This is a genomic window from Salinifilum ghardaiensis (genome assembly GCF_054491345.1).
In genome coordinates this window covers 3031051-3145560 of sequence record NZ_CM137101.1, presented here as the reverse complement: position 1 = coordinate 3145560, position 114510 = coordinate 3031051, and the positions used below count along the sequence as shown (strand labels likewise).

Annotated in this window: 94 protein-coding genes and 3 pseudogenes (2 of these 97 cut by a window edge); 60 read left to right on the top strand and 37 right to left on the bottom strand. The window is 71.8% G+C overall.

Going from position 1 to position 114510, the window contains the following annotated elements; all coding sequences use genetic code 11:
• Positions 1-1864: the 3' portion of an acetate--CoA ligase family protein gene (locus ACVGV0_RS14285; RefSeq protein WP_459156169.1), read on the top strand. Its footprint begins 218 nt before the window's first position; the window shows 1864 of its 2082 coding nt (coding positions 219-2082); its start codon lies beyond the left edge, outside the window; the stop codon is at positions 1862-1864.
• Entirely contained in the window at positions 1857-2642 is a 786-nt protein-coding gene (locus ACVGV0_RS14280; protein ID WP_459156168.1) for a carnitinyl-CoA dehydratase, read from the top strand. The genes ACVGV0_RS14285 and ACVGV0_RS14280 overlap by 8 nt, the downstream gene beginning before the upstream one ends.
• Before the next feature lie 2 nt (positions 2643-2644).
• Here ACVGV0_RS14280 and ACVGV0_RS14275 read toward each other — a convergent pair whose 3' ends face one another.
• The gene (locus ACVGV0_RS14275; protein ID WP_459156167.1) at positions 2645-4294 is read right to left on the bottom strand and encodes an amidohydrolase; all 1650 of its coding nucleotides are present in this window, start codon (positions 4292-4294) and stop codon (positions 2645-2647) included.
• A 36-nt stretch (positions 4295-4330) separates the two neighbouring features.
• Positions 4331-5119 (bottom strand): MoaF C-terminal domain-containing protein, encoded by a 789-nt coding sequence (locus ACVGV0_RS14270; protein WP_459156166.1) that lies wholly within the window; start codon positions 5117-5119, stop codon positions 4331-4333.
• Between the two features lie 406 nt (positions 5120-5525).
• Between ACVGV0_RS14270 and ACVGV0_RS14265 the strand changes: the two genes are divergently transcribed.
• Positions 5526-6191, top strand: a complete 666-nt coding sequence (locus ACVGV0_RS14265; RefSeq protein WP_459156165.1) for an MBL fold metallo-hydrolase — start codon at positions 5526-5528, stop codon at positions 6189-6191.
• 21 nt (positions 6192-6212) lie between these two features.
• Here ACVGV0_RS14265 and ACVGV0_RS14260 read toward each other — a convergent pair whose 3' ends face one another.
• A complete protein-coding gene (locus ACVGV0_RS14260; protein WP_459156164.1) occupies positions 6213-7181 on the bottom strand; it encodes an AraC-like ligand-binding domain-containing protein in 969 nt (322 codons plus the stop codon).
• 72 nt (positions 7182-7253) lie between these two features.
• Between ACVGV0_RS14260 and ACVGV0_RS14255 the strand changes: the two are divergent.
• Positions 7254-8839, top strand: a pseudogene (locus ACVGV0_RS14255) (aldehyde dehydrogenase family protein).
• A 332-nt stretch (positions 8840-9171) separates the two neighbouring features.
• Here ACVGV0_RS14255 and ACVGV0_RS14250 read toward each other — a convergent pair.
• Genes ACVGV0_RS14250 through ACVGV0_RS14235 form a run of 4 tightly spaced genes read right to left on the bottom strand, consistent with a single transcriptional unit; the run spans position 9172 to position 14288 of the window.
• Positions 9172-10239, bottom strand: a complete 1068-nt coding sequence (locus tag ACVGV0_RS14250) for an electron transfer flavoprotein subunit alpha/FixB family protein (protein ID WP_459156163.1) — start codon at positions 10237-10239, stop codon at positions 9172-9174.
• Between the two features lie 3 nt (positions 10240-10242).
• A complete protein-coding gene (locus ACVGV0_RS14245) occupies positions 10243-11007 on the bottom strand; it encodes an electron transfer flavoprotein subunit beta/FixA family protein (RefSeq protein ID WP_459156162.1) in 765 nt (254 codons plus the stop codon).
• 13 nt (positions 11008-11020) lie between these two features.
• Positions 11021-13537, bottom strand: coding sequence for a GcvT family protein (locus tag ACVGV0_RS14240; RefSeq protein WP_459156161.1), 2517 nt, complete (start codon positions 13535-13537; stop codon positions 11021-11023).
• Between the two features lie 37 nt (positions 13538-13574).
• Positions 13575-14288 (bottom strand): GntR family transcriptional regulator, encoded by a 714-nt coding sequence (locus tag ACVGV0_RS14235; RefSeq protein ID WP_459156160.1) that lies wholly within the window; start codon positions 14286-14288, stop codon positions 13575-13577.
• A gap of 539 nt (positions 14289-14827) precedes the next feature.
• Between ACVGV0_RS14235 and ACVGV0_RS14230 the strand changes: the two genes are divergently transcribed.
• The 9 genes from ACVGV0_RS14230 (at position 14828) to ACVGV0_RS14190 (ending at position 23677) form a co-directional block, all read left to right on the top strand.
• On the top strand, positions 14828-16453 hold the full coding sequence (locus tag ACVGV0_RS14230) for a BCCT family transporter (protein ID WP_459156159.1): 1626 nt from the start codon (positions 14828-14830) through the stop codon (positions 16451-16453).
• Between the two features lie 248 nt (positions 16454-16701).
• Positions 16702-17418, top strand: a complete 717-nt coding sequence (locus ACVGV0_RS14225) for a GntR family transcriptional regulator (protein WP_459156158.1) — start codon at positions 16702-16704, stop codon at positions 17416-17418.
• A gap of 2 nt (positions 17419-17420) precedes the next feature.
• Positions 17421-18554 carry an LLM class flavin-dependent oxidoreductase gene (locus ACVGV0_RS14220; RefSeq protein ID WP_459156157.1) on the top strand — a complete coding sequence of 378 codons (1134 nt, stop codon included), beginning with the start codon at positions 17421-17423 and terminating at the stop codon, positions 18552-18554.
• Positions 18551-19162 carry an amino acid synthesis family protein gene (locus ACVGV0_RS14215; RefSeq protein WP_459156156.1) on the top strand — a complete coding sequence of 204 codons (612 nt, stop codon included), beginning with the start codon at positions 18551-18553 and terminating at the stop codon, positions 19160-19162. The genes ACVGV0_RS14220 and ACVGV0_RS14215 overlap by 4 nt, the downstream gene beginning before the upstream one ends.
• Positions 19159-19716 (top strand): amino acid synthesis family protein, encoded by a 558-nt coding sequence (locus ACVGV0_RS14210; RefSeq protein WP_459156155.1) that lies wholly within the window; start codon positions 19159-19161, stop codon positions 19714-19716. Before ACVGV0_RS14215 ends, ACVGV0_RS14210 begins: the two co-directional genes overlap by 4 nt.
• Positions 19713-20474: an alpha/beta fold hydrolase gene (locus tag ACVGV0_RS14205; protein ID WP_459156154.1), complete on the top strand. Its 762-nt coding sequence runs from the start codon at positions 19713-19715 to the stop codon at positions 20472-20474. The genes ACVGV0_RS14210 and ACVGV0_RS14205 overlap by 4 nt, the downstream gene beginning before the upstream one ends.
• Positions 20475-20479: 5 nt before the next feature.
• Entirely contained in the window at positions 20480-22006 is a 1527-nt protein-coding gene (locus ACVGV0_RS14200; RefSeq protein ID WP_459156153.1) for an aldehyde dehydrogenase, read from the top strand.
• 16 nt (positions 22007-22022) lie between these two features.
• Positions 22023-22550, top strand: coding sequence for a flavin reductase family protein (locus ACVGV0_RS14195; RefSeq protein ID WP_459156152.1), 528 nt, complete (start codon positions 22023-22025; stop codon positions 22548-22550).
• Positions 22547-23677 (top strand): 3,4-dihydroxy-2-butanone-4-phosphate synthase, encoded by a 1131-nt coding sequence (locus tag ACVGV0_RS14190; protein ID WP_459156151.1) that lies wholly within the window; start codon positions 22547-22549, stop codon positions 23675-23677. The genes ACVGV0_RS14195 and ACVGV0_RS14190 overlap by 4 nt, the downstream gene beginning before the upstream one ends.
• A 75-nt stretch (positions 23678-23752) precedes the next feature.
• On the opposite strand, the gene ACVGV0_RS14185 is transcribed toward ACVGV0_RS14190, so the two are convergent.
• The 3 genes from ACVGV0_RS14185 to ACVGV0_RS14175 form a co-directional block, all read right to left on the bottom strand.
• Positions 23753-24754 (bottom strand): proline racemase family protein, encoded by a 1002-nt coding sequence (locus ACVGV0_RS14185; RefSeq protein ID WP_459156150.1) that lies wholly within the window; start codon positions 24752-24754, stop codon positions 23753-23755.
• A gap of 32 nt (positions 24755-24786) precedes the next feature.
• Positions 24787-25755 carry an ornithine cyclodeaminase family protein gene (locus ACVGV0_RS14180; RefSeq protein WP_459156149.1) on the bottom strand — a complete coding sequence of 323 codons (969 nt, stop codon included), beginning with the start codon at positions 25753-25755 and terminating at the stop codon, positions 24787-24789.
• Positions 25756-25850: 95 nt separating this feature from the next.
• Entirely contained in the window at positions 25851-26756 is a 906-nt protein-coding gene (locus ACVGV0_RS14175; RefSeq protein WP_459156148.1) for a dihydrodipicolinate synthase family protein, read from the bottom strand.
• A 142-nt stretch (positions 26757-26898) separates the two neighbouring features.
• Between ACVGV0_RS14175 and ACVGV0_RS14170 the strand changes: the two genes are divergently transcribed.
• The 7 genes from ACVGV0_RS14170 to ACVGV0_RS14140 all read left to right on the top strand — a co-directional run bounded on the left by ACVGV0_RS14170 (position 26899) and on the right by ACVGV0_RS14140 (position 36554).
• Positions 26899-27573 (top strand): GntR family transcriptional regulator, encoded by a 675-nt coding sequence (locus ACVGV0_RS14170; RefSeq protein WP_459160016.1) that lies wholly within the window; start codon positions 26899-26901, stop codon positions 27571-27573.
• A 145-nt stretch (positions 27574-27718) separates the two neighbouring features.
• Positions 27719-29368 carry an adenosine deaminase family protein gene (locus tag ACVGV0_RS14165; protein WP_459156147.1) on the top strand — a complete coding sequence of 550 codons (1650 nt, stop codon included), beginning with the start codon at positions 27719-27721 and terminating at the stop codon, positions 29366-29368.
• Between the two features lie 167 nt (positions 29369-29535).
• Positions 29536-31170 carry a Na+/H+ antiporter NhaC family protein gene (locus ACVGV0_RS14160; protein WP_459156146.1) on the top strand — a complete coding sequence of 545 codons (1635 nt, stop codon included), beginning with the start codon at positions 29536-29538 and terminating at the stop codon, positions 31168-31170.
• Between the two features lie 178 nt (positions 31171-31348).
• Positions 31349-32278: a pseudouridine-5'-phosphate glycosidase gene (locus tag ACVGV0_RS14155; RefSeq protein ID WP_459156145.1), complete on the top strand. Its 930-nt coding sequence runs from the start codon at positions 31349-31351 to the stop codon at positions 32276-32278.
• Positions 32279-32288: 10 nt separating this feature from the next.
• Positions 32289-33173: a carbohydrate kinase family protein gene (locus ACVGV0_RS14150; RefSeq protein ID WP_459156144.1), complete on the top strand. Its 885-nt coding sequence runs from the start codon at positions 32289-32291 to the stop codon at positions 33171-33173.
• A 419-nt stretch (positions 33174-33592) separates the two neighbouring features.
• Positions 33593-34768 carry a geranylgeranyl reductase family protein gene (locus ACVGV0_RS14145; protein ID WP_459156143.1) on the top strand — a complete coding sequence of 392 codons (1176 nt, stop codon included), beginning with the start codon at positions 33593-33595 and terminating at the stop codon, positions 34766-34768.
• Between the two features lie 427 nt (positions 34769-35195).
• Positions 35196-36554, top strand: a complete 1359-nt coding sequence (locus ACVGV0_RS14140; protein WP_459156142.1) for an MFS transporter — start codon at positions 35196-35198, stop codon at positions 36552-36554.
• Positions 36555-36693: 139 nt separating this feature from the next.
• On the opposite strand, the gene ACVGV0_RS14135 is transcribed toward ACVGV0_RS14140, so the two are convergent.
• Positions 36694-37212 (bottom strand): nitroreductase/quinone reductase family protein, encoded by a 519-nt coding sequence (locus ACVGV0_RS14135; RefSeq protein WP_459156141.1) that lies wholly within the window; start codon positions 37210-37212, stop codon positions 36694-36696.
• A 153-nt stretch (positions 37213-37365) separates the two neighbouring features.
• Between ACVGV0_RS14135 and ACVGV0_RS14130 the strand changes: the two genes are divergently transcribed.
• On the top strand, positions 37366-43719 hold the full coding sequence (locus ACVGV0_RS14130) for an SDR family NAD(P)-dependent oxidoreductase (RefSeq protein WP_459156140.1): 6354 nt from the start codon (positions 37366-37368) through the stop codon (positions 43717-43719).
• 169 nt (positions 43720-43888) lie between these two features.
• On the opposite strand, the gene ACVGV0_RS14125 is transcribed toward ACVGV0_RS14130, so the two are convergent.
• The 3 genes from ACVGV0_RS14125 to ACVGV0_RS14115 all read right to left on the bottom strand — a co-directional run bounded on the left by ACVGV0_RS14125 (position 43889) and on the right by ACVGV0_RS14115 (position 47031).
• Positions 43889-45172: an ABC transporter substrate-binding protein gene (locus ACVGV0_RS14125; RefSeq protein ID WP_459156139.1), complete on the bottom strand. Its 1284-nt coding sequence runs from the start codon at positions 45170-45172 to the stop codon at positions 43889-43891.
• Between the two features lie 25 nt (positions 45173-45197).
• A complete protein-coding gene (locus ACVGV0_RS14120; protein ID WP_459156138.1) occupies positions 45198-45992 on the bottom strand; it encodes a carbohydrate ABC transporter permease in 795 nt (264 codons plus the stop codon).
• 64 nt (positions 45993-46056) lie between these two features.
• Positions 46057-47031: a carbohydrate ABC transporter permease gene (locus tag ACVGV0_RS14115; RefSeq protein WP_459156137.1), complete on the bottom strand. Its 975-nt coding sequence runs from the start codon at positions 47029-47031 to the stop codon at positions 46057-46059.
• Between the two features lie 606 nt (positions 47032-47637).
• Between ACVGV0_RS14115 and ACVGV0_RS14110 the strand changes: the two genes are divergently transcribed.
• Genes ACVGV0_RS14110 through ACVGV0_RS14100 form a run of 3 tightly spaced genes read left to right on the top strand, consistent with a single transcriptional unit; the run spans position 47638 to position 50452 of the window.
• Positions 47638-48744, top strand: coding sequence for a Gfo/Idh/MocA family protein (locus ACVGV0_RS14110; RefSeq protein WP_459156136.1), 1107 nt, complete (start codon positions 47638-47640; stop codon positions 48742-48744).
• Between the two features lie 2 nt (positions 48745-48746).
• Complete coding sequence (locus ACVGV0_RS14105) at positions 48747-49664, top strand: DUF6807 domain-containing protein (protein WP_459156135.1); 918 nt, start codon at positions 48747-48749, stop codon at positions 49662-49664.
• Positions 49665-49714: 50 nt separating this feature from the next.
• Positions 49715-50452, top strand: coding sequence for a cupin domain-containing protein (locus ACVGV0_RS14100; RefSeq protein WP_459156134.1), 738 nt, complete (start codon positions 49715-49717; stop codon positions 50450-50452).
• Positions 50453-50872: 420 nt separating this feature from the next.
• On the opposite strand, the gene ACVGV0_RS14095 is transcribed toward ACVGV0_RS14100, so the two are convergent.
• On the bottom strand, positions 50873-51427 hold the full coding sequence (locus ACVGV0_RS14095; RefSeq protein WP_459156133.1) for a TetR/AcrR family transcriptional regulator C-terminal domain-containing protein: 555 nt from the start codon (positions 51425-51427) through the stop codon (positions 50873-50875).
• Positions 51428-51530: 103 nt separating this feature from the next.
• Here ACVGV0_RS14095 and bioB point away from each other — a divergent pair, with 103 nt between their 5' ends.
• The 6 genes from bioB (at position 51531) to ACVGV0_RS14065 (ending at position 57373) form a co-directional block, all read left to right on the top strand.
• Complete coding sequence (bioB, locus tag ACVGV0_RS14090) at positions 51531-52604, top strand: biotin synthase BioB (protein ID WP_459156132.1); 1074 nt, start codon at positions 51531-51533, stop codon at positions 52602-52604.
• Positions 52604-53863 (top strand): adenosylmethionine--8-amino-7-oxononanoate transaminase, encoded by a 1260-nt coding sequence (locus ACVGV0_RS14085; RefSeq protein WP_459156131.1) that lies wholly within the window; start codon positions 52604-52606, stop codon positions 53861-53863. Before bioB ends, ACVGV0_RS14085 begins: the two co-directional genes overlap by 1 nt.
• Positions 53860-55074: an 8-amino-7-oxononanoate synthase gene (locus tag ACVGV0_RS14080; protein WP_459156130.1), complete on the top strand. Its 1215-nt coding sequence runs from the start codon at positions 53860-53862 to the stop codon at positions 55072-55074. The genes ACVGV0_RS14085 and ACVGV0_RS14080 overlap by 4 nt, the downstream gene beginning before the upstream one ends.
• 8 nt (positions 55075-55082) lie before the next feature.
• Positions 55083-55745 (top strand): dethiobiotin synthase, encoded by a 663-nt coding sequence (bioD, locus tag ACVGV0_RS14075; protein ID WP_459156129.1) that lies wholly within the window; start codon positions 55083-55085, stop codon positions 55743-55745.
• A gap of 71 nt (positions 55746-55816) precedes the next feature.
• Complete coding sequence (locus ACVGV0_RS14070; RefSeq protein WP_459156128.1) at positions 55817-56566, top strand: DUF427 domain-containing protein; 750 nt, start codon at positions 55817-55819, stop codon at positions 56564-56566.
• Between the two features lie 108 nt (positions 56567-56674).
• Positions 56675-57373 carry a mycothiol-dependent nitroreductase Rv2466c family protein gene (locus ACVGV0_RS14065; RefSeq protein ID WP_459156127.1) on the top strand — a complete coding sequence of 233 codons (699 nt, stop codon included), beginning with the start codon at positions 56675-56677 and terminating at the stop codon, positions 57371-57373.
• A 51-nt stretch (positions 57374-57424) separates the two neighbouring features.
• On the opposite strand, the gene ACVGV0_RS14060 is transcribed toward ACVGV0_RS14065, so the two are convergent.
• Entirely contained in the window at positions 57425-59569 is a 2145-nt protein-coding gene (locus ACVGV0_RS14060) for a glycoside hydrolase family 97 protein (protein WP_459156126.1), read from the bottom strand.
• Positions 59570-59810: 241 nt separating this feature from the next.
• Here ACVGV0_RS14060 and ACVGV0_RS14055 point away from each other — a divergent pair, with 241 nt between their 5' ends.
• The 3 genes from ACVGV0_RS14055 to ACVGV0_RS14045 all read left to right on the top strand — a co-directional run bounded on the left by ACVGV0_RS14055 (position 59811) and on the right by ACVGV0_RS14045 (position 63029).
• The gene (locus ACVGV0_RS14055; protein WP_459156125.1) at positions 59811-60032 is read left to right on the top strand and encodes a heavy-metal-associated domain-containing protein; all 222 of its coding nucleotides are present in this window, start codon (positions 59811-59813) and stop codon (positions 60030-60032) included.
• On the top strand, positions 60029-62488 hold the full coding sequence (locus tag ACVGV0_RS14050; RefSeq protein ID WP_459156124.1) for a heavy metal translocating P-type ATPase: 2460 nt from the start codon (positions 60029-60031) through the stop codon (positions 62486-62488). The genes ACVGV0_RS14055 and ACVGV0_RS14050 overlap by 4 nt, the downstream gene beginning before the upstream one ends.
• Positions 62489-62597: 109 nt before the next feature.
• Positions 62598-63029 carry a MerR family DNA-binding protein gene (locus ACVGV0_RS14045; RefSeq protein ID WP_459156123.1) on the top strand — a complete coding sequence of 144 codons (432 nt, stop codon included), beginning with the start codon at positions 62598-62600 and terminating at the stop codon, positions 63027-63029.
• A gap of 197 nt (positions 63030-63226) precedes the next feature.
• Here ACVGV0_RS14045 and ACVGV0_RS14040 read toward each other — a convergent pair whose 3' ends face one another.
• The 3 genes from ACVGV0_RS14040 to ACVGV0_RS14030 all read right to left on the bottom strand — a co-directional run bounded on the left by ACVGV0_RS14040 (position 63227) and on the right by ACVGV0_RS14030 (position 66060).
• Positions 63227-63919, bottom strand: a complete 693-nt coding sequence (locus ACVGV0_RS14040; RefSeq protein ID WP_459156122.1) for a Crp/Fnr family transcriptional regulator — start codon at positions 63917-63919, stop codon at positions 63227-63229.
• A 12-nt stretch (positions 63920-63931) separates the two neighbouring features.
• On the bottom strand, positions 63932-65551 hold the full coding sequence (locus ACVGV0_RS14035; protein ID WP_459156121.1) for an RNA-guided endonuclease InsQ/TnpB family protein: 1620 nt from the start codon (positions 65549-65551) through the stop codon (positions 63932-63934).
• Between the two features lie 176 nt (positions 65552-65727).
• Positions 65728-66060, bottom strand: a complete 333-nt coding sequence (locus ACVGV0_RS14030; protein ID WP_459156120.1) for a glutaredoxin domain-containing protein — start codon at positions 66058-66060, stop codon at positions 65728-65730.
• Between the two features lie 108 nt (positions 66061-66168).
• Between ACVGV0_RS14030 and ACVGV0_RS14025 the strand changes: the two genes are divergently transcribed.
• The 3 genes from ACVGV0_RS14025 (at position 66169) to kynU (ending at position 69219) form a co-directional block, all read left to right on the top strand.
• Complete coding sequence (locus ACVGV0_RS14025; protein ID WP_459156119.1) at positions 66169-66963, top strand: class I SAM-dependent methyltransferase; 795 nt, start codon at positions 66169-66171, stop codon at positions 66961-66963.
• Between the two features lie 112 nt (positions 66964-67075).
• Positions 67076-67954 (top strand): tryptophan 2,3-dioxygenase, encoded by an 879-nt coding sequence (locus ACVGV0_RS14020; protein ID WP_459156118.1) that lies wholly within the window; start codon positions 67076-67078, stop codon positions 67952-67954.
• Between the two features lie 23 nt (positions 67955-67977).
• The gene (gene kynU, locus ACVGV0_RS14015) at positions 67978-69219 is read left to right on the top strand and encodes a kynureninase (RefSeq protein ID WP_459160015.1); all 1242 of its coding nucleotides are present in this window, start codon (positions 67978-67980) and stop codon (positions 69217-69219) included.
• 1220 nt (positions 69220-70439) lie between these two features.
• Here kynU and xylB read toward each other — a convergent pair.
• The 3 genes from xylB to ACVGV0_RS14000 are packed head-to-tail and all read right to left on the bottom strand — an operon-like array spanning position 70440 to position 74470.
• Positions 70440-71840: a xylulokinase gene (gene xylB / locus ACVGV0_RS14010; protein WP_459160014.1), complete on the bottom strand. Its 1401-nt coding sequence runs from the start codon at positions 71838-71840 to the stop codon at positions 70440-70442.
• Complete coding sequence (gene xylA, locus ACVGV0_RS14005; protein ID WP_459156117.1) at positions 71837-72991, bottom strand: xylose isomerase; 1155 nt, start codon at positions 72989-72991, stop codon at positions 71837-71839. The genes xylB and xylA overlap by 4 nt, the downstream gene beginning before the upstream one ends.
• 42 nt (positions 72992-73033) lie before the next feature.
• Positions 73034-74470 carry a sugar porter family MFS transporter gene (locus tag ACVGV0_RS14000; protein ID WP_459156116.1) on the bottom strand — a complete coding sequence of 479 codons (1437 nt, stop codon included), beginning with the start codon at positions 74468-74470 and terminating at the stop codon, positions 73034-73036.
• Between the two features lie 181 nt (positions 74471-74651).
• On the opposite strand from ACVGV0_RS14000, the gene ACVGV0_RS13995 reads away from it, so the two are divergent.
• Together ACVGV0_RS13995 and ACVGV0_RS13990 are read left to right on the top strand one after the other, a co-directional pair.
• Complete coding sequence (locus ACVGV0_RS13995) at positions 74652-75833, top strand: ROK family protein (protein WP_459156115.1); 1182 nt, start codon at positions 74652-74654, stop codon at positions 75831-75833.
• Positions 75834-75990: 157 nt separating this feature from the next.
• Positions 75991-76572 carry a TetR/AcrR family transcriptional regulator gene (locus ACVGV0_RS13990; protein WP_459156114.1) on the top strand — a complete coding sequence of 194 codons (582 nt, stop codon included), beginning with the start codon at positions 75991-75993 and terminating at the stop codon, positions 76570-76572.
• An 85-nt stretch (positions 76573-76657) separates the two neighbouring features.
• Here the strand turns inward: ACVGV0_RS13990 and ACVGV0_RS13985 are convergent, their stop codons facing one another.
• Together ACVGV0_RS13985 and ACVGV0_RS13980 are read right to left on the bottom strand one after the other, a co-directional pair.
• Positions 76658-77419 (bottom strand): SDR family NAD(P)-dependent oxidoreductase, encoded by a 762-nt coding sequence (locus ACVGV0_RS13985; RefSeq protein ID WP_459156113.1) that lies wholly within the window; start codon positions 77417-77419, stop codon positions 76658-76660.
• A gap of 153 nt (positions 77420-77572) precedes the next feature.
• A complete protein-coding gene (locus ACVGV0_RS13980) occupies positions 77573-78715 on the bottom strand; it encodes an acyl-CoA dehydrogenase family protein (protein WP_459156112.1) in 1143 nt (380 codons plus the stop codon).
• A gap of 238 nt (positions 78716-78953) precedes the next feature.
• On the opposite strand from ACVGV0_RS13980, the gene ACVGV0_RS13975 reads away from it, so the two are divergent.
• On the top strand, positions 78954-79424 hold the full coding sequence (locus ACVGV0_RS13975; RefSeq protein ID WP_459156111.1) for a VOC family protein: 471 nt from the start codon (positions 78954-78956) through the stop codon (positions 79422-79424).
• Between the two features lie 111 nt (positions 79425-79535).
• Positions 79536-80369 carry a class I SAM-dependent methyltransferase gene (locus tag ACVGV0_RS13970; protein ID WP_459156110.1) on the top strand — a complete coding sequence of 278 codons (834 nt, stop codon included), beginning with the start codon at positions 79536-79538 and terminating at the stop codon, positions 80367-80369.
• A gap of 225 nt (positions 80370-80594) precedes the next feature.
• On the opposite strand, the gene ACVGV0_RS13965 is transcribed toward ACVGV0_RS13970, so the two are convergent.
• Positions 80595-81008 (bottom strand): DUF7144 family membrane protein, encoded by a 414-nt coding sequence (locus ACVGV0_RS13965; RefSeq protein ID WP_459156109.1) that lies wholly within the window; start codon positions 81006-81008, stop codon positions 80595-80597.
• A gap of 394 nt (positions 81009-81402) precedes the next feature.
• On the opposite strand from ACVGV0_RS13965, the gene ACVGV0_RS13960 reads away from it, so the two are divergent.
• Complete coding sequence (locus tag ACVGV0_RS13960) at positions 81403-81711, top strand: DUF3040 domain-containing protein (protein ID WP_459156108.1); 309 nt, start codon at positions 81403-81405, stop codon at positions 81709-81711.
• Positions 81712-82500: 789 nt separating this feature from the next.
• On the opposite strand, the gene ACVGV0_RS13955 is transcribed toward ACVGV0_RS13960, so the two are convergent.
• Positions 82501-83013, bottom strand: a complete 513-nt coding sequence (locus ACVGV0_RS13955; RefSeq protein ID WP_459156107.1) for a nucleoside deaminase — start codon at positions 83011-83013, stop codon at positions 82501-82503.
• Between the two features lie 123 nt (positions 83014-83136).
• Between ACVGV0_RS13955 and ACVGV0_RS13950 the strand changes: the two genes are divergently transcribed.
• Positions 83137-83739: a TetR/AcrR family transcriptional regulator gene (locus tag ACVGV0_RS13950; protein WP_459156106.1), complete on the top strand. Its 603-nt coding sequence runs from the start codon at positions 83137-83139 to the stop codon at positions 83737-83739.
• Positions 83736-85268, top strand: coding sequence for an MFS transporter (locus tag ACVGV0_RS13945; protein WP_459156105.1), 1533 nt, complete (start codon positions 83736-83738; stop codon positions 85266-85268). Before ACVGV0_RS13950 ends, ACVGV0_RS13945 begins: the two co-directional genes overlap by 4 nt.
• A gap of 39 nt (positions 85269-85307) precedes the next feature.
• On the opposite strand, the gene ACVGV0_RS13940 is transcribed toward ACVGV0_RS13945, so the two are convergent.
• Positions 85308-86036, bottom strand: a complete 729-nt coding sequence (locus ACVGV0_RS13940; protein ID WP_459156104.1) for a GntR family transcriptional regulator — start codon at positions 86034-86036, stop codon at positions 85308-85310.
• Positions 86037-86106: 70 nt separating this feature from the next.
• Here ACVGV0_RS13940 and ACVGV0_RS13935 point away from each other — a divergent pair, with 70 nt between their 5' ends.
• The 4 genes from ACVGV0_RS13935 to ACVGV0_RS13920 are packed head-to-tail and all read left to right on the top strand — an operon-like array spanning position 86107 to position 91275.
• The gene (locus tag ACVGV0_RS13935; protein WP_459156103.1) at positions 86107-87519 is read left to right on the top strand and encodes an Nramp family divalent metal transporter; all 1413 of its coding nucleotides are present in this window, start codon (positions 86107-86109) and stop codon (positions 87517-87519) included.
• A complete protein-coding gene (locus tag ACVGV0_RS13930; protein ID WP_459156102.1) occupies positions 87519-88544 on the top strand; it encodes an alcohol dehydrogenase catalytic domain-containing protein in 1026 nt (341 codons plus the stop codon). Before ACVGV0_RS13935 ends, ACVGV0_RS13930 begins: the two co-directional genes overlap by 1 nt.
• 38 nt (positions 88545-88582) lie before the next feature.
• Positions 88583-89791, top strand: a complete 1209-nt coding sequence (gene manD, locus ACVGV0_RS13925; protein ID WP_459156101.1) for a D-mannonate dehydratase ManD — start codon at positions 88583-88585, stop codon at positions 89789-89791.
• 5 nt (positions 89792-89796) lie between these two features.
• Positions 89797-91275: a mannitol dehydrogenase family protein gene (locus tag ACVGV0_RS13920; protein ID WP_459156100.1), complete on the top strand. Its 1479-nt coding sequence runs from the start codon at positions 89797-89799 to the stop codon at positions 91273-91275.
• A gap of 63 nt (positions 91276-91338) precedes the next feature.
• Here the strand turns inward: ACVGV0_RS13920 and tnpA are convergent.
• Positions 91339-91742, bottom strand: a pseudogene (gene tnpA / locus ACVGV0_RS13915) (IS200/IS605 family transposase).
• A gap of 43 nt (positions 91743-91785) precedes the next feature.
• Between tnpA and ACVGV0_RS13910 the strand changes: the two are divergent.
• Positions 91786-93063: an RNA-guided endonuclease InsQ/TnpB family protein gene (locus ACVGV0_RS13910; protein WP_459156099.1), complete on the top strand. Its 1278-nt coding sequence runs from the start codon at positions 91786-91788 to the stop codon at positions 93061-93063.
• 59 nt (positions 93064-93122) lie between these two features.
• Positions 93123-93983 (top strand): alpha/beta hydrolase, encoded by an 861-nt coding sequence (locus tag ACVGV0_RS13905; RefSeq protein WP_459156098.1) that lies wholly within the window; start codon positions 93123-93125, stop codon positions 93981-93983.
• Positions 93984-94043: 60 nt separating this feature from the next.
• Here the strand turns inward: ACVGV0_RS13905 and ACVGV0_RS13900 are convergent, their stop codons facing one another.
• From ACVGV0_RS13900 to ACVGV0_RS13880, 5 genes are all read right to left on the bottom strand, one after another.
• On the bottom strand, positions 94044-94685 hold the full coding sequence (locus ACVGV0_RS13900; RefSeq protein WP_459156097.1) for a class I SAM-dependent methyltransferase: 642 nt from the start codon (positions 94683-94685) through the stop codon (positions 94044-94046).
• 224 nt (positions 94686-94909) lie between these two features.
• Positions 94910-96025 carry a 5-methyltetrahydropteroyltriglutamate--homocysteine S-methyltransferase gene (locus ACVGV0_RS13895; RefSeq protein WP_459156096.1) on the bottom strand — a complete coding sequence of 372 codons (1116 nt, stop codon included), beginning with the start codon at positions 96023-96025 and terminating at the stop codon, positions 94910-94912.
• A gap of 81 nt (positions 96026-96106) precedes the next feature.
• Positions 96107-97621 carry an acyl-CoA synthetase gene (locus tag ACVGV0_RS13890; RefSeq protein ID WP_459156095.1) on the bottom strand — a complete coding sequence of 505 codons (1515 nt, stop codon included), beginning with the start codon at positions 97619-97621 and terminating at the stop codon, positions 96107-96109.
• Between the two features lie 87 nt (positions 97622-97708).
• Positions 97709-98584, bottom strand: coding sequence for a p-hydroxycinnamoyl CoA hydratase/lyase (locus tag ACVGV0_RS13885; RefSeq protein WP_459156094.1), 876 nt, complete (start codon positions 98582-98584; stop codon positions 97709-97711).
• A gap of 235 nt (positions 98585-98819) precedes the next feature.
• Entirely contained in the window at positions 98820-99326 is a 507-nt protein-coding gene (locus ACVGV0_RS13880; RefSeq protein WP_459156093.1) for a MarR family winged helix-turn-helix transcriptional regulator, read from the bottom strand.
• A 303-nt stretch (positions 99327-99629) separates the two neighbouring features.
• On the opposite strand from ACVGV0_RS13880, the gene ACVGV0_RS13875 reads away from it, so the two are divergent.
• Together ACVGV0_RS13875 and ACVGV0_RS13870 are read left to right on the top strand one after the other, a co-directional pair.
• Positions 99630-100517 (top strand): AraC family transcriptional regulator, encoded by an 888-nt coding sequence (locus ACVGV0_RS13875; RefSeq protein WP_459156092.1) that lies wholly within the window; start codon positions 99630-99632, stop codon positions 100515-100517.
• Entirely contained in the window at positions 100504-100911 is a 408-nt protein-coding gene (locus tag ACVGV0_RS13870; protein ID WP_459156091.1) for a VOC family protein, read from the top strand. The genes ACVGV0_RS13875 and ACVGV0_RS13870 overlap by 14 nt, the downstream gene beginning before the upstream one ends.
• Before the next feature lie 47 nt (positions 100912-100958).
• Here the strand turns inward: ACVGV0_RS13870 and ACVGV0_RS13865 are convergent, their stop codons facing one another.
• Positions 100959-101579, bottom strand: a complete 621-nt coding sequence (locus tag ACVGV0_RS13865) for a class I SAM-dependent methyltransferase (protein ID WP_459156090.1) — start codon at positions 101577-101579, stop codon at positions 100959-100961.
• A gap of 488 nt (positions 101580-102067) precedes the next feature.
• Here ACVGV0_RS13865 and ACVGV0_RS13860 point away from each other — a divergent pair, with 488 nt between their 5' ends.
• Positions 102068-102907, top strand: a complete 840-nt coding sequence (locus ACVGV0_RS13860) for an undecaprenyl-diphosphate phosphatase (protein ID WP_459160013.1) — start codon at positions 102068-102070, stop codon at positions 102905-102907.
• 240 nt (positions 102908-103147) lie between these two features.
• Entirely contained in the window at positions 103148-104029 is an 882-nt protein-coding gene (locus ACVGV0_RS13855; RefSeq protein ID WP_459156089.1) for a diacylglycerol/lipid kinase family protein, read from the top strand.
• Between the two features lie 90 nt (positions 104030-104119).
• On the opposite strand, the gene ACVGV0_RS13850 is transcribed toward ACVGV0_RS13855, so the two are convergent.
• Entirely contained in the window at positions 104120-104713 is a 594-nt protein-coding gene (locus ACVGV0_RS13850) for a TetR/AcrR family transcriptional regulator (RefSeq protein ID WP_459156088.1), read from the bottom strand.
• A gap of 86 nt (positions 104714-104799) precedes the next feature.
• Between ACVGV0_RS13850 and ACVGV0_RS13845 the strand changes: the two genes are divergently transcribed.
• The 3 genes and pseudogenes from ACVGV0_RS13845 (at position 104800) to ACVGV0_RS13835 (ending at position 108574) form a co-directional block, all read left to right on the top strand.
• Entirely contained in the window at positions 104800-105474 is a 675-nt protein-coding gene (locus ACVGV0_RS13845; RefSeq protein ID WP_459156087.1) for a haloacid dehalogenase type II, read from the top strand.
• Between the two features lie 153 nt (positions 105475-105627).
• Positions 105628-106677: a 2,3-butanediol dehydrogenase gene (locus tag ACVGV0_RS13840; RefSeq protein WP_459156086.1), complete on the top strand. Its 1050-nt coding sequence runs from the start codon at positions 105628-105630 to the stop codon at positions 106675-106677.
• 212 nt (positions 106678-106889) lie between these two features.
• Positions 106890-108574, top strand: a pseudogene (locus ACVGV0_RS13835) (NAD(P)/FAD-dependent oxidoreductase).
• Between the two features lie 145 nt (positions 108575-108719).
• On the opposite strand, the gene ACVGV0_RS13830 reads toward ACVGV0_RS13835, so the two are convergent.
• Together ACVGV0_RS13830 and ACVGV0_RS13825 are read right to left on the bottom strand one after the other, a co-directional pair.
• Positions 108720-108911 carry a ferredoxin gene (locus ACVGV0_RS13830; RefSeq protein ID WP_459156085.1) on the bottom strand — a complete coding sequence of 64 codons (192 nt, stop codon included), beginning with the start codon at positions 108909-108911 and terminating at the stop codon, positions 108720-108722.
• Between the two features lie 12 nt (positions 108912-108923).
• Positions 108924-110108, bottom strand: a complete 1185-nt coding sequence (locus tag ACVGV0_RS13825; RefSeq protein WP_459156084.1) for a cytochrome P450 — start codon at positions 110106-110108, stop codon at positions 108924-108926.
• A 134-nt stretch (positions 110109-110242) separates the two neighbouring features.
• Between ACVGV0_RS13825 and ACVGV0_RS13820 the strand changes: the two genes are divergently transcribed.
• From ACVGV0_RS13820 to ACVGV0_RS13805, 4 genes are all read left to right on the top strand, one after another.
• The gene (locus ACVGV0_RS13820) at positions 110243-110875 is read left to right on the top strand and encodes a TetR/AcrR family transcriptional regulator (RefSeq protein ID WP_459156083.1); all 633 of its coding nucleotides are present in this window, start codon (positions 110243-110245) and stop codon (positions 110873-110875) included.
• 117 nt (positions 110876-110992) lie between these two features.
• Positions 110993-112789, top strand: a complete 1797-nt coding sequence (locus tag ACVGV0_RS13815; protein WP_459156082.1) for a thiamine pyrophosphate-requiring protein — start codon at positions 110993-110995, stop codon at positions 112787-112789.
• Positions 112790-112821: 32 nt separating this feature from the next.
• A complete protein-coding gene (locus tag ACVGV0_RS13810) occupies positions 112822-113832 on the top strand; it encodes an SDR family oxidoreductase (RefSeq protein ID WP_459156081.1) in 1011 nt (336 codons plus the stop codon).
• A gap of 59 nt (positions 113833-113891) precedes the next feature.
• A protein-coding gene (locus tag ACVGV0_RS13805) for a tartrate dehydrogenase (protein ID WP_459156080.1) crosses the window boundary here: on the top strand, positions 113892-114510 show its 5' portion. It continues 443 nt past the right edge of the window; only the first 619 of its 1062 coding nucleotides appear in the window; it begins with the start codon at positions 113892-113894; its stop codon lies off the right edge, out of view.

The following is a 114510-nucleotide window of genomic DNA, read 5'->3' as shown; positions in this document are numbered from 1 at the left end:
CCCCGGGGAGAACGCGCCCCCGGTGGTCGGTGAGCTCTCCGAGCGCGGCGCGGGCGGGGTGGTCTGCCACGCCTCGGGTTTCGCCGAGCACGGACCGCGCGGCGCCGAGCTGCAACGGGCCCTCGTCGCGGCGGCGGGTGAGATGCCGTTGATCGGCCCGAACTGCATCGGCGTGCTGAACTACCTGGACGGTGTGGCGCTGTGGCCGGACCAGCAGGGTGGCCGGCCCGTGCAGCGGGGCGTCGGGATCATCACCCAGAGCGGCAACATCGGCCAGAACATGACGATGCAGCACCGCGGTCTGCCGCTGGCCCAGCTGATCACGGTCGGCAACGGGGCCGGTGCCGGTGTGGCCGAGCTCGTCGAGGGCATGCTCGACGACCCCCGCATCACCGCGATCGGCCTGCACCTGGAAGGCGTCGACGACGTGCCGGGACTGTCCCGGGCGGCGCTGCGGGCCCTGCGGCAGCGCGTGCCGATCGCGGTGCTCAAGTCGGGGGCCTCCGAGCTCGGTGCGCAGCTCAACCTCAGCCACACGAGCTCGCTGGCCGGTGACGACGAGCTGTGCGACGCGCTGTTCCGCCGTTTCGGCATGGCCCGTGTCCACGAGGTGCCCGCGTTCTTGGAGACCCTCAAGTTCCTGCACGTGCACGGGGCCCTTCCGGGGCGTCGCATCGCCTCGGCGAGCTGTTCCGGCGGTGAGGCCTCGCTCGTGGCCGACCTCGCCGAGCGCTGGGGGCTGACCGCGCCGGAGTTCCCGACCCCGACCGCGCAGCGGCTGCAGGACGTGCTCGGGGAGCGGGTGGCGGTGGCCAACCCGCTCGACTACCACACCTACGTCTGGGGCGACCTGCAGGCGCAGACGGACTGCTTCGCGGAGTTCCTCGGCGCGGGGATGGACTGCCACCTGCTGGTGCTCGACGTCCCGCGCGGTGATCGCTGCGATCCCGCGCACTGGTCGACCACCGCGGAAGCCTTCCTGGCGGCGCGGCGGAAGACCTCCGCGGTGTCGTGCGTGGTCAGCAACCTCCCCGAAAACCTCCCGGAGCCGATCTGCGAAACCCTGGTGCACGGCGGGATCGCACCGATGCACGGCCTGCAGGACTGCTTGGCGGCGGTGCGCGCGGCCGCGGACATCGGTGCGGCCCAGGACTCGGCGCAGTCCAACACAGCGCTGGACGGACGCGCGAACGTCCTCCCCGGCGGCACTGCGTCCACCGTGGACGAGCACACGGGCAAGAGCGTGCTGGCCGAGCACGGCCTGGAGGTGCCCGGAGGTCAGCTCGTCCGGCCGGACCAGGCCGCGACGGCAGCGGCGGGATTGGGCTTTCCCGTCGTGGTGAAGGCCAGCGCGGCCGACCTGGTGCACAAGAGCGATGTCGGCGGGGTCCGGGTGGGCCTCTCCGACCGCGGGGAGGTCGAACGGGCCGTGGCTGCCATGTCGGGCCTCGCCGACGAGTTCCTCGTGGAGCGGGTGGTCGACGGCGCGGTCGCGGAGCTGATCGTCGGCGTGCGGCGGGATCACCGGTTCGGCGCGGCGCTGACGATCGGTGCCGGCGGAATGCTGGTGGAGCTGATCCGCGACGCGGTCACGCTGCTGCTGCCCACCGGGCGCGCGGAAGTCGAAGCGGCACTGCGCGGACTGCGGATCTGGCCGCTGCTGGCCGGGTTCCGCGGACCGGCGGCCGACGTGCCGGCCGTCGTCGACGCGATCACCGCGATCGCGCAGTACTGCCGCGACAGCCCCGACCTGGTGGAGCTGGACGTGAACCCGCTGCTGGCGCTGCCCCGCGGCCGCGGTGCGGTCGCGGCGGACGTGCTCATCCGGCGCGATGACGACGATGCGGAGAAGGACGATGGCTGAAGCGGTACGACTCGAGGCCACCGGCGGGGTGCTCACGATCACCCTCGACCGACCGAAGGCGAACGCGATCGACGTGACCACGAGCAACGCCCTGTACGAGGCGTTCGACCGGTTCCGGCGCGACGAGGAGCTGCGGGTCGCGGTTCTCACGGGCGAGGGCACGCGGTTCTTCTCCGCGGGGTGGGACCTCAAGGCAGCCGCGGAGGGCGAGGCGATCGACGCCGACCACGGGCCGGGCGGGTTCGCCGGGTTGACCGAACTGTTCGACCTGGACAAACCGGTGATCGCGGCGGTCAACGGGACGGCGGTGGGCGGTGGTTTCGAGCTGGCGCTGGCAGCCGACCTGATCGTCGCGGCCGACCACGCCGAGTTCGCGTTGCCGGAGGTCACGATCGGCGTGGTGGCCGACTCCGGCGGGGTGCTGCGGCTGCCGAAAGTCCTGCCGCGAGCCGTGGCCAACGAGATGCTGCTGACCGGGCGCGGGATGGCGGCCGCGGAAGCGCACCACTGGGGACTGGTCAACCGCGTCGTCCCGGGGTCTGAACTGCTGCAGCGGGCGCACGAGCTGGCCGAGCAGATCGCTTCCGGAGCGCCGCTGGCGACGGCGGCCGTCAAGGAGATCACGCGGGCCACCGCCACCACCGACGTCGAAGCGGGTTTCCGCCTGATGCGCAGCGGCGAGCTGCCGGCCTACGCAGCGGTGCTCACCTCGCGGGACGCGGCCGAGGGGCCGCGCGCGTTCGCCGAGAAGCGGGCCCCGCGGTGGCGGGGGTGCTGAGGTCAGCAGCGCCGGTGCACCCGGTCTCCCGCGAACCACGTCTCCAGCACGGTGGTGTCGATCAGGGAGTCGGTGGCGACCGCGAAGGGGTTGCGGTCGAGGACGACGAAGTCGGCGGACTTCCCGGGAACCAGTGAGCCGGTCACGGCGCCCAGGCCCATCGCGCGCGCCCCGTTGATGGTGAACACGGCGATGGCCTCGGCGAGGGTGAGCGCCTGCTCCGGCCAGAGGGCGCCCGGGTGCTGCCCGGTCGGATCGCGGCGCGTGACGAGCCCCTGGATGCCTTCCCACGCGTTCGGGGAGGGGCTGACCGGCCAGTCGGTTCCACCGGCGACCAGCGCTCCCGAGTCGACCAGCGTGCGGTTCGGCTGCATCCGGCCCGCCCGCTCGGCGGGGAGCACCTCGGCGATCGCGGAGGGGATGACGCCCGGGGTCCAGAGGAACGGGGAGATGTCCGCCGCGACGCCGAGCTCGGCGAAGCGCGGGAGGTCGGAAGGGTGGACGAACTGGCCGTGCGCGACCTGGATCACCGGCTCGGTGCGGCCGTGCGCGCGCACCTGCTCGGCGGCGTCGAGCACCGCGCGCACCGCGGCATCGCCCGTGCAGTGCACCTTCGCGGACAGGCCCCGGCGTGCAGCGTCCAGCAGGACGGGGGCGAGCTCGTCGACGGGAACGGTCGTGCTCCCGCGGAAGCAGCAGCCGTGCACGTCGTCGGGGAGGTACGGCTCGAGGAACGCCGCCGTGCGGGTCGGCGGTACCCCGTCGAGGAAGACCTTGACGAAGTCGGGACGGTGGTGCTCGGTGCGGAACTGCTCGGCCCGGTCGAGCAGTTCCGCACCGATCGGGTCGAAACCGAAGATCGGGTCGTTCGCCAGCATCGAGCTGACCACCCACGCCGACAGCCGGCCCGCGCGGTCCAGTTCGGCCAGGGCGCGCATGATGTCCACTGACACCCCCGCGTCCTGGAACGCGGTCACACCGCAGCGGTGGAGCGTGGCGATGCCCGCGGCGCAGGACCGCCGGTGCTGTTCGGGACTCAGTCCCCCACCGGCGCGCATCGCGCGCTCCACCGCGGTTCCCGCCGCCTCCAGCAGGACTCCGGTGGGCTCGCCCGTGACGGGATCGCGCACGATCCGGCCGTGCTCCGGGTCGCTGGTCGTGGCGGTGATACCGGCGAGTTCGAGGGCAGCGGTGCTGACCCACCGGTTGTGCTTGCTGTCGTCCGCGAGCATCACCGGCCGCCCGCCCGCGGCCTCGTCGAGGGCGCGCCGCGCCGAGGTGTGGCACAGCTGCTCGAGGAGCGTCGAGGCCCAGCTGCCGCCGACGATCCACTCGTGCTCGTCGAGCCCCGCGGCGTGGGATCGCACGGCCCGGAGGAGGTCCGTGACGCTCGCGCCCTCGGGCAGCCGCAGCTCGAACAGCTCGGACCTGCCCGCGAGGGAGTGGTGGTTGTGCACGTCGACGATGCCGGGCATCACGAACGCACCGCGCATGTCGCGCACCGCTGTGCGCCGTCCGCGGTAGTCGTCGACGTCCGAGCGCGTTCCGACGGCGAGGATCCTGCCGTCGGCCACGGCGATGTCGCTCGCCCAGGGCAGCGAACCATCCGCCGTGTGCACAACGGCGTTGGTGATGAGCAGGTCGGCGTGCACGGCTGTGCTCCGTTCGTCGCGGGGCGGGGGATCGTGCTAGTGAGCCGGGTCGACGTCGTGCGGGTGCACCGTGTTGCTGAGCAGGCGCCCGTACGCTCCGAAGGTGAACTGCACCGGGAGCGTCCCGGTCTCGTCGAGGCCGAACAGCGCGCCGTGGGAACGCATCCTGTGGGGATGGTGGTGGTCCGCGACGGTCACCGAGGCGCACGGGACGACCTTCTCCCGCCACGCGAACAGGTCGATGCCCGGACGGATCTCGTAGCTGGTGTGCTCATCGGTGTCGGCCAGACCCTTTTCCGGGCCTGCCAGGCATTCACGAGGCGCACGCCGAGCACGGTCGCGCTGAACCCGATTCCGCGTCTGCTCGGGGCGAACGCGATGACGACGGAGACGAGGCTCCACACGATCCAGGGCAGGTCCGCCACCGAAGACCTCGTTGGCCGCAGTGGTGGTGAAGAATCCGCTGGTGCCGATCGCGCCCGCGACGAAGCAGTTGTACCCGAGCATCGCGACGAAACCGGTCACAAGTCCTGGTGGCCTGCCGAGTCCCTCGACCACGAAGGCGTAGAACCCTCCCGCGTTGGGCATCCTCTTCGACATCTGGGCGTAGCCGACCGCGAACAGCAGCAGCACCGCGGTCGCGGCGATGAACGCCGCCGGCATCCCGCCATTACCGACCGCGATGCCGATTCCCGCGATCACGACCGTTCCGGTCAGGAGTGCTACCGCGGCGAGCACGAGGGAGACGATGCCGGGAACACCGAGCACGTTCCTGGCCAGGTCCGTGCCACCGTCCCGGGAGTACTGCTGGTCCGCAGGGCGCATCGTGCTTCTCCGGAGCGGGAGGGTTCGCGTGGTGCCGGTGAGTATCGAGTCCGAAAGGCACCGGGGGCTTGTCCGTGAGCGCGCGAACCTGTGCCGGCAGTGCACGAAGAGCCCGGAGTTCGACTGGAACCGGGCACGATGGCCTCCGCGCTCCGGTGCCCGAGCCAGCTGCGCGCCGACCGCGGACCCGGGTTCCCAGAACGGACAGGAGGTAGAGATGTGCGTGCCGTGCGCTGTACCCGCTGATTCCGGGAACGCGCCTTCCGGTCCTGTGTCGGCGGCGCTCAGCCGGCGTGCGGTGCTGGGCGGCGCGGGAGGGATCGCCGTGACGGCTGGGCTCTCTGCGTGCTCGCCGGGCGGCGGGCCGGCGGAGCCGGCGAGCACGAGTGCCGTTTCCGATGCCGGCGTGCAGGGCGCGCGCTCGGAGCTGGAGCTCGTGCTGCTGGGCACGCAGGCGGGTCCGCCGATCGAACAGGACCGGGCGGGGATCTCCTCGGCCCTCGTCGTGGACGGCGCGACCTACCTCGTCGACTGCGGGCGATCAGCCACGAGCCAGTTCGCCAGGGCCGGCCTGTCGCTGCGATCGCTGAGCTCGATCTTCCTCACCCATCTGCACGCTGACCACGTCAGCGATTACTACAACTTCTTCCTGGGGGGCGGGCACGTTCCGAACACCTCGGGGGACACGCTTTCCGGGCCGATCACGGTCCACGGCCCCGGGCCGGCCGGCGAGTTGCCCCCGAAGTTCGGTGGTGGTGCAGCGCCTGCGGTCAGTCCGGAGGATCCCGCGCCGGGAACGGCCGCCATGACGCGGAAGTTGCACGAGGCCATCGGCATCCACGACCGGAGCGTGTCGCGAGCGGAACTCGAGCACATGCTGCAGTCCCACGTCCGGGTCGAAGAGGTCGGAGCAGTGGCGCAGCGGGCCGGCGCGGGGAAGCTCGTCCTCTCGCACATCGCGGAGGTCGGCTCGACCGAGCTCGACGTGGACGAGTGGGGCGAGTGGGCCCAGCAGGGCTACGACGGACCCGCGGTGGTGGGCGAAGACCTGCAGCGGTTCAACCTCGCTTGAACCGCCGGGATCGTCGGGGCGTCAGGGCTCGCCGGCACGTGCGCGCGCCTGGCTCGGTGGATGTCCGAACTCGGCCTTGAACACGCGGCTGAAGTGCGCGGCATCGGGGAACCCCCACCTGGCCGCGATCGCGGCGACCGGTCGGTCGGCGTGCACGGGATCGCACAGCTCTCGCCGGCAGCGGTGGAGCCTGCGCTCCCGGATCCAGCCGGCCACGGTCGTGCCGTGCTCCTTGAAGACGTCGTGCAGGTGCCGGGTCGAGACGTAGTGGGCCGCGGCGATCCGGGCCGGACCGAGGTCGGGTGAGGCCAGGTGGGCGTCGATGTAGGCGCGGACCCGGCGCATCAGCCCGTGGCGGGGGTGCTCCGCGGCGTGCCCGGGATCGAGCTCGCGCGCGTACAGTGTGGTGATCAGGCCCAGCGTGTGGTGCGCGATCCGCGCTCCGGTGCCACCGTCGAGCTCCTCGAGGTTGTCGACCAGCCGGGCCAGGAACGGCGCGATCATGCTGCCGACGCCGTTCTCGCCGGACATGCGCACGGCCGTCAGCTGGCTGAGCCTCCCCGGCGGGATGTCGACGAGGTTCTTGCCGAACATGAGGACCAGCGTGCGGAAGTCCTCGCCGAAGACCAGCGAGTAGGGCCGTTGGGTGTCGTAGATGGCGATATCTCCCGGTTGCAACCGCGCCTCGCGGTCGTCCTGGACGAGCAGGCCGCTTCCGGACAGCAGCAGGCTGAGCTTGTAGTAGTGCCGGTCCGACCGGGCGATGAGCTCCGGGGTGCGTTCGACCACGTGCGGCGTGGCTGCGACTTCCGAGACGTGCAGGCTGTCGATGTCGCGGGAGCGCAAGCGACCGCGGAACGACTCGGTGCTGCCGGTGGTGACCTGCAGCGGTACGAACGAAGCCGACACGGCCTCGCGGAAGGCGCTGAAGTCCGTGGCGACCGAGGTCGTGACGTCGCTGGCGGGACTGGTCTGTCCGGCACCGATCACAACGCACCTCCGTTGGTCTCGGGGGAGTGCACTCCGCGGGATCGTGCACACGATCCGTGATGCGGATCGCTTGTGCAAGGGTGCTGTCCGGCGGCCGTCACCCCGAACTGCGTGCACGTGCGCACAACGAGCGGACGCCTCTGCGCAAGACGGGAGCTCGTCGTGCGCGGATCCTTGAGCAGCACGGACTGGTGCGGGAGGGAGCGGAGCGTGGAGACTCGAGGGCAGCTGTTCGTCGGGGGCCAGTGGGAGCCGGCAGCCGGCGGGGGTGAGCGCAAGACGGTCGATCCGGCCAGCGGCGAGGTGCTGGGGGTGGTCGCCGAAGCCGCGGAAACCGATGTGGACCTCGCCGTGGCAGCGGCGCGCAAGGCTTTCGAGGACGGTGCGTGGCGGGGGATGCCGGCGGCCCAGCGGGCGCGGGTGCTGTGGCGGGTGGGCGAGCTCGTCGACGAGCACGCCGACGAGCTGGCACGGCTGGAAACGCGGGATCAAGGGCAACCGCTCGGCGTGTCCTCGACGGTGAGCGTGCCGATGGCGGCCGAGCACTTCCGGTACTTCGCCGGGTGGTGCACGAAGATCGAGGGCAGCACGACTCCGGTCTCGGTGCCCGACACCCTGCACTACACGCGGCGCGAACCGCTCGGGGCGTGCGCCCTGATCACCCCGTGGAACTTCCCGCTCATGATCGCCGCGTGGAAGATCGCGCCCGCCCTGGCGTGCGGGAACACCGCCATCGTGAAACCGGCCGAGCACACGCCGCTGACCACGATCCGCCTGGTGGAGCTGTGCCGGCAGGCCGGAGTCCCCGCCGGGGTCCTCAACCTGCTCACGGGTGGGGAGGAAGCCGGCCGGGCACTGGTGCGGCACCCCGGCGTGGCCAAGGTGTCGTTCACCGGCTCCACCGAGGTCGGCAAGCAGATCGTGCGCACCTCGGCCGACGACCTCAAGCGCGTGACCCTCGAACTGGGCGGCAAGGCCCCCTCGGTGATCGCCGCCGACGCCGACGTCGACCGCGCGGTGGCGGGCAACCTGCAGGGGGCTCTGCTCAACTCGGGTCAGGTCTGCGCCGCCTACACCCGCTTCTACGTCGACCGGCGGCGACACGACGAATTCGCCGACAAGATCGCGAGCGCCGCCGCAGCGCTCGAGATCGGCCCCGGCTTGGACGAGCGGACCCAGCTCGGGCCGCTGGTTTCGCAGGAGCACCTGCGCCAGGTGGCCGACCGCGTCGACCGCGCTCGAGCGGACGGAGCGGTACCGCTGACGGGCGGAACGATGCCGGAGGGGGAGTTCGGGGGAGGTTTCTTCTACCCGCCGACGGTGTTCGCCGGACTGGGCCAGGACGCGGAGGTCGCCCGCGAGGAGGTGTTCGGTCCGGTGCTGGCGGTCCTCCCCTACGACGATCCGGCCGAACTGGCCGATCTCGCCAACGACACCGATTACGGGCTCGCCGCCTCGGTGTGGACGCAGGACCTCGCGACGGCCCACCGCCTGGCGGCGGACATCCGCGCGGGTTCGGTGTTCGTGAACACGTGCCGCTGCTCGACGCCGCCGCCCCGTGGGGAGGGTTCAAGCAGAGCGGGTGGGGCCGCGAGATGGGCCCGCAAGCCCTCGAAGCCTACACCGAGACCAAGGGCGTGTGGATCGGACTCACCTGAAACACCGCACCCGGACACTCCCGCCTTCCCGCGGTCGGTGCTCACCGCCGCCTCCGCTCCTGCTTCCCGGTGAAAGGACTCCGTTGAAAGGATCGAGAACCACCACGTCCGAGCACGTAGCGGCCCCCGAGACCGGACGGTGGCCTACGTCGACGTCATCGAACACCGCGTCCTGCGCGTCAACGACGACTCAGTGCGGCCCGTTCGGCGCTGCCGGCACGCACCGGGTGCGCGCCCGCCGCCGGGGGCAGACCCCGCCGCCCGCTCCGCGAGTGCGGGATCTGCCGAATCCGGACGCCGAATCCTCGGTTCGGTCGAGGGCGTGCCGGCGATCAGGTCGGTGAACCCGCGTTCGCCGATCCCTGCGCCTCGACGACCGAGTCGCCGCCCCCGACGGGGGACTCCTCCCGGGGGTGGGGGGTTTGCGCGGCTGCCTGGTCCTGCTGCCGCTCCCGCACCTGTTCGAGCACCGCGGGCAGGACATCGTGCACGTCCCCGATGACCGCGTAGTCCGCGCGGGCGACCAGCGGCGCTTCGGGGTCGGTGTTGATCGCGAGGATGGTCTTGGCACCCATGCAACCCACCCAGTGCTGGCTCGCGCCGCTGATGCCGCACGCGATGTAGAGGTCGGCGGAGATCTTCGTGCCCGTCAGCCCGACCTGGTCGCTGTGCGGCCGCCACCCGGCGTTCGTGGCCACCCGGGAGCAGCCCACGGCACCGCCGAGCAGCCCGGCCAGCTCCTCCAGGTCCGCGAAGCCCTCGGCGCTGCCGACACCGCGCCCGCCGGAGACGATCACGCGGGCCGTGGCCAGCGAAACACCGGAGCCGCGGGACGTGCGGTCGACGAGTCTGCTGTGGACGATCCCGTCGAGGCCTTCGGGGACGAACGTCTCCACGGTCACGTCCGCGGGCGCGCTCACCTCGGTCGCTTCGACCGCACCGGGTGCGAGGCTGGCGAACTTCACCGCCCCGGACAGCTCGGCGTCCTCGAGCAGCATGCCGCCGCCGCGGGACCGGGTCAGGCTCCACACCGGACCCGCGTCCACCGCGACGCAGTTGCTGGCGAACGCCTCGCCCGTGCGCGCGGCCGCGTGGGCCGCGATTTCGTTGCCCCAGTCGCTCGCGGCGGCGAGAACACCGGTGGCTCCGGTGCGGCCGATGAGTTCCGCGAGCGCGGCACCCCGGCACTCGGGTGAGCAGTCGTCCGCGAACGGCCCGTCGATCTGGTGCAACGCGGTGGCCCCGTGCGCGGACAGCGTGCTCGTGAACTCGCCCGCGCCGAACGTGGCCGCGTGCAGGGGGACGTCCAGCTTCCCCGCCAGTTCGCGGGCGAGGGTGAGCGTCTCGCGGGAAGCTCCGGAAACGGATCCGGCTTCCTCTTCGAGGATGACGAGCAGCATGGCTCACACCATTCCTTTCTGGGCGAGGAGGTCCACGACGGAGTCGGCGGCGTCGGACCCGTGCCCGAGCACGACGGTCTCCTGCTCCTTCTCCGGGGGGTGGCGCAGCTGCACCGTGCGCAGCCCGCCCTGCGGAACCTCCGGCTGCAGGGTGCGCAGCGGTGCCTTCTTCGCCCGGAGCCGGCCCTGAACGCTGGGGTAGCGCGGGAGGTTGAGGCCCTCCTTGACGGCTGCGATCGCCGGCAGCGGTGCCTGGTAGATCTCGTAGCCGTCGGCGCTCTCCCGGCGCAGGAGCACGTGCGCGCCCTCGTCGGCGACCTCGATTCCCTTGATGCCGCCGACCACGGGGCGTCCGAGCGCGCACGCGACCCGGATGCCGACCTGGTAGTTGCTCGCGTCGGCCGACTCGTTGCCGAAGAGGACGAGGTCGAAGGCCCCGTTCTCGGACTCCAAGGTTCCGATCGCCTCCGCCAGCGCCGTCGCCGTGGCCTGCGGCTCCTGCGAGGCCTGCTCGACGAGCACGGCGGCGTTGGCTCCCATGGACAGCGCGTACCGCAGTTGCTCCGCCACCTCGGGCGGACCCGCGCTGAGGACGGTGACCTGGCCGCCGTGCTCGGCGGCGAGCCGGACGGCCTCCTCGACGGCGCACTCCTCGTGGGGACCGATGGTGAACCCGAGGTGGCGGGTGTCGATGTCCAGGCCGTCCTCGGTCAGCGACAGCTTCCCGCCGGGTGCGGGTACCCGCTTGATGCAGACGAGTATCTTCATGGTCGTTCCTCCGTCAGGACTTCATCCGCTCGTCGTCGGGGTCGAACAGCGGGGTGCGCCCGGCTCGCGCGACCGTGACCGGGTAGCGCTCCGCCATGTACTCGACGAGCAGCTCGGTGCCCTCCACCGCGTACGGGGCGGGCAGGTAGCTCATGAGCAGGTACTCGCCGAGCGAGGGGGCCGATCCGGCGCTGGTGACGTAGCTCCCGCGGCCCCTGCTGTCGACGATCCGGTCGCCGCCGGGGGTCAGGACCGGCGAGTGCGCCTGCGGGTACCGGCGCACTCCGGCGGAGTCGGTGTGGTTGTCCATCTTCAGCGTGCACAACGTGGCCCCGGGGCCCTCCTCCCTGGCCCTGAGGTAGGGCTCCTTGCCGATGAAGTCGGGCGATTTCACCTTGGGCAGGGCCAGCCCCGCCTCCACGGGGTCGTACTCGCTCTCGAGCTCGGCGCCCATGAGCCGGTAGCCCTTCTCCAACCGGCCCGTCGTGCCGTACACGCCGATCCCCGCGGGCACGACGCCGTGCTCCCGGCCGGCCTCGAACAGCACGTCCCACAACTTCAGCCCCTGCTCGAACGGGGCGTGCAGCTCCCACCCGAGGTCTCCGACGTAGGAGATCTTCAGGGCGAGGGTGGGCACCCCGTCCACATCGATCTGCTGCGCCGTGCCGAAGGGGAACGCCCCGGCCGAGACGTCGTCCTCGGCGACGGAGGACAGCACGTCGCGAGCGCGCGGTCCCCAGAGACCGATGGTGCACACCGCCGAGCTCATGTCGGTGAGCGCGACCGACCCGTCCGCGGGGAGGTGGTCGGTGAACCACTTCTTGTCGCGCGCGCCGTCGGCCCCGCCGGCGATGATGCGGAAGTGCTCCGCTCCCAGCCGGACGATCGTCAGATCGCTGCGGAAACCGCCGGTGTGGTCCAGGATCGGCGTGTAGATGATCTTGCCGACGTCCTTGTCCACCTGGGCCATCGCCATCCGCTGCAGGTAGTCGAGGGAGCCCGGCCCGGAGACGTCGAACTGCGCGAACGCGGTCAGGTCGATCATGGCCGCGCGATCGCGCATGGCGAGGTGCTCGGCGTTGATGATCGGCGACCACCAGCGCGCGTCCCACTCGTGCGGGCGGTCGCTGATGCGGTCGGCGTACTCCTCGAGCAGCGGGCGGTTCGACTCGTACCAGTGCGGCCGCTCCCAACCGCCGACCTCGAAGAACTCGGCCGAGAGCTCGACTTCGCGGGAGTGGAACGGGGAGAGACGCTGCCCGCGGTTGGACTCCCACTGCTCGTTGGGGTGCACGATCCCGTAGATCTTGTTGAACCCCTCCTTGGCCCGCTCCCGCACGTGCGTCCCGGTGCGCTGGTTCGGGTAGAAGCGGGCGATGTCGGCGCTGTGCAGGTCGATCTCGGTGCTGCCGCGGGTCATCCACTCGGCGAGCAGCCTGCCGACGCCGGGGCCCTCCTTGATCCACACGGAGGCCGCCGACCACAGGCCCTTCACCTCGGGGGTCTCACCGAGGACCGGGCCGCCGTCGGGGGTCATCGACAGCAGACCGTTGATGGAGTGCCGGATCCCCGCCCCGGGGGCGTTCAGGATCCCGGGGAACATCGCGAGGGCGTCCTCCATCTGCGGGTCGAAGTCCTCCTGGGTGAACGGCAGCTGGGTGGGCGAGAGCTGCGCGGCCTCGTAGGAGGGGATGTCGTCGGGATCGTGCAGGATCGCCCGGTGCGCGTAGGAGCCGATCTCGAGGTCGGCACCGCTCTGCCGCTCGTACATGAGCGGGTCCATGTCGCGCACGATCGGGTAGCCGATCTCCGAACCGGTTTCGGCGAGCTCCGGGATGGGACCGACGTCGATCAGCTGGTGCACGGCCGGGACGAGCGGGATGCGGGCGCCGGCCATCCTGGCGATGCGCGGGCTCCACACCCCGCACGCGACGACGACCGCACCGGTTTCGACGTCGCCGCGGTCGGTGCGGACCTTCGAGACCCTGCCGTCCTGCCTGTCGATGCCGGTGACCTCGGTGTTGGCCGAGACGGTCAGCGCTCCGAGCGCCTGGGCCTGCTCCCGCATGAGCGACCCGGTCTGCAGCGGGTCGACCACCGCCGCCGAGGGGCTCCAGAAACCGAGCTTGACGAGGTCCGCGTTGAGGAAGGGCACGAGCTCGGACACCTTCTCGGGACCGATGAGCTCGGCGTCGATGCCCCACGCCTTCGCCGAGGCCATGCGGCGCTTGAGCTCCTCGACGCGCGCCTCGTTGCGGGCGAGCTCGATGCCGCCCGAGGTGGTCAGCGTGCCCAGCTTCTCGTACTGGTGCATCGAGTCCACGGTGATCGCGGTGATCTCCTTGGAGTGGTCGACGGGGAAGATGAAGTTGGACGCGTGCCCCGTCGACCCTCCCGGGTCGGGGAGAGGTCCCTTGTCCAGCAGCACGATGTTGCGCCAGCCGGCCTGCGCGAGGTGGTAGGCCACTGAGTTGCCCACGATTCCCGCGCCGATGACGACTGCCTCGGCTCGCTCGGGGAGGGTGTTCATGGCGACTCCAATCGGGTTGTCGTGCCTGTCGGCCGTGCTAGAGCACCGCCCGTATCTCCTGTTCGAATTCGGTGACGTGGTCGCGCAGGATCCGCTGCGCCGCCGCGGCGTCGCCCTCGGTGACGGCGGTGAGCAGGTCGCGGTGGCTGTCCAGGGCGTGCCCGAACCGGTCGAGGCGGTCGAGCACGAGGAACCACATCCGCAGGCTGTGCACGTAGTACTCGTCGAGCGTTGCGATGAGGTACGTGTTGTGCGTCGCCCGGTGCACGACGCGGTGGATGAGCAGGTCCAGTTGGAGCAGGTCCCGGGGGCTGGAGCTGATCGTGCGCGCGTCGAGCGCTTCCAGCACCCCCTTGATGGCGTCGCGGTCGTCGTCGGTGGCCCGCCTCGCCGCGAGGTGACCGGCGTGGGACTCGAGCTCCGCGCGCACCTCGCTGATGGCGCTGAGCGCACCGAGGTCGAGCGGGGTCGCGAACGTCCCCCGGCGAGCCACGACCTGCACGAGCCGGTCGTCGGCGAGCTTGCGGAGCGCCTCGCGCAGCGGCGTGCGGCCGACGCCGAGCTCCTCCTGCAGGGCGCGCTCGTCGATCGTCGCCCCCGGCTGGATCCGCAGCGTGATCAGCCGGTCCCGGAGCAGGTAGTACGCCTTCTCGCTGAGGCTGGCCACGTGGTGGCAGCCGGGCTCGAGCGTGACCAGGTCGGGCAGCTGGTGGCCGCCCGCCCCGAGAGCAGTACCTGTGATTCCCGCCACAGATGTATCGTAGGTATATCACGCGCCATGCGCAACGCGTTGCTTCATCCAAAACGGTGTTCTTCGGCCTCGCGATCGGTGCAGGGCCCGGTGTTCCCGCGGCAGGGCGGGGAGAGCAGCGCGGACCGGGCGGCTGCGCGAGCGGGAGGTGGTGCCGGTGCGCGCCGCCGCGGGCGGCGCCGAAGGAGCGCACCGGTTCCGCGGGGCGCGGGGCATCGCCCCCGGGGGTGCGAGCGCGTCGGGCGCGGCGATCGGGATCGGTCCCTCGGCGAGGCTCCATGCGTGCTCTTGCTTGCATGCAACATGTGCCGATGTCGTTCTGCGAATCCGGCGAGTACTGCGCCCGCGGTTGACCGCAAGTAACGATTGGGCGCTGATCACGCGGTTAACAGGCGGAGGTTCACGACAACAGGAGCCGCCCGATTCGGCATTGACCGCGGTATTCTTGCATGCAACAGTGTCGCGCATCGCAATCACCCGCTCGCCCTTGCGGGTACGGCGCACCGCGCCGCCCCTCCCGTCGGCTCACGGAGACAACGATGTCTGACACCCCTCCCGCGTTGCCGGAGCGCCGGAGTCCCGGCTCCGTCCTGTACCTCTCGCTGGCCCTGGCCCTGGCCATCGTCGTCTGGGGTGTTGCGGCCGGCGACACGCTGTCCCGCGTCGGCTCCGCCGCTCTCGGCGGCATCACCAGCGGGTTCGGCTGGGCCTACCTGCTGGTGTCGCTGGGGTTCCTGGCCTTCCTCCTCTTCCTGGCGTGCAGCCGGTACGGCCGGCTGCGCCTCGGACGGGACGACGAACGTCCGGCGTTCCGCCGGTTCAGCTGGTACGCGATGATCCTCTCGGCCGTGATGGGGATCGGGCTGATCTCCTACGGGGTCGCCGAGCCGATCGCGCATCTCGCCGAACCCCCGCACGGACTGGCCGAACCGATGACCCCGGACGCGGCGGTGCGGGCGCTGCAGTTCTCGTTCTTCGACTGGGGCCTGCACGCCTGGGGCATCTTCGCCGTCGTCGGGCTGGCGATGGCCTGGTCGATGTTCCGCCGTGGCCGTCCCGGCCTGGTCAGCGCGTTGTTCCGGCCGCTGCTCGGGCATCGCGCCGACGGCGCCGCCGGTGTGGCCATCGACGTGTTCGCCGTTCTCGCGACGCTGTTCGGCACGACCACCTCGCTCGGTCTCGGTGCGATGCAGATCAACGGCGGCTTCACCGCGCTGTTCGGGGTCCCCGGATCCGTGCTCGTGCAGTTCGCGATCATCGCGGTCATCACCCTGCTGTTCACCGCGTCCGCGCTGACGGGCGTGGCCCGCGGAATCCGCTACCTGTCGCAGACGAGCATGAGCCTGGGTGCCCTGCTGTTCGTGTTCGTCCTCGTCGCCGGGCCGACGGTCTACCTGGTCAACCTCTACGTGCAGTCCACCGGGCGCTACCTCGGCGAGCTGGTGCCGACCAGTCTGATCACCCCCGCCAGCGGGGACCTGGGATTCATGCAGTCCTGGACCTACTTCATGCTCGCCTGGTGGCTGTCCTGGGCCGCCTTCGTCGGCGTTTTCCTCGCCCGGATCTCCCGCGGGCGCACGGTCCGCGAGTTCGTCCTGGGGGTGCTGCTCGTGCCCAGCCTCGTGTTCTCGGCGTGGTTCGCGGTCTTCGGAGGTACCGCGATCCACAGCGACCTGGCCGGGAGCACCCGGATCGCGGCGGCGGCCGCCGCCGACGCGAACTCGGCCTTCTTCGCGACGCTGCAGACGTTGCCGCTGTCCCCGATCACCTCGACGCTGACGATCCTCCTCGTCGCGCTGTTCTTCGTCTCGGGTGCGGACGCGAACACGTTCGTCCTCGGAATGCTGACCAGCCGTGGGACGCAGCACCCGCCGGCGCGGATCCTGGCCCTGTGGGGCGTGGTGACCGGAGCGGCGGCGAGCTCGCTCCTCGTCGCAGGCGGGTTGGAGTCGCTGCAGCAGATGGTGATCGTCAGTTCGGCCCCGTTCCTGCTCGTCGTGCTGGGAGTGGCGGTCTCGCTCGCGAAGGACCTGGCGGCGGAGGTGGGTGCGCCCGCGGCTCCCGCGCCGGAGGGCGAGGCCGCGCCCCGGTCCTGCGCCGCCCCGGAGGAGGCGCGTGCGGACGGCGCCACCGAGGTCGTCCCCACTGCGGCCTCGACCGAATGAGGCCTCGTGCGGGCCGCGCCGAGCCGCCGCGATGAGGCGGCGCAGCAGCCGCGGGTGCCGCGTGCTCGGACGCGCCCTTCAGAAGCACATGCATGCAACAGACGTCTATTCGCGTGCGCGATTCCGGAGGAGCGGCCGTGCCGACGCAGGCCCCCGCTTCCGCGAATTCCCAAGAATATGTGCACATGCGGGAATTTTCGCCGCCGCACGAGGTTGACCCGGCGCGGAACAGGGGATACGTTGCTTGCATGCAAGAGACAGCGGTCAGTGGTACCGCCGTGCCGTCGAGCGGGAACGGTGCTCAGGCCCGCGTGCTGGACGGCTTGCGGTACGCCATCGTGAGCGGGGCCTACCAGCCCGGGCAGCTGTTGTCCGAGACGGCACTGGCTGCTGAGTACGAGGTCAGCCGCACGCCGGTGCGGGAAGCGCTCAAACAGCTGCAGATCGAGGGGCTGGCGGAGATCCGTCCGCGAGTGGGGACGTTCGTGCGGATCCCGACCCGTCGCGAGATCGTGGAGCTGTTCGAGCTCAAGGAGGTCCTGGAGGGGATGGCCGCCCGCCTGCTGGCGGCCCGCGGGCCGGTGCCCGTGCTCGACCACCTCGAGGAGAACATCGCGAAGTCGGAGCGAGCCGTCGCGCGGGGGGACACCGACGACTACTCGGAGCTGGTCCACGAGTTCCACGGTCTGCTCGTCACCGGAGCCGACAGCACCCGGCTCAGCGCCCACTACCAGACGCTGATGAACCAGCTGGCCTACCACCGCTTGGTCTCGGCGTCGCTGACGCGTCCGGGGCGGCTCGGCGACTCGTTGTCCGAACACCGGCGCGTCCTCGAGCTCGTTCGCGAGAAGGACGGTTTCGGCGCGGAATTCGCCATGCGCGACCACGTTCGGTCCAGCGAGCGGGCGACGATGTCCGCCGAGGACCCGATCACCGGTGGTGACCCACCCAGGGAGGAGTTGTAGCGATGCGGTTTTCCATCTTCCACAACGTCGGAGCACCGGGACGGTTGCACGACGTCGCGGGCGTCTTCGACGAGATGCGCGAGGTGGCCACCCTCGCCGATGCGGCCGGTTACCACTCGATCTGGTACACGGAGCACCACTTCGGGCACGAGGGTTTCGAGCTGGTCCCGAACCCGGTGCTGATGGGCACCGACATCGCGGCCCGCACCTCGCGGATCCGGATCGGTCAGGCAGCGAACATCGTGACGTTCTGGAACCCCCTGCGGCTGGCCGAGGACATCGCCATGCTCGACCAGCTCTCCGGCGGCCGGGCGGAGGTCGGAGTCGGGCGCGGCCTGTACGGGCGCGAGGCCATGAACCTCAATCCGGCCGCGGATCCGCGGGACGCCGAGCAGAACCGGGCCCTGTTCGACGAGACGCTCGAACTCCTCCGCAAGGCGTGGAGCGGTGACTTCTTCGAGCACCAGGGGCGGTTCCACCAGATCCCCGCGCCGGGGATCTCCTGGAACCACCCGCTCTCCCCGGCGTCCCCGGAGTTCGCGGCAGAGGACGGCACCATCACGAAGCTGCAGGTCGTCCCGCAACCGCTGCAGCGCCCGCACCCGCCGCTGTCGCAGGTGATCGACTCCCCCCGGTCGATCGAGAGCGCGGCCCGGGCGGGGATGAAGGGGATCTTCTGGATGCCACCGGTTTCCGAGCTCAAGAACCGGTTCGCCCTCTACCGGGACGCGCTGTCGGAGGCCACCGGGAGCGCGCAGCCGCTCGGCGAGGGTCTGTCGCTGGTGCGCGACGTCTACGTCGCCGACACGATGGAGCAGGCGCGCGCCGATTTCGAAGAGGCCCTGCTGACCTCGTACCGGTGGGTCTGCCACTGGCGCGGGCTGGGCAACCTGAGCGGTCCCGACGAGGACATCACCGGGCGGGACCTGGACTACGACTTCCTCGCCGAGCGCAACCTCCTCGTCGGAACCCCGGACTTCGTCGCCGAGAAGATCCACGAGCTCAACGACGAGCTGAACCTGCAGGACCTGATGCTGTGGACGACGCACCCGGGCATGGAGCACCGCAAGGCGATGCGCAGCTTCGAGCTCTTCGCCGAGAAGGTCATGCCGCAGTTCTCCGGGGAGAACGCATGAGCGGGGAATTCCGCCGGATCGTCACGCTCGTCGACGAAACGCTGCACGAACTGGGCGAACCCGTGCGGAACCCGACCCGCCGAGCAGCCGCCGTCGCGGTGCTGGCCAACCCGTGGCTCGGACGCGGTGTGCAGGACGACCTCTCGGGGGAGTCCGAGCGGTTGGCGCCGCGGGTCGCGCACGCGCTGTCCGATCGCCTGCTGGCGGCCCTGGGCGGCACCGCCTCCGTCGAGGCGTTCGGCAAGGCCGCGATCGTGGGGCTGGACGGCGAGATCGAGCACGCCGGTGCGCTGATCCACACCCCGTACTTCGGCGACGTGCTGCGCAACCGCACGCGCGGAGAATCGATCATCGTCTTCTCCGACCAGCGGGCCGCGGCCGGGGAGACGCTGAGCGTTCCGCTGTGGCACAAGGACCACGCGGCCACGCGCTCGCACTACCAGACGTTTCCCGTGCGGGTCCCCGACGGTCCGCGGCCGGGGGAGATCGCCGTGATCGCCGCGGCATCGGACGGACCTCGCCCGAACGCCCGCATCGGGGACCGGAAGACCGACGCGGCGGTGGATGACGCCGTCCTCACCCGATCCGATCTGGAGCACGTCTCATGAGCACCTCCATCCGCAGCATCTCGACCACGATCGACGAAACCCTCACCGAAGGCGGCCGTCCGGTCGACCCGGCCGCCCGGGTCGCGGTCGTGCTCGCGGTGATCGAGAACCCTTGGGCCGGAAGGGGTTTCGTCGACGATCTGGGGCCGGGCATCGATGCCGCCGCCCCGGACCTGGGCAAGCTGCTCAGCGATCGCGTCGTCACGGCGCTCGACGCACCCGTCGAAGCGTACGGCAAGGCCGCGATCGTCGGCTTGGACGGCGAGATCGAGCACGGCTCCGGCCTGATCCACACCCTCGAGTTCGGCGATCACTTCCGCGCGGCGGCGCAGGCGAGCACGCTCCTGCCGGCGGTGGAGAAGCGCGCCGCGGCCGGCACGGTCTTCGACATCCCGCTGAAGCACGTGACGGACGCGACGACCCGCTCGCATCACCAGACCGCGGAGGCGCGGCTTCCCGACGCCCCGCGGGCGGACGAGATCGTCATCGGCCTCGCCGCTGCTGCGCAAGGGCGTCCGCAAGCGCGGCTGGCCCCGCTGGCGAACGAGTCGTGAGCGGACCGGCCGAAGTGGTGCTCCTGCACGGCGTGGGGCTGGACCGCACCATGTGGGAGCGCGTGGAACGCATCGTGGCCCCGCGCTGCGCGGTCCGCGCCCCGGACCTGCTCGGGCACGGGCGAGCCCCCGACGCGGAACCGGGCACGACGCTCGCCGACCTCGCCGCACCGCTGCACCAGGTGGTCCCCGGATCCACCCCGGTCCACCTGGTCGGGTTCTCGCTCGGCGCCCTGGTGGCCACGCGGTTCGCGCTGGACCACCCGGAGCGGGTGGCTTCGCTGACCCTGGTCAGCGGTGTGGCGGGCCGGTCCGCGGAGGAACGGGCCGCGGTGCGGGACCGCTTGGCAGCAGCCCGCCGGGATCTTCCGGAGACGTTCGAGGCGGCCGTGCAGCGCTGGTTCTCACCGCAGTGGCGAGCTGCGGAACCGGAGCTGGTGGAGCGGGTGCGCGCCGTGCTGCGGGCGAACCGCCCCACTTCCTACCTGGCCTGCTACGCGGTGTTCGCCGAGGCCGACGCCGAGTTGTGGCCGAGCCTGCCGCACCTGTCGCCGCGGGTGGCTGCGCTCACCGGAGCCGGCGATCCGGGATCCACGCCGGAGATGTCGGCGGCGGTGGCGGATCGCGTGCCGCGGGGGCAGTGGACCGCCGTGCCCGGTGCCCGCCACCTGCTGCCGCTGGAGTGTCCGGGTGCTGTCGCCGACGCGATCCTGGCGAACGTCGGCGGCCGCCCGCTCGTATGCCCATCAGGAGCGTGACAACGATGACCGCACTTGCATCTTCGCCCGAATCCGCAGCGCAGGAACACCGACTTCCCCGGTACGAGCACTACATCGGCGGCGAGGAGGTGCCGCCCGCGGAGGGGGAGTACTTCACCAGCGACAACCCGGCCACCGGCCAGCCGTGGTACGAGGCAGCTCGGGGCAGCTCCGCAGACGTGGAGCACGCCGTGGGCGCGGCCAGGCGAACGTTCGAATCGCGTGCTTGGCAACGACTCTCGCAATCCCGGCGGGGTGCTCTGCTGCGTCGCGTCGGTGAGCTGATCGCCGAGAACGCGGAGGAGCTCGCGCGCACCGAGACCACCGACAACGGCAAGCTGCTGCGCGAGATGAAAGCCCAGCTCGCCGGAATTCCGGAGTACTACCACTACTACGCGGGCCTCGCCGACAAGATCCACGGCGAGACCATCCCCGCCAGCAACGTCGACGTGCTCAACTACACCCTGCGGGAACCCGTCGGGGTGGTCGGAGCGATCACCCCGTGGAACTCGCCGCTCCTGCTGACCACGGCGAAGATCGCCCCGGCACTGGCCTGCGGCAACACCGCGGTGATCAAGCCCTCCGAGTACACCAGCGCCTCGATGCTGGCGCTGGCGCCGCTGTTCGAGCGGGCGGGCTTCCCGCCCGGGACCGTCAACGTGGTCACCGGATTCGGCTCCGGTGCCGGTGCACCGCTGGTGGACCACCCCGACGTCGGCAAGCTCTCGTTCACGGGCAGCACCGCGACCGGTGCGTGGATCGCCGAGCGCGCCGGCAAGCGGCTGGTCCGGGCCGGCCTCGAACTCGGCGGGAAATCCCCGCAGCTCGTCTTCGCCGACGCCGACCTGGCCAGCGCCGCCAACGGCGTCATCGCCGGGATCTTCGCCGCTGCCGGGCAGACCTGCATCGCGGGGAGCCGGGTTCTGGTGCACCGTTCGGTGCACGACGAACTCGTGGCCCGCGTGGTCGAGCGCGCGGGCACGATCCGGATCGGGGACCCGGCGGACCCGGAAACCGAACTGGGACCGCTCGCGACCCCGGCGCAGCGGACGAAGGTGGAGGAGTACGTCGCCGCGGCCCAGCAGGAGGGCGGGACCCTCGCCTACGGCGGCGGCCGCCCCGAGACCGGGCTCGGCGGGTGGTTCCACCAGCCCACCGTGTTCACCGGGTTGGGCAACGAGAGCCGCACCTGCCAGGAGGAGATCTTCGGCCCGGTCGTCGCCGTCATCCCCTTCGACGACGAGGACGAGGCGCTCCGCATCGCCAACGACACCAGCTACGGCCTGGCCGCTGGCATCTGGACCAAGGACCTGGGGCGGGCGCACCGCGTCGCGTCCGCGCTCGACGCCGGCACGGTGTGGGTCAACATGTACCGCGCCATGTCCCCGATGTCGCCGCGCAGCGGCTTCAAGAGCTCCGGCCTCGGCGTCGAGCACGGTACCGAGGTGGTCCGCGAGTACACGCGCCTGAAGAGCGTGTGGATCAACACCAGTGACGAACCCGCAAGCGATCCGTTCGTGATGCGGTCCTGATTTCGAGGAGGCCCCGATGACGGAACTGACCCCGACCGTGGGCACCGACGGTGCCGTCGACGAGACCGGACTCCGCACCGCCTTCGGGCGCTTCCCCAGCGGCGTCACCGCAGTGTCCGCACTGGACGGGAGAGGCGCTCCGAGCGGCATCGCCGCGAGTGCGTTCGTCCCGGTGTCGCTGGATCCGCCGCTGGTGGGCCTGTGCGTGCAGCACACGTCCACCACGTGGCCCGACCTGCAGCTGCGCCCGCGCATCGGGCTGTCGGTGCTCGGGGATTCGCAGAACCGCGCGTGCCGCCAGCTCGCCGCCCGCAGCGGTGACCGCTTCGCCGGGCTGAGCTGGCAGGCCACGGACGACGGCGCCGTGCTCCTGCACGGAGCGACGACGTGGCTGGACTGCGCCGTGGAGAGCACCGTCTCGGCCGGGGACCACGAGGTCGTCCTGTTCCGGGTGCACCGGCAGTGCGTCCACCCGCAGCACGGACCCCTGGTGTTCCACGCCAGCAGCTTCCACGCCCTCTCCGGTTTGGAGGAGGTCTCGTGAGCGCCGGAGCGCTCGTGGACGACCGGTGCGCGGACGACGCGCTCGGCACCGTCGAGGACGCCCTGAGGTCGTTGCGTTCCGGCCGCCCCGTGCTGGTGGCCGACGAGCGGGAACCGGATCGGCCGGTCCACGTCGTGCTGCCGGCGGCGTTGGCGGAGGTGTCCTGGGTGGCGTGGGCGGTCCGGTACACCTCGGGCCTGCTGTGCGCCGCGCTGCCGGAAGACCGGGCCGACGGGCTCGACCTTCCTCCGATGGTGCGGCCCGGTCGTTCCCCCCGCGCCGCGTACACCGTGGCGGTCGACGCCGCCTGCGGTGTCACCACCGGCATCAGCGCTTCCGACCGGACCCGCACGGCCCGCGTGCTGGCCGACCCGCACTCCGGGCCCGGTGATCTCGTGCGCCCCGGGCACGTGCTGGGGCTGAGAACGGGGACCGGGGGACTCCTCGGGTGCCGCGGATTCGCCGAGGCGGCCGTCGACCTGTGCGCGTTGGCCGGTCTCGCCCCGGTCGGGATCGTCTCCGCCGTGGCCGATCCACCCGAAGGGGCGGAGGGCATCGCTGCGCTCGCGCAGCAGCACGATCTGCCGGCCGTGACGGTGGGAGAGCTCGTCCGGTACCGGCTCTTCCGCGGCGACGGCCTGCGGGGGAGGGTGCAGCGCGGAACGCGGCGCAGCGTCTCCACGCTGCACGGGCAGTTCGACGTGATCGACTACCGCGATCACATCACCGGTGCCGAGCACCTCGCACTCGTCGGCCCGCCCTCGCCCGTCGGACGGCCGCTGGTCGCGGTCCACCGCGAGTGCCCCACCGGTGACGTCCTGGGCAGCCCCGCCTGCGACTGCCGCCGCCGCTTCGACGAAGCCCTGGCCGACACCGCTGCGCACGGCGGTACGGTCGTCTACCTCCGCCACGGTTCCCGGGACACCGGCTCCGCAGCCGGGGCGGACTGCGGTGGTGCGGCGGCTCCGACAGCGGTCGAGGACGGGGCAGCGGCGGCGATCCTGGCAGATCTGGGCATGCCCGGAGCTCGGCTCCGGCGCGGAACCACCGCGCCACCTCCGGCGGGGGGCCACCGCGCACCGGACTTCGGGGTGAGCGCTGCGGACCCGGGCTCGCGCGCGGGGTGACCGCCCGCACGAGCGGGCCGGTGCCTGCCACGACGGCGCGGGTGCCGGCCGTCCTACCTGCTGCGGCAGCGGTGACTACAGCTCGAACCCGGCCGGGAACGGGTCGGCGGGGTCCAACATGTACTGCGCCGTTCCGGTCACCCACGCCCGCCCCGTGATCGTCGGGACCACGGCGGTGTTCCCCGCGACCTCGGTCCGCTCCACCAGTCGACCGGTGAAGGTCGTCCCGATGAAGGATTCGTTGACGAAGTCGCTGCCGAGGTCGAGCTCCCCGCGCGCGTGCAGCTGGGCCATCCGGGCGCTGGTTCCGGTCCCGCACGGGGAGCGGTCGAGCCAACCTGGGTGGATCGCCATCGCGTGCCGCGAGCGCCGGGCGGTCGAACCCGGTGCCTTGAGGTAGACGTGGTGGCAGCCGCCGATCTCCGGCCGCGCCGGGTGCACCGGCGGATTCTGCTCGTTGATCGCGGTCATGATCGCCGTCCCGGCGTCGAGCAGGCGCTGCTTGGCGGCCCGCTCGAACGGCAGGCCGAGGTCCTCGAGGTCGACCACGGCGTAGAAGTTGCCGCCGTAGGCGATGTCGTAGGCGACCTCGCCGAAGCCATCGACCGCGACCGACTGGTCCAGCGCCAGCGAGAACGCGGGCACGTTCCGGATGGTGACCGCCTCCGCGTGCCCGTCGGCGACGGCGACCTCGGCGGTGACGAGCCCGGCGGGGGTGTCGAGCCGGATCGTCGTGACCGGTTCGGTGACCGCCACCATGCCCGTTTCGACCAGGACGGTCGCGGTCCCGATCGTCCCGTGCCCGCACATCGGCAGCAGCCCGGACACCTCGATGAACAGGACGCCGCAGTCGGCGTCGGGCCGGGTCGGCGGCTGCAGGATGCTGCCGCTCATCGACGCGTGGCCGCGCGGCTCGCACATCAGCAGCGTGCGCAGGTCGTCGGAGTTCTCCGCGAACCACTGCCGCCGCTCGGCCATGGAATCGCCCGGGAGGACCCCCACACCGCCGGTGACGACCCTGGTGGGCATGCCCTCGGTGTGCGAGTCGACGGCGCTGATGACTCGGGTGGTCCGCATGCTCGTCCCTCCTGGGAAGCCCGTCCTGCGCGTCAGCCGTGGTGCTCGCCGCCGAGGGGATCGTGCAGCTGGGCGGCGACTTCGCTCGCGACGACGAGGTCCTCCCAGGACATGCCGACGCCGGAGAACACCGCGGGGCGGCCCGCGTGCCGGGTGAGGCGCCCGGTGGCGAGGTCGGCGAGGTTGGCCACGTCGATGCGCTCCCACTCCGCCGCCGGCCGCGCTGCCAGCAGGTTGCCCCCTTCGCGCATCGCCGACGCCCTCCCCTCGACCGCGACGTCCGCGCGCCGGAGCAGCGCCGGCGGCAGCTCGTGGTGGTCGGGACCGTGCGCTCCGACGGCGGCGACGACGGTGTCCGGGCCGACGAGCTCGTCCGCGAACAGCGGCGTCGGTGAGGAGGTGGCGCAGACGACGACCTCGGCGTGCCGGACGTCGTCCCGACTTCCGGCGCGTGCGCCGATCCCGTCGGCCTTGCAGCGCGCCGCGAGCTCGCGGGCCGCCTGTTCCCGGCGGCCGATGAGCACGACTTCGCCGGGGGCGATCACCTCGTGCAGGCAGCGGGCGTGGCGCTCGGCCTGCGGGCCGGTGCCGAACACGACGAGCCGCTCCACCCGGTCGCGGTCCCCGGCGGCGAGCATCTGCCGCACGGCCAGCGTCGTGGCCGCCGGGGTGCGGACGAGGGTCAGCTCCACCGCGTCCATCAGCGCCACCGGCGCGAGGGTCGCGGAGTCGAACAGCACGTACACGCCCTGGATCTTCGGGAGCCCCGCCGCCGGGTTGCCCGGGGCGACCGTGGCGACCTTGACCGCGGCCCGCTCCGCGAGGGCGGTGGGCATCAGCAGGAACTCGCCGTTCGGGGCGGGAGCGGACAACCGGGGGGTGTCGGATTCGGGGTCGACGGAGCCCGCGCGCAGCGCATCGCTCATGAGGTCGACGGCTCGCGCGCTGGAGACGAGCTCGGTGATCTGCTCGGCGTCGACGTAGGGCAGCCGGGTGGTCACGTCGGTCCTTTCGTCGCGGGCGGGTGGAGGTGCGGTGGCTCGACCGCGCTGCTCGGCGCGGGCGGCACCGCGGTCCCACGTCCCGGCGGGGCGGCTCAGCGGTAGCCCTTCGCCAGCACCGCCTTCGTGCCGGCGACGACGCGCTCGGCGACCTCCGGTTCGAGCGGGCGCCGCGGCGGGCGGCATCGTCCGCCCCGGCGGCCGGCGGTGTCCATGGAGAGCTTGATCGCCTGGACGAACTCGGTCTTGGAGTCCCACCGCAGCAGCGAGTGCACGTCGCGGTAGAGCGGCATCGCCCGCTCCAGGTCGGCCGGGTCGCCCGAGGTGGCCAGGTCGTAGATCCGGCGGCTCACGTCCGGCAGCGCGTTCGGGTAGCCGGCGATCCAGCCGACGGCCCCGGCCAGTCCGAGCTCGACGAGGACGTCGTCGGTGCCGACCAGCAGGTCCAGCTCGGGCGCGAGCTCGGCGATCTCGTAGGCGCGCCGCACGTCGCCGGTGAACTCCTTGACCGCGACGATCGACCCCTCGGCGTGCAGCTCGGCGAGGAGGTCCGGCGCGAGGTCCACCTTGGTGTCGTACGGGTTGTTGTAGGCCACGATCGGCAGCCCGACCCGCGCGGCGGCCCGGTAGTGCTCGAGCACGGTGCCCCGGTCGGCGCGGTAGGCGTTCGGCGGCAGCAGCAGCACCGTCCGGGCACCGGCCTCGGCGGCCTGCTCGATCCAGCGGCAGGCCTCCAGCGCGCCGTACGCGGCCACGCCCGGCATCACTCCGAACCCCTCGGGCGCGGCCTCGATCGCGGTGGTGACCACGCGGGCGCGCTCTTCTGCGGTGAGCGTCTGGTACTCGCCGAGCGATCCGTTCGGCGCGACGCCGTGCATCCCGTGCTCGGCGAGCCACCCCACGTGCTCGGCGAATCCGTCGTAGTCGACGGACAGGTCGTCGTGGAACGGCAGCGCGGTGGCGACGTGGATGCCGCGCCACGGCTCGTGCTGAGAAGTCATGGCCCCTCCTGATCGGCAGCGGGCAGCGGAATGCTATGTGACATTGCACTGGAGCGGCAAGGCCCGGAGGGTCCGCGCCGGAGGTGCAACGTCACATAGCATCGCCGGCGATGCAGTTGTCCCGGAGGTGTGCCCAGTGACGATGTCGAACATCAGCCGGGTGGATCGCGTCAACCTGCGCGACCGCGTCGCGCACGCCCTGCGGGCTTCCATCATCTCCGGCGAGCTCGAGCCCGGTGTCGTGTACTCGGCGCCCTCGCTGGGGGCCCGGTTCGGGATCTCGGCCACCCCCGTGCGCGAGGCGATGCAGGACCTGGCGCGGGAGAACCTCGTCGAGATCGTGCGGAACAGGGGCTTCCGCGTCACCGAGATCAGCGAGAAGGACCTGGACGAGATCACCCAGCTCCGACTGCTCATCGAACCCCCCGTGGTGCGCGCCGTGACACCGTCGATCCCGGACGAGGACCTGTCCCGCCTGCGGGGGATGGCGCAGGCGATCGTCGACTGGGCCGCGGCGGGGGACCTGGTCGAGTACACCGAGGCCGACCGCCAGTTCCACCTCGAACTGCTCTCGTACGCCGACAACACCCGGATGCGGGAGCTGGTCTCGGACCTGCGGGCGCACACCCGGCTGTACGGGCTGGCGTCGATGCTCGAGCGGGGCGAGCTGGAAGGCGCCGCGCGGGAGCACCTGACGATCGTCGACACCATCGAGTCCCGCGACGAGTCCGCCGTGGAATCGGTCATGCGCGAGCACATATCGCAGACCCGGGGGCGGTGGGCCAAACCGGCCGACGGCGGGCCGAACCCGCGGTGAGGGCGTCCTCCCCTCCGGCGCGTCCGTGTTCTCGTGATCGTTCCGACGAGTGATGAACTCGTCCGGCTGTGGCGTCCGGGGCGGACGGCGACGAAGGTGATCAACTCGGAAGGGGAGGAAGCCGAAGAACCGCACTGGAGCCCGCATGCCATCCACCACGAACGAGCGAGCGCGCAGGCCCGCGCGACGCCGCAGCGGTCCCCGCGTCCTCGGTCTGGCAGCGGTGTCGCTGCTGACCGCGGTCTCGTTCCCGGCGCTGTCCACGACCCCCGCCCGGGCGGCCGACTGCGATCCCCGGGACCGGGAGTGCCGGGTGAACAGGTACCTGGACGGGATCCGCTCCCAGCCGGAGGAGCTCGCCGAGTTCGCGCGGGCCGTGCCCAAGGGCGGGGACCTGCACAACCACCTGGTCGGGGCGGTGTCCACCGAGTCGCTGATCCGCTACGCGGCCGAGGACGGTCGCTGCATCGACGCCCGTACCCTGGCCTCCTCGCCCGGACCGTGCGAGACCGGCCAGCGCCCGGCCTCCGACGCGCGGAGCGACCCGGCGTTCCGCCGCGAGGTGATCGAGGCCTGGTCCATGGAGGGCTTCGAGCCGGGCGGGCCCGAGTCCGGGCACGACCACTTCTTCGCCACGTTCGGCAAGTTCTCGGCCGCCGCGGAGGGGCGGACCGGGGACATGCTCGCCGAGGTCGCCACCGACGCCTCCCGGCAGAACCAGTTCTACGTCGAAACGCTGTTGTCGCGCCAGCACGACGGGATCCAGGACCTGGTGGACCGGGTCGGCTTCGACCCGCACACCACCGCGGACTTCCGTCGGCTGCGGCGGGAGCTGCTGCACCACGGCTTCGACGACGTCGAGGACGCCGCCGTCCGCCGGACCGACCGGGACGTCGACCGCGCGCGCGAGCTGCTGAACTGCGGCACACCGCGCGCGAAGCCGGGCTGCGACGTGGAGGTCCGGCTGGACTACCAGGTCGCCCGGGCGCAGGACCCGGCGAACGTGTTCACCCAGTTGCTGCTGGGGTTCGAACTCGCCCAGGACGATCCCCGGTTCGTGGGGCTGAACATGGTCCAGCCCGAGGACGACCCGGTCTCGCTGCGGGACTACACGCTGCACATGCGCATGATCGAGTACCTGGGCGAGCACTACCCCGGCGTGCAGGTCACGCTGCACGCCGGGGAGCTGGTGCCGGGGCTGGTCAAACCCGAGGACCTGACCTTCCACATCAACCAGGCCGTCAGCGTCGCCGGGGCCGACCGGATCGGGCACGGCGTCGACCTGCAGCACGAGCACGACTGGCGTTCGCTGGCGCAGCGCATGGCCGCGGACGACATCGCCCTCGAAGCCCCGCTGACCAGCAACTGCCAGATCCTGCGCGCGTGCGGGCCCGAGGAGCACCCGCTGCCCGCGTACCTGGAGCACGACGTGCCGGTCGCGCTGTCCACCGACGACCCGGGGGTCTCGCGCAGCGACATCACCGCCGAGTACCGGAGGGCGGCCGCCCGCTTCGGGCTGAGCTACTCGCAGCTCAAGGACAGCGCGCGCGCCTCGCTGGAGTACGGCTTCATGCCCGGGGAGAGCCTGTGGGCCGATGCCGACACCTACCGGATGAGGCCGGAGTGCGCCGCGCCCGCACCCGGCAGGGGCGCTCCGGTCGCCTCCTGCGCCGAGCTGCTGCGCTCCAGCACCAAGGCCCGGTTGCAGTGGCGGCAGGAGGTGGCGTTCCACGCGTTCGAGGCGCACTACGCGCACCGCGACCGCGCAACGATCCCGGGCTCGAACGGGGAGTGAAGCAACGGGCGACGGTTGGTGATCGTCCGTGCGGGGGATACGGTGTTCGTCATCTCCATGTGGTGATCGGGATCACGTTTCCGAGCTGCGCCGGTGGCAGCACGCGGCCCCGCGCAGGCCGTCCGGACACCGGCACTCCGTCCGAGCGTCACGCCGAAAGGAACTCGATGACCGGGACCTGGCCTTCGATACTGCCGCCGCTGCTCGCGATCGGCCTCGCCCTGGTGACCCGCCAGGTCATCCCCGCGCTGTTCGCGGGCATCTGGCTCGGCGCCTGGTTGCTGGGCGGAGCGACCCTCGCCGGGGTGGGCACGTCGCTGGTCGACACGGTCGGTGTGCACATCGTCGACGCGCTGGCCGACCACGACCACATGATGATCGTGGTCGCCACGCTGATGATCGGCGGGATGGTCGGCGTGATCCGCCGCAACGGCGGCACCGACGGCATCGTGAAGGTGGTGACGCACTGGGCGTCCACGCCGCGGCGCGGCCAGGTCGCGACCGGCGGCCTCGGGTTGGCCATCTTCTTCGACGACTACGCCAACAGCCTCGTCGTGGGCAACACGATGCGCCCGATCACCGACCGGCTGCGGATCTCGCGCGAGAAGCTCGCCTACGTCGTCGACTCCACCGCGGCGCCGGTGGCCACGATCGGTCTGTTCACCACCTGGATCGGGTACCAGGTCGGCCTGATCGGCGACGCCGTCGGCAAGATCGGACTCGAGCAGGGCGCGTTCGCCGTGTTCGTCAGCTCCCTGCGCTTCGCCTTCTACCCGGTGCTGGCGATCCTCTTCGTGTTCGCCATCGCCGCCAGCAGGCGTGATTTCGGACCGATGGCGCGCGCCGAGCGGCGCGCTCGGGAGACCGGTGCCGTGCTGCGCCCGGGGTCGAACCTCGGATCGGGCGGCGAGGTGGAAGCCGAGCTGAAGCCCGCCGAGCACACACCGCGCCGCTTCCTCAACGCGCTGCTGCCGATCCTGGTCCTGGTGGTGACGACCTTCTCGGGGCTGCTCGTCACCGGCTCCGGTGATTCGGTCCTCGCGCGGATGGGTGCGGGCGATCCGTTCGCCTCGCTGGTGTGGGGTTCGTTGCTGGCCGTGCTGGTGGCGACCGCGATGAGCGTGGGGCAGCGCATCCTGACGCTCGCGCAGGTGGTGGACGCTTGGTTCGCGGGCGTGAAGTCCGTGCTGTTCGTGGTCATCATCCTCTCCGCCGCCTGGGCGCTGTCCTCGCTGACCGAGGAGCTCGGCACGGCGGAGTTCCTGGCCGGAGCGCTCAGCGATGCCCTGCCCGCCTCCCTGCTGCCGGCGATCCTCTTCGTGCTGGCTGCGGCGGTCGCGTTCGCCACCGGAACGAGCTGGGGAACCATGGGCATCCTGACGCCGCTCGCGGTCCCGCTGGCGTGGGCGCTGCTGCAGGCCCAAGGCGAGGCGGCGGCAGGTGGGCACCCGATCCTGTACGCGAGCGTGGCGACCGTGCTCGCCGGTGCCGTGTGGGGGGACCACTGCTCGCCGATCTCGGACACCACCGTGATCTCCTCGCTGGCCTCGGAGTGCGACGTGGTCGACCACGTGCGCACCCAGCTGCCGTACGCGCTCTACGTCGGGGCGATCGCGGTCCTGCTCGGGCTCGTACCGGTCGGATTCGGCGTGCCCTGGTGGGTGGCGTTCCTGCTGTCGATCGGCGTGATGCTGGTGGGGCTGCGCTTCCTCGGCAAGCGCGGCCCGGACGCCGGGCACCAGGACTCCACCGCCGGGACCGGTGACGCCTCCGAGGACGGGACCACCCCGGCTGCGGGATAGCCGGGGCCGGGCGTCCGGGTCCGCGCTGCCCGGACGCCCGGTCCCCCTGTGGCGGCGAGCACCGGCGTGCGGGGTGACGTTCACCGGAACCGAGCGGGCTCAGGTCGTTGGTCGGCGGTGAGCGCGGCGATAGGCTCGCACGGAGCACGATCCGTGCCCGTTCCCCGCCAGGAGTGCCATGCCGCGGTCCGATACCTCCGCAGCCGTGTTCGTCTCGGAAGAGGTGCGCTCCGCCCTGCAGGCGGGGCGACCTGTGGTGGCGCTGGAGTCGACGATCTTCACCCACGGGTTGCCGCATCCGCGCAACCTCGACGTCGCGCTGCACGCCCGGCAGCAGCTCCGCGACGCCGGCGTGGCTCCGGCGACCGTGGGCGTCGTCGACGGGGTCGCCACGGTCGGGCTCTCCGAGGACGCGCTCGAGCGCCTGGGCACGATGGACGAACCCGCCAAGATCAGCGCGCGCGACCTGCCGGTGGCCGTGGCCAAGGGGCTCGGTGGCGGAACCACCGTGGCGGCGACCGCGTTCCTGGCGCACCGGGCCGGTGTCCCCGTGTTCGCGACGGGCGGTCTCGGCGGGGTGCACCACGGCGCGGCCACGACGTTCGACGAATCCGCCGACCTGGTGGCCCTCGCGCGCACACCGCTGGCCGTCGTCAGCGCCGGCGTCAAATCCGTCCTCGACGTCGGCGCCACGCTGCAGCGGTTCGAGACGCTGAACCTCCCGGTCGTCGGTTACGGCACCACGCGCTACCCCGGTTTCTACATCACCGACTCCGGGCACGGAATCGAGCACTCCGCTGCGACTCCCGAGGAGGTCGCCGCCGTGGTCGCCGCCCGCGACGCGCTCGGGCTCCGTGCGGCCCTGCTGGTGGCCAACCCGATCCCCGCAGAGCAGCAGCTCCCACCGGAGGAGCACGACAGGTTGCTGGCCGAGGCCTGGGCGGCCGCCGACCGGGAGAACATCACCGGCCAGGACATCACGCCGTACCTGCTCGAGCACCTCCGGCGCGCCTCCGGCGGTCGCAGCCTCGACGTCAACATCGCCGCCTACCGCAACAACATCGCCGTCGCCGCCGACATCGCCGCCGCCATCGCCGAACGCAGGTGAGGGGAGGGGCATGCTCGGTGTGGTGGGCGACCTCCTCGAGGACGTGGTGGTGCGGTTGGACGAACCGTTGCAGCACGCCACCGACACGGCGGTGGCGGTCCACCGCACGCGCGGCGGTAGCGGAGCGAACGTCGCCGCCCTCGCGGCATCCCGCCATCCCACGCGCTTCCTGGGCTGCGTCGGCACCGATGCCGCGGGTGACGCGCTCGTCGCGCAGCTGCGGCAGGAGGCCGTCGACGTCGCCGTCCAACGCAGCGGCACCACGGGGACGGTGGTAGTCCTCGTCGACGACCGGGGTGAGCGCACCATGCTGCCCGACCGCGGCGCGGCGGTGCTCCTCGAGGACGTCGACCCGGCGTGGACCGCCGACCTGGAACACCTGCACCTGCCCGCCTACTGCTTCGCCGCCGATCCGCTGGCCACCACCGCGTGCGAACTGGTGCGGCGCGTGCACCGGCAGGCGGCCGCGGTGTCGGTGGACGCGTCCTCCACCGGAATGCTGCGCCACTACGGTGCGCAGCGCTTCCTCGCGCTGATGGCCGAGCTCGACCCGGCGTTGCTGTTCGCCGACCGGGACGAGGCGGAGTTCCTGGGACTCATCCGGTACTCCCGACCGGGTCCGGCGTTGTTCGAGCTGCCGAGGACCACCGCGGTGGTCAAGAACGGTCCGCGGCCGACCACCGTGCTCGTGCCGGGGAGGGGCCCGCTGCGGGTGGCGGTGCCGCCGGTGGGGGGAGTGCGCGACCTCACCGGCGCAGGCGACGCGTTCGCAGCCGGGTTCCTGACCGCGCGCCTGCAACGGGCCGGTCTGCGCGCCGCCTGCGAAGCGGGCCACGCCACCGCTGCGCGAGTGCTGAGCTCGCCCGGGGCCTCAGCCGACCCCGCTGCACCCTGATGGCAGGTGGTCGGGTCGGGGGATCCTGCCGGCCGCGACCACCGCTCGCCGCTGGGGGAGCGTTCGCGACCCGATCTCCTCGTTCGCGCTGCCGCGCCGCGGAGCTCGGATCGGTGGTGTCGCAACGGGATTACGCCCATCGGCTGGAACATCTCGGCAACCACGGGGACGACCGCTGGTCGTGCTTGACGGTGCGGAGCCCCCGTGACAACGTCGCAACGTCAGTGATCATGAAATGAGAGCAGCGACGACCCTCCATCGCACGGGTGGTCGGTGAGACGGTCCGGGAGGCGAAGGCGCTGGTGGAACGGCGTGTACGAGCCACCGGTGGACTCGTGCGATCCCGCTGTTCCGCCTGGAGTTCCCTTCGCGGGCGGCAGCGTTGATCCGCTCCGCCCGGCAGGAAAGGAACCGGTGGCATGTCGCAACGTCCCTCTCCCGATTTCTGGGACGTAGTCGTCGTCGGTGCTGGTCCGGCAGGAACTTCCGCTGCCAGAGCCGCTGCCGGGCGCGGTTGCGCGGTGCTCCTCCTTGAGCGGGACGGGATTCCGCGGTACAAGACGTGCGGTGGTGGGCTGGTGGGCGGTTCGCTGGAAGCGCTTTCGCCCGGCACGGAACTCAACATCTACGACGAGGTGCGGCGCGTCACGCTGTCCATGAACGGGAAGTCGCCGAAAACGCTGCCTTCGCGGCCGCCGTGGGCGAAGATGGTGTTCCGGGACGAGTTCGACGCGGCGTTGGTGGAAGAGGCCGCACGAGCGGGTGTTTCGATCCGCGACGGGACAGCGGTGAAAGGCGTGGAGCTGGGCGGTGGCGAAGTCCGCTTGCGGTTGAGCGGTGGCGACCAGGTGCGAGCCGGTGCCGTCGTCGGCGCGGACGGCAGTGCCAGCCGCATCGCGAAGTTCGTGGGCGTGCAGTGCCGACAGGTCGACCTGGCCCTCGAGGCCGAAGTCCCCGTCGACGGTGCAACCGAGAAGGCCTGGAGCGGCCGAGCTCTCTTGGAGTGGGGACCGCTGCCGGGGTCGTTCGGCTGGGTGTTCCCCAAGGGGGACATCTGCACGGTCGGGGTGGTCGGCAGTCGCGGATCGCCGGACGCGACCCGCGGTTACATGCGTGAATTCCTCGACCGCCACCACTTCGCGGACATCGAGCCGGTGCGCAACACCGGGCACCTGACGCGCTGCCGCTTCACCGAGTCACCGCTCGCACGGGGGCCGGTCCTCGTGGCGGGCGATGCGGCAGGACTGGCGGATCCGTGGCTCCGCGAGGGAATTTCGTTCGCCCTGCGTTCCGGGAAGATGGCGGGGCGTGCCGCGGCTTCGCTGGCGGGGTCCGCGCGCGAAGCCGACGTGCGCACCGAGGGGGAGAGGTACCACCGGGAAGTGGACTCCGAGCTGGGGGCGGAAATGCGCGCGAGCGAACGATTGGCGCGGATTTTCACGCGGCACCCGGCGCTCGTGCACACCGCTCTCACCCGGTTCCCGCTGGTGTGGCGACGAGTGGACGACTACCTCACGGGACGGGCGACGATCCCCGAGGTGCTGAATTCTCCGCTGTTCAAACCCGCGGTGGCGGCCATGTCCGCGGTGAGTTAGTTCTGGCCTGGTTGCCCGGGCGGTCAGCCTCCTCCATTCGACGTCCGATCGAGGCGCGCACCTCCTCGCAGCACGTGCGGCGGACCCGTTTCCGCGCTGCGCTCCGCAGGTGGTGCACGGCATCGTAAGACGGGTATCCGAGCCGGACAAATACGCGTTCGCGAAGGATTCATATCCATATCGCAGCAGCGGAGGCCCGGACCGGTTCAGCGCCCGGACGAGGGCACGTTCCTAGGTGGAACCCGGACAAATGTCCGGTGCGGCGGCGTGCACGTGGATGCCAGTGTCCGCACACCTCAACGGCCGCGATACCGATCCTCCGGAGATCGCAGGGCAGTCTCCCTCGCGTTGTCGAGCTGCTCCCGTCCGGAGGGCGGATTCCTCGCGCGGTTGGAATCCCGCTGATCTCAACGTCGATGGAGACGCGATGCCCGAAAACAATCCGGATCAGCTCAACGCGAAAAGACAGCGGAGCACTGTCCGCTGGGTGGTCCTCCTGGCGGCGATGACCCTCGTCTTCGACGGTTACGACCTGGTGGTCTACGGCACCGTCGTACCGACGCTCCTGCACGACCCGAGCCAGCTCGGGGCGCTGACGCCCGCCCAGGCGGGGGCGCTCGGCAGCTACGCGCTGGTGGGCGTCCTGGTCGGCGCGCTCACCGCGGGAGCGATCGGCGACCACATCGGTCGCCGCCGAATGGTCCTGACCAACGTCGTCGTCTTTTCCACAGGTATGGGAATCACGGCGATGGCCACGAACATCGCGGTGTTCGGGCTGTTCCGGTTCATCACCGGAATCGGTGTCGGTGCGCTGGTGGCCACGGCCGGCGCCGTGGTCGCCGAGTTCGCCCCGGCCCAGAAGCGCAACCTGCTCAACGCCGTCGTCTACAGCGGTGTTCCCGCCGGTGGTGTGCTCGCCTCGGTGCTGGCCATCGTGGTCACCGACGCGGTCGGCTGGCGCGGGTTGTTCTGGATCGGCGCGCTGCCGCTCGTCACGCTGCTCCCGCTGGCCTGGGCCAAGTTGCCGGAGTCCCCGCGCTGGCTGCACTCCCGCGGGCAGGTCGAACGCGCTCGGGAGATCTCCCGGAAGACGGGCGTTCCGCTCCCGTCCCCCGCGCAGCAACCCGCGGAGGACGCGAACGGGGGGAAAGTGGGATTCGCCGCGCTGGCGACCCGGCGATACGCGTGGCCGACCTTCCTCCTCGGGCTGATGAGCTTCTCGGGTCTGCTGCTGACCTACGGGTTGGACACGTGGCTTCCGGAGATCATGGGGCAGTACGGTTTCGGCGAGTCGTATTCGCTGCTGTTCCTCCTCGTGCTCAACCTCGGCGCGATCTTCGGCAGCATCATCGCGTCGCAGACGGCCGACCGGATCGGGGCGAAGCAGGTCATCGCGACCACGTTCGGGCTCGCTGCGATCTCCCTGTGCCTGCTCGCGCTGGAACTGCCGCTCGTCGTGCTGCTGGCAGGGGTGGCGATCGCAGGATTCGGCACGATCGGCACCCAGGTGCTGGTCTACGGGCTCGTCTCCAACTACTACGGGACCAACGCTCGCGCGGCGGGCGTGGCGTGGTGCGCCGGGTTCGGCAGGCTCGGCGGCATCGCCGGTCCCGTCCTCGGCGGCGTCCTGATCGGCATGGGACTGGGCGGACAGCTCGCCTTCGTCCTGTTCGGCGGGATCGCCCTGCTCGGGGCGCTGGTGACGCTGCTGGTTCCGCGCAACCGGTCGGGCGCCGAACTCGCCGGGGCTTCGCCGGAGGCCGCCCCGGCTCCGACGCGGTTGTGATCTCCGGCGCGACGCACCGCCGCTGAAGGGCCCGGGGCATCGGTCGGGGCGGACTTCCGCCCGGGCCGATGCCCCTTGCGGGCGACCGCGGATCGACCTCGCCGCGGACGCACCTGCCGGGCGGTTCGGCGGTGTCGGCTCACGGGTGCCGCTCCCCGGGTGATCCTCCTGCCGGGTCGAGGTCGTGGTCGGGATCGGGCCGAAGGTGGAACACGGGAAGCTCCCGCCCGGAGAGCCGGGTGTAGGTCTCGTACGGTGGCCAGGTCTCCAGCGCGATCGGCCAGCTGCGGCTCCGTTCGTGCCCCGTCAACAGCACGGCCCGCACCGGGAAGGTGGCGCCGTCGAGGGTCACCGCAGCACGGGGCTCGCACCGCAGGTTGAACGTCCACTGCGGATGGTCGGCGCGGCCGCCGTGCGATCCGAGGACGAGGTAGCCGCCCTCGTGCGGCGTGTAGATCAGGGGCACCGCGCGGGGCGAACCGCTCCGGGCCCCGGACGTGTGGAGCAGGAGCAGGGGGATGCCGAGCGCACCGGTGATGCTGCGCCGCCCCTTGCTGCGGAGGAGGAGGGCGCGCTCCGCGGGTGCGAGCCGCAGCGCCAGTTCACCTGCCCACCTGTGGTGGCTCAGGCGCCGGGCCAGCCGGGTCAGCGGACGCAACGTTCGCGCTCCGCGCGGAGGACGGGGCGTGCGAGCGCGGCACCTGGCCGAGGCGTCAAGTGCCCGTCCGGTCGACGCTGCGTGGGATGTCTCAACGGTCCCTCCTCGAACGGAGTATTTTCGATCTTCGCGGGGCCCTACTACGTTTCCAGCATGCCTGAGCGCGGAATCAGCGGCGCCGATGACCGCCGACTGCAGTACGAGCCCATCGCCGTCGTCGGCATCGGTTGCCGGTTCGCCGGCGGGGTGGACTCCCCGGACGCGCTGTGGAGCGCCCTCCGGGAGGGCCGCGACATGATCACCGAAGTACCACCGGACAGGTGGGACGTCGACGAGGCCTACGATCCGGAACCGGGCGTTCCCGGGAAGACGGTGTCGAAGTGGGGCGGTTTCCTCGACGACGTCGGTGGTTTCGACCCGGAGTTCTTCGGCATTTCCGCGCGCGAGGCGGAAGCGATGGACCCCCAGCACCGCCTGCTGTTGGAAACGGCCTGGGAAGCCCTCGAGAACGCGGGCGTTCGGCCGCACGCGCTGGGGAACTCGCCGACCGGGCTGTTCCTGGGCGTCTCCGGTCAGGACTACATGATGCGCACGCCGGACTCGGAACTGTTCACGAATCCCTACGCGATGACGGGGAACGCGCGCAGCATGGCAGCGGGACGCATCTCGTACCTGCTGGGGTTGCGCGGCCCGAGCGTGGTCCTGGACTCCGCGTGCTCTTCCGGCCTGGTCGCGACCCACCTCGCCGCGCGGAGCCTGCAGACCGGGGATGTCGATCTCGCCCTGTGCGGCGGGGTCAACCTGATCTTCGGGCCCGAGACGACGATCGCCTTCTCCAGCTGGGGGATGCTCTCACCCGCCGGCCGGTGCCGGGCCTTCGACGCCGACGCGAGCGGCTTCGTCCGGGCCGAGGCCGCCGGCGTGCTCGCGCTCAAGCGGTTGACCGACGCCGAACGCGACGGCGACCGGGTGCTCGCCGTGCTGCGGGGGTCCGGGGTGAACCAGGACGGCCGGTCCAACGGGATCACCGCTCCCTCCGGTGAGGCCCAGCGCTCGCTGCAGCAGCAGGTGATCGAACGCGCCGGGGTCGACCCGTCCGGCGTGGGCCTGCTCGAGGCGCACGGGACCGGGACCCCGGTGGGCGACCCGATCGAGTTCGCCGCGCTGGCGGACAGCTACGGCCGCGGTGCGCAACCGTGCGCGCTCGGATCGGTGAAGACGAACATCGGGCACGCGGAGACGGCCTCGGGCATGGCCGGGATGATCAAGGCGATCATGGCGCTGCGGCACGGCGAGGTTCCCGCCAACCTGCACTTCAACGCGTGGAACCCCGAAATCGACCACGAGGGGACTCGGTTGTTCGTCCCGACGAGGACCGAGCCGTGGCCGGTGGACGAGGGCCCCAGGCTCGCCGCCGTGTCCTCCTACGGCTTCTCCGGGACCAACGCGCACGTGCTCCTCGAACAGGCGCCCGATCCCGACCCGGCCACCGCGGCGGACGAGCACGGCGACCGTCCGGTGCTGGTGCCGATCTCGGCGAGTTCGCCCACCTCGCTGTCCGACACCGCCCGGCGCATCGCCGGGTGGCTCGAGCGGGGCGGGACGCCCCCGACGCTCACCGACGTCGGATACACCCTCGCCGTCCGGCGCGAACACCGCACCGCGCGCGCGGCGGTCGTTGCGACCGACCCGACTGAACTCGTCGGCCGCCTGCGCGCGGTCGAACGCGGCGAGCCCGCCGCCGGGGTGGCGGTCGGTGCGGACAAGGGCGGGCGCCGCGGGGATCCGGTGTGGATCTTCTCGGGACAGGGATCGCAATGGCCCGGGATGGGCAGGCGGTTGCTCGCGGAGGAGCCGGCCTTCGCCGAGACCATCGCGGAACTCGAACCGCTCATCCGCGCGGAGTCGGGTTTCTCGCTGCGCGAGGTGCTGGTCGCCGACGAGATCACCACGAGGATCGACCAGGTGCAACCGGCGCTGTTCGCCATGCAGGTGGGCCTGGCAGCCGTGTGGCGCTCCTGCGGGGTGCGGCCGGGTGCGGTGATCGGGCACTCGATGGGCGAGGTCGCCGCCGCAGTGGTCAGCGGCGTGCTCTCCCCGCAGGACGGCGTCGCGGTGATCTGCCGGCGATCCCGGCTGATGCTGGAGCTGTCGGGTTCGGGAGCGATGGCCTCGGTCGACCTGCCCCGCGAGGACGTGGAGCGCGAACTGGTGGCGGCGAACGCTCGGGAGGTGGTCGTCGCCGTGCAGTCCTCCCCGGAATCCACCGTGGTCGCCGGGGCGACCTCCGAGGTGCGGAGCTTGATCGACCGCTGGGAGGAAGCCGACCGGCTGGTGCGTGAGATCGCGGTGGACATCGCCTCCCACTCGCCCCAGGTCGACCCCATCCTGGAGCGTCTGGTCCGGGGACTGTCGGACCTTTCGCCGCAGGAGCCGACGATCCCCTTCTACAGCACCGTGAACCCCGGCCAGGACGCGACTTTCGACGCGCGGTACTGGGCGGAGAACCTGCGCCGGCCGGTCGGCTTCACCGACGCCGTGTCGGCGGCGCTCGCCGACGGTCACCGCGTGTTCGCAGAACTGTCCCCGCACCCCCTGCTGACGCGCGCGATCGGCGACACCGTCACGGCCCACCACGCCGACGCCGCCGTCGTCGGGGCGCTCCGCCGCGGCGAGGACGAACGGGAGCACCTGCTGGCCGCGATCGGCGAGGTCCACTGCGCCGGGGCCGACGTGGACTGGGCGCGGCACCACCCGCGGGGCGCGCTGCTCGACGTGCCGCTGCCGACGTGGAACCACCGGTGGCTGATGAACTCCGGCGAGGAGGGCGCGAGTCCCGCGGTGGGGCATCCGCTGCTGGGCGCGCACGTCGAGCCCCCGAAGGGAGACGGCGAGCACGTGTGGCAGGCCGAGGTCGGCGTCGAGGCCCAGCCGTGGCTGGCCGACCACCAGGTGCGCGGGACGCCGATGATGCCCGCCGCCGGCTACGGCGAGATGGCGGTGGCCGCGGCGGCGGACGTGTTCGGCGCGGACACGCGGGTGGAGGTCGCCGACCTCACCTTCGACAACGCCCTCGTCCTGGACGGGGACGTGCCGGTGTCCACGCTCGTGGAGAACACCACCGAACGAGGCGGTTCGCTGCGCGTGCTCAGCCGCGGTGCGGACGGCGCCCTCGTCTCCCGAGCCGGCGGCACGTTGCAGGTGCTCGACGCCGAATCCGAGGCCGAATCCGAGGTCGAACGCGTGGACATCGATGCGCTGCTGGACGCGCATCCGAACAGCGAAGGCCCGGACGACTACTACGCGTACCTGCGGGGCCTCGGCATCCAGCACGGGCCCGGCTTCGCCGCGCTCACCGCGATCCACCGCGCCGGAGCCGAGGCCAGGACCGTGCTCACCGAGGTGCGCTTGCCCGCCGAGCGGCGTTCGGAAGCGGAGTCCTACCGGGTGCATCCCGTGCTGCTGGACGCCTGCCTGCAGACGATCGCGACGCACCCGGAGATGATGGACCAGTCCGGGCTCTTCCTGCCGCTGGGGATCGATTCGCTGCGCGTGCTCGGCGACGTCCGCAACGCCCGCTACTGCGTGGCGCGGCTGCACGCTGTCGGTGATCGCCACTGCCTCGGCGACGTCCGGCTCGTGGACACCGGGGGTGCGGTGCTCATCGACGCTCGCGGCGTCCGGTTCGGCACGTCGGTCGAGGATTCCCCGGAGCGGGTTCTCCAGCGGCGACTGCTCGCCGTGGAGTGGGAGGAGGCACCCGCGCCCGAACCGGCGGGCGAAGCCGCCGGCCGGTGGCTGGTGGTCGCCGAGCCCTCCGACGCGGTCGGTTCGGAGACCGCCCACGGCATCACCGCCGGACTGGGGGAGCGGGGCGGCACGGCCACCGCGGTCGCCGAGAAGGCACCTGAGGAGCTGGCAGCTGGGGTGCGCGAACAGCTCGAGAACGGGCGGATCCGGGGGGTGGCCTTCGTGACCGGCCCGGGCACGGACACCGGCTCGGCTCCCGCGGCGGCCCGCCACCGGATGAGCCGGCTCATCGCGCTGGCGCAGGAGATCACCGAGCACGAGGGCGACTCCGCCCCCTCGCTGACCGTGCTGCTGCACGGTGCGCAGCCGGTGCTCGAGGACGACGGAACGGACCCCGCGCAGGAGCCGCTGCGCGGACTGGCCAAGGTCATCGGTCACGAGCACGAGGAACTGGACGTGTCCGTCGTCGATGTCGCCGGGGCCACCGCCGACCGCTTGGTCGGCGAGCTGGTGGACGCGCCGCCCGAGCAGGACGAGGTCGCCTGGCGCGGTGAGACCCGCTACCTCGCCCGCCTCCGGAACAGCCCGCTGGCGATCGACGACCGCCAGCACCGGATCGTCCACCTGGGACGGGACGGCGTCGGGGTGCAGGCGGCGCGCAACGGCGAGCTGGACACGCTGGAACTCGCGGCGCGCTCCCGAGCCAGTCCGGGACCAGGCGAGGTGGAGATCGAGGTCCACGCGGCGAGCTTGAACTACGTGGACGCCCTCAACGCCATGGGCGTGTACCGCACCGTGGACGACTCGCCCCCACCGCTGGGAGCGGACTGCGCGGGCGTGATCGCACGCGTGGGGTCGGACGTGACCGACTACCGGCCCGGTGACAGGGTCGCCGCGATGATGTGGGGCGGCCTCGCCTCGCACCTGACGGTCTCCACCGGCAACGTGTTCACCGTTCCCGACCACATCTCGATCGAGGACGCCGCCACCATGCCGGCGGTCTACCTGACGGCGTGGTACGGGCTCAGCCACCTGGCCCGGTTGCAGGCGGGCGAACGGGTGCTCGTCCACGCGGCGACCGGCGGCGTGGGGCTGGCCGCGATCGCCATCGCACGCGCGCGCGGTGCCGAGATCTTCGCCACCGCGGGCACCCCGGAGAAGCGGGCGTACCTCACCGAGCTGGGCATCGAGCACGTGATGGACTCGCGTTCGCTGGACTTCGCCGACCGCGTCCGGGAGATCACCGGTGGTGAGGGCGTCGACGTCGTCCTCAACTCGGTGACCGGTCCCGCGCAACGAGCCGGGGTCGCGCTGCTGCGCACCGGTGGGAGGTTCCTCGAGATCGGCAAGCGGGACATCTACGCCGACCACAGGATCGGACTGTCACCCTTCCGGCACAACATCGTGTTCGCGAGCATCGATCTCGGACTCGTCGTCGACCAGCTCGCCCCGCTGACGGCCGACATGATGGGCGAGATCGGGCAGCAGGTCGCCGAAGGCATCCTCCCCCCGCTGCCCCGCACCACCTACGCGGTGGACGAGCTGCCCGACGCCCTCCGCGCGCTCGGCGCGGGGCGGCACATCGGCAAGGCGGTCGTGCGCATCCCGCGCGACGGCGCTCGGACGGTGCCGGTGGAGCCCGCGGATGTCCCCGTGGTCCGGACCGGCGGAGCATACGTCGTCACGGGTGGTCTCGGCGGGCTCGGTCCGGTGGTGGCGCGGTGGCTGAGCGACGCCGGCGCGGCCCGGGTGGTGCTGAACAGCCGCCGTGCACCGGACGAGGAGACCAGCGCGGTCCTCGACGAGCTCCGCGGGGCCGGCACCGACGTGCGGGTCGTGCTCGGTGATCTCGCCGAACCGGAGACCGCGCCACGGCTGCTCGACGAAGCCTCCGAGGGAGGGGTTCCCGTGCGCGGCGCCGTGCACGGTGCGGCGGTCGTCGAGGACCACGTGGTCTCGCGGCTCGACGAGGACGCGGTGGACCGCGTGTGGCGCCCGAAGGCCCTCGGCGCGTGGAACCTCCACGAGGCGCTGGGCGCCGGTGGGTACGAGGACGGGCTCGACTGGTTGCTGCTGTTCTCCTCGGCCGCCGCTCTCATCGGCAACCCCGGTCAGGGCGCGTACGCGGCGGCCAACGGATTCCTCGACGGCCTCGCTACCGCGCGGCGCGCGCGAGGCCTGGTCGCGACCAGCGTGCGTTGGGGCGCGTGGGCCGAGCACGGCCGCGGCGCGGTGATGGAGCAGCGGGGCTTCGCGATGATCAGGCCCGAGGAGGGGGTCGAGGCGTGCGATCGCCTGCTGCGGCACGGGCGTTCCCGCATCGGCTACCTGCCCACCGCTGACGGGAGTTGGCTTTCCGCGGTGGGTGAGAAGGCGCGCAGCTCCGCGTTCTTCGCTCCCCAGATGGCGCGGTCGGACGGTGATGAGAACGAGTCGGGGATTGATCGCGACCTGCTCGCACGCCTGTCCGAGGTGGACGCGGGGGACAAGCTGAACGCGCTCACCGGCTTCGTGATCGAGCAGGCTGCCGCGATCCTGCGGGTGGACTCCGCCGGTATCGCCCCGGAGCGGTCGCTGCTCGACTACGGCCTGGACTCGTTGATGGGGTTGGAACTGCGGACCAGGCTCGACAAGGCCCTCGGAGTGCGGATCCCCACCAAGAAGCTGTGGTCCCTCCCGCAGCCGGAATCCCTCGCCGGCTACCTGGCGGAACTGCTCGGCGAGCCCGTCGTCGGGGCAGGGGGTGAGGGGACGTAGGCACCGCTCGCCGGTGCTCGCGAGCTGCGGCTTCGAGGCTGCCCGCGGTCAGCGGCCGCTCCCGAAGGGCGCGCTGCTGGCCGCGGGCCGAGCACCGGTGGGTTCCCGGGCGGGGACCGGTCGGGGTAGTGGTGGTGTTCTGCCTCCCGCGGCGGGGACCGCGGTGGCACTACCCCGTGGCCACCCGGAGTTCGCTGCTGAACTGGTCGATGCCTTCCGGAACCGACATGCGCCCGAAGAGGACCTTCTCGTTCACCCGGCGAGTGACTTCCTCGACTTCACCGGCGCCGGCCGGCGGAAGTTCGGGTGGGGACTGCACGCTGTCCTCGATCTCCGGGATGAACTGCGCGTAGCTGCGGTCCGCTGGCGGGAGCTGACGCAGGACGCGCTCACGAAGTCGCAGGTTCGCCGGCAAGCTCCGGTCGACGAGCATCAGGTCCGCCACGCGCGGATCGTTGACCAGAAAGTTGACGAAACGCGCGGCCTCCACGGGATTTCGAGTACCTGCGGCGATCGACCAGAACATCCCGTTTTTGAGGTACGTGCCCGGTTGTTGCCGCGCATCACCCGGAATGCGCAGGATGTGCAGATCGGTCCCGGATGCTTCGCTGAGCAGGGGCAGTTGGTTGTTCCAGAAGAAGCCCATCGCCGCCTTGTTGGTCCCGACCAACGTCTGCTCCAGACCTGCCAGACTGGTTTCCACTGTGATCGACGGAGGAGGCGCGGCCCCGGAACGCACCAGGCCGGTCAGATAACGCCACCACTCATCCGCGGTGCGCTGGGTGAACCCGGCCCCACCGCTCTCGGCGTAGAGCGCTTCTCCCCGCTGGCGCGCGTAGATCTCGAACAGCGTGTCGGCCGCGGCCGGGGGTGCTTCCACGCCGTACACCCCGTTCTCGGTGCCGTCGCTGATGCGCTGCGTGATCTCCGCGAAATCCTGCCACGTCCAGGTGGCGCTGTTGGGCAACGGCACGTTCGCGCGGTGGAAGATCTCCGGGTTCGCGGCCAGGCACAGCGCGTTGGAGCCGACCGGCAGGGCGTACATGTCCTGACCGATGGCCGTCGAGTCCATCGTCGAGCGCTCCAGATCCCTGGTGTCGATCACCTCCGACAGGTACCGGTTCAACCGCAGCAGCACTTCGTTGTCCGCGTACTCGCGAACGAACCGGGCGTCGTGCTGGATTATGTCCGGCGCCCTGCCGCCGGCGACGTTGGTGGCGAGCCGATCCCAGTAGTCGCTCCACCCGGTGAAATCCGATTCGATCCGAACGTGCTGATTCTCCCGCTCGTAGATCGAAATGATCTCGTGGGTGTACTCGTTCCGGGCGTCGCCGCCCCACCAGGCGAAACGCAGAGTGACCCGACCGGTCGGCGTGGAGCTGCCGCATGCCGAGGTCCCGAGGGCCAGCGCTCCCGCTCCGGCGGTCAGGCCGAGAAGCCGTCTCCGTGACATCGCGCGCACCGCAGTAACCTCCGATTCACTTGAACCCCGTGGTCGCGAGACCCCGGACGAGATACTTCTGCCCGGCCAGGAAGAAGCCGAATATCGGGCCGAGCGAGAGGATCGACATGGCGAACAGAGGCCCCCACGGTGTTTGCGTCGTGGCGTCCACGAAGGTGCGCAGGGCCACCGGAACCGTGTACATGTCGGGGTCTGTCAGGAAGATCAGCTGGCTGAAGAAGTCGTTCCAGGTCCAGATGAACGTGAAGATCGCGGTGGTGGCCAGCGCCGGAGTGCTCAGGGGGATGACGACCCGCCAGAAGATCCCGAAGTGGCCGCATCCGTCGAGACGCGCGGCCTCGTCCAACTCGCGGGGGATGCCGCGGATGAACTGCACCATCAGGAAGACGAAGAACGCGTCAGTGGCCAGGAACTTCGGGACGAGAAGCGGCCAGAACGTGTTGATCAAGCCGATCTGGGAGAACAGGATGTACTGCGGAACGATCAGCACGTGGATCGGCAGCATGATTGTGCCCAACATGATCGCGAACCACACGCGTTTGAACCTGAATTCCAGGCGTGCGAACGCGTAGGCGGCGGACGAGCACGCCAGCAGGTTGCCGGCGATCGCCCCGCCCACCACGATCAACGAGTTCACGATGTAGTGGCCGAAGTTCCGGTCCAGACCGCTCCAGCCTTCCGGGTAGTTGCCGGCAGTGACGTTTTCCGGGAGCAGGCCGGGGTTGCGGAAGATCTCCGCGGTCGGTTGGAACGAGCTGCTGAGCATCCAGATCAGCGGATACAGCATCAGCAGGCCGAACAGGATCAGCACCAGGTGAGTGCCCCAGCGCCGTCTCGGCCGTGGGCGGGGGGACGCGGGCTCGGTCACAGCCTTCTCATTCGTCGCCATAAAACACCCAGAACCTCGAAACCAGGAAATTCGCCGCGGTCAGTGCGGCCACGATCAGCAGCAGCACCCAGGCCAGGGCCGATGCGTAGCCCATGTCGAAGTTGCCGAAGCCGCGCTCGTAGATGTAGAGCGTGTAGAACAATGTCGAATCGGCGGGTCCGCCGGTTCCGTTGCTGACGACGAACGACTGGGTGAACGCCTGGAACGCGATGATCGTTTGCAGGATCAGGTTGAAGAAGATGATCGGGCTGAGCAGCGGCAGGGTCACGGAGAAGAATCGACGTACCGGTCCGGCCCCGTCGATCGCGGCGACTTCGTAGTACACGTTCGGCAGTTGCCGCAGGCCGGCCAGGAAGATCACCATCGGTGAGCCGAACGTCCAGACGTTCAGGATGATCAGCGTGCCCAGTGCGAAGTCCGGATGTGAAACCCAACCCGGCGCGTTCTCGATGCCGAAGAACGACAGCGCATTGTTGATCAACCCGTCGGTGCCGAAGATCTGCCGCCACAGGATCGCTACGGCCACGCTGCTGCCCAGCAGCGAGGGCAGGTAGTAGACGGAGCGGTAGATCGTCAGCCCGCGCAGCCCGCGGTCCAGAACCATCGCCAGCAGCAGGGCGAAGCCGAGTTGCAGCGGCACGGACACGAACACGTAGGTGAACGTGACCCGCAGTGCCTCGTAGAACCGCGGGTCGGTCAGCATGCGCTGGTAGTTGTCCAACCCGGCCCACTGTGGCGCAGAAAGGAGGTTGTAATCGGTGAAGGAAAGATAGGCAGAACCCAGCACCGGACCGATCGTGATCAGGAACAGGCCGAGGAACCAGGGGGCTAGGAAGACGTACGGCACCACGCGTGCGGGAAGCTCCGGCGACCGCGGTCGCCGCCCTCGTCCCGATTTCACCGCAGCCACTGGTGCGTCGGGTTCAGCGCGCGTCTCGGTTCGTTCGCCGGCCGTCGACATGGAGTGATCACCTCGCGAGCCTCGGGTGCGCGGTGCGCCGGCGCCGTGCTCGGACTTCTGCACCGCTGACTGCGTCGCGGTTTCCGGAACGGCCGGTTCGGGCGCGCTTACCTACCATGGACTTCTCCTTTTTGGCAGGTCACCGGCGGGCGTGGCTGGCTGAGCAGCGGCGAGTTGTCGGATGCCACAAATGTGCGGCCGATGCTGCTAATCATGGGAATGCGCTTTCCGACGGTATCCGACGACTGTCGCTCGGTCAACGAGTCGGCGACGTCGCGCACCAGCTTCCGCGCTCGCCCTGCCGGGGAGTGGCAAGCGCGGCATCTGCCGCGACCCGCTGCGTACTTCCGGGCTCGCCCGTCCACGCGGCCCTTTCCAGCTACGGATCCCTCTACTGAGGACGGATTCGTCCGCCCGGGGGAGGTGTTGCTTCGGGTGGGCCCGGTCGGTGACGCCCGGAGCGCACTCGCGCTGCCGTCGGCGCCGGACGCCCGCTGGTTGCGACGGGCCGGTTTCGCCTCTTGTGATCGGTGCAACAGCAGCGGTACCTTCGCGTTGAGCGTGAAAGCGTTTTCCAGACCTGGAAGGGCGGGAGGAGCAGCCACGTTGACCGCATCCCCTCGTCTCCGCGCCGCCGTCGTCGGCACCGGAGGCATCGCCGCCAGACACCGGACCGCCTACGCGGAGCTGCGCGGAGATGTCGAACTGGTCGCCGCAGTCGACGTCGACGGCGAGCGCGTCCGCGAATTCTGCAGCACGACCGGCAGTGCCCGGCCGTACGACGACCTGACGGACATGCTCGCCGCGGAGCGGCCGGACTTGGTCTCCGTGTGCACACCGCCGTCGCTGCATCGCGACGCCGTGCTGACCTGCCTCGAAGCTGGTGCGTGGGTGTGGTGTGAAAAGCCGCCGGTGCTGTCGCTGTCCGAATACGACACCATCGCCGCAGCAGAGCGTTCTGGCGGGCCTCACGTATCGTTCGTGTTCCAACACCGCTTCGGTGCCGCCGCCGAGCACGCTCGCAATCTGCTCCGCTCCGGAGAACTGGGCGAGCCGGCAGTGGCGCACTGCCAGACCACCTGGTACCGCGACGCCGCGTACTTCCAGGTGCCGTGGCGCGGCAAATGGGAAACCGAAGGTGGTGGCCCCACGGTCGGGCACGGCATCCACCAGATGGACCTGCTGCTGCATCTGCTCGGCCCCTGGGAAGAAATCAGCGCGATGACGGCCCGGCTCGTGCACGACGTGGAAACCGAGGACGTCTCCACCGCCCTGGTGCGGTTCTCCTCGGGAACGGTGGCCACCGTCGTCAACAGCGTTCTCTCGCCCGACCAGGTCAGTCGCATCCGCCTGGACTGCACCGAGGCGACCGTCGAGCTGACGCACCTCTACGGCTACGGCAACGACGACTGGACCTACGTTCCCGCACCGCACGTGGACGATGAGCAGCGCGTCGCGCGGTGGCGCACACCTGCCGAAGACCACCGCAGCTCGCACACCGCGATGCTGCGCAGGCTGATCACAGCGCTGCGCACCGGTAGGCGGCCAATGTGCAGCGGGGAGGACGGCCGTGCTGCCCTGGAGCTGATCACCGCCCTCTACAAGGCCGCCAGCACCGGAACCACCGTCCGCTCGGGGGAGATCGATGCTTCCGATTCCTTCTACACCGCCTTGCACGGCGGTTCCCCCGAACTCCTGATCGGAAAGGAATGAGGATGGGTGAGAGCATCGCCGTCACGCACGAGCACGGCGAGCGGATCGCCGTCGCCTGCGGGGCCGTCGAGCTGATGTCCTACGTCTACCGCCCGGACCCGGTGGCCTTCGAGTCGCCCAAGCCCTACGCGCACCCGCTGCGCACGCTCGCCGGTCACGTCGTGACCGGCTACCGGCCCCACGACCACCGGTGGCACAAGGGCCTGCAGATGACCGCCAGCCACGTGTCCGGGCAGAACTTCTGGGGCGGCAACACCTACGTGCCCGGCGCCGGGTACCAGGAGCTGCCCGAGCGCGTCGGGGCGATGCGCCACGACGCGTTCGACTCCGTCGACGTCGCCGACGACCGCCTCGACCTCGTCGAACGGCTCACGTGGACGGCGCACGGCGGCGCGGAGTGGGCCGGCGAGCGGCGCGCCGTCTCGGTGCACTCGGTTGATCCCGCCGCGGGCACGTGGGTGCTCGACTGGTCGATCGAGCTGACCAACCTGTGCGCGGGCCCGCTGCACTTCGGCTCGCCGACGACCGCCGGTCGGGAGATGGCCGGATACACCGGGCTGCACTGGCGCGGACCGCGCGAGTTCACCGGTGGCGACGTGCTCGGACCCGGCGACCTCGGTGGGGAGGCCATGATGGGCCGGCAGGCACCGTGGCTGGCCTTCGTCGGCGAGCACGACGCCGTGGACGCGCACTCCACCCTCGTCTTCGCGCACGCGCCCGACAACGACGCGGCCATCCACGAATCGCACTGGTTCGTCCGCTCCGCGCCCATTCCCGTCGTGGCGTTCTCCTGGGCCTTCTTCGAGGAGTTCGCGCTCGAGCCCGGTGCGCGGTTCCGCTACCGCTACCGCGTGCTCATCGCCGACGGCGCCTGGGACCGCGCACGCGTCGAACGCGCCCTCACCGCGCACCCCTGGTGAGAGCCACGCTGCACTGTCTTGACCGTTCCACGCCGCAGGAGGTCGATGAGATGACGTATTCCGCCCCGCTGCCCGGTGCGATCGGGATATCGCACCTGAGCGCGTACGAATGGCAAGCAGAGGACGGCGTGTGCGGCGGCAGTCCCCACGTGCACCTGGTGTGCACGGAGGCCTACGTGGTCACCTCGGGCAGGGGAGCGGTGCAGACGCTCACCGTCGGCGGGTACCGCGAGACCCCGCTGGAACCGGGCGTGATCGCGTGGTTCACACCCGGCACCGTGCACCGCATGGTCGCCGAGCAGGAGCTGCGGGTCACGGTGCTGATGCAGAACGGCGGACTTCCGGAAGCCGGTGACGCCGTGTTCACGTTCCCGCCGGAGGTCCTCGCCGACTCCGCGGAGTACGCCCGCGCCGCAACCCTGCCAGCGGGGTCCGACGCGGAGGAGGCGGCGCGACATCGGCGCGATCTCGCCGTCTCCGGCTACCTGGACCTGCGGCGGTCGTTGCTCGACGGCGACGCGGAACCCCTGCGCGCGTTCCACCGAGCCGCGGCCGCACTGGTCGCACCCCGGATGGAGCACTGGCGCTTCCGGTGGCGCGACGGTGCGCTGGCCGCGGCGAACCGCAGCGGTGAGCACATCGACGCGCTGCTCGCGGGCGATCCCTCACATCTGGCGGCGTCCGAAGTGCACAGCAGCGGGCCGTCGAAGTGCGGCGGGTACGGCATGTGCGGTAGGCGCAGCGAGTACGAGATCCCCGGGGTGACCTTCCCCTACGGCGGGGAGTGAGCAGGAGTTCGCGTATTCCTGGAGCGCTCTCGACCGCTCCGTGGACGAGCGGGCCCGGGTGCTTGCACCGGCGATGACTCTGCGGGAGGAGATCGCTCAACCGGGGGTGCGTGGATCGATGGGGCGGTGGCGACGTGGCACCGATGCAGGATGTCCCCGCCGGGGGCACCGGAGAGCAGGAGGTACTCGAGCACGGGATCGGTCACCTGACGCGGGTCTTCGGCACGAAGCCGTCATCCGGAGCCGGTATCGCCGTACTGTCCACGACGGAGGGTCTGCGCCTCGAATTGCCCGATGTGTCGGTGCCTCATGCGCGGGGGTGCCCGGAGTGCAGGCAGGGCTGGTCGAAGCGGTGCAGGCCGGCGGGACGCCGGTCGTGCTCGTCCTCGTCCCCGGACGCCCCTGCGCCCTCCTGGTGGGTCAACCGCCGACCCTGGCCCGGAGGCCGTCGAGCACGAGCTCGAGCCCGCGCTCGAAATCAGCGGGTCCTCCGGGCGTCCGGTCGATCGCTCCGGCGCTCGTGGCCTGCAGCGCGGTCTGCTCCTCCGTGGTGTGCCCGAAGACGAGGTGCAACAGGGCGCGGGTGGCGACGTCGACCAGGTCCTCGGGTAGGCCGCCGTCGCGCAAGGCCTCCCGCAGCTGCTCGGTGGGCTCGCCGGCGCCGAGGCCGAAGGTGTGCGCGGTGACGACCACCTCGGCTCCGTCCCGGTAGGCGAGCATCGCGTCCCGGAGCTCGCCGCAGAGCTCGACCACGCGCTGGTCCCACGCCTGCGCCCGGCGGGGGCGCCGGCCCCGGCGCACGATCTCGTCGGCGATCGCGGCCAGCAGCGTCTGCTTGTTCGGCACGTGGTGGTAGAGCGCGCTCGGCTGCACGCCGAGCTCGGTGGCCAGCCGCCGCATCGTCAGCGACTCCAGCCCGTACTCGTCGAGGACCGCGAGGGCGCGGTCGATGACATCGCTCCGGTGGTAGCGCACGTGAACCCTTCCCGTTTGACCGCTCGGGCCTCCCAGTATAGCCTGAACGGCGTTCAGGTGAACGCCGTTCAGGTCGCCGCACAAGCCGACACCGGGAGGAGCCATGAGCCCCACCTTCCACGAGCTCGCCGACGGGGTCCTCGGCGGGACCCCGGCCACCCCCGAGGACGCCCTCGCGGTGCTGCGCGCCGACGAGTCCGAGCTGATGGACGTGGTGGCCGCAGCCGGCCGGCTGCGCCGCGCGCACTTCGGCAACATGGTGAAGGTGAACTACCTGGTCAACCTCAAGTCGGGCATGTGCCCGGAGAACTGCAACTACTGCTCGCAGGCGCTCGGCTCCGACGCGCCCATCCTCAAGTACTCGTGGCTGTCGAAGGACGAGGCGCTCGAGCAGGCCGGCGCGGGGATCCGGGGCGGGGCCGGCCGAGTCTGCCTGGTCGCCTCGGGGCGCGGCCCGTCCTCCCGGGACATCGACAAGGTCACCGAGATGGTCGGAGCGCTCAAGGGGGAGAACCCCGACGTCGAGGTCTGCGCCTGCCTGGGCTTCCTGAAGGAGGGGCAGGCCGAGCGGCTCAAGGACGCCGGGGTCGACGCCTACAACCACAACATCAACACCGCCGAGAGCAACCACGCCAACATCGTCCAGACCCACACCTACGACGACCGGGTCGACACCGTGCAGAAGGCGAAGGGCGCGGCGCTCTCGCCATGCTCCGGCCTGATCGCCGGGTTGGGCGAGACCGACGAGCAGCTGGTCGAGGCGCTGTTCGCGCTGCGGGACCTGGACTCCGACTCGATCCCGGTCAACTTCCTGATGCCGTTCGACGGAACCCCGTTCGAGGACACGTGGGAACTCACCCCCGCCTACTGCGTGCGGGTCCTGGCGATGGCGCGCTTCGTCTGCCCGGACAAGGAGGTCCGCATCGCCGGCGGCCGCGAGATGCACCTGCGCTCGCTGCAGTCGATCGCGCTGCACGTCGCCAACTCCATCTTCCTCGGCGACTACCTCACCTCGGAAGGGCAGGAGGCCAGGGCGGACCTGGAGATGATCCGCGACAACGGCTTCGTCGTGCTGGGGTCCGAGGAGGAGCGAGCCCAACGGGCCGAACAGCCGGAACCGATCGACCCGTCGATCCGCCGCCGCGGAGCGGGCACCGACGTCCTGCCGAACGCCTGATGACTCCCGGGGAACTGCTCGCGTACGACCGCGAACACCTGTGGCACCCGTACACCTCGATGCTCGACCCCGCTCCGACGCGGCTGGTCACCGGCGCGTCGGGGAGCCGGATCAGCATCGACGGCGTCGGCGAGGTGGTCGACGGCATGGCGTCGTGGTGGTCGGCCATCCACGGCTACCGGCACCCGGCGCTCGACGAGGCGCTGCGTCGCCAGGTCGACCGGATGTCGCACGTCATGTTCGGCGGGCTCACCCACGAACCGGCGGTCGAGGTGGCCCGGCGCCTGGTCGAGCTGACGCCGGCGGGTCTCGACCGCGTCTTCCTCGCCGACTCCGGCTCGGTGAGCGTCGAAGTGGCGATGAAGATGGCGCTGCAGTACCAGCGCGGGGACGGCCGCCCGGAGCGGACCCGCTTCCTCACCGTCCGCGGCGGTTACCACGGCGACACCTTCGACTGCATGAGCGTGTGCGACCCGGAGGGCGGCATGCACGCGATGTGGTCCGGGCTGCTGCCGGAGCAGGTCTTCGGCGAACGCCCGCCCCGGCGAGGTGGTGACGTCGAGGCGTGGGCCGCGGGTTTCCGCGCGCTCGCGGCCGAGCACTCCGACCGGCTCGCCGGGCTGGTCGTGGAACCGCTGCTGCAGGGTGCCGGCGGGATGCACCCCTATCCGGCCGAGTGCCTGCGGGTCTTCCGCGAGGTCGCCGACGAGCACGGGCTGGTGCTGGTCTTCGACGAGATCGCCACCGGATTCGGCCGCACCGGAACGCTGTTCGCCACCGAGGCCGGCGGGGTCGCGCCGGACGTGCTGTGCCTCGGCAAAGCGCTCACCGGCGGGTACATGACGATGGCAGCCGCGCTGTGCACGTCCGAAGTGGCCCGCGGACTGTCCACGAGCGACTCCGGCGTGCTCATGCACGGGCCCACGTTCATGGGCAATCCGCTCGCCTGCGCCGTCGCCGCGGCGAGCCTGGACCTGCTGGCCAGCGGTGGTTGGGCGGACGACGTGGTGCGGATCAACACCGGTCTGCAGCAGCTGCACGAGATCGACGCCGTCGACGTGCGCGTGCTCGGCGCGGTCGGCGCGGTGCAGCTCGAGCACCCGATCGACGTGGAGAAGGCGACGGAAGCGGCGCTGTCCCGGGGAGTTTGGCTGCGCCCGTTCCGCGACCTCATCTACACCATGCCGCCCTACGTGTGCACCGACGAGGACATCGCCGCCATCTGTGCGGCGATCGCGGCGGCTTCGGAGGCCGCATGATCGACGACGGGGCCGGGACTGATCGTGCGGGCCGACCGGGTGCGGGTGTCCCGCAGGGCACCGGAGGCCGCACGAGCGGATGGGACGAGTGGTTCGCCGAGCAGCGGGCCGCGCGCGAGGAGGCGGGCCTGCAGCGCGTGTTGCGGCCGCGGGCGGTCCGCGAGGAGGCCGTCGACCTCGCGGGCAACGACTACCTGGGGCTGAGCGGCCACCCCGACGTGCGGCAGGCCGCCGCCGACGCCGCGCTCGCCTGGGGCGCCGGGGCGGGTGCCTCCCGGCTGGTCACCGGCACCACCGCGCTGCACGTCGAGTTGGAGCGCGAGTTCGCCGAGTTCACCGGGCGCGCGGCGGCGCTGGTCCTCTCGACCGGGTACCACGCCAACCTGTCCGCGGTGACGGCGCTGGCGGACAAGCACTCGCTGATCATCTCCGACGCGCACGTGCACGCCTCGCTGATCGACGCCGCGCGGATGTCCCGGGCGGCGATCGAGGTGGTCGGCCACAACGACGTGTCCGCGGTCCGGGACGCGCTGGCCGGTGCCGGCGGCCGGCGGACGATCGTGCTGACCGAGTCGGTCTTCTCGGTGCTCGGTGACGCCGCCCCGCTCGCGGACCTGGCCGCGGCCTGCGCCGAGCACGACGCGCTGCTCGTCGTCGACGAGGCGCACGGGATCGGCGTGCTCGGCGATGGCGGCCGGGGACTGGTGCACGACCACGGCCTCGCCGGGCATCCGCACGTGGTGATGACCGCGACGCTGTCGAAGGCGCTCGGTGCGATGGGCGGAGCCGTCCTCGGCTCCGCCGCGCTGATCGACCACCTCACCAACCGGTCCCGCCCGTTCATCTTCGACACCGGCCTGGCACCGGCGCCCACCGCCGCGGCGCTGGCCGCGCTCCGGCAGCTGCGCCGGCACCCCGAGTTGCCCGCGCAGATCCACGAGCGCGGTGGCGAGCTGGCCGACCGGCTCGGCGTGCCGCGGTCGGACGGCGCCGTGCTCTCGGTCCCGATGCCCTCGCCGCGGACCGCGGTGGCCGCGCAGGACGCGGCGCTGGCCTCCGGTGTCCGCGTCGGGTGCTTCCGGCCGCCGTCCGTGCCGGACGGGATCTCGCGGCTGCGGATCACCAACCGCAGCGGCCTCGACGACGCGCTCTGGGCGCGGGCCGCGCACGTGCTCGCCGGTGTCGTCGACGACCACCGGGGGCGCTCGTGATCACCATCGTGACGGGCACCGACACCGGTGTCGGCAAGACCGTGGCCACCGCGGCGTTCGCCGTCCGCTCCGGACCGGGTGCGATCGTCGTCAAGCCGGCCCAGACCGGCGCCGCCACCGACGAGCCCGACAGCTCCGCGGTGCGGCACCTCGCCGGCTGCGACGCCGTCGAGCTCACCCGGCTCGACGACCCGCTCGCGCCGGACACGGCCGCCCGGCTGCGCGGTGTCGGGATCCCCCCGATCAGCGAGCACGCCGCCCGCATCCGCGAGCTGGCCGCGACCCGCGAGACCGTGATCGTCGAGGGATCCGGCGGTGTCCTGGTCCGGCTCGACACCGACGGCGGCACGCTGCCGGACCTCGCCGCCGAACTCGCCCGGGACCACCCGGTGCGGGTGTACGTCGTGACCCGCCTCGGCCTCGGTACCCTCAACCACACCGCGCTCACCGTCGACGCGCTGCGCGGGCGGGGGTTGGAACCGGCCGGGCTGGTCCTCGGCGCGGTTCCGGGGGAGCTCGGCCTGGCCGAGGAGTGCAACCTCGCCGAGCTGCCGCGCGTGAGCGCAGTGCCGATCGTGGCCGCTCTTCCCGAGGACGTCGGTGGCCTCCCCCCGGAACGCTTCCGGGAGCGGGCCGCCTCGTGGCTGGCAGGCCACCTCGCGGAGAGGTGATCACCGGCGGTTCCGTCGCCGACCTCCCGCGTCCCCTCGCCGGCGGCGCGCGCGTGCGTCACGATGGCGGTATGAGCACGACATCGGAGGCGGTGCGCGTCGAGCGGTCCGCGAAACGGGTGCGGGCCTACCTCGGCGGGCGCCTGGTGGTGGATACGCGACGCCCGGCGCTGGTGTGGGAGAAGCCGTACTACCCCACGTACTACCTGCCGGCAGCGGACGTCCACGCGGTGCTGGAACCGGCTGGCACCGCCCCGGGACGTGCGGATCTCGGCAGCGGCGAGGTCTTCCACGTGCAGGCGGGGGAGGCCCGGGCCGCGGAGGCCGCGGTCCGCTACCCCGAGTCCGCCGTCGGCGAGCTGCGCGACCTGGTGCGCATCGAGTGGGGCGCGATGGACCAGTGGTTCGAGGAGGACGAGCCCGTGTACGTGCATCCGCGCGATCCGTACACGCGCGTCGACATCCTCGAAAGCTCGCGGCACGTGGTGGTGCGGATCGGCGGTGTCGTGGTCGCGGATTCGCACCGCCCGCACGTCCTCTTCGAGACCGGGCTGCCGCCGCGGTACTACCTGCCGCTGACCGACGTGCGCGTCGACCTGCTGCGCCCGTCCGAGCACCGGACCCGGTGCCCGTACAAGGGGACCGCGTCGTACTGGAGCGCGGTCATCGACGGCACCGAGCACACCGATGTCGTGTGGTGCTACCGCGCGCCCCTTCCCGAGAGCCAGAAGATCGCCGGTCTCGCCTGCTTCTACGACGAACGCGTCGACACCGAGGTGGACGGGCAGCCGCAGGAGCGCCCGCGGACCCCGTTCTCCTGAGCGACTCCGCCACCGGCGCCCGCCGCGACGCGGGCGCAGGCACCGGTGGGAGCATCGTCGCCGGGGCGTTGCCGCGCGCGACCAGTCGCGAATGCGAGGTGCAGGAACGTGCGCGACGAGCACATCGAGTTCTTCTTCGACCCGGTCTGCCCCTTCTGCTGGGCCACCGCGCAGTGGGTGCGCTCGGTGGCCGCGCAGCGCCCGCTCGGCGTGCGGTGGCGTCCGCTGTCGCTGCGGGTGCTCAACGAGCCGATCGGCTACGAGGGCAAACCGGCCGCCTACCCGCAGGCCCACCAGCGCGGGCTGGAGATGCTCCGCGTGGTCGCCGCGGCCCGGGCCGCGCACGGCGACGAGGTGGTCGGTGAGCTCTACCGGGCGCTGGGCGAGGCGGTCTGGAACGTCGAACCGCCCTCGGAGGAGAGCTTCGAGGCCGTGCTGGCGAGCACCGCCGCCGGGCGCGACCTGGCCGGCGTGCTCGAGTTCGCCGGCCTGCCCCGCGGGCTCGCCGAAGCGGCCGCGGACGCGGGCTGGGACGCCGAGCTGCGCACCGAGACGGAGGAGGCCGTCCAACGCGCCGGTGGTGGCGTGGGCACGCCGGTCCTGTCGTTCGACCCGCCGGACGGGCCCGCCCTGTTCGGTCCGGTCATCGATCGCGCCCCGGAGAGTGGTGAGGCCCTGCGGCTGTGGGACGCGACCGTCACCCTCGCCCGCTGGCCGGGGTTCGCCGAGCTCAAGCGCAGCCTGCGCAGCTTCCCGGACACGCCGCTGAGCAGTCGCATCTCTGGGACGGGCACGCAGGTGCGGTGACCGCGGAGCTCCGCGCACTTGGTGCCAGGCTCGTGCTCGGGGCATGCTGAGTCAGTACGGCTGCCCACCCCGCACGTCCTCCTCGGTGGCCGGGACGATCCGCATCGCGTGGCCGCTCCCGCCCGTCATGCGGGCCGGAACGGTCGTGCGGGCGGTCACGAGGAACCGGCTCACGGCGACGGCCTCCGGGTTGCTCTCCAAGTCGGTGTCGGGTGCGTCGGTGTAGAGGTGGGCCACGTGCGGTCCCCCCGGGAGGAAGTCTAGCGGCACGCGCACGGTGCGCGCGTGCTCGTCGGTGAGGGTGCCGACGAACCACTCGTCGCCGCTGCGGCGGGCGATGCTGACGTAGTCGCCGATGGCGCCGTCGACGACCCGGGTGTCGTCCCAGGTGGCGGGTACGGCCCTGAGGAACTCGAACTCGGGCGCGTCGGTGTAGTGCTCTGGTATGTCGGCGAGCATTTGCACACCGCTGAGCAGCACCGGGTACAGCGCGATCTGGTGCGCCCGGGTGGTGTGCACGCGCGTGCGGTCGTTGGAGTCCCCGTGGGGGTCCTCCGGCGACTGCGGCGGGAACCAGGTGATGCCGAAGATGCCGGGCGTGTAGTCCAGCGGGCTGGCCAGCATGCGGGTGAACGGCAGCGTCACGGTGTGCTCGGGCGGATTGCCGCGGCTCCACGCCTCGTACTCCTGGCCCCGCACGCCTTCGCGGGACACGAAGTTCGGCCAGGTCCGTTCGATCCCGGTGCCCTTGATCGGTTCGTGCGCGTTGATCATCAGCTGGTGCTCGGCGGCCTTCTCGATCACGCGCTGGTAGTGCCGCACCATCCACTGGTCGTGGTGGTGGTGTTCCTCGATCGTGCCGGCGTAACCGGTTTTCACGGCGGGCAGTCCGAGCTGCTCGTACAGGGCGAACGCTTCGTCGAGCTGCTGCTCGTAGTTGTCGACGCCGCCGCCGGTCTCGTTGTGCGCGACGAGGTCGACCCCGCGCTGCTTGCCGTAGGACACCACGCGCTCCAGGTCGAACTGCGAGTTGGGGGTGGTGAAGTCCTGGGAGTCCCCGAAGTCGTCGGACTTCCAGCCCTTGTTCCAGCCTTCGGCCAGCACCTGCGGGATGCCGTTGTCCGCGGCGAAGTCCATGTAACGCATCACGTTCTCGGTGGTGGCGCCGAGGTCCGGGCCGTCCGTCCACGTGCTCCGGCCCTTGTGGATCTCCCACCACACGCCGACGTACTTGGCGGGCGCGATCCAGGAGGTGTCGGCCAGGGCGCAGGGCTCGTTGAGGTTGAGCACCAGGTGCGATTCGACCAGGTCTCCCGGGCGGGTGCCGACCACGAACGTGCGCCACGGAGTCGAGAAGGGGCCGCGCAGGCGGGCCTTCGTCCGGCCTTCGCCCTTGCGCGGCACCAGTGCGCTGCGCAGGTCGGGGCCGCCGTCGATCTTGCCCAGCGTCATGTCCGGGTAGTCGTGGAGCGCCGCTTCGTGCAGGGCCAGGTACAGGTCCTCGGCGAGCTGCACGCTCAGCGGCGTCGCAGCCGAGCCCAGCCGCTCTTCCGGTTCCTCGCGCGAGTCCTCCGGGGCGACCAGCCCGCCGATCCCGCTCAGCGGGGTTTCGGTGTGCTGGTACTCGTAGGAGGTGTAGTTCGCGGGGATCGACCAGGCGGTGTGGTCGGCGGTGAACCGGAACTCGGTGTGCTCGTCCAACACGCCGAATTCGCCCCAGCTCTCGCCGAGCAGGTATCGGAATCCGGCTCCGTCGTCGAAAACCCGCACCTCCACGTCCAGTTCCCGTCCCCGCGCGTGCGGTGCGCGCAGCCGGATCACCGCGCGGTTGCAGTGGCTGCGCACCTCGGAGCGCGCACCCCACACCGGTGTCCACGTCTCGTCGAGCTCGTCGCGGTGCACCGCAGCCAGCGCCATCCCCCGGCGGAGATCCGCACCGCCGTCGAGTTCGAACCCCATCCCGGACCAGGTGATGGCGGTCCTGCCCGCGTGCAGCACGCAGTACTGCGGGTGCCCGTCGACCACTCGGAAGCGCAGCTCGACGGCCCCGTCGGGCGAGGGCACCACCAGCGGAGCCCCGGCCGCTTCGGCGGCGGTCACCGGCCCGGTCCCGAGCGCCGGCCCCGCGACCGCACCGGTGGCCGCCATTCCTGCTCCCGCCACGAAAGCGCGACGGCTCATGTCACGTCCCGACACGCGAAGCACCTCCAGTCCCGTGGAGTCGATCGGAGGGGTTGATCACAGCAATGCGAGGTGTATCGGTCAAGGATTCAGAAGTGTTCAGTGCGAGGGTTTTCGATTACTGAGCAGTACTCACGCGGACGGAGCAGGGGAGCGGGTTCGGCCTGTCTCCGCGGTTGACCTTCCCCAAGGGGCAAGGTTCTACGTTGTCGCTGCAACGGAGAAACCCCCGGTCACGGGCGATGAGGAAGGCGTTGTGGACGCGGTCGAACTGCAGGTGCGCGGTATGGAGTGCGGCGCGTGCGCCGAGCGCATCGGTGCGGTGCTCAAGCGCGTCGAGGGCGTGCGCGAGGTGTCCGCCGATCACGTCTCGGACCGGGTCCGGATCCTTCTCGGGCCGGAGCCGCCGGAGCGGCAGGTACTGGTCGAGCGCCTCGGGAACGCGGGCTTCGAGGTGGTCGAGGGGGCCGCGCGATGAGTGCGACGACCGCGGAAGAGGCCCGGCTGTGGGAGTCCGAGCCGAGTCCGCATCCGGGGCACCGGCGGGTCCGGGCGAAGGTCGCGGGCCTGCACTGCTCGCTGTGCACGGGCACGATCGAGAAGACCCTCGGCCGGCTGGACGGGGTCGGCCAGGTCGCGGTGAGCCTGACGCACGAGCAGGTGCTGGTCGACTACGAGGCCGAGCGGATCACCCCGGAGCGGATCCTGGGCGACCTGCGCGACGTCGGCTACGAGCTGTACGACCCGCGCAAGCTGCGCGCCTTCGCCGACGAGGAGCGCGACCTCGTCCGCGAGGGAAAGCGGTTGCTGGGTGCGGTGGCCGCGAGCCTGACCGCGATCGGACTCATCGCCGAGCTCGCCGGGATCTGGTCGGTGCTGGTGCCGCTGACCGTGGTGGCGTTGATGGTGCCGGTCTCCTACGCGGTGCTGCGCCGCGCCGGCCGGGCGGTGGCGGGGAGCGGCGCGCTGGCCGTCGTGGCACCCGGGGTGGCCGCGCTCGTCCTGCGCGGCACCGGTGCGCTGGACCCACCGGTGCTCGGCTGGGTGGCCGGACTCCTGGCCGCGGCCGTGGTCGCCGGGGTGGCCCCGCACATCCTGCGGATGGCCTACCAGTCCGCGCGGCGCGGCGTCCTCAACCAGCACGTGCTGCTGGAGGTCGGCGCGTTCGCCGGCATCACCGGTGGCGTGATCGGGCTGACCGGCCTGCTGCCCGGGTACCCCACGGCGGCGTTCTTCGCCGTGTCGGTGCTGGTGGCGAACTACCACGTCTTCTCCGAGTGGCTCTCGCTGCTGGTCAAAACCCGCTCCAGCCAGGCGGTCAAGAAGCTGCTGGACCTGCAGCCCGACCTGGCCCGCGTGGTGGGCGCCGACGGCGCCGAATCCGAGGTGCCGGTCGAGGACGTCGCAGTCGGCCGGCGCATCCGCATCCGCCCGGGCGAGCGCGTCCCGCTGGACGGCCGCATCGTCTCCGGGGAGTCGGCGATCGACTTCTCGCTGGTCACCGGTGAAGCCGTGCCGGCGGAGCGCGGCCCGGGCGGCGAGGTCGTCGGCGGGGCGATCAACGGCACCGGCAGTCTGGTGGTGGAGGTGGCGGCGACCGGCGCGGAGGGGTTCCTCGCCCAGGTCGCCCGCCACGTGGAGGACTCCCGCGCGCTCAAGCCGGGCATCCTGCACCTGGTCGACCGGGTGCTGCGGATCTACACCCCCACCGTGCTGACGATCTCCGCGCTGGCGCTGCTGGTCTGGCTGACCGGCACGTGGGTGTTCGCCGGCGAGCCCGACGTGCGCCGGGCGGTGTTCGCCGCGCTGTCGGTGCTGGTGATGGGCTACCCCTGCGCGGTGGGCATCGCCGCTCCGCTGGCCATCGTGCGCGGCACCGGGCAGGCCGCGGACCGGGGCGTGGTGATGCGCACCGGCGAGGCGTTCCAGACCTTCCGGCTGGTGCGGGCCGTCGTGCTGGACAAGACCGGCACGCTCACCGAGGGCAGGCTGACCGTGCGCGACGTGCGCGCCACCGCCACCGGCGAGGACGAGCTGCTGGAGCTGGCGGCAGCGGCGGAGCAGCACTCCGAACACCCGCTGGCCCGCGCGATCGTCGACACCGCCCGGAACCGGGGCGTGCCCGTGCCCGAGGCCGAGGACTTCGAGTCGGTCCCCGGTGCCGGGGTGCGCGCCACCGTGCGCGGGCGGGACGTGCTCGTCGGCAAGCCGGAGCTCCTCGCGGAGTCCGGTGCGGACACCGCGGGGCTCGCTGTGCGGAGCGAGCAGCGGGAGGACTCCGGGCACACCGTGATCGCCGTGGCAGCCGGTGGAGCCGTCCTCGGAGCGCTGGCGCTGGGCGACGAGCCGCGCCCGGACGCCGCCGAGGCGGTCGCAGCCATGCGCGAGCGCGGTGTGGAGCCGGTGCTGGTCACCGGGGACGACGAGCGGGCGGCGCGGTACGTCGCCGCGCGCCTCGGCATCGACGACGTCCGTGCCGGCGTGCGCCCGGAGGGCAAGGCCGCCATCGTGCGCGAGCTGCAGGCCGGCGGCACGCGGGTGGCCGTGGTCGGCGACGGCATCAACGACGCGCCCGCGCTGATGCAGGCCGACGTGGGCATCGCCGCCGGTGGCGGCACGGACATCGCCGTGGAGTCCGCGGACGTCGTGCTGCTGCGCGAGGACGTGACCGCCGTGCTCGACGCCCGGGAGGTCAGCGCCCGGGCCTACCGGCGCACCCGGGTGAACGTGGGCTTGGCGTTCACCTTCAACGGCATCGGGATCCCGCTGGCCACCACCGGGCTCGTCTACCCCGTGTGGGCCATGATCGCCATGGCCGCCTCGGTGACCTCCATCTTCGTCAACTCCATCGGCACCCGCCCGTCGCTGCTGCTGGAGGCCGTCGGCAGCCTCGGCCGGATCGATCCGGACGCGGGGGAGCGCACCACCGGGTGAACTGCGCTTTCGCCGAGGCCGCGGTGCTGGTGGGCCCCGGCTTCGAACGGAGGGGGCCTCGAACGGAGGGGCGACAATGGGCGGACGAGCCCGCGAAGGAGGGATCGCCATGGTGCACACCGTCGGCGGCGCGGCCGGGATCGTCGGGGTCTCGGCCAAGGCCATCCGGTTGTGGGAGGCCAAGGGCCTGCTGCCCGCGGCCGAGCGCACCGCGTCCGGCTACCGCCTGTTCACCGACGGCGACATCGCCGTGCTGCAGTTCATCCGCCGCGCCAAGACCCTCGGGCTCACCCTGCCGGAGATCAAGAACATCCTCGACCTGCAACGCCGGGGAAGCGTGCCGTGCGACCGGGTCACCGCGCTGCTCGACGAGCGCATCAACGACATCGACCGGACCCTGGTCGAGCTCCGCGCGCTCCGCACCACGCTGGCCTCCGTGCGCGAGAACGCGCGCAACGACCAGCGCCGCGGCGCGAGCGCCACCGTCTGCCGCATCATCGAGACCCCGGCCGAGCACGGTGACGCGGGCTCCGAGGCGTAGCTGCGCGCGGAGAGCAGCGCTGCTCTCCGCGAACCGCCCCGCGTGAGCAGCCGGAGCGGGGCGCACCGGTCGGGATCCGCGGTGCTCGCCGGGAGGAGGGAAGGTTCCGGTGCGGACGCCGGGCGTGCGCGCCCGGCCGTGACGCTGCCCTCCGCGCAGCGGTGGATCGTGCGGCAGTTGCCGGTGCTGTGCCGCGTTCACACCCCCGGCGGGGAGCCGCCGGGCACCCGGCCGCCGCTTTCGGCGTAGGTCAGCAGCCGCTTCCGGTCGGTGACGGTGATCTTCCCGCGGTGCAGCCGGACGAGTCCCCGCTCGGCCAGCTCCCCCAAGGCGGTGGTGGTGCGTTCCCGGGTGGCGTTGGCCAGACCGGCGAGCTGGTGATGGGTCAATCGGACCGGTTCGGGGGCGGTCTCCGGCGGAGCCCCCTTCGTCAGGGTCCACAACGTGCCGGCCAGTCGCTGCGGGAGGCTCTTCGACGCCAGGTCGGTCAGGCGGCGTTCGAGCTCGGCGATCCGCTCGGTCATGTGCTCGACGATGCGGGTGGCGATCCGCGGGTCGGCCAGCAGCAGCTGCCGCACGTCGTGCAGACCCATCAGGCACAGTTGCGACGGTTCCAGGGCCTCGGCCCAGTCCTCGCCCATCCGCAGTCCGATGAGCGGGAGGTCTCCGAACACGGTGCCGCGGCCGAGCAGCGCGGTGGTCACGGTCTGTCCCGCGGAGCCGATCCGGTACAGGCGCACCCGGCCGCGCTTGATGATGAACAGCGCCTCGGCCGGGCGCTGCGGGCTGTAGAGCACTTGCCCCGCGGGGACGTCGCGCAGCGGGGCACGCGCTCCCAGGTCGGCCATCTCCCGCCGGGAGAGGTCCTGGAAGAGGTCGACCTCGGACAAGCATTGACGTCCTCATCGCCCTGAGGGCGGTGATTCCTCCTGGTCATGTTGCGGAGACCGGGGAGGGGGTTCACGCAACCGGCCACCCGTGCGAGTGCCTCGCCCCTGGCGGGGACTGCGCGTGCTCTGTGCGCTGACGTTCCCGTGCACGCCAGCGCCCGCCCGTCCGGCGGTGGGAAGCGCTCGATCAAGGATGGTGCGAGCCGCGTTGCGGTCGGCGTGGTCGGTGTGTCCGCACTGGGTACACGAGAACAACCGGCCGCACCCCTCTCGCGATTCGGGATCACGCGCGCCGCACCGGTTACACGTTTGCGACGTGCCCGGCGCGGGCACTGCGATCAGCTCGCCACCGTGCCGGCGGGTTTTGTAGCCGAGTTGGCGGCGGATTTCGAACCATCCCTGATCGGTAATGCTGCGGTTCAGCCCGGCTTTCTGCTGCACACCCGACCCAGGCGCATCGACCGTGCCCCGCGCGGAGCGGGTCATGCTGGAGACCTTCAAGGCTTCGACCGCCACGGTGCCGTGGCTGTTGGCGACCTCGGCGGTGAACTTGTGGTTCCAGTCGGCGCGGCGGCGAGCCTGCCGCGCCGCGATCGCGCTGATCTGCGCGCTGGTCTTGCGCAGCCGGTTGGAGTACCGGCCACCGTTGTGCTTCTTCGCGTAGGCGAGTTGCCGCGCCTTGCGGCGCTCCAGTCCACGCAGGCGTTGCCGTTCACCGGGGGTGAGCGTGTCGGGACGTTGCCGCGCGGCTGCTTCGGTGGACAGAAACACCGAACAGGAAATGCCGACATCGATACCGACGGCCGGGCCGGTGTGCACCGGTTGCTCGACCGGTTCGGGTATGTGCACGCCGAACGCGACGTGCCACCCGAGCCCGTCCCGGCTGACGGTGGCGTTGCGCACTGTGCCGCCGAGCGGACGGGACAGGCGGAAGGTGACCCAACCGAGTTTCGGCAGTTTCACCTGTGCCGTGCGGCGCGACACCTTCCGCACCTGCACCGCCTGCCCGACGAACGGGACGGAGGGGGCATCGCGTTTCTTCTTGAACTGCGGAAACCCAGCCGGGTGCTGCGAGTTGAAGAAGTTGTCGTACGCCGCGTCGAGGTACCGCAGCACCTGTTGCGCGGACTGCGCGGGCAGGTCGCGCAGCCAGCCGCACTCTTGGCGAGCGTCGCTGAGTTCGGCGCACTGCTGCGTCGCACGCACCGCGACCCGCTGCGCGGACTTGTAAGCCCAGATGCGTTGCGCCAAGGCGGTGTTCCACACCGCGCGGCAGGTGTGCGCCCAGGAGGCGAGGCGGTCGGCCTGCTCGCGAGTGGGGTAGAGCCGGTACTTGCGAGCGGTGTTGGCCTTCATGGCGCACCTCCTTCCCGCGGAGATAGTAACGATTAGGTCCGACAGGAACGCTGGCGCTGATGCACTCCCGCCCCGAAGGGCAGGACTCTCCCAGCTCGCCTGGTAGAGGACCAGCGCGGTGACGATTCCGTAGAGCAGGTGCCCCAGCAGGCTCTGCGCGGCGCTGGTGCCCATCTGCAGCACGGGCATGCCCAGCTCGGCCGGCATGAGCAGCAGGCCGTCGAGCACCCACCAGATCACGCCGTAGGCCAGACCGGAGCCCGTCCGGCCCAGCATGCGCTCCGCGGCCCGGTCCGTTCGGTGACCGCCGTTACACAACGAGGTCCTGCCGGGGTGGGCACCGACGGGCGCGTCGGCCCGGTCCGGTGCCCGAGGTCAGCGATCCCGCTCGTCAGCGGGCGAGCGGGACGGCGCGCGCCGCACCGGGGACCGGACGAGGACCTCGCCCGGTCTCACCGCCGGCGCCGGAAGAGGCGGAACGCCCGGCCCCGCGCGGGTTCCCCCTCGTCGAGCAGGCGCGGTGCGTGCTCGCGTACGGCGGCGCGGACCTGCCGGAAGCTCGGGTTGACCAGGGCGTGCTGGCCGACGAAGACCGTGGGAACGGTCTCGTCGCCGCCGGTCGCCGCCCGCACGCGCTGAGCGGCCCCGCGGTCCTTCCAGATGTTGACCTCCCGCACGGGCAGGGCGCTGCGGCGCAGCGGCACCCTGAGCGCCATGCAGAACGGGCAGCCGGGGCGCCAGTAGAACTCGACAGCGCTGGGCGAGTCGTCGTGTTCCGCGTTCATCGTGCCTCCACGAGGGCCTCGGTACGCATGCTCCCATCCCGGCGAGCCGGTCGTCGCGCTCGAGTGCACCGGTTGCGGGGGAGAGGTCGCAACGGAATTGTCAGCCCCGTGACGAACGACTCCGCGCCGGACAGCTCCGAGGACCGCGATGCCGCCTGGCGGCACTACCTCGCGGATTTCCACGACCGCAAGTCCGGTGTCACCGAACGGGTGCTCAGCCGCGTGGACGGTTCGCCGCACGCGTGGTTGGTCGCCCCCCTGCGCGGCACCGCGGGCAGGATCGTGGACGCCGCGTGCGGCTCCGGACCGACGCGGGAGCACCTGGCCGGGCGCGACTGGGTCGGCGTGGACCTCAGCGCCGGGGAGCTGGCCGCGGCCGCGGCCGCCGGGCGGGGACCGCTCGTGCGGGCCCGCGCCGATGCGCTGCCGTTCGGCGACGGTGCTGCTGGTGCCGTGTGCGCCGCGCTGTCGCTGCAGGTGCTCACCCCGCTGGAGGCCGTGCTGGCCGAGTTCAGGCGCGTCCTGCGGCCGGGTGGTCTCCTCGTCGCCCTGGTGCCGTCCCGGATCGGCCTCTCGCCGCAGGGCTGGCTCGGCTGGGCGCGAGTGCTGCGGGCCCTCGGCGCCACGGGCCAGCCCTGGCCCAACCCGCGCGCCTGCGACGGCCTTCCCCGCATCCTGGCCGGGCACGGGTTCGAGGTCCGCAGCACCGAGCGGCGGATCTTCCGGTTCCCGGTGGAGACCGGTGAGGCCGCCGCGCTGCTCGTCGACAGCCTGTACCTGCCGGGCACTGGCGCTGACCGCCTCGAGGCGGCCAAGGGGGAGCTCGGGCGGTGGGCGCGTCCGGGACGGAGGCTTCCGCTGCCGCTGCACCGGGTGCTCGCCCGGTCGCCGCGGTACCGATGACGCCGCGGTGGTTCGCCTGGTTCTCGGCGTCCTGCGTTACTTTGACGACCGCCTGCATGCTGCAGCACGACCTGACCGAGGTCCGAGGCGCGCGTGATGTGAGGAGATCCGCATGGCCGACGCGAGCAACACCCGCCCCGTCGAGGAGCAGGTCGTGCGCGACTTGCGCGACAAGCTCACCTACGGGAACTACCTGCGCCTGGACCTGCTGCTGTCGGCGCAGCAACCGATCAGCGAGCCGGAGCACCACGACGAGCTGCTGTTCATCATCCAGCACCAGACCTCCGAACTGTGGCTCAAGCTCGTGCTGCACGAGTTGCGCGCGGCCCAGGAGCACATGGCCGGCGACCGGCTGCGGTCCGCGCTCAAGGGCCTGGCCCGGGTCAAGCACATCCAGCGCACGCTCACCGAGCAGTGGTCGGTGCTGGCCACCCTGACCCCCTCGGAGTACGCGGAGTTCCGCGGTTTCCTGGGCAGTTCCTCGGGCTTCCAGTCCGCCCAGTACCGCGCCGTCGAATTCGTCCTGGGCAACAAGAACGAGGACATGCTCGAGGTGTTCAGCCACGACGAGGCGGCCCGCGCGATGCTCGTCGAGCTGCGCGACCGGCCGAGCATCTACGACGAGTTCCTCCGCTACCTGGCCCGCTGCGGACACCCGGTGCCGGAGTCGCTGCTGGAACGCGACGTTCGGCAGGCGCACACCTTCACCCCCGAGCTGGTGCCGGTGATCCGCGGCATCTACGAGGCGCCGAAGGAGAACTGGGAGGCCTACGAGACCTGCGAGGAGCTGGTGGACCTGGAGGAGAACTTCCAGATCTGGCGCTTCCGGCACCTCAAGACCGTGGAACGGGTGATCGGGTTCAAGCGCGGCACCGGCGGCTCCAGCGGGGTGGCTTTCCTCGAGCAGGCGCTGGACCTCACCTTCTTCCCCGAGATGTACGCGGTGCGCACCGAGATCGGAGCGTGCGGAGTGCAGGACGCGCAGCAGTGACCTGGCAGACCGGAGGCAAGACCATGCTGGACCGCGCCGCCGCGCAGGAGAAGGCCCGCGCCCTGGACGAGACCGATCCGCTGCGCGCGCACCGGGCGGAGTTCCTGCCCACCGGGGTAGGCGACGTCCTCGCCTACCTCGACGGCAACTCGCTGGGACGCCCGATGCGGGGCACCGCCGAGCGGATGGACGAGTTCATCCGCGAGCAGTGGGGACGGCGGCTGATCCGCGGTTGGAGCGACGGCTGGCTCGACTGGCCGCAGCAGGTCGGCGACCGCCTCGGCCGCACCGCGATCGGTGCCGGCGAGGGGCAGGTGGTGGTCGCCGACTCGACCACGGTGCTGCTCTACAAGCTCGCCCGCGCCGCGGTGGACGCCCGTCCGGGACGCACCGAGATCGTGCTGGACACGGACAACTTCCCGACCGACCGCTACGTGCTGGAGGGCATCGCGGCCGAGCGGGGCCTGGACCTGCGGTGGATCGCCACCGACCCGGCCGCGGGGGTCACCGCCGAGCAGGTCGCCGCGGTGGTCGGACCGGACACGGCGCTGGTGGTGTTCAGCCACGTGGCCTACCGCTCCGGGTACCTGGCCGATGCCGCGACGATCACCCGCACCGCGCACGACGCGGGCGCGCTGGTGCTGTGGGACCTTTGCCACTCGGTCGGTTCCGCGCCGGTGCAGTTGGACGACTGGGAGGCCGACTTCGCGGTCGGCTGCACCTACAAGTACCTCAACGGCGGGCCGGGAGCGCCCGCGTTCGGGTACGTGAACCGGCGCCACCACGGCAGGGTGCACCAGCCGATCTGGGGCTGGATGGGTCACCGCGAGCCGTTCGCGATGGGCCCGGGACACCAGCCCGCCGAGGGGGTGCGCGGCATGATCAGCGGCACGCCCCCGATCCTGGCCATGATGCCGCTGGTGACCGGTCTGGACGCGCTCGAAGAAGCCGGTATCGGGGCTGTGCGGGAGAAATCGCTGGCACTGACGGGCTTCGCCCTGGAGCTGGCCGACGCCTGGGTGCTCGACCGGGGCGTGGAACTGGCCTCGCCGCGCGAACCGGCGCGCCGCGGCGGCCACATCACGTTGCGCCGCGGGGACTTCCGCGCGGTCAACGACCGGCTCTGGGAGCGGGGCGTCATCCCCGACTTCCGCGCTCCGGACGGCATCCGGATCGGACTGTCACCGCTGAGCACGAGCTTCACCGAGGTCTACGACGGACTCTCGGTGCTCGCCGACCTCGTCGAATCCGGTGCGCAGCGGTGACATCGCCGCTAACTCCGACGCCAACGTAAATGCCACGGGTATCGACCATCATCGCACCTCGCCTTCCGCGCTGAACAGGGCTCCGTGCGCGGTTCGGAGCCCTCAGCTCACCGCATGGCGCTACAGATCGTCGGCCACGATGACGCGGCCGTCGAAACCGCGCTGGGCTTGATGGCGCCACCGTTCATCGGACACCGAGGACGGTGGGGCCGGGGCGAGGCGGCTCAGCACGGGGGCGGCGACGCCGGCTCTCTGGGCGAGGGAACCGACCGCCGCTGCGGGTGCGTGGGACTGGGTCAGGTGGGCGATCTTGTGGTCAGGCGTGCCGTTGGCGCGGTACCACTCGATGTCGAGGGCTTCGTGGAGGAGGACGTCGGCTCCGGTTGCGAGTTCGACGATGTTGTCGCTGGCGGCCGCGCCGCACGGTCACCGGCCCGTTGCGGTGCAGGATCAGCAGGTGACTGCCGGCCGCGTCGAATTCCGACCTGTAGGGCTGCTCCCGGTGGCTCGAGACGTACAGCCACTCCCAGCCGAGACCCCTGCTGGTGCGGTCGGGCTGGATCCAGGGCTGGTCGAGGATGCCGTTGGTGTCGGCCAATCCCAACTAGGGCATCGTTGCCGTTCCTTCCGCGGCCCGTGATGCGAGCGATCGCCTTCCTGCGTGAGGTGGCGACACGTTAGCGCCGGTTCGCTCGTCGTGCAAGGTGCTGCCGGTGCGGGCGCGGCAGGAGCGTCCGGAGTGGACACCCCCACCGCGCTGACGCACCGAGCCCTCGCGGGCTGCGGGGAGGGAAGGGCGGCTGAGCGCCGCTGTGGATCGCGACGAGCTGGCGGACCCGCCGCGATCCTGCTCACGGTGACCACCGCAGCGGGGCGATCACCGCAGCGGGAGTGCGGAACTCCGCTGGCTCACTCCTCGTCCTCGGAAACGCCGGCGTTCCCGACCGTTTCCGCTTCGGTCTCCTCCGCGGCGGATTCGCCGTCCACGGCGGTCTCCTCGTTCACCGGGTCGGTCACCTCGTCAGCCATGATTCCTCCTTCGCAACGAGCACGGACGATGTGCACCTGGAGTGCACCATCGCCGGCGGGGTCCGGCCAAGAAGCAGCGGGCCAAGGCGAGGTGGCCGCTCGGTGACAGGATCGCGGACTCCTCCTAGCTCCCTCCACAGTGGTCCGGGGGGGCACCGCGGCACCGACCGGGCCGGGGCGCACCCACCGGATCAGGCCGGGTGCATCCGCTCGCGGGCCTCGCGGTAGGCCTCGCGCACCGGCCGCAGCGCAGTCGGATCCCCCGCCGGCACCCGGCTGCGGGTGACCTCCCAGGCCGGCGGCTCCGCCGCTCCCGCCAGGGCCCAGGCCGCCTGCCGCGCCGCCCCGATGGCCACGTACTCGTCCGGCGCGGACACCTCGACGTCGGCGCCGAACAGGTCCGGGGCCGCGCTCCGCACGGCCGCCGAGCGCGCAGCTCCGCCGGTCAGCAGCACGCGGTGGACCTGCACGCCGCGTTCGCGCAGCAGGTCGAGCCCCTCGGCGAGCCCGCACAGCATGCCCTCGACCGCGGCCCGGGTCAGGTTCGCCGCGGTCATGTTGGCGGTGCGCAGACCCGTGACCGTGCCGGTCGCTCTCGGCAGGTTCGGTGTTCGCTCCCCTTCGAGGTAGGGCAGCAGCGTCAGCCCGCCGGCACCGGCCTCGGCCCGCGCGGCGAGCCGGTCCAGCCCGTCGAGGTCGGTACCGAGCACCTCCGCGGCACTGCTGAGCACGCGCGCGGCGTTGAGGGTGCACACCAGCGGCAGGTACCGGCCCGTCGCGTCGCAGAAACCGGAGATGTCCCCGGTCGGGTCGGCGACCGGGGACTCGCCGACGGCGAAGACCGCTCCCGAGGTCCCCAGCGAGACCACGACGTCGCCCGGACCGATTCCCAGGCCCAGCGCCGCACCCATGTTGTCGCCCGTGCCCGGCCCGAGCACGAGGCCGCCGCGGTTCGCGACCTGCTCGGCCGGTCCGCACACGCGCGGCAGCTCCGGCACCGACCCGAACGCCCGCCGGACCAGGTCGCTGCGGTAGCTCTCCGATCGCGGCGACCAGTACCCGGTACCGGAGGCGTCGCCCCGGTCGGTGGTGGTGCGAGCGGGATCGCCGGTGCCGGCCAACCGCCACGTCAGGTAGTCGTGGGGCAGGCACACCGCCGCGGTGCGCCCGGCCGAAACCGGGTCGGACTCCGCGAGCCAGCGCAGCTTGGCCACGGTGAACGAGGCGCGCGGCACGATCCCGACCGCCTCGGCCCACTGCTGCGGACCGAGCTCGGCGGCGAGCGCATCGGCCGCCGCGGCGGGGGCGAGGTCGTTCCACAGCGACGCCGTGCGCACGGCCTCGCCCCGCTCGCCCAGGCAGACCAGCCCGTGCTGCTGGCCGGCCACCGACACCGCGGCGACGTCGTCGATCCCTCCGGCCCGGTCGACGGCGGTGTTCAGGGCCGCCCACCAGTGGCGGGGGTCGACCTGGGTCCCGCCGGGATGGTCGGCTCGCCCCTCGCGCACCGGGGCACCTGTACCGGCATCGCGGACGAGCACTTTGCAGGACTGGGTCGACGAATCGATCCCCGCGACCAGGGTCGTGATCAGCGCGCTCCCATCAGGTGTTCCACGGCCAGCTGCTGCAGGCGCGCGTTCGCCGCGCCCCGTTCGGCCGCCTCGTCGACGTCGAGCTCCTCGGACAGGAGGCCGGTGACTCCTTCTCCGCTGTCCAGAGTGGGCACCGACAGCTGGTCCACGCGCGCGGCCTCGCGCGCCTCGGCGACCTCGGGGTCCCGGCGGAACCGCAGCGCTCGTTCCCGCAGGGCCAGGTAGGTGCGCATGTTGGAGCGCGCGCTCTCCCACACGCCGGACTCGTCCTCGGTGCGCAGCGGTTTGTAGTCGAAGTGGCGCGGCCCTTCGTAGCCGCCGTTCTCCAGCAGGTCGACGAGGAAGAACGCGTTGATCAGGTCCCCGTGCCCGAACACGAGGTCCTGGTCGTAGCGGGGACCGTGCTGGCCGTTGAGGTCGATGTGGAACAGCTTGCCCTGCCACAGCGCCTGGGCGTAGCCGTGCACGGCGTTGAGGCCCGCCATCTGCTCGTGGCCGACCTCGGGGTTGACCCCGACCATCTCCGGGTGGTCCAGGGTCTGGATGAAGGCCAGGGCGTGGCCGATGGTCGGCAGCAGGAGGTCGCCGCGCGGCTCGTTCGGCTTGGGCTCAACGGCGAACCGCAGCTGGTAGCCCCGCTCCTTGACGTAGTGCGTCAGCGCGTTGAGGCCTTCGCGGTACCGCTCCAGGGCAGCGGTCGGGTCGTAGGCGGCCTCGGCCTCCGAGCCCTCGCGGCCGCCCCAGAACACGTAGGTCTGCGCGCCCAGCTCGGCGGCCAGGTCGATGTTGCGGGCCGCCTTGCGCAGGGCGAACCGCCGCACGTCGCGGTCCTTGGCGGTCAGCGCGCCGTCCTTGAACACCGGGTGTCCGAACAGGTTGGTGGTCGCGGTCGGCACCACCAGTCCGGTTTCGGCCAGCGCCCCGCGGAACCGCTCGATGATCGCGGTGCGCTCGGACTCCGGCGTGCCGAACGGGACCAGGTCGTCGTCGTGGAACGTGATGCCGTAGGCGCCGATCTCGGCGAGCCCGTGCACGGCCTCGACCGGGTCGAGGCGCTCGCGGGTGGGATCGCCGAACGGGTCGTCGGCCCGCCAGCCGATCGTCCACAGGCCGAAGGCGAAGCGGTCCTGGGCAGTGGGGGTGAGGTCCATGTGCTCTCCTCGTATCGGGTCGGGGAAGGCGCGGCCGGGTGCTCAGCCCGTCCGCGCCAGCGCGGTGCGGTCCATGTCCTCGAGAGTCCGGCCCCTGGTCTCGGGGACCCACTTGAGGACGAACCACACCGACACCGCCGCGAAAGCGGTGTAGCCGAGGTAGGTCAGCGACAGGCTGATCTCGGACAGCGGCGGGAAGGTGGCGGTGATGGCGAAGTTCGCCAGCCACTGGGCCGCGGCGGCCACCGCCAGGGCCGGGGCGCGGAACCGGTTCGGGAACATCTCGCCGAGCAGCACCCACACGACCGGGCCCCACGAGATGGCGAAGAAGAACACGAACGCGTGCGCGGCGGTCAGCGCCATCGGGCCGTACGGATCGGCCAGCTCCGGCTCGCCGTCCACGGTGCGTGCGCGGCTGAAGGCGAACGTGGCGATCGCCAGCATGACCGTCATGCCCGCCGAACCGGTCAGCAGCAGGGGGCGGCGTCCGACCCGGTCCAGCAGCACCAGGGCGACGACGGTGCCCAGGATGTTGAAGATCTGGGTGGACAGGCTCAGCAGCAGCGAGCTGGACTCGTCGATGCCGACCGACTGCCACAGCGCCGAGGAGTAGTAGAAGATGACGTTGATCCCGCCGAACTGCTGCAGCGCGGACAGGACGATGCCGACCCAGACGATCGGGAGCAGACCGGTGCCCGCTCTGCGCAAGTCCCGCACCCGCGGCCGGTGGTCGTTCGCCACGGACTCCCGGATCTCGGCGAGCCGCTCGTCGACGTCGCCGCCTTCCGCGTTGCTCAGGACCTCGCGGGCGTTCTCCTCGCGGCCGCGGGCGAGGAGGTAGCGCGGTGATTCGGGGATGGTGAGGGCCAGCATGCCGTAGAGGACGGCCGGAGCGGCCTCCGCGGCCAGCATCCACTGCCACGCGTCGATCCCCAGCAGCGGCTCTTCGGCGCCGCCGGCCGCGCCGGCGATGATCCAGTTGACGGCCTGGGAGATCGCGATCCCCAGCACGATGGCCAGCTGCTGCAGCGAGCCGAGGCGTCCCCGGCTGCCGGCCGGGGAGATCTCGGCGATGTAGGCCGGTGCGATCACCGAGGCCATGCCGACCGCGACGCCGCCGACGAGGCGCCAGAAGGTGAAGTCCCAGACGGTGAAGGGCAGTGCCGAGCCGATCGCGCTCAACAGGAACAGCACGGCGGCGGTGCGCATCGCGACCAGGCGGCCGTACCGGTCGGCGAGCGTCCCGGCGTTCCAGGCTCCGAGCGCCGAGCCGATCAGGGCCATCGCCACGGCCAGTCCGGTGACGACGGAGCCCACGTCGAAGGTGCTGCGGATGGCGGTGACGGCTCCGTTGATCACGGCGGTGTCGTAACCGAAGAGGAAGCCGCCGAGCGCCGCGACCGAGGCGAAGTGCACCGTGCGCAGGGGGTGGGTGCGGGGTCTGGGACCTGGAGTGCCGGTGGTGGAATGGACGGACATCGATGCTCCATTGCATTGGTGGGGCACGTGCACTCAACAGTGGTTAGTAAGGATCGTATCCTTACTAACTTGTGTCAAGATGGAACTCGCCCCTCGCCGAGCGGATGGGCGGAGGTCACCGAGAGCCGCGGTGCCCGCACCCGGCAGCGGCTGCGCGGGCCGCACGAGGAGGTTTCGCGTCATGGCCGACCCGAGGACGGTCCGGCAGATGAACCGGCAGCACGTGCTCGAGCTGTTCGGCGACGGGCAGCCGCGTTCGCGCGCGGCCGTGGCCCGCGCGACCGGGCTGACCAAGCCCTCGGTGGCGTCGATCATCGACGCGCTGCTGGAGGAGGGCCTGCTCGTCCCCGCCGGTGTGGGCGAGGCCGGTGTCGTCGGCGGCCGCCGGCCGAACCTCGTGGTCTTCAACCCGGACGCGCGCGCCCACGTCGGTGTGCACCTGGGTGTGCGCAGCAGTTCGGTCGCGGTGGCCGATGCCCTCGGGCAGACCCTGGCGCAGGCGGCCGTGCCCAGCGCGATCGGTGACGCCGCGGCCGGAGTGCGGCAGCTGGGGCCGCTGGTCCGCGAGACGGCCGAACGGGCGGGGGTGCCCGTCGACCGCATCGCCTCGGTCGGGGTGTCGGTCTCCGGGCTGGTCGACCACCGCAGCGGGCACTGCCTGCTCGCCCCGAACCTGGATTGGCACGACGTGCCGCTGCGCGAGTGGATCGAGGAGCTGTTCGGCGTCCCGGCGGTGATCTACAACGAGGCCCACGCCGGTGCGCTGGCGGAGCAGCGCTTCGGCTGGGGCGAGGGGGTCGCCAACTTCGTCCGGATCATGGTCAGCGCGGGGGTCGGCGCCGGTGTCGTGCTCGATTCCCGGTTGTTCTCCGGAGCCGCCGGGATCGGCGGGGAGATCGGGCACTGCCGCGTCGAGGACGACGGTCGGCTGTGCGCCTGCGGCAACATCGGCTGCCTCGAGAGCGTGGCCTCCCAACCCGCGATCCTGCGGTCGGTGCGCGAGCTCGACGGCCAGGGTGCGGACAGCGGCCTCGGAACCGGCAGCGATGTCGGACCCGACAGCGGCATCGGGGCCGTGCTGGCGAACGCCGCGCGCGGCGACGCCGCGGCGGTGGCGGCGGTGCGGCGCGCCGGGACCGGGTTGGGACGCGGCATCGCCTACCTCCGCAACGTGCTCAACCCGGACCTGGTCGTCCTCGGCGGCGCGGTGGCCGGAGCCGGGGAGGAGCTGTGGGCTCCGCTGGAACAAGCGGTGCGGTGGTCCTCGCTGCCGCAGTCCGCCTGCCGCCTGGTGACGAGCTCGTTGACCAACGCCGAGCTCGACGGCGCCGTGCTGCTTGCGCGCGAGCACGTCGCGCTCTGACCCGCGGTCCGAGCCGGCTGGCTGCGGCCCCGGCCCCGCGGTTGCGCGCCCAGTGCCGCGATCCCGCGCAGCCGCCCGGCTCGCGCCGCGGGACGTGCGTCGCGCTGCCGGGCCGGTACATCCTGGACATCAGTGCGCGGCCAGTACCATGCCGCCCATGGAGGAGCTCACCCGGCCGTTGGCCACCTCGCGGCGCGCGGAACTGTTCGACGCGGTGGTCGACCTGTTCCTGGCGGAGGGGTTCGCGCACCTGACGCTCGGCGAGCTCGCCACGCGGCTCAAGTGCTCGAAGTCCACGTTGTACACCCTCAGCGACAGCAAGGAGCAGCTGGTCCGCGCCGCCACGGTGCACTTCTTCCGCCGGGCTGCCGAGACCGTCGAGGAGCGCGTGCAGCGGACCACCGGAGCGCGGGAGCGCATCACCGCCTACCTCGCGGCGGTGGGCGAAGCGCTGTCGGTGGCTTCCGAGCAGTTCATGACCGACCTCGACGAGTTCGCCCCGGCGCGCGAGGTCTACGAGCAGAACACGGCGATCGCGGCGCGCCGCGTGCGCGAACTGGTCGACGAAGGCGTGGCGGCGGGGGAGTTCCGCCCCGTCCACGCCGCGTTCGCGGCCGATTTGACCGCGACGATGATGGTCCGCATCCAGCGGCGCGGCGTCTCCGCCGCGACCGGGCTCGACGACGCGGCGGCCTACCGCGAGCTCGCAGCCATCCTCACCAGCGGGGTCAGCGCCTGAGAGGGCGTGCCGCCGGCTCCGCGGAGCCGGGCTCCTCGGCGCGCGGGCACGTCGCCGCGGCGAACCCGCGCGCCGAGGGGAGCGGTTACTTCGGTCCCATTCGGACGGCGCCGTCCAGGCGGATCGTCTCCCCGTTGAGCATGGTGTTGTCGACGATGTGCGCGGCCAGCGCCGCGTACTCCTCCGGCCGGCCGAGCCGCGAGGGGTGCGGGATCTGCTGGCTGAGCGAGTCCTGCGCCTCCTGGGGAAGTCCGGCGACCATCGGCGTTTCGAAGATGCCCGGAGCGATGCTCGTCACGCGGATCAGGTGCCGGGCGAGCTCCCGGGCGAGGGGCAGGGTCATCGCGGCGACCCCGCCCTTGGAGGCGGCGTAGGCGGGCTGTCCGATCTGGCCGTCGAAGGCCGCCACGGAGGCGGTGTCGACGATGACGCCGCGCTCGCCGTCGACGGGTTCGGTCGCGGCCATCCTCTCGGCGGCGAGCCGCACGACGTTGAACGTGCCGACGAGGTTGATGCGCACCACGTTCTCGAAGTCGGCCAGCGGGAGCGGGCCGCTGCGCCCCAGCGCTTTGCCCGGGGTTCCGACGCCGGCGCAGTTGACGGCGACGCGCAGGTCCCCGAGCTCGGCAGCGGCGTCGAGCGCGGCGCTCACGTCCTCCTCGGAGGTGACGTCGGCCGCGGTGAAGTGCGCGCCGTCCCCGAGCTCCTCGGCCGCGGCCGCGCCGTTCGAGGACGGGAGGTCGAGCAGCACGACCTGCGCTCCTCGGCTGTGCAGTTCCCGAGCTGTGGCGTGGCCGAGTCCGGAGGCCCCTCCGGTGACGACCGCGACGGATCCGTCGATGTTCACGCGTGCTCCTCACAGGGTTCGGACAACGGGGTGCGGACACCAGGTGCGGTGATCGGTCCCGCTCCCCGGCCCGCGGACCGGGGAGCGGCGGTGATCAGTGTGCCGGGCGGCGGTGCTCGTGGCGAGAGCCGGGGCGTTCGCGGGATCCGCTCCTCAGCTCGCGGCGAGGGAGCGGCCGGTGACGAGGCGTTGGATCTGGTTGGTCCCCTCGAAGATCTGCGTGATCTTCGCCTCGCGCATGTAGCGCTCGACGCGGAAGTCGCCGGTGCAGCCGCAGCCGCCGAGGACTTGGACGGCGTCGGTGGTCACCTTCATCGCCGCGTCGGTGGCCACCAGCTTGGCCGCGGAGGCGCTGCGGGAGCAGGGCGACCCGGCGTCCCGGCGGCGGGCTGCGTCGAGGTAGGTCGCCCGCGCCGAGGCCACCGCTGCTTCCATGTCGGCGAGCAGGAAGCCGAGTCCCTGGTGGTCGATGATCCGCTCGCCGAAGGTGGTGCGCTCCCGCGCGTAGGCCACGGCTTCGTCGAGGGCGGCCTGGGCCAGCCCCACGGCGACCGCCGCGATGCCCATGCGTCCGGCGTCGAGGGCGCTGAACGCGATCTGCAGTCCCTGGCCCTCCTCGCCGATGCGGCGGTGCGCGGGGAGGAACGCGTCGTCGTAGTACGCCGCGGTGGTGGGGACCGCGTGCAGGCCCATCTTGTCCTCGGGGGTGGCGAAGGTCAGCCCCGCCGTGTCCTTCGGCACCAGGAAGCAGGAGACACCGCGGGAGCCCCTGCCGGTGCGGGCGAAGAGGGTGTAGAAGTCGGCGATTCCGCCGTGGGTGATCCACGCCTTGCTCCCGTTGACCACGTACCCGCCGTCGGTCGGGGCTGCTCCGCAGGCCAGCGCGGCGGCGTCGGACCCGGCCTGCGGCTCGGAGAGGCTGTAGGCGCCGACGACCCCGCCGCCGAGCATCTCGGGCAGCCAGCGCTGCCGCTGCTGCTCGCTGCCGAACGCCAGCAGCGGGTAGCAGGCGAGGCCGTGCACGCTGACGGCCACGGCCACCGCGGCCCAGCGCGCGGCGATCTCCTCGAGGACCTGCAGGTAGACCTCGAAGGGCTGCCCGCCACCGCCCCACTCCTCGGGGAACGGAAGGCTCAGCAGGCCGGCCTCGCCGAGCGTGGTGAAGACCCCCGCGGGGTAGCTCCCCGTGCGCTCGTGCTCGTCGACCACCGGGTCGAGCGCGCTGTCGCAGACCTGGCGGGTGAGCTGGATCAGGTCCCGTGCTTCCGCTGTGGGCAGCAGGCGGTCCACGGCCATGGCTTCCCTCGGTAGGTACGGATAACAGTACTGAGTTACCACGAACAGTACTGTCGCGGAGGAGGCGCGGCAAGACCGCCGCCCGCGCTGTTGCGGGAGGCGCTGGGACCAAAGACTCTGCCCGGCTCCGCCACCTCCGCGCACGCTCACCCGTGGAACCCCATCGCGCCGGCCCCGCGGAGCCTGGCGAGTTCCGCGCCGTCGGCGCGCCGCCAATCGAGCACCGGAGGAGATCCCCATGAGCGAGGTTCAACCGATTCCGGAGGAGTACCCGCGCGTGACGCCGTACCTCGTCGTCGACGACGGTGCTGCCGCGATCGACTTCTACACGTCCGTGCTGGGCGCCGTGGAGCGGATGCGCATGCCGACCCAGGACGGGAGGATCGGGCACGCCGAGCTCAGCATCGGCGGCTCCATGGTCATGCTGTCGGACATGGACGACCGCAACCCGCGTGCGCTGGGCGGGAGTCCCGTGCTGCTGCACGTGTACGTCGAGGACGTGGACCGCACCTACGACCAGGCGGTGCAGGCGGGGGCGACGGGCGTGAGCTCGGTCGAGGACCAGTTCTACGGTGACCGCGCCGGCCAGTTCGACGACCCCTTCGGGCACCGCTGGTCCATCGCCACGCACGTCGAGGACGTCTCCGAGGAGGAGATGCAACGGCGGGTCGAGCGGGTGATGAGCGGTTCCACCGCCGAGGCGGAGTGAGGCGCGACCGGGGTCGCGCGGGCACCCGCGGCACGACCCCGGCGCACGAGGTCGGTCGCGCGGGGACGGCGTTGGCGGGAGGGCGGAGGCCATAGTGCGAGGAGGACAGCCATGACCACCACATCTTCCGAGCAGATCCGCGAGGCGTGGGACGCCCTCGCACCCCGGTTCGACGAGTTCACCACGACCGAGTGGACGTTGCCGTTCGGCGAGGAGCTGCTCGACCGGATCGACCTGCACCCCGGTGCCGCGTTCCTCGACGTGGCCTGCGGCAGCGGTGCGCTGGCGGTGCCCGCCGCCCGCCGGGGTGCGCACGTGGTCGCGGTCGACATCGCCCCTGCGATGATCGAACTCCTGCGTGCGCGGGCCGAAGCCGCAGGCGTGTCCGACGTGGACGGACTCGTCATGGACGGCGAGGCGCTCGAGCTGCCCGCGGACACCTTCGACATCTCCGCCTCGCTCAACGGCGTGTCGCTGTTCCCCGACGTGCGGGCCGGGCTCCGGGAGGTCGCGCGGGTCACCAAGCCGGGCGGACGGGTGCTCATCGCCGCGTTCGGCGCGCTGCGGGATGCGGAGTTCCTGGCCGTGTTCCTCGGTGCCCTGCGCGCCTCCGTTCCCGGGTTCGCCCCGCCGCCGATGGACCCGCCACCGCTGCCGTTCCAGCTGGCCGACCCGGCGCGGCTCCACAGCGAGCTGGTCGACGCCGGACTGGCCGATGTCCACGTGGACCCGGTGACCTGGGAGAGGACTTTCCCCTCAGCCGAACGCTTCTGGGACGTCGTCACCGCCAGCAACCCGATCGCGGCACAGCTGACCCGCGGCCTCAGCGACGCGCAGCGGACCGAGGTGAAGCAGGTGCTCGACGGGATGTTCCGGGAGAAGTCCGGCGGGCGGCCGGAGGCGGTCATCAGCACCGGGATGAACATCGGCACCGGAACAGCCTGACCGCGCTCCGGTCCGCCGGGCCGGAGCGCATCACGCGGCGGAGGCCTCGCATCGCCCCTCCGGGCGGTTACGAGGCCTCCGCCGCATTCGTGCTGCCGGGAGCCGGCTCGTGCGAGGCCCGCTCCCGCACCGCGCGGCTGAGCGGGCCTCCGGCGTCGGCGGGGCTCGTGGGACTCTCGTTCCTCGTCGGACGCCGGCCCTCGTCAGACGCCGGGCCGCAGCGCGTCAGCCGGTCGGCGTCCGGTGCACCGGTTTGGCGTGCACGACGATCGCGTAGATGCCGAGCAGGGCGGCGACCATGAGCACGATCGACAGGAGAACGCCGCCGGGCAGGGCCAGGTTGTTCAGGAAGCTCAACGCGAGCAGGACACCCCCCGCGATGCGCGCCCACAGCTGCCCGAACCACGCGCCGACGGCCGCCGCGAGGAGCACCGCGCCGGTGACGACGAACCCCCAGCCGTAGGCGCGGTAGTCGGCCAGGACGGGCGTGGACGCGAGGTCCAGGCCCTCGGTCCGCACCACCGCGGTGATGCCGCCGACGGTGTGCAGGACGCCGATGGCGGCGAGCACCAGGACCCCCAGGACCCGCCACGTCTCGTGCCCGCTCCACGCGGGCCTGTGCACAGCGCTCGTGCCCATCGCGGGCCTCCCTCGGAGGAATGGTTCGCGGCCGGGCGCCGTTCGCTGCGCCGATCCCGCGAGCACCGCCGCGCCGCGGTTGCGGGCGACGTGCTTCGAGGGTGGGCGCCGGAGGCGTTCCGCTCCAGAGGCGATGGTCCCGGTGCGCCGGGGTAGCGGGGCGCCTTCGGGCAGCGGTGGCGAACGGCCGGCGGCGCAGTTTTCTCCTGCCGGGTCCCCGCTGCGCCCGCTCGGCGGGTGGAAGCTCCGCGCTCCACCTCCCGCGGCGACCGGTGCGGGGCTGGCGGCCGACGTTCCGCACGCGGATCCGGGCCGATTTCCTCTGTGCAGGCGGGTTGTCCGTGCGCAACACTTCAGGGGGAGGCTCCGACGCAGCGGAGAGGGGGGAGGCCCGATGTTCCGCCGTCACGAGCGCCGCCAACTCGAGGAGATCGAGCGGCGGCTCATTTCCGACGACCCGGATCTCGCGCGGAGGATGAGCGGCTCTCGTCCTGTGGCGCGGGTGATGGCGTGGATGACCATGTGGCGCGCGCTGGGAGTGCTGGCGGGGGGTCTCGCGGTGCTGTGCCTGTTCCTCGGCGCGGGGTCGGGATTCCTCGTCGCGGGGATGCTCGCGGGAGTGCTCCTGATCTACGCGCGGTGGAGGGACCAGGGCGAGCAGGGGGGCTCCTCGATGACCTCACCGGGAGGCGGAGTGGTGTAGTCCCGCTCCCATGCGAAGGTGGCACGTGGAGCGCTCCGCCGCACCTGCCGGACGCGGTGGAGCCGTCCGGCGGCGCCTCGAGGCGCCCGCCCTACCGCTCCGGCTTGCGGGCGGCGGGAGTGACTTACGGCCCTGGCGACGACCGGGCACCGCCGCGCAGCGTGGGGAGAGCGCGCGGTGGAGAGCGGAGGACCACCGCGGTGCCCGCCGCATCCCGGGGCGGGCCTGCCGGTGGTTCCCGCGCAGGATCGACGTCGTCGGGGAGGGCGCGATGAACACCCACCAGACGAACGCCCCCGAGGACGAGGCGCTCCGCGAGCTCGCGGCGATGACGTCACGGGACGCAGCATCCCGGGCATCGAGGAGTTCGGCGGGCTCGTCGACCTCGACCAGCCGCTGCCGCTGACGTTCATCGAGCAGTACGCGCTCGCGGAAGCCACCGCCGAACTCGCCACGACCTGCTACGCGGGTGTGCTGATGCTCCAAGCGATGGGGCTGGGCGGGTGGATGTTCGACGGGATCGACCGGTTCTCCGCGCTGGGCGCCTCGGGCGATCCGGAGGTGCCGGGCCTCGGTTTCCGCTACGACGAGGACGAGCGCTGGTCGACGCCCAACCCCACCGGCCTGCCCGGCGTGTTCGAGGCCCGCTGCCCGCCGCACCACCCCGACATGGCGGCGGCCGTCGAGGCCTTCGCCGAGCGCGAGTTCGGGCGGGGAGGCCCGTCGCGGCGGACGGGCTCCCGGCCGAGGGCTGACTGCCCTCGGCGCGGACGGGCCCGGGCAGCACGGCTAATCGGTCGCGCCGACCCCGTGCATGCGCGCGTGCAGCTCGCGGATTTCCGCCGCGAGCTCGGGATCCGGCCCGGTCGCCGGGATGTCCGGTGCGACCGCGTTGATGGGGAGTGCGGCGACGGGCCCCGGGGCCACGCCCCATTCGTGGTGCCAGGCGGCGAGTTGTTCGCTGCTCGTGGCGTAGACGATGCCTCCGAGCCCGACCCAGGCGTGGGCGGCGCTGCACATCGGGCAGTGCTCGCCCGAGGTGTAGACGGTGCTCGCGCGGCGTTCCGCCGGGGTGAGGTGCTCCGCTGCCCAGCGGGCGATCGCGAACTCGGGGTGCCGGGTCGCGTCGCCGCCGCTGACCCGGTTGCGGTCTTCGAGGCGGACCGCGCCGCGGGCGTCGACGAGCAGGGAGCCGAAGGGTTCGTCGCCCTCGGCGAGCGCTGCCTCCGCGAGCGCGACGCAGCGGCGCAGGTGAGCGCGGTCCTGATCGGTGAAAGGCTGGGGGCTCTTCGTCTCCGGCACGGTGCGACGCTAGCACCGCGCGGAGTCGCGCGGGGTCTGGTGCTCGGCCGTCCGGACGCACCACTGCTGCCGACCCCGGCAGAACAGATGTACATGTACACTTGTTCCGAAAAAGGGGGTGGCATGACGCGCGAACCCAGCACGGGCTCGTCGCCGCAGCGGGCGCGCCGGGACCCGCGCGGTCGCCGGCGGGCGATCGTCGAGGCCGCTGCGGAACTGATCGTCGAGCAGGGAGCCGGTGAGCTCACCCATCGGGGGGTGGCCTCCCGGGCGCAGGTGTCCCTGGGGGCGACGACCTACTACTTCGCCACGCTGCACGAGCTCGAAGTGGCGGCGCTGCAGCACCTCGGTGCGGAGATCAGCGGTTGGGTGGACGGCGTGCGGCGGGAACTCGACGCCCGCGGCGGTGATCCCGCGGCGCTCTGCGAGTTCCTGCGCACCTACCTGCAGGACCGCGGTCAGGTCCGCGCGGACTTCGCCCTGATCGCCAGCGCCGTCGACGACCCCGAGCTGCGCCCCCTGGGGCAGATCTGGTTCGACGGCCTGGTCTCCGCCCTGGCCGAGCACACCGACCCGGACGCGGCGCGGGCGATCGCCGTGTTCAGCGACGGTGCCGTCGTGCACGCCCTGCTGCACGACGAGCCGCTGGACACCGCCTTCCTGCACCGCACCGTCGCCGCTCTCATGAGCGCGGAGCACGGCGCGGAAGCCGGGAGCGGCACGTGAGCACCCTGCAGAGCCCGCCCCGTGCGCTGTCCCACCGGCGCCGCTGGTCGTGCCTGGCCGTGCTGTCGGCCAGCCTGCTGGTCGTCGCCATGGACATGACGCTGCTCAACGTGGCACTGCCCGACCTGGCCGCGCACCTGCACCCCACCGCCGACCAGCAGCTGTGGATCGTCGACGTGTACTCCGTGGTGCTGGCGGGGCTGCTGGTGCCGATGAGCGCCCTGGCCGACCGGTGGGGGCGCAAGAAGCTCCTCCTCGCCGGCTTCGCGGTCTTCGGCGGCGCGTCCCTGCTGGTCCTGGCCGCCGACGACCCCGCAGCGGTGATCGCGGTGCGCGCGCTGCTCGGCGCCGGCGGGGCGATGATCATGCCCACGACGCTGTCGATGATCCGCACGGTCTTCACCGACCCGCAGGAGCGCGCCCGGGCGCTCGGCGTGTGGGCGGCGATCTCCTCCGTCGGCATGGCGGTGGGGCCGATCATCGGCGGACTGCTGCTCGAGCGCTTCTCCTGGCACGCCGCTTTTCTGGTCAACGTGCCGCTCATGGTCGCGGCGGTGGTCGCGGGTGCGCTGCTGCTGCCCGAGGCGCGCGATCCCGAACCGGGGCGCTGGGACGTGCTCGGCACCGCGCAGGCCATCGCGGGCATGGTCGCGCTCGTCTGGGCCGTCAAGCACTTCGCCGAGGCCGGCGTCGCCGACGTCCTGGGCTGGACCGTCCTGGCCGGTGCCGCGGTGGTGCTGACGTGGTTCGTGCTGCGCTGCTTGCGCCGGCCCGACCCGCTGCTGGACGTGCGGCTGTTCGCGGGGCGCCCGTTCACGGCCGGGGTGCTGGCGGCGCTGACGGCGATGCTGACCATGGCGGCGCTGCTGCTGCTGATCGCGCAGTGGCTGCAGCTCGTGCTGGGGGTGTCCCCGCTGATGGCCGGCGTGTACCTGGCGCCCATGGCCGCGTCCACCATGGTGGCCTCCCCGCTCGCGCCAGCGCTGGCTGCCCGCATCGGAGCTCGTGCGACGCTGGCGGGAGGGCTGGCCGTGGCGGGTGTGGGCTTCCTCGTCCTCGCGGCCGCCCCCGTTCCGCTGTCCTACCCGCCGGTGCTGGTGGCGATGGTGCTGCTGGGGGCCGGCGGGGGGTCGCTGGCGATCGGTTCGGCCATCATCATGTCCGGCACGCCCGCGGCCAAGGCCGGCAACGCCGCCGCCATCGAGGAAACGGCCTACGACCTCGGCAACGTGCTCGGCGTGGCCATCCTGGGCAGCATCGCCTCGGCGCTGTACCGCTCGCGGCTCGACACCTCCGGTCTGCCCCGGCTGGACGGTGCGCAGATCACCGCTGCGCGGGAGTCGCTGGGCGGGGCCCTGGACGTCGCCGCGCGCACCGGCAGCGCCGAGCTGGCAGCCCGGGCCGGTTCGGCCTTCTCCGCGTCCCTGGTGCAGGTCGGGCTGATCGGAGGGCTGAGCACGCTCGCCGCTGCGGTGGCGGTCTACGCGCTGGTTCCCCGCGGGCTGGACGTGAGCCAGCAGCAGCACTGAGCGCGGCCGCGGCGCCCGCGCGAGCACCCCCGGGGAGGGTCAGCCCGAAACCCGCGGTGTTCCGGGGTCGTCGCGGGAGGGCTGTTCGGAGGCGGTGAAGTAGTGCGGGGCCAGCGCCTCGACGGTGTCGATGTCGCTGAACACCTCGCGCAGGTGCCCCCGCAACGCGGTCTCGGCGGTTCCGGGGGCTCCGCCCGCGAGCTCGTCGACGATGTGCGCGTGCTGCTGCAGCATGCGTTCGAGCGTGCCCTCCATCGGCAGGCAGGCGCGCCGGGCGCGGTCCAGGTGCCCCTTGGCCGACCGGACGACGTTCCACGCGGTTCCGCGGCCGGCCATCTCCATCATCGTGCGGTGCAGCTGCTCGTCGAGTTCGAAGAACTGCTCGACGTCGGCGGCGTCGACGGCGAAGCGCTGCTGTCCGAGGATGCTGCGCAGGCGGGCGATCTGCGCGGTTCCGATCTCGGGGGCGAGCTCGCGCAGCGAGGCGAGCTCGAGCGCTTCGCGCAGGAACTGCGCATCGGCGACGGCGGCCGGGTCGATGCGCGAGACGAAGGTGCCCATCTGCGGGTAGATCTCGACCAGGTTCTCGTTGACGAGCAGGATCAGCGCCTCGCGCACGGGGGTGCGGCTGACGCCCAGTTGCTCGGCCAGCTCCTTCTCCGCGAGGGCACTGCCCGGCGGCAGGCTCAGGTCCAGGATCCGGCGGCGCAGTTCGGCGAGCACGACGTCCCGGGTCGTGGTCCCGCGGTTCCTCCGTGCGGCAGTCATCCCTTGTGATCCTAAACGGCGATGTGCTTCAGTGTCGCACTAGTATATTAGTAGACACAGGGAGGTCGCGTTGACGGCAGGCGCGAACGTCCAACCGCAGGATCCCCAACCGCAGGATCCCTACGTGCTGCGGTCGGCCGACGTCACCGAACCACCCGAGGGGTGGCGCGGGTCCCTGCGCTTCCTCGGCCCGGGCCTGGTCCTGAGCGCCTCGATCGTCGGATCGGGCGAGCTCGTCACCACCACGGCCCTCGGCGCCGAGGCGGGATTCGCCCTGCTCTGGCTGGTCATCATCAGCACCCTGGTCAAGGTCGCCGTTCAGGCCGAGCTCGGCCGGTGGGCGATCGTCACCGGCCAGCCCGCCCTCGAGGGCTACAACAAGGTCCCGCCCCGGTTCGGTCGGCTCGGCTGGATCAGCCTGCTGTGGATGCTCATGGCCGTGATCAAGGTGCTGCAGAACGGCGGAGTCGTCGGCGGGCTCGCCGCCGCGCTGAGCATCCTGTTCCCGATCGCCTCCGGGCCGCTGCAGTTCCCCTCGCTGGCGTTCTGGACGAGCGTCGTGGTGCTCGCCGCGATCGTGTCGCTGTACTCCAACCGGTACTCGGTGATCGAACGCGGCGCGGTCGGTCTGACGATGGTGTTCGTCCTGATCACCTGCGCGATCGCCTTCGGCCTGCCGCTGACCGACATCGGCTACGGCCTCGACGACCTCGCCGGCGGGATGCGCTTCTCCCTGCCCGCCGGGGCGGTGGGAGCCGCCATCGCCATGTTCGGGTTGACCGGCGTGACCTCCGACGAGATCACCTACTACCCCTACTGGTGCCTGGAGAAGGGCTACGCCCGCTGGACCGGGCCGAACGACGGCAGCGAGGACTGGAAGCGCCGCGCCCGCGGCTGGATCCGCGTGATGTACCGCGACGCGATCCTGTCGTGGGGCGTCTACACGGTGGGGACGATGGCCTTCTTCATCATGGGCGCGGCCGTGCTGCACCCCGCGGGACTCGTCCCCGAGGGCAACGACATGATCATCACGCTGTCGCACATCTACACCGGCACCCTCGGCGAGTGGGCCAGCGGCGCTTTCCTGCTCGGCGCGGTGGCCGTGCTCGGCTCCACCCTCTGGGCCGCGCTGCCGGGCTGGACCCGGGTGGCCGCCAACGCGGTCGCGCTGTGCGGCGTGTTCAACTGGCGCGACGGACGGCAGCGGCGCCGGTGGATGCGCCTGTTCACCGTGCTGTTCCCCGTCATCTGGGGCAGCGCCTACCTGTTCTTCGCCGAACCCGTCCTCATGATCCAGACCGGCGGGCTGATCGGCGGGCTGTTCCTCGTCGCGGTCACCATCGCCGCCTGGTACCTGCGGCGGACCGAAGTGGACGCCGAACTGCGCGGAGGACCGTGGTTCACCGCCGCGCTCGCCCTCAGCAGCCTGCTCATCGCCGGACTCGGCGTGCACAACGCGATCAGCCTCGGAGGTGCGTCCTGATGCGCACGAGCGAACCCAACCGCGCGGCCGTCCTGCACGGGGCGAAGGACCTGCGGCTGCAGGAGCGCGCGACCCCGCGCCCCGCGGACGGCGAAGCGCTGGTGGCAGTGGAAGCGGTCGGGCTGTGCGGGTCCGATCTGCACTACTACTGCGACGGGCGCAACGGCACCAACGCGCTCACCGCACCGGCGGTGCTCGGCCACGAGATCGGGGGCGCGGTGCTCGAGACCGGTCCGGGGGCTCCCGGCGAGCTCCGCGGGTGCCGCGTCGTCGTCGAACCGGCCGTGCCCTGCCGGACGTGCCCGCTGTGCACCGCCGGGCGGTACAACCTCTGCCCGCGCACGAGCTGCCTGGGGTCCCCTCCGGTCGACGGCGGGTTGACGCACTACCTGGCGGTTCCCGCCGCGCACCTGCACCCCGCGCCGGCCGGGCTGGAGGCCGCGGCCGTGCCCCTGCTGGAACCCCTGGCCGTGGCGGTGCACGCCCTCCGCCGCTGCCGGTTCACCCCCGCTGAGTCGGTGCTGGTCACCGGGGCGGGAACGATCGGCCTGCTCACCGCCCAAGTGGCGCGGGCGTGGGGAGCGGGCGAGGTCGTCGTCAGCGATGTGCACCCGGAGCGCCTGCGCACCGCGCGCGCCCTCGGCTTCGACCGCGCGGTCCCCGCGGGCGAGCTCGGCGGGATCAGCGTGGAGCGCGCCCTGGAGTGCTCGGGGACGGTCGAGGCGCTGTCGAACGCGCTGGCCGCCACCGCCCCCGGCGGGGGCGTGGCGCTCGTCGGCACGATCCCGGCCGAGCACGGAGCGACCGCGCTCAGCGCGATCCAGCGCCACGAGGTGGACCTCGTCGGCGCGTTCCGCTACGCGGGCAGCTTCCCGGAGGCCGTCGACCTCGTCGCGCGCGGTGCCGTGGACGTGCGCGCCCTGATCACCGATCGCTTCCCGCTGGACCGGGCGGGAGAAGCCCTCGAGCACGCCGCCGGCGGAGGCGGGCTGAAAACCGTCGTCGACTGCGCGGCCGCGGCGTGAGGCCCGCCGCCGCAGCACGCACGCCCTGAGAGGAAACCATGAACATCACCGACGTGCGCGTGATCGCGACCTGCCCGGGACGTAACTTCGTCACCGTCAAGGTCGTCACGGACGAGGGGCTCACCGGGGTGGGCGATGCCACCCTCAACGGGCGCGAGCTCGCCGTCGCCGCCTACCTCGCCGAACACGTCCGCCCGCTGCTGCTCGGCCGCGACGCCGGCCGCATCGAGGACACGTGGCAGTACCTCCACCGCGGCGCGTACTGGCGGCGCGGCCCGGTGACCATGACGGCGATCGCGGCCATCGACACCGCGCTGTGGGACATCAAGGGCAAAGCGGCCGGCATGCCCGTCTACCAGCTGCTCGGCGGGGCCAGCCGCGACCGCGTCATGGTCTACGGCCACGCCCAGGGCAGCACCATCGAGGAGACCGTCGCCGACGTGGGGAGGTTCCTCGAGCGCGGATACCGCGCCGTGCGCGCCCAGGTCGCGGTGCCCGGGCTGGCCGGCACCTACGGGGTCGGCTCCGGTGGCGATCGCTACGAACCGGCGTCGAGCGGTCTGCCGGAGGAGACGCTCTGGTCCACCCCGGAGTACCTCGACCACGCCCCGGCCCTGTTCGCCGAGATCCGCCGCGCGCACGGCTACGGCTTCCACCTGCTGCACGACGTCCACCACCGGCTCAGCCCCATCGAGGCGGCCCGCCTGGGCAGGGCGCTGGAGCCCTACCGGATGTTCTGGATCGAGGACCCCACCCCGTCCGAGGACCAGACGGCGTTCCGCCTCCTCCGCCAGCACACCACGACCCCGCTCGCCACCGGCGAGATCATCAACTCCATCATCGACTGCCAGTGGCTGATCACCGAACGGCTCATCGACTACATCCGCACCTCGGTCGTGCACGCCGGCGGGATCACCCACCTGCGGCGGATCCTGTCGCTGGCCGAGCTCTACGGGGTCCGCTCCGGTTCGCACGGCGCCACCGACCTCTCCCCGGTGTGCCTGGCCGCTGCTGTGCACGTGGACACCTCCGTGCCCAACTTCGGCGTCCAGGAGTACATGCCGCACGCCCCGGAGACCGACGCGGTGTTCCCGCACAGCTACCGGTTCGCCGACGGTCACCTGCTGCCCGGCGAGACGCCGGGGCTCGGCGTCGACATCGACGAGGACGCCGCCGCCGAATTCCCCTACGATCCGGCCTACCTGCCGGTCGCCCGCCTTCGCGACGGAACCATGCACGATTGGTGACCACGATGGATGCACTCAACCTGCGGAACCTGGAACTGCTGCCGGCCTCGGCCCGACCGGACCCGGACCCGCGGAGCCTGACGACCGGGATCGTCCACTTCGGAATCGGCGGGTTCCACCGGGCGCACCAGGCGGTCTACACCGAGGACGCGATGGCGGCCGCCGGCGACCCGCGGTGGGCGATCACCGCCGTCACCCAGCGCAGCCCGCGGATGCGGGACCAGCTCGTCCCGCAGGACGGGCTGTACGCGGTCGCCGCGACCGACGGCGCGCACGCGCGGTACCGGGTCGTCGGTGCGGTGCGCGAGGTGCTGGACGGGACTGCGCAGCTCGGAACCGCCCTGCACCGCATCGCCGACCCCGCGGTCACCGCGGTCACCCTGACCGTCACCGAGAAGGCCTACCGGCTCGACCCGGCCACGGACCGGCTGGACACCGCCGACCCGGAGATCCGCGCCGACGCCGCCGGACGCGCTCCGCAGACCGTCCTCGGCCGGCTGGTCGCCGGGCTGCAGCGGCGACGCAGCGCCGACGCCGGACCGATCACCGTGCTCTGCTGCGACAACATGTCGGGCAACGGGGCCGTGCTGCGGCAGGCCGTGGCCGACTACTGCGCGCTGCTGCCGGACGCGGTGGAGGAGTGGATCGCCGCGAACGTCGCCTTCCCCTCCACCGCCGTCGACCGGATCGTGCCGGCCACGACCGAGCAGGACCGCCGAGCGGTGGCCGAAGCGCTGTCGGTGGCCGATGCGGCCCCGGTCGTCACCGAGCGGTTCACCCAGTGGGTCGTCGAGGAGGGAGCAGCAGCTGCCCTGCCCGCGTGGGGGAAGGCGGGGGCGTTGTTCGTCCCGGACGTCGGCCCGTACGAGCGGCGCAAGCTGCGCACGCTCAACGCGGCGCACTCGCTGCTGGCCTACCTCGGCTGCCTGTCCGGGGCGGACACGATCGCCGCAGCCGTCGGCGTCGACGAGTTCGCCCGGGCGGCCCGTCGGTTGGCGCTGCACGAGGCCGGGCCCGCGCTGCCCCGGACCACGTGGCACGACTACCCGGAACTCGAGTCCTACGTGGACGCGGTGCTGGCGCGGTTCGCCAACCCGGCGCTGCGGCACACCACCACCCAGGTGGCCGCGGACGGCTCGCGGAAGATCCCGCCCCGGCTCGTGGGCACGATCCGCGCGGCCTACGCGCGCGGCGCGGAACCCGCCGCGGCGCTGCTGACCACCGCGGCGTGGGTGCGGTGCGTCCTGGCGGGGAAGAGCCAGGACGGTGCACCCCTGGACATCGACGACCCGGCTGCGCCCGCGATGCGCACCGCCGCCGCGGGCAGGTGCGGGCGCGATGCGGTGCGCGCGGCCCTGGCGGCGGCCGGACTCGACCGGGAACTGCTGGACACCGAGCGCTTCCTGGAGGCGGTCACCGCCTACGAGGCGGAGCTCGCGCGCGGTGACGTGCGGGCGGTCGTGCGCGACATGACCGGGCCTTGAATCGGCGCAAGTTCCGGCCTTCAGGCCGGAGGTAGTCGGTCAGGAGTGGTTTTGGTCGGCGCGCTACGGAGGGCGTCGCTGGTTCTCCACGTACTGCCGGATGATGCTCAGCGGCGCCTCACCGCACGAAGCAGCGAAGTGGCTCGGAGACCAGAGCTTGCCGCTGCGGGTGCGCACTCGGAACTGCTGCTTCAGCCGCCGCGAGGACACGCCCTTCAGGCTGTTCACCAGTCGTGACACCGCCACCTGCGGTGGATGTTCGACCAGTAGGTGCACGTGGTCATCCTCGCCGTTGAACTCGGTTAAGTCCGCGTCGAAGTCGGCGCACACCTTGCCGAACACCGACGTCAGAAAGTCCAAGTGTTCGCCGGTGAGTACGTCCCGTCGATACTTCGTCACAAAGACCAAATGAACGTGCATGCCGAAACGCAGTGTCTACCAGTGCGATAGTCTTCAGTGTCAGCCATAGACCAACATGATGCAGTGATCCCCGAAGGGAGGTGATCAGCCGTGCAGTTGCGGTACCGCTACCGGCTCTACCCAGACGAGGTTCAGCGGCGGGCGCTGGCGCAGGCGTTCGGCAACGCTCGTGTGGTCTACAACGACGCGGTGCGCGCCCGCCAGGACGCCTACCAGGCAGGGGAGAAGTACCCGAGCGGCACCGTGTTGCAGAAGCGGCTGATCACCGAGGCGAAATGCACCGACGAACGCGGTTGGCTCGCGGAGTGCTCCAACATCGTGCTGCAGCAGGCCATCCGCGATGCTGATGCCGCCTACAAGAACTTCTTCGACTCGAAACAGGGCAAGCGTGCTGGCAAGCGGGTGGGTGCTCCCCGGTTCAAGTCCAAGCGCGACCGGCGGCAAGCGATCCGGCTGCACACCGGCGGGTTCTCGATCGGGGGCAACGGCACGCTGCGTCTCGCCCGGATCGGCGACGTCTCCGTGGCATGGTCGCGGGTCCTGCCGAGTGCGCCGAGTTCGGTCACCGTGGTCAAGACCGCCGAGGACCGGTATTTCGCGTCGTTCGTCGTCGAGACTGGCGACGACACCCTGCCGGCCGCGGTCGACGGGCACGGCCACGACGTGGAACTCGGACTCGACCTCGGGTTGTCGGCGTTCGCGGTGGACCAGCACGGCCGCGTCATCGACAACCCGAAGGTGCTGCGCCGGGCCGAACGCAAACTCAAACGGGCCCAACGGGAACTCAGCCGCAAGCGACGCGGCTCGAACAACCGCAACAAAGCACGCAAGAAACTCGCCCGTGCTCACGCGAAGGTCGCCGACACCCGCGGGGACTGGCTGCACAAGGCCACGACCAGCATCGTTCGTGAGAACCAAACGATCGTGCTGGAAGACCTGGCCGTCTCCGGCCTGGCCCGCACTCGGGTGGCGAAGTCCGTGCACGACGCGAGCTGGGGCACGTTCCGCCGCCAGCTGGAGTACAAAGCCTCACGGTACGGACGCCACCTGGTGATCATCGACCGATGGTTGCCGACGTCGCAGACCTGTTCCGACTGCGGCCGCCTCGACGGGCCGAAACCCCTCGATGTGCGCACCTGGTCGTGCCCGTGCGGCACGGTGCACGACCGGGATCAAAACGCCGCGAAGAACATCCTCGCCGCAGGGCGGGCGGAGAGGCAAAACGCCTGTGGAGCCGACGTAAGACCCGCTACGCGGGCGGTTGCGTGGAAGCAGGAAGCAGCGGGACCCCGCGAGGGAACACCGCTCCGCACGCGGCGTAGCCGCGTCGGAATCCCCGCCGTTCACGGCGGGAAGCACGTCAACTGAGCGCGCAACAGTGCGCGGAGTCGGTGCGCGAGCGGACAGGTGCAGGGGGAGGTTCCGGAATGCGGTGGAGCGGGCGGTTGCGCCGCGCGGAGGCGGTCGGGGTCGAGGTCGTTCACCGCGTCGTCACCGGTGGGGACAGCGCGGTGCCGGTGCGGGACTACGTGCCGGTGCGGGGCCGGCGTGCGCGTCCGCTCCTCTGGGTGCACGGCGGTGCGTTCCACTCCGGCAGCCTCGACATGGCCGAGTCCCACGCCGTCGCCCTCGCGGTGGCGCGCTCGGGGCGGACGGTGCGGACCGTGGACTACCGGCTCGTGCCGCGCGGACCCGTGCTGGGAAACCGGCCGCTGCGACCGTCGGCGAACCGGTACCCGGCCGCTGCCGACGACGTCCACGCGGCCACCCTCGACCTGATGTGCGCCGCCGAGGGGCCCGTGGTGCTCGGCGGCGCGAGCGCGGGGGCCTGCCTGGCGGTCACCGCTTCGCTGCGCCTGCGGGACGGCGGCGAACTGCCCGCGGCGCTGGTGCTCGCCTACGGCACGTTCCACGCGGAACTCCCGGCGCTGCCGGAGTCCGTGCGGGCGCGACGGCGCGGCGCGCTCGGATGGCTGCAGTTCACCCCCGCCATGGTGCGGGGGATGAACGTCAACTACGTCGGCTCCGAAGCCCTGCTGACCGACCGGTTGGCCTTTCCCGGAGGAGGGCGGCTCGAGGGGCTGCCCCCGAGCCTCCTCGTCGACGCCGACCGCGACACCCTCCGCGCCTCGGGGGAGACCTTCGCCGAAGAGCTGCGTTCCGCCGGCGTCACCACCGAGCACGTCGTCGTGCCCGGAACGTTCCACGGGTTCTTCTCCGCGCCGTGGTCGCGCGGGTACCGCCGGGGGATCGCGCACGTGCTCCGCTGGCTCGACCTGCACGAGTGAAACGGGACCGGCACGGCGGTGTCGCGGCCGGGACCTCGGTGGCCGGCGCCCCACGGCGGTCTACGATCGACTGCCGTCTTCCTTGCGGGCGGTGAGGCGTTCGACGATGCCGGCTTTGAACCGGTTGTGCTGCTCGACGTCGAACCCGGCGGTGCGCACGTGGCGGATCGGTCGGCGGCGGAAGTGCTCGCCGCCGACCGGGACCGTGACCAGCTCGAGCAACCGCTGGAGCGCCCGCACCGCTCGCGAGGTGCTGACGACGTGGTCGGCCAGCAGCAACCGCCCGCCCGGTTTGAGCACGCGGTGCATCTCGGCGACGGCGGCGCGGTCGTCGGGGATCGCGCACAGCGAGAACGTGCAGACCGCGGTGTCGAACGAGGCATCGGGGAAGTCCAGCCGCTGGGCGTCACCGAGGGCGAGCTCGACCCGGTGCCCCGCGGTGTCCGCGCGATTTCGGGCGTGCTCGAGCATGCCCGGGCTGAAGTCGATGCCCGTCAGCTGCACGCCCGACGGGTAGAAGCCCAGGTTCAGGCCCGTGCCGACCGCCACTTCGAGGACCGCGCCCTCGGCCTGCCGGCACAGCCACTCCCGCGTGTCGCCGAAGAACCGGCGTTCGGCGAACCCCATCTGGCGGTCGTAGGTCCGGGCGTGCTTGTCCCAGTGGCGCCGCAGCCGCGCCGGGTCGTCGGACGGGGATCTCATGGCGCCCTCCACGGGCTCCGGCTGGACGTGCTCCTGCGCGCGACAGGCGAAGCCCATGATGTGCAGCGGCACCGCCTCCGCGCAACCGCCGGCGCCCCGGAGGTGCCGACCGGACGGCCGCGGAGCCCCGCGAGTGCGGGGGACCGGCCTCGCGGCCGCGCCGGGCAGCCGCCGGTGCGGCCGAGCCCACGAGCACGGCCGCACCGGGCTCGGCCGCCGCGGGATCAGCCCCAGATCTCCTGAGCGGTCTCGACGATCAGCGAGAGCTTGGCCCACTGCTGGTCCTCGGTGAGGTCGTTGCCCTCCTCGGTGGAGGAGAAGCCGCACTGCGGCGACAGGCACAGCTGCTCCAGCGGCACGAACTTGCTCGCCTCCTCCACGCGGCGCTTGAGGTCGTCCTTGGACTCCAGCTCCCCGCTCTTGGTGGTGACCAGTCCGAGCACGACCTGCTTGCCCTCCGGGACGAACCGCAGCGGCTCGAAACCGCCGGAGCGCTCGTCGTCGAACTCCATGAAGAAGCCGTCCACGTCGAGCTCGTTGAACAGCACCTCGGCGACGAACTCGTAACTGCCCTCGGCCACCCAGGAGGACTGGAAGTTTCCGCGGCACATGTGCGTGGTCACGCGCATGCCCTCAGGGCGGCCCGCCAGCGCCGCGTTCATCTGGCGGATGTAGCGCTCGTGCTGGTGCTCGCCGTCCTCACCGCGCTCGGCCAGCATGGCGCGCTGGCGAGGGTCGTTGAGGTAGGCGAGGCTCGTGTCGTCCAGCTGCAGGTACCGGCACCCGAGCTCGGCGATGCCGCGGATCTGCTCGGCGTAGGCGGTGGAGAGGTCGGCCCAGAACTCGTCGGCGTCGGAGTACACCGCGGGGTCGATCTGCGCCGAACCGCCCCGGTAGTGGACCATGCTCGGCGAGGGGACCGTCAGCTTCGCCGTCGCGTTCGTCCGCTCGCTCAGGAACCGGAACGCGTCGGCGAAGATCGTCCGCCCCAGCCCGACCTTGCCCGTGACCGCGGTGGCCGAGGGGGCGAAGTCGATGGTGCCGTCGGCGTTGCGGAACTGGACCTGCATCTGCTCGTCGGAGCTGGTGATGCCATCGAGCTGGTAGATGAAGTCCATGTGCCAGGACGAGCGGCGGAACTCCCCGTCCGTCACCGTGGACAGACCGATCTCCTCCTGCCGGCGCACCACGCGGCGGATCGCCTCGTCCTCCACCTGGTGCAGCTGTTCGGCACTGATCTCGCCGGCTGAGTGCTGCTGCCGGGCCTCGCGCAGTTCGCGCGGTCGCAGCAGGCTGCCCACGTGGTCAGCGCGGAAGGGTGGGGCGGAACGCAGGGACATGTTTCACCTCGCAGGGTTCGGGCCTGGCGGCCGGTCTTCATCCCGGCACTCCCGGCGGACCGCGGGAGCGACCGGACGGGGTCAGGTGTGGTCGCGGCGGAGCGCGAGCTTGTCGAGCTTCCCGGTGGCGCTGCGCGGCAGCTCCGCGAGGAACTCGACGTTCTTGGGGACCTTGTACTTGCCGAGGCGCTCGGCGGCGAACTCGGTGATGCCGGAGGCGGTGGTCTCCGCTCCGGGGTGGACGACGACGATGGCCTTTCCGGCTTCGCCCCACGACGGGTCGGGGACGCCGATCACCGCGGCGTCGGCGACCTCGGGGTGCTCCTGCAGGACCGATTCGACCTCGGCGGGGTAGACGTTCTCCCCGCCGGAGATGAACATGTCCTTGATCCGGTCCACGATGCGGTAAAAGCCGCCACCGTCCACTGCGGCCACGTCGCCGGAGCGGAACCAGCCGTCCCGGGTGAAGGCCGCGTCGCTGGCCTCGGGGCGATTCCAGTACCCGTCGACGACGTTCGGCCCTTCGACGAGGACCTCGCCGGGTGCTCCGGAGTCCTCCGCGGCGCTCTCCGGCCGGTCGAGGCGGACATCGCTGAAGAAGTGCGGTTTCCCGGCATGACCGATCCGGTGTGGACTGTCGGCGGCGGAGAGCAGCAGCACTCCCGGGGAGGCCTCGGTCATGCCGTACCCCTGCATGAAGGTGAGCCCGCGTTCGCGGTACCGCCGGATGAGCTCCCGGGGCACGGGAGCGCCGCCGCACATGAGGAACCGCAGGCTCGACAGATCGGCGCCCGCCCACCGCGGCGAGCGGCTCAACGCGTCGAACATGGTCGGCACGCCGAACGCGAGGGTGACCCGCTGCTGTTCGATGAGGTCGAAAGTCCGCTCCACGTCGAATGATTCATCCAGCACGAGCGTGCCTCCCTTGAGCACGGTCGGCAGGCAGGTCATCCCCAGCGCCGCGGTGTGGAACAGCGGAGCGTTCACGAGCGTGACCTCGGTGCTGGCGAGGTCGACGTCCACCACGACGTTGAGCGCGTTCCACACGGCGTTGCCGTGGCTGATCCGGGCCCCCTTCGGCCGGCCCGTGGTGCCGGAGGTGTACAGCAGGAGCGCCGGGTCCTCCTCGGTGACGGGTTCGTCGACCGGATCGGTGGAGGAGGAGTGCACGAGCTCCTCGAGACCTCCTTCGTGCGAGCTGCAGGTGACGGCGAGCAGCTGCAGGCCGGGCCGGTGCTGCTGCAGGCGGCGGGCGGTTTCGCCGTGGCGCCGGTCGTGCACCAGCAACCTCGCACCCGCGTCGTCGAGCACGAACGCCAGCTCCTCGGCGGCCAGCCGCGTGTTCAGCGGGACGAACACGGCCCCCAGCGCGCCGGCGGCGAAGAGCGTTTCCAGGAACGCGGGGCGGTTCGGACCGAGGTAGGCGATCCGCTCCCCGCGGGCGAGGCCCCGCGCGCGCAGCCCGCGGGCGAGGGCGTGCACCCTGTCGCGCAGCTCGGCGTAGGTCTGCGTGCGGCCTTCGTGGACCGTGGCGACGGCGTTCGGCGTGCTGCGGGCGCGTCGCACCGGCCAGGAACCCAGGCCGTGGTCGTGCATGGTCTGCCCCTTCCCGCGCGAGTGCGTGTCCGCCCGGCGGGCTGTGCCGGTGCCGCCGGACGGAGCCGTTCCCCGGTGCGTCCGCGACTACGCCCGGTCGTCGTAGGCGCCCAGGCCCGGCCGGTAGGTCTTGTCGTCGAGGAACTGCTTGAGGCCCCGCTGCTTGCCCTGGTCGGGGTCGTGCCCCGTGGCGGCGTCGAGCTTCGCGTAGAGGTAGTCCTCGGCCTCGTCCCACGAGAGGCGCTTGGCCTTCTTGAACCCGACCTTGGCCGCGCGCAGCACGTGGGTGTTCATCCCCGCCAGCTTCGACGCCACCTCCGCGGTGCGGTCGGCCAGCTGCTCGGCCGGGACCGCTTCGTTGACGAGGCGCATCCGCTCGGCGCGGCGACCGTCGAAGGTCTCACCGGTCATGATGAACCACAGCGCGTCGCGGGTGGGGACGGTCTCGGCCAGCGCTCGGGAGACGAGTCCGCCGGGCGGGATGCCCCAGTTCACCTCGGACAGGCCGAAGGTCGCGTCCTCGGCGGCGATGGCCAGGTCGCAGCACACCAGCGGGGTGAACGCCCCGCCGAAGCACCAACCGTTGACCATGGCGATCGTGGGCTTGGCGAAGTGGATGAGCCGCCGCCACTGCCATTCCGCGCTGTCGCGGCGGGCTCGGACCTCCACGTGCGGTGGGGAGGCGTCGACCTCGCGGAAGTACTCCTCGAGGTCCATCCCGGCGGACCAGGCCTGCCCCTTGCCGGTCAGCACGACGGCCCGGGCCCGGTCGTCGGCCTCGAGCTGTTCCAGGGCCTGGATCATCTCGCGGTTGAGCACCGGGTTCATCGCGTTGCGCTTGTCGGGGCGGTTGAACGACAGCCACCCGATGCCGGAGGTGTCGACGTCGACCTCGACGGTCTCGTACTGAGTCGGGCTCGATCCGCTCGCGTGAGTCGGGCTCGATCCGTTCGCGCTCGGCACAGCAGCTCTCCTCGGGTCGGGTGGGAGCGGAGCCGGTGATACCCACCGAATTCCGGTTCGCGTCCCGGCGCCACCGACGCCGGGACGCTCATCCATCAGGCACCCTGATAATGGAGTTCGCGGTGCTGATGCGCAAGGGGTGCACCCCGCGGACGCGGCCGGCCGCGCCGCCCCTCCCGTCAACTTGGACGCGTTCCGGGGAGCGCGATTTCACGGCGGACCGCGGGGCGGTGCGTCAGGACGTCTCGGCGGAGGAGTCGGCGGGTTCGGGGTTCTGCCCCGCCAGCGGGGCGAGGGCTGCGTAGCTGCGGTGGAGGCACTCCCGGAACACGGCGCGCTCGCCGGGGTTCATCACGTCGAGCACGCGTTGCTCGAGCGAGCGGATGCTCGGATCGCAGGCGGACAGCACCTCGTGGCCGGCCTCGGTCAGGCTGATCAGCAGGGCGCGCCGGTTCGCCTCGTCGCGCCGGCGCTCGACGAGGCCGCGCCGCTCCAGCCAGCGCACCATCTCGTGCATGGTCTGCGGGGTGACGAACGAGCGCCGCGCCAGTTGCGCCGAGGAGAGTTCCCCGCGGGAGGCGAGCACGGTCAGGGCGGTGTACTGCAGCGTCGTGAGCCCGTGCGGGCGCAGCGCGTCGTCCATGAGCGCCCGCGCGACCAGCTCCAGCTGCTTGACCAGGTAGAGCGTCAGCGGTGTCCCGACGTCCGCCGGTTGGTCGGTGTGCTCGTCCACGCCGGTCATCTTCGCACTCCTCCGCGGGCAGGTGGCCGATCAGCCCCGCAGCTCCGAGCTGCGCGGAACGCTCCCCATTCCATCAGCACTCCTGATGGAACGCCGCCCGCATGGCCGGCGCGAGCCCGGCGGGACTGCGGCCACGCCCCGCACCCCCGCAGCCGCGCACCGCGGGCGGGGAGCGGCGCGGAGGGGTTGCTGAGCTGTCCCGGCAGCTCAGCAACCCCTCCGCCGACGACCACGGGTTCGATCACGGCGGCCGCCGCGGGCCGGTGCGACTGCGGTGTCGGACGCGCCGCGCACAATGGCGGCATGGCCGAGGACCAAGCCGGCGGGTGGGAGTTCGTCACCAGCGGGCGACTCCCGCCGGAGGCGGTCGTCTCCGCCGTCGGGTACCGCTCCGCGCTCGAGCAGCCCGCGCTGCACCGCGGGCTGCCGTCGCCGGGGCTGACGCTGGTGCTGACGTTCGACACCCCCGTCGTGTCCGGGACCGGTCCGGAGCAGGCGTTCGGGCCGCAGGCGCACTCGGCGGACGCCCTCCTCGGCGGGCTGCGCACGTCCCCGGCCTACCTCGCCCAACCCGCGGTGCAGACCGGTGTCCAGCTCGCCGTCAGGCCCTTGGCGGCGCGGGCGCTGTTCGGCCTGCCGGCGGGGGAGCTGTGCGAGCACGCGGTCCACGCGCACGAGGTCCTCGGCCGGGAGGTCGAGCTGCTGCGCGAACGCGTGGGCGAACTGCCCACGTGGGGCGAGCGGTTCGCCGTGCTGGACGACTACCTGCGTCGCCGGCTGGCGCAGGCACCCCGGCGCGCACCGCGCGCCGAGGTCGTCGAGGCGTGGACGTGGCTCGCCTGGCACCGGGGTGCCGGGTCGATCGCCGCGCTCTCCCGCCACGTGCACCTCAGCGAACGGCAGCTGACCGCCGTGTTCCGCGCCGAGCTGGGGCTCGCGCCGAAGGCGGTGGCCCGGTTGATGCGCTTCGAGGACGCCCGCCAGCGCATCTCCCGCTCCGTCCGGCAGCAACACCCGCTCGACCTCGCCGCCGCGGCGCACCGGTGCGGCTATGCCGATCACTCCCACCTCGTCCGCGACTTCCGGCAGTACACCGGTGCCAGCCCCACCCGCTGGGTCGCGGAGGAGTTCCGAAACATCCAAGCCGGCGCGGGCCAGCGCGGCGAAGAATTCGGGTATGACCACCACTGAGACGAGGCCGGCACCGACCGTCTGGCCCACCCTGCAAGCGACCGACGCCCACGCGCTCATCGACTTCCTCGTCGGCACCGTGGGATTCGTCAGGACGGCCGCCTACGCCGACGGCGAGCACATCGCCCACGCGCAGCTCGACTGGCCGGAGGGCGGCGGCGTCATGCTCGGGTCCCACCAGCCGGGCTGCGACTGGTCCCGCGAGCCCGGCGCCGCGGGCATGTACGTCGTCACCGCCGATCCGGACGCGTTGTACCAGCGGTTGCGCGCGGCCGGGGTGGAGATGGTCCGCGACATCGAGGACCAGGAGTACGGCAACCGCGAGTTCGCCATCCGCGATCCGGAGGGCAACCTCTGGTCGTTCGGCTACTACCGCGGTGAGCCGCGCCCGTGACCTGATCCGGGCGCTCGCCCGCGGCGAGCGGCGGGCGAGCGCCCGGGTCACCGCAGGCGTCGTGCGCGCAGCACGACGTCGTCGACGTGTCGCGTGCCGAGGGGCGCGAGCGCGGTGCGCGGCCGGGTCTCGTGGATCTGGACGACCCAGTCCTCGCCGAGCAGCGCGGCGATCTCGCCGGCCTGGTAGTAGGCGCCCGGGTCGACCCCGTGCCCGTCGTCCGCCGGCAGGTCCGCCGGGTCGTGCGCGGCGACCAGCAGCGTGCCGCCCGGGGCGACCGCGGCGAGCAGACCGCGCAGCGCGGCGTGCTCGTGCTGCTTCGCCAGCGGGAGGTACTGGGCCGAGACGAGGTCGAAGGAGCTCTCCGGCGGTGTTGTCGTGGTCAGGTCGCCGTGGTGCCACGCCACGCGCGCGGCGGTGTCCTGGTCGTGCTCCTCCGCGGACGCGGCGGCCCGTTCCAGCGCCACGCGGGAGATGTCCACCGCGGTGACGTGCCACCCGCGCGCGGCCAGCCAGAGCGCGTCGGCGCCTTCGCCGCATCCCAGGTCCAGCGCCCGTCCCGGGGGGAGTTCGGCGATCTCGGTGGCCAGCACTCCGTTGACGTTGCCGCTGAAGAGCTGCTCCTGGCTGCTGTAGCGCTCGTTCCAGCTCTGCTCGTCCATGCGCATGTGTTCGAACCTCCGGGGACGGGGGTGTGCTACGCCGACCACCGTGCCGCTGTCGCGCACAGGGCGACAAAAAATTTGCCAGGACAGCAAAAAGGCCTGCCTCCGATCGCCTCCCGGGGCGTCCTGCGCGTCGGAATCCGGGGCACGAGGGGAACGCGGAGTGAACAATTCTTTGATTTCGCGTTTCGGCGGCGGGAATGCGCGGGCGGTCGGATTCCTCCCGGCCTCGTGCGGGACTTCCCGGCGGTGTTCCCGCCCTGCGCGCCGCTGCGCAACGAGGTTCCCGGCAGCGGAGAGCGTGCGCGGCACCCGCACGTTGCGCTCGCACGTACCCCGTTAGGGTGTGGTGCGCATGATCGGCGCGGCCGCGCACTCGCGTACCCCACCGCGGAGATCTCGCGGAGCGGGGCGTGCTCGCACCGCCTCGCCGATCCGCGACGTCACCGCCCGTCCTCCTTGGTTGACGAGAAGCAGGAGAACACGTGTCGATCGGTTGGTTCGAAGCGGTCGTTCTGGGGCTCGTGCAAGGACTCACCGAGTTCCTGCCGATCTCCAGCAGCGGCCACCTGAGAGTCACCGCCGCGCTGGCGGGCTGGCCCGACCCGGGAGCGGCCTTCACCGCGGTGACCCAGCTGGGCACCGAAGCCGCGGTGCTGCTGTACTTCCGCCGCGAGATCGTCAACATCATCGGGGCGTGGGCGGCGTCGCTGGTCAAACCGGAACGCCGCCGTGACCCCGACGCCCGCATGGGCTGGTTCGTCATCCTCGGCACGCTGCCGATCGGCGTGCTCGGCTTCACCTTCCAGGACACCATCGAAGGCGCTCTCCGCGATCTGCGCGTCACGGCCGTGACGCTGATCGTCTTCGGCCTGATCCTCGCCGCCGCCGACCACGTCGGCAGCAACCGGCGCACTCTGTCCGATTTGAACATGCCGCACGCCCTGGGATACGGGTTCGCCCAGGCGCTGGCGCTGATCCCCGGCGTGTCCCGCTCCGGTGGCACGATCACCGCCGGACTGCTGCTCGGGTACCGCCGCGAGGCCGCCGCGCGCTACTCCTTCCTGCTGGCGATCCCCGCGGTGCTGGCCTCCGGAGGCCTGGAGCTGACCAAGATCGGCGAGGGGGCCGCGCCGGCCTGGGGGCCGACGCTGCTGGCCACTGTGGTCTCGTTCTTCGTCGGCTTCGCCGTGATCGTGTGGTTCCTGCGCTACGTCAGCACGCACAAGTTCACCGCATTCGTCGTGTACCGGGTGCTGGCCGGGTTGGCCATCTTCGCCCTGATCTGGGCCGGTGTGCTCGACCCCAACGCGGGCAGCGTCGGCAGTTGACGCGACGGCCGGGCGATTCGGGCGTTCCGCGGAACCGCGCGCATCCGAGCCGGGCGGGCGCGGGAAACCCGGGTGCGGCGAACGCCACCGGTGGGCACCCGTCGCGCCGCCGCCGGATCCGGACGGGCTAGGCTCGGAGCCGCGGGGGCGCCGTCCCCCGTCCGGCGGGTACGGAGCACGAACCGAAAACCCCTGGAGGCGACCATCCGCGTCGACAGACCGGCCACCAAGGCCGCCCTCGTGGTCAACGCGCACTCGCGCACCGGCGGCAAGGCGTACTCGTACGCCCTCGAGCGGTTGCGCGCGCTGGGCGTGCCCCTGGGCGCTACCCATCCGCTGCACGATCCCTCCCGACTGGTCGAAACCGTCAACTCCGCGGCGAAGGCCGGGCACGACCTGATCATCCTCGGCGGCGGGGACGGCAGCGTCAGCTCCGTCGTGGACGTGCTCGCGCACCGCGAACTCCCGCTGGGGCTGCTACCGCTGGGCACCGCCAACGACTTCGCCCGCACCATGCACCTCCCCACCGATCTCGACGAGGCGTGCCGGACGATCGCCCGCGGCCACACCGTCGACATCGACCTGGGGCTGTGCGGGGACAACTACTACGTCAACCGCGCCTCCGTGGGCATCGGCTCCCGCGTGGCGCAGGCGATGTCGCCGAGCCTGAAACGCCGCGTCGGTCCGCTGGCCTACCCGGTCGCCACCGCCAAGGCGTTCTTCGCGCACCGGCCGTTCCCGGCGCGCCTGCGCTTCCCCGATGGCGACCGCGAACCGGTCGACTACGACCGGGTCCTGCAGATCTCCGTGGCCAACGGGCGCTTCTTCGGCGGAGGGCAGATCGCGGCCCCCGACTCCGGGATCGACGACGACGCCCTGGACGTCACGGTCATCCGGCAGGGAGGCCTGCTCGATCTCGTCTCCGTCGTGCGGGGGCTCAAGACCGGCGAACCCAACGCGCAGGTCGACCACTTCCGGACTCGGGCGGTCGACGTGGATACGGACGAGACCCTGCCGATCAACATCGACGGGGAAGTGGTGGACAGCACGCCGCAGCGGTTCTCGATCGCCCGGAACGCGCTGCACGTGGTCGCACCGGAGACCTGGACCGACGCCGCTTAGGGGTCGCGCGGATTGGCGGCCACGTGCTCGACCGCACCGGCCCGTCAGGCAAGCGGCGCAGCCGCTTCATCGCCACGTACGCAGCGGCGCTCAGCGCGCGCTGCCGGCTTCGCCGCCGGGGAGCAGGCGGAAGGCGGCGCGGCGGGCGTGCCGCACCGGTTCCAGGTCGTGCTGGTGCGCCGCGGTGACCACCGCCCCTTCGAGCAGCAGGAACCACTCACCGGCGACGTCCCGGGGCGCGTGGCAGTCCGCCCGTTCGGCGATGCGCCGCAGGTGCTCGCGCACGCTCCGCTTGTGCGCGGCGATGACCGCGCGGCCGGGGTGGTCGGGATCGGGCAGCTCGGCGGCGGCGTTGATGAAGCCGCAACCGCGGAACTCCTCGGCGCGGACCCAGGACTCGTAGGCGTCGAACGTCGCCGCCAGCATTTCTCCGGGCGCGCTCACCCCGGCGAGGTGCCGGCCGAGGTCGTCCTGCCACCGCCGGTCGCGGGCGCGGAGGTGCTCGGCGATCAACCCGTCCTTGGAACCGAAGTGGGCGTAGAGGGTCATCTTGGTGATGCCGGAGTGCTGGGCGATGGCGTTGACGCCGACGCCCCGCAGGCCCTGCTCGTAGAACAGGCGCGATGCGGTCCGCAGCACTCGTTGCCGGGCGGAGCCGGCCTCGGTCTCGTCCCCGGTCGTCATGGCAGCTCCTCCTCGTGCTCTCCCCTTGGGACTATACAGACCGGTATGTAAGGTGAACGCGCGAGCTGCCGACGAAGGAGGAACCGATGCCTGGTCGTCTCGACGCCGTGGCCTTCGACGTGCTGGAAACGCTGCTGGACCTGGGCCCGCTGCGGGAGCGGTGGCGGGAGATCGGTCAACCGGCGGAGTTGCTGGACGTGTGGTTCATGCGCTTCCAGCGCGACTCGATGGCGCTGACCCTCAGCGGGGACTTCGCGGACTTCGACGCCGTGGCGCGGCAGGCGCTGCGCACCGACGCGCGGCACACCGCTTCCGAGGCGGACATCGAGCACGTGCTGGCCGGTTTCGCCGAGCTCCCGCCCCACCCCGATGCGGAACCGGCCCTGCGCCGGTTGTCCGAAGCCGGACTGCGGATCGGCTGCCTGACGGTGGGCAGCCCGGACAACACGCGCCGGTTCCTCGCCGGTGCCGGGCTGGAGCAGTTCGTGGACGGCGTGGTCACGGCGGAGAAGGCCGGCGTGTGGAAGCCGGCCCCCGCGATCTACCGCGCGGCCGCGGCCGAGCTCGGCACGACGCTGGAGCGCATGGCGGTGGTGGCGGTGCACGCGTGGGACTGCCACGGGGCCAAGCGCGCGGGATGCCGGGCCGGGTGGTGCTCCCGGTTGGAAGGGGAACCGGGCGAGGTCTTCGAGCCCGCCGACGTGCGCGGCGAGGACCTCACCGCCGTCGCCGAGGGGCTGCTGCGGCTGTCCGCGGCCTGAGGCGTCGGGCTGGGCGCCGAGCACGCGTGCAACCCTCCTGCAACCCTGCCCCCGGAGGGGAGCATCGGTTCCGATGAACCGCACGTGAACGGCCGTGCACCGCAGGTGCTGTCACGACGTGGCGCAGCGGCGGTGCGGGATCGGAGGTGCCCGATGCGTGGAGTGGTGTACCGGGGCAGGGAGGACATCGCGGTCACCGATGTCGCCGAGCCGGAGTGCGGTCCGGGGAAGGTCAAGCTGCAGGTGGCGCACAACGGCATCTGCGGAACCGACCTGCACGAGTACTTCGCCGGGCCGATCTTCGTCCCGGACGGCGAGGACCACCCGCTGACCGGGAGGCGGCGTCCGCTGGTGATGGGACACGAGTGTCTCCGGAACCGTCACCGAGGTCGGCACCGGTGTGCGGACGTCGCGGTCGGTGACGCGGTGGCGATCGAGCCGTTGTACCGCTGCGACACGTGCCCGGCCTGCCGCGACGGTCGTTACAACGTCTGCCGGCAGATCGGCTTCCACGGACTCATGTCCGACGGCGGCATGGCCGAGCGCACCGTCGTGCCCGCGCGGATGGTGCACGTGCTCCCCGAAGGCGTGGGCACCGGGCTCGGAGCCCTCGTGGAACCGATGGCGGTGGCCCACCACGCGGCGAACCTCGGCTCGGTCGAACCGGGTGAGCGCGCCGTCGTGTTCGGCGCCGGCCCGATCGGCATCGGCGTCTGGTTCGCGCTGCGCGGCATGGGGGTCACCGACATCACCGTGGTCGAACCCGCTGCCGCGCGGCGCGCGGCCATCGAGCGGCTGGGCGCCGACGACGTGATCGACCCGGGGCGCGTCGACCCGGTCGCGCACGTCCGCCAGCGCACCGGTGGAGTCGGCGCCGCCGCCTCCTACGACGCCGCAGGCGTGCGGGCGAGCGTGGAGGCCGGCATCTCCTGCCTGGAGCACCGGCGCCACATGGTCTCGGTGGCGATCTACGAGAAACCCCTGGAAACCAGCCTGATCAACCTCGTCATGCGCGAGACCGCCGTGCGCGGCTCGCTGTGCTACACCGCGCACGACTACGCCGCGGTCATCGATCTGATGGCACGCGGTCACTACGACACGTCCGGGTGGGTCGAGCACATCCCGATGGACGAGGTCGTCGACGCCGGTTTCCGGGCGCTGCACCGGGGCGAGCGGATGAAGGTCCTCGTCGACCCGGCGTGAGGCGAGCGCGGGTCCTCCGGACCGCGCGGTCGGATGCAAGCCCCTGCAACCCGTGCGTCACCGCGGTGACGTCTGGCTGCATGACGCACGTCACGCGATCGCGATCCGCGGTGACGGCGAGCGCCGCGGTCGCGACGGTGCTGCCGCTCGCCGCCGCGCAGGAGGTAGTCCGTGAGCCACACCGTGGAGCACGCCCCGAACCGGGCGACGTCGTGCAGTGGGTCGCCGAGTTCTCCGAGGCCGTCGCCGCCCGCGACGCGGAGCGCGTGGCCGCGCTGTTCGGCGCGGACAGCTACTGGCGCGACCTCGTCGCCCTGACCTGGAACATCACGACCGTCGAAGGGCGTGCCGAGATCACCGCGATGTTGCGCGCGACGCTGGAGCGGACCGTTCCGCGCGACTTCGCGGTGCTCGGCGAACCGTCCGAGGCGGACGGTGCCACCGAGGCGTGGCTGCCGTTCGAGACCGAAGTCGGCCGAGGAACCGCCCACCTGCGGCTCGTCGGCGGTCTGGCGTGGACCTTTCTGACCACGTTGGACGAGTTGAAGGGCCACGAGGAACCGCTGAACCACCGGCGGCCGAAAGGAGCCGAACACGGGATCAACCCCGATCGCGCGACCTGGGCGGAGGAGCGCGAGGCCGAGCTGCGCGAACTCGGCCGCAGCCGCCAGCCCGAGGTCGTCATCGTCGGCGGGGGACAGGGCGGTATCGCGCTCGGTGCCCGACTGCGCCAGCTCGGCGTGCCGACGATCATCGTCGAGCGCAACGAACGCGCGGGCGACTCCTGGCGCAACCGCTACAAGTCGCTCGCGCTGCACGACCCGGTCTGGTACGACCACCTGCCGTACCTGGAGTTCCCGGACAACTGGCCGGTGTTCGCGCCGAAGGACAAGATCGGCGACTGGCTGGAGATGTACACCGCGGTCGTGGACCGGGCCGGCGAGGAGGTGGCGCTGCGGCCGCGCCAGCTCGTCATGGCGCTCGGGGTGTCCGGCAAACCGAACGTGCCGTCGTTCCCCGGCCAGGACCGGTTCCGCGGCGAGCAGCACCACTCCGCGCAGCACCCCGGTCCGGACGCCTACGCGGGCAAGAAGGCGGTGGTCATCGGCTCCAACAACTCGGCGCACGACATCTGCTCCGCGCTGTGGGAGCACGGTGCCGAGGTGACGATGGTGCAGCGCTCCTCCACGCACGTCGTTCGCTCCGACTCGCTGATGGAGCACTGCCTGGGAACGCTGTACTCCGAGGAAGCCGTCGCCTCCGGCATCGACACCCGGACCGCGGACCTGACGTTCGCGTCGATTCCGCACCGGATCATGCCCGAGTTCCAGAAGCCGGCCTTCGACGCGATCCGCGAACAGGACGCCGAGTTCTACGACCGGTTGGACAAGGCCGGTTTCCAGCTCGACTTCGGCGCCGAGGACTCGGGGCTGTTCCTGAAGTACCTGCGCCGCGGTTCGGGCTACTACATCGACGTCGGAGCGTCGGAACTCATCGCCGACGGCAGCATCGCGCTCGCCAACGGGCAGGTCTCCGAGCTGACCGAGACCGAAGTGGTGCTCGCCGACGGCACGCGCGCGGAGGCCGACCTCGTCGTCTACGCCACCGGATTCGGCTCCATGAACGGTCTGGCCGCCGACATCGTCGGTCAGGAGATCGCCGACGAGGTCGGCAAGGTCTGGGGTCTCGGATCCGGCACGGCCAAGGACCCCGGTCCGTGGGAGGGCGAGGAGCGCAACATGTGGAAACCACCCAGCAGGAGGGCTTGTGGTTCCACGGCGGCAACCTGCACCAGTCGCGGCACTACTCGCTGTACTTGGCGCTGCAGCTGAAAGCCCGCGCCGAAGGCATCCCGACCCCGGTCTACGACCTGCAGGAGGTGCACCACACCTCCTGATCCCCGCCCGAGACGAGCGGGGTGCCGCTGCGACCGCGAGCCGGCACCCCAGCTCGGCGGGCAGCACCGGGTGCCGTCCGGCCGCCCCCCGCGGCCACCGGCAGGTGGTGGTCAGGTGCGCGCCGCTCGCGCGCGGGTGGCGGTTTCAGTCCTCGAGGGACAGCGCCCGGCTCGGGCAGAGGCCGACCGCTTCCCGCGCGTTGCGCGCCTGCTCGCCCTCGGGGTGTTCGAGGACGAGGGAGACGGTGCCGTCCTCGTCCTGGTCGAACACGGCCGGTTCGGTGAGCACGCACTGACCCGCGCCCACGCAGAGGTCGGTGTCGGCGGTGATGCGCATGGTTCACCCTCCTCACCAGGTGACGGGGAATTCGTGGATGCCGTAGACGGTGGCGTCGTCCTTGAACGGCAGCGCGTCCGGCGCAACGGCCGGGCGGAGACCGGGGATCCTGCGGAACAACGTCTCGAGCACGATCTCCAGCTCCGCGCGAGCGAGGTTCTGGCCCAGGCACTGGTGCGCGCCGAAGCCGAACGCGAGGTGGTTCCGCGCACCGCGCGCGATGTCCAGCTCGTCCGCGTCGGCGAACGCGTCGGGGTCCCTGTTGGCCGTGTTCGCCAGCGCCAGCACGCCCTCGCCGGCGCGGATCACCACACCGCCGACCTCGACGTCCTCGACGGCCACCCGGGCGATCGCCGCTTCGGCGATGGTGAAGTAGCGCAGCAGTTCCTCGACCGCCGGCGGGATCCTCGACGGGTCTTCCCGGAGGGCGCGGAGGTCCTCGGGGTGGTCGAGCAGCGTCATCGCGCCCAGCGAGATCATGTTCGCCGTCGTCTCGTGGCCGGCGACGAGCAGCAGGAACGCGAGGCTCTTCAGCTGTTCGCGGTCCTCGGACCCGGCGAGCTGGCGGCTGAGCAGGTCGTCGGCCGGGGCCTGCTCCTTGACCGCGATGAGGTCGCCGAGGTAATCGAGCAGCTCCGACAGGGCCTGCGCGCGGTCGTCGGGCGTGACCGCGCGGCTCAGCAGCCGCGAGGAGCGCGCCTGGAAGAACTCGTGGTCGTCGTAGGGCACCCCGAGCAGTTCGCAGATGACCAGCGACGGCACCGGCAGCGACAGGGCGCTCACCAGGTCGGCGGGGCGCGGTCCGGCGAGCACGGCGTCGATGTGCTCGTCGACGATCTCCTGGATCCGCGGGCGCAGCGCGGCCATCCGCCTGACGGTGAACTCGCCGAGCACCGCCCGGCGCGCCGGTCCGTGCTCCGGCGGGTCCATGCCGAGCAGGGACGGGGTGAACTGCGGATCGATGCGCTGGCCCGGCAGCAGGCGCGGGAAGCCGGGGTGGCGGCGGTCGGAGCTGAACCGCGGGTCGGTGAGCACCGTCCGGACGTCGGCGTGCCGCGTGAGCGCCCAGGCGCTTTCTCCGCTGGGCAGCGTCACGTGCGCGATCGGTTCCTCCTGCTGCAGCCGGCGGTGCTCGGCGGGAGGCGCGTAGGGGCAGCTGCGGGTGATGGGCAGGGTGGCGGGGCGTGCGGCGGTCATCGTTCCACCTCGTCCAGAACGACATATCTGGAATACGTTCTTCCGCTTGTGCTCGCGACGGTACCCATCCGGAAAGTTTCCGTCCACCTGCGCACGGGTGGGACAATTCCCCGGTGATGACGAGGAGGGGCGAGATGGTGGCTGACACGGGAACGCGACTGCGCGCTGATGCGCAGCGCAACCGCGACCAGATCCTCGCGGCGGCCCGCGAGATGTTCGCGCAGCAGGGGCCGGACGCACCGATGGAGGAGATCGCGCGCACGGCCGGCGTGGGCGTCGGCACTCTCTACCGGAGGTTCCCGGATCGGGAGGCGCTCATCCGCGCGGTGGCGCAGGAGAGCTTCGCGCAGGTGCTCGAGGACGCGCGCGCCGCTTCCGCCGAGGAGGCGACCGGCTGGGACGCCCTGGTGCGCCTGATCAACCGCTCGCACCAGCTCAAGGTGAGCGTGCAGCTCGCCCTCGTCTCCGAGCGGGCGCGGGAGATCCTGCAGGGCGATCCGAAGACCGGCGAACTGCGCGATGCGCTGCTGGACGAGCTCGCCCAGATCCTCGACAGCGCGCAGGCCGAGGGCAGCGTGCGGGCGGATGTCAGCGCCGGCGACATCGCACTGCTGTTCTCGCTCATGCTGCGCCAACCCCCCGCCGCGGACGGCCCCGAGGAGCAGGGGATCGACCGCGCCGTCGCGATCATGTTCGACGGGCTGCGGACCGGTTCCCACGGCCCGCTGCCGGGGCGTCCGGTCACCACCGAGGACCTGCGGCGTTAGCGAGCAGGGGTGGCGCGGGGCCGGTGCCCCGTGCCGCACCCCCGCTCGTTTAAGCCCTCCGAGGGGCGGGTAAGCGGATGCCGGACCAACCCCCGCCGGTGAACTCGGAGCGATCGCATGGCTGAGCTCGTGTCGGACTACCTGGTGCGCCGCCTCCGCGAATGGGGGATCGAACGGGTCTTCTCCTACGCCGGTGACGGCATCAACGGCCTGCTCGCCGCCTGGCAGCGCGCGGGTGACGATCCGCGCTTCATCCAGGCGCGCCACGAGGAGCTGGCCGCCTTCGAAGCCGTCGGCTACGCGAAGTTCTCCGGACGCGTCGGTGTCTGCATGGCCACGGGAGGACCCGGCGCGGTGCACCTGCTCAACGGCCTCTACGACGCCAAGCTCGACCACGTGCCCGCCGTGGCGATCGTCGGGCAGCAGACCAGCACCTCGCTCGGCGGTGCCTACCAGCAGGAAATCGACCTGAACACGCTGTACAAGGACGTCGCCAGCGAGTACGCGCAGTTCGTCACCGCGCCGCAGCAGCTGCCCAACGTGCTCGACCGGGCCGTGCGCACCGCGCTGACCAAGCGCACCGTCACTGCGCTGATCATCCCGGCCGACGTGCAGGAGCAGGAGTACTCGCCGCCGACGCACGCGTTCAAGATGGTGCCCTCCAGCCTCGGCGTGTCCCGCGCGACGACGGTGCCGGCCGAGGAGGACCTGGAACACGCCGCCGAGGTGCTCAACAGCGGCGAGCGCGTGGCCATCATGGTCGGTCAGGGGGCGCGGCACGCGGCGCAGGAGGTGACCGAGGTCGCCGACGCGCTCGGTGCCGGCGTCGCCAAGGCGCTGCTGGGAAAGGACGTGCTCTCCGACGAGCTGCCGTTCGTCACCGGCGTTTCCGGGTTGATGGGCACCAGGCCGTCGTGGGAGCTGATGCGCGACTGCGACACCTTCCTCATGGTCGGTGCCAGCTTCCCGTACAGCCAGTTCCTGCCGGACTACGACCAGGCGAGGGCGGTGCAGATCGACATCGACCCGACGATGATCGGCATGCGCTACCCGTTCGAGGTGAACCTCGTCGGGGACGCGCGGGCGACGCTGCGCGCGCTGCAGCCCCGCCTGCGGTACGAGAACAACCGCACGTGGCGGGAGCGCGTCGAGCGCACCGTGCGCGAGTGGTGGTCCACAATGGACCGGCGGGCCGGGGTCGGGGCCGATCCGATCAACCCGGAGCGCGTGGCCAGCGAACTCTCCCCGCAGCTCCCGGAGAACGCCGTGGTCACCACCGACTCCGGATCGGTGACCAACTGGTACGGGCGGCACCTGCGCTTCCGCGGTGACATGCGCGGATCCCTGTCCGGAACCCTGGCCACCATGGGACCGGGCATGCCGTACGCCACGGGGGCCAAGTTCGCCCACCCCGACCGGCCGGTCGTCGTGCTCGTCGGCGACGGCGCCATGCAGATGAACGGCATCAACGAGCTGATCACCATGGCCCACTACTGGCCCGAGTGGGACGACCCGCGCGTGGTCGTCGGCGTCTTCAACAACCAGGACCTCAACCAGGTCACCTGGGAGATGCGGGCATTGGCCGGAGCGCCGCAGTTCCCGCCGTCGCAGCAGATCCCCGACTTCGACTACGCCGGGTTCGCCCGGATGCTGGGGATGCAGGGCGCGCGCGTGGAGCGGCCGGAGGACATCGACGACGCCTGGCAGCAGGCCCTGGCCGCGGACCGCCCGGCCGTCGTCGAGTTCGTCACCGACCCGGCCGTGCCGCCGATCCCGCCGCAGGCGAACTGGGAGCAGATGGAGAACGTCGCGGCGTCGATGCTCAGGGGAGACCCGGACGCCTGGTCGGTGGCCAAGGAGGGCATCAAGTCCAAGGCCCAGGAATTCGTGCCCGGGCGGGGAAGGCAGCAGTGAACGCAACGCGCCGGCGACCGGAGCGACCGGAGATGAGCGGTGACAGCGGTGCGGTGGTGATCACCGGCGCGAGCGCCGGTGTCGGCCGGGCGCTCGCGCGCCTCTACGGCGAGCGCGGTGCGCGCGTGGCCCTGCTCGCCCGCGGGGAGCGGGGACTCGCCGGAGCGGCCGAGGACGTGCGCGGGCGCGGCGGAACCCCGCTGAGCATCCCGGTGGACGTGGCCGATGCCGACCAGGTCGAGGCCGCCGCGGAGCGCGCCGAGAACGAGCTCGGGCCGATCGACGTGTGGGTCAACGCCGCGTTCACCACCGTCTTCGGCCGGGCCCGCGACATCTCCGCCGAGGAGTTCCGCCGCGTCACCGAGACCACCTACCTCGGCTTCGTGCACGGGACCTCGGCCGCGCTGCGCCGCATGCGCCCGCGGGACCGGGGAACGATCGTGCAGGTCGGTTCGGCGCTGGCCTACCGCGGAGTGCCGCTGCAGTCGGCCTACTGCGCCGCCAAGCACGCCATCCAGGGCTTCCACGAGTCGCTGCGCTGCGAACTGCTGCACGAGGGCAGCGCGGTGCGCACCACGATGGTGCAACTGCCCGCGGTGAACACCCCGCAGTTCTCCTGGGTGCTCAACCGGCTGCCGCACCACCCGCAACCGGTCCCGCCGATCTACCAGCCGGAGGTCGCCGCGCAGGGGATCCTGCACGCGGCCGACCACCCGGACCGGCGCGAGCGCTGGGTGGGCGGCAGCACCGCGGCCACGCTGCTGGCCAACGCCCTGGCGCCGGGGCTGCTCGACCGCCACCTCGGCCGCACCGGTCACGCCGCGCAGCAGAACACCGAGGTCGAGGACCCGTGGCAGGCGGCGAACCTGTGGAAACCGGCGGACGGACCGGACGGACGGGACTACGGCGCGCACGGCGTCTTCGACGCCTCCGCGCGCGGCACGAGCCGGCAGCTGTGGTTGGTCCGGAACCGCGGCGCGGTGGCCGCGGCCGGTGCGCTCGCCGGGGCGGTGATCGCCGCGGTGCGCGGGTTGCGCCGGTGATCCTGCGGAGCGGGCGCAACGGGTGGACCTGAGCCGGTTCTCCTGCTGGGATGAGGAGCATGGCCCATCACCGGATCGCTCTCATCCCCGGCGACGGCATCGGCCGGGAAGTCACACCCGCAGCCTGCGCAGTGCTCGACGCCGTCGGCGCGCGCCACGGCATCACCTTCGAGCGCGACGAGTTCGACTGGTCGCACGAGCGCTACCGCGAGCTCGGGGCGATGATGCCCGACGACGGTCTGGAGCGGATTCGCCGGCACGACGCCGTTTTCCTGGGGGCCGTCGGCGATCCCTCCGTGCCCGACCACGTCTCGCTGTGGAACCTGCTCATCCCCATCCGGCGCAACTTCCGCCAGTACGTCAACCTGCGCCCGGTCAAGGTCTTCGAGGGGGTGGACAGCCCGCTGCGGCACGCCGCAGCCGGTGACGTCGACCTCGTGGTCGTGCGGGAGAACGTCGAAGGCGAGTACAGCGAGATCGGCGGCCGCGCGGGACGCGGTTCCCCCGAGGAGATGGCGGTGCAGGAAGCGGTTTTCACCCGCGCCGGTGTGCACCGCATCGCCGATTTCGCCTTCTCCCTGGCCGGCTCCCGGAGGGGGAAGGTGACCTCGGCGACGAAGTCGAACGGCATCGTGCACACGATGCCGTTCTGGGACGAGGTGGTCGCCGATGTGGCGA

Excerpts from the sequence above, each read along its gene's own strand:
- ACVGV0_RS14280 (WP_459156168.1), top strand. The coding sequence starts at position 1,857 with ATGGCTGAAGCGGTACGACTCGAGGCCACCGGCGGGGTGCTCACGATC.
- ACVGV0_RS13990 (WP_459156114.1), top strand. The coding sequence starts at position 75,991 with ATGGAGGAGCTCACCCGGCCGTTGGCCACCTCGCGGCGCGCGGAACTG.
- ACVGV0_RS13845 (WP_459156087.1), top strand. The coding sequence starts at position 104,800 with ATGCCTGGTCGTCTCGACGCCGTGGCCTTCGACGTGCTGGAAACGCTG.
- ACVGV0_RS14210 (WP_459156155.1), top strand. The coding sequence starts at position 19,159 with ATGAGCACCTCCATCCGCAGCATCTCGACCACGATCGACGAAACCCTC.
- ACVGV0_RS14220 (WP_459156157.1), top strand. The coding sequence starts at position 17,421 with ATGCGGTTTTCCATCTTCCACAACGTCGGAGCACCGGGACGGTTGCAC.
- ACVGV0_RS13870 (WP_459156091.1), top strand. The coding sequence starts at position 100,504 with ATGACCACCACTGAGACGAGGCCGGCACCGACCGTCTGGCCCACCCTG.
- ACVGV0_RS13840 (WP_459156086.1), top strand. The coding sequence starts at position 105,628 with ATGCGTGGAGTGGTGTACCGGGGCAGGGAGGACATCGCGGTCACCGAT.
- ACVGV0_RS13875 (WP_459156092.1), top strand. The coding sequence starts at position 99,630 with ATGGCCGAGGACCAAGCCGGCGGGTGGGAGTTCGTCACCAGCGGGCGA.
- ACVGV0_RS14085 (WP_459156131.1), top strand. The coding sequence starts at position 52,604 with ATGACTCCCGGGGAACTGCTCGCGTACGACCGCGAACACCTGTGGCAC.
- ACVGV0_RS14175 (WP_459156148.1), bottom strand. The coding sequence starts at position 26,756 with ATGACTTCTCAGCACGAGCCGTGGCGCGGCATCCACGTCGCCACCGCG.
- ACVGV0_RS13815 (WP_459156082.1), top strand. The coding sequence starts at position 110,993 with ATGGCTGAGCTCGTGTCGGACTACCTGGTGCGCCGCCTCCGCGAATGG.
- ACVGV0_RS14080 (WP_459156130.1), top strand. The coding sequence starts at position 53,860 with ATGATCGACGACGGGGCCGGGACTGATCGTGCGGGCCGACCGGGTGCG.
- ACVGV0_RS13930 (WP_459156102.1), top strand. The coding sequence starts at position 87,519 with ATGCGCACGAGCGAACCCAACCGCGCGGCCGTCCTGCACGGGGCGAAG.
- kynU (WP_459160015.1), top strand. The coding sequence starts at position 67,978 with ATGCTGGACCGCGCCGCCGCGCAGGAGAAGGCCCGCGCCCTGGACGAG.
- ACVGV0_RS13850 (WP_459156088.1), bottom strand. The coding sequence starts at position 104,713 with ATGACGACCGGGGACGAGACCGAGGCCGGCTCCGCCCGGCAACGAGTG.
- ACVGV0_RS14020 (WP_459156118.1), top strand. The coding sequence starts at position 67,076 with ATGGCCGACGCGAGCAACACCCGCCCCGTCGAGGAGCAGGTCGTGCGC.
- ACVGV0_RS13960 (WP_459156108.1), top strand. The coding sequence starts at position 81,403 with ATGTTCCGCCGTCACGAGCGCCGCCAACTCGAGGAGATCGAGCGGCGG.
- ACVGV0_RS14170 (WP_459160016.1), top strand. The coding sequence starts at position 26,899 with ATGTCGAACATCAGCCGGGTGGATCGCGTCAACCTGCGCGACCGCGTC.
- ACVGV0_RS13995 (WP_459156115.1), top strand. The coding sequence starts at position 74,652 with ATGGCCGACCCGAGGACGGTCCGGCAGATGAACCGGCAGCACGTGCTC.
- ACVGV0_RS14185 (WP_459156150.1), bottom strand. The coding sequence starts at position 24,754 with ATGCGGACCACCCGAGTCATCAGCGCCGTCGACTCGCACACCGAGGGC.
- ACVGV0_RS14030 (WP_459156120.1), bottom strand. The coding sequence starts at position 66,060 with ATGAACGCGGAACACGACGACTCGCCCAGCGCTGTCGAGTTCTACTGG.
- ACVGV0_RS13825 (WP_459156084.1), bottom strand. The coding sequence starts at position 110,108 with ATGACCGCCGCACGCCCCGCCACCCTGCCCATCACCCGCAGCTGCCCC.
- ACVGV0_RS14150 (WP_459156144.1), top strand. The coding sequence starts at position 32,289 with ATGCTCGGTGTGGTGGGCGACCTCCTCGAGGACGTGGTGGTGCGGTTG.
- ACVGV0_RS13940 (WP_459156104.1), bottom strand. The coding sequence starts at position 86,036 with ATGACTGCCGCACGGAGGAACCGCGGGACCACGACCCGGGACGTCGTG.
- ACVGV0_RS14130 (WP_459156140.1), top strand. The coding sequence starts at position 37,366 with ATGCCTGAGCGCGGAATCAGCGGCGCCGATGACCGCCGACTGCAGTAC.
- ACVGV0_RS14160 (WP_459156146.1), top strand. The coding sequence starts at position 29,536 with ATGACCGGGACCTGGCCTTCGATACTGCCGCCGCTGCTCGCGATCGGC.
- ACVGV0_RS14100 (WP_459156134.1), top strand. The coding sequence starts at position 49,715 with ATGACGTATTCCGCCCCGCTGCCCGGTGCGATCGGGATATCGCACCTG.
- ACVGV0_RS13975 (WP_459156111.1), top strand. The coding sequence starts at position 78,954 with ATGAGCGAGGTTCAACCGATTCCGGAGGAGTACCCGCGCGTGACGCCG.
- ACVGV0_RS14000 (WP_459156116.1), bottom strand. The coding sequence starts at position 74,470 with ATGTCCGTCCATTCCACCACCGGCACTCCAGGTCCCAGACCCCGCACC.
- manD (WP_459156101.1), top strand. The coding sequence starts at position 88,583 with ATGAACATCACCGACGTGCGCGTGATCGCGACCTGCCCGGGACGTAAC.
- ACVGV0_RS13970 (WP_459156110.1), top strand. The coding sequence starts at position 79,536 with ATGACCACCACATCTTCCGAGCAGATCCGCGAGGCGTGGGACGCCCTC.
- ACVGV0_RS14125 (WP_459156139.1), bottom strand. The coding sequence starts at position 45,172 with ATGTCACGGAGACGGCTTCTCGGCCTGACCGCCGGAGCGGGAGCGCTG.
- ACVGV0_RS13820 (WP_459156083.1), top strand. The coding sequence starts at position 110,243 with ATGGTGGCTGACACGGGAACGCGACTGCGCGCTGATGCGCAGCGCAAC.
- ACVGV0_RS14240 (WP_459156161.1), bottom strand. The coding sequence starts at position 13,537 with ATGAACACCCTCCCCGAGCGAGCCGAGGCAGTCGTCATCGGCGCGGGA.
- ACVGV0_RS14200 (WP_459156153.1), top strand. The coding sequence starts at position 20,480 with ATGACCGCACTTGCATCTTCGCCCGAATCCGCAGCGCAGGAACACCGA.
- ACVGV0_RS13900 (WP_459156097.1), bottom strand. The coding sequence starts at position 94,685 with ATGAGATCCCCGTCCGACGACCCGGCGCGGCTGCGGCGCCACTGGGAC.
- ACVGV0_RS14215 (WP_459156156.1), top strand. The coding sequence starts at position 18,551 with ATGAGCGGGGAATTCCGCCGGATCGTCACGCTCGTCGACGAAACGCTG.
- ACVGV0_RS14140 (WP_459156142.1), top strand. The coding sequence starts at position 35,196 with ATGCCCGAAAACAATCCGGATCAGCTCAACGCGAAAAGACAGCGGAGC.
- ACVGV0_RS14115 (WP_459156137.1), bottom strand. The coding sequence starts at position 47,031 with ATGTCGACGGCCGGCGAACGAACCGAGACGCGCGCTGAACCCGACGCA.
- ACVGV0_RS14225 (WP_459156158.1), top strand. The coding sequence starts at position 16,702 with ATGCAAGAGACAGCGGTCAGTGGTACCGCCGTGCCGTCGAGCGGGAAC.
- ACVGV0_RS14070 (WP_459156128.1), top strand. The coding sequence starts at position 55,817 with ATGAGCACGACATCGGAGGCGGTGCGCGTCGAGCGGTCCGCGAAACGG.
- xylA (WP_459156117.1), bottom strand. The coding sequence starts at position 72,991 with ATGGACCTCACCCCCACTGCCCAGGACCGCTTCGCCTTCGGCCTGTGG.
- ACVGV0_RS14245 (WP_459156162.1), bottom strand. The coding sequence starts at position 11,007 with ATGAAGATACTCGTCTGCATCAAGCGGGTACCCGCACCCGGCGGGAAG.
- ACVGV0_RS13810 (WP_459156081.1), top strand. The coding sequence starts at position 112,822 with ATGAGCGGTGACAGCGGTGCGGTGGTGATCACCGGCGCGAGCGCCGGT.
- ACVGV0_RS14145 (WP_459156143.1), top strand. The coding sequence starts at position 33,593 with ATGTCGCAACGTCCCTCTCCCGATTTCTGGGACGTAGTCGTCGTCGGT.
- ACVGV0_RS13880 (WP_459156093.1), bottom strand. The coding sequence starts at position 99,326 with ATGACCGGCGTGGACGAGCACACCGACCAACCGGCGGACGTCGGGACA.
- ACVGV0_RS13830 (WP_459156085.1), bottom strand. The coding sequence starts at position 108,911 with ATGCGCATCACCGCCGACACCGACCTCTGCGTGGGCGCGGGTCAGTGC.
- ACVGV0_RS14155 (WP_459156145.1), top strand. The coding sequence starts at position 31,349 with ATGCCGCGGTCCGATACCTCCGCAGCCGTGTTCGTCTCGGAAGAGGTG.
- ACVGV0_RS14050 (WP_459156124.1), top strand. The coding sequence starts at position 60,029 with ATGAGTGCGACGACCGCGGAAGAGGCCCGGCTGTGGGAGTCCGAGCCG.
- ACVGV0_RS13920 (WP_459156100.1), top strand. The coding sequence starts at position 89,797 with ATGGATGCACTCAACCTGCGGAACCTGGAACTGCTGCCGGCCTCGGCC.
- ACVGV0_RS13950 (WP_459156106.1), top strand. The coding sequence starts at position 83,137 with ATGACGCGCGAACCCAGCACGGGCTCGTCGCCGCAGCGGGCGCGCCGG.
- ACVGV0_RS13890 (WP_459156095.1), bottom strand. The coding sequence starts at position 97,621 with ATGCACGACCACGGCCTGGGTTCCTGGCCGGTGCGACGCGCCCGCAGC.
- ACVGV0_RS14165 (WP_459156147.1), top strand. The coding sequence starts at position 27,719 with ATGCCATCCACCACGAACGAGCGAGCGCGCAGGCCCGCGCGACGCCGC.
- ACVGV0_RS13980 (WP_459156112.1), bottom strand. The coding sequence starts at position 78,715 with ATGGCCGTGGACCGCCTGCTGCCCACAGCGGAAGCACGGGACCTGATC.
- bioB (WP_459156132.1), top strand. The coding sequence starts at position 51,531 with ATGAGCCCCACCTTCCACGAGCTCGCCGACGGGGTCCTCGGCGGGACC.
- ACVGV0_RS13965 (WP_459156109.1), bottom strand. The coding sequence starts at position 81,008 with ATGGGCACGAGCGCTGTGCACAGGCCCGCGTGGAGCGGGCACGAGACG.
- ACVGV0_RS14250 (WP_459156163.1), bottom strand. The coding sequence starts at position 10,239 with ATGCTGCTCGTCATCCTCGAAGAGGAAGCCGGATCCGTTTCCGGAGCT.
- ACVGV0_RS14035 (WP_459156121.1), bottom strand. The coding sequence starts at position 65,551 with ATGCTGGGCCGGACGGGCTCCGGTCTGGCCTACGGCGTGATCTGGTGG.
- ACVGV0_RS14230 (WP_459156159.1), top strand. The coding sequence starts at position 14,828 with ATGTCTGACACCCCTCCCGCGTTGCCGGAGCGCCGGAGTCCCGGCTCC.
- ACVGV0_RS13905 (WP_459156098.1), top strand. The coding sequence starts at position 93,123 with ATGCGGTGGAGCGGGCGGTTGCGCCGCGCGGAGGCGGTCGGGGTCGAG.
- ACVGV0_RS14105 (WP_459156135.1), top strand. The coding sequence starts at position 48,747 with ATGGGTGAGAGCATCGCCGTCACGCACGAGCACGGCGAGCGGATCGCC.
- ACVGV0_RS13865 (WP_459156090.1), bottom strand. The coding sequence starts at position 101,579 with ATGCGCATGGACGAGCAGAGCTGGAACGAGCGCTACAGCAGCCAGGAG.
- ACVGV0_RS14270 (WP_459156166.1), bottom strand. The coding sequence starts at position 5,119 with ATGCGCCCTGCGGACCAGCAGTACTCCCGGGACGGTGGCACGGACCTG.
- ACVGV0_RS13895 (WP_459156096.1), bottom strand. The coding sequence starts at position 96,025 with ATGTCCCTGCGTTCCGCCCCACCCTTCCGCGCTGACCACGTGGGCAGC.
- ACVGV0_RS14195 (WP_459156152.1), top strand. The coding sequence starts at position 22,023 with ATGACGGAACTGACCCCGACCGTGGGCACCGACGGTGCCGTCGACGAG.
- ACVGV0_RS14045 (WP_459156123.1), top strand. The coding sequence starts at position 62,598 with ATGGTGCACACCGTCGGCGGCGCGGCCGGGATCGTCGGGGTCTCGGCC.